Below are 115,343 nucleotides of genomic sequence, written 5' to 3' on the forward strand. Positions count from 1 at the left end.
CACCCGCTATTAATGCAAAGCTGCCGTTATTCAGTACGTTCATGAGCTTTGGAATAAACCCTGAGAAAGTTTGTGCCCAATAGCCAGATTCTTTCAGACGTTCATTTTTTACCATGAATTCTTCTATAACTCTCTTTTCCTGCGAAAAAGATTTAACAATACGCTGGCCAGAGGTGATTTCTTCTATATAACCGTTGATTTCACCAAGGTTTCTTTGCTGTTCTTTAAACCTTGCACCCGTTCTTTTCGTGATCCATTTCAGTCCAAAGACCATAAGCGGTACGATGGAAAGAGAAATAATAGTCAGCAGCGGACTTAAATAGATCATGACAGCAATCGTACCTACAAGCGTCAGAATACTAGAGAACACTTGGATAAAAGAACTGTTCAGCGTGGAACTGACATTCTCAATATCGTTGGTTACTCGGCTCATCAGTTCCCCGTGCTGCCTTTTATCAAAAAAGGAAATCGAAAGTCTGTGAAACTGCTCAAACAGATCGTTGCGCATGCGATACACCGTCTGCTGAGCAATTCCGATCATCCAATAGTTCTGAAGCCAGATCGACAATGAGTGTCCAATAAAGACAAAGATCAGGCCGATTAACAGCTTCGTAAGACCTTCTGCATTTTCCTTAACGATATAGGAATCGATCGCGATCCCGATCAGAAATGGACCAAGCAAGCTTAATGCGGAACTGATGATGACCATGAGCAAAACCAAGCTTAATAGCCATTTTTGATTCGAAAAATAGCTTCCGATACGTTTTACCGTACTAGCCCAATTTTTCGGTTTTACTTTTTCTCCGAACAAATGATTATGTGGATGAGGTCTGTTTGAACCCTTTGACATGCTGGAAACCCTCCTCCCCAAACTGTGATTGTACGATCTTCACGTACAGCGGCGATGTTTCAAGAAGCTCGGTGTGCGTTCCCCAAGCTTCTGCTCGGCCATCATCCAATAGCAAGATGTGGTCGGCTTCCATCGCCGTACTGATTTTTTGTGTAATGATAAATGTTGTGCAGGAATATTTCCTTAAAGCTTTTAAAAGCTTTGCTTCTGTTTTCAGATCCAGTGCACTCGTACTGTCATCAAGCATTAATATTTTCGGTTTTCTAACTAATGCACGCGCTATGGACAAACGCTGTTTTTGACCACCAGAAAGGTTCACACCCCGCTGTCCGACCCGTGTTTCATATTGATCCGGCAGTTTCTCAACTGTCTCATGTATTTGTGCATCTTTTGCCGCCTGAACGCTCTCCTCTTCAGGCGCTCCTTCTTTGCCCCAGCCGATATTCTCAAGTACCGAGCCAGTAAATAAAACAGCTTCCTGAGGAACAACCCCTATTCCTTTTCGAAGATTGTCAATGGGATACGCCTTTACGTTTCTGCCATCGACAAGTACTTCCCCGTCTGTTACATCATATAATCGCGGGATGAGCTGAAATAGTGATGTTTTACCTGATCCTGTCGAGCCAAGAATCGCTAACGTCTCGCCAGCTTTTACTGAAAAAGAAAGATTCTGCAATACGAATGCATCGCTCTCTGGATATTTAAAAGAAACATCCTTAAACTCAACATGGCCTTTTTGAAGATTTATCGATTGATCCGTTCCTTCTGCTTCAATAAGATCGATCTCTGTATCTAGCACCTCTCCTATACGCTGAGCGGAAGCCTTTGCGCGGGAAAACGCCATGATAATAAATGAGATAATTGTTAAAACAGATGAGATCCGAAAAGAATAGTTCACAATCGCGACCACTTCACCTACTTCGATCGCACCTAGATTCACCTGCCTGCTACCAAACCAAAGAATAGCTAGAATTCCGATATTCATAACCAAGAGCAAAACAGGAATAGAAACTTCAATAAGACGCAGTGATGATACCGTCTGAACTTTAAGATCATCACTTGCTTTCTCAAATCGTGATGATTCATAATCTCTTCGTAAAAAGGCTTTGATCAGCCGCATCCCCATCAGATTTTCACGCATTACACGGTTCACACCATCAAGTCTGTCCTGGACATCTCGAAACATCGTCCCTGCAGTTTGAAGCACCCATCTTAAGAAAAAAAGCAGAAAAGGAAGTGCTACTACCAATACCATCGCAAGCTTCCAATTGACGATGAGCGACATAATTACCCCGCCTGCCAAAAGCAATGGTGCTCTTAACATAATCCTTAAGCTCATAAAAACTGTATTCTGAAGCTGTGTGACATCATGAGTCATCCTTGTAATCAATGAAGATGCCGGAAATTTATTAAAATTAACGAACGAAAAAGCCTGAACCTTTTCAAAAACACGTCGCCTGATATCAAACCCGTAACTCTGACTGACATGCGCAGAGAAAAAGGAATTTGCGATCCCAGCAGCAAAAGCAGCAAGAGCAAGCCCGAACATCACCGCACCCCAGTACTTCACAACATCTAGATCACCTTTCAAAATTCCATCATCAATGATCTTAGCCATGATTAAAGGTTGCATAAGCTCTACTGCCAGTTCAGAAAGCGTCAGGAATAGAGCAGCCGCTATCGCCACCCGGTAAGTCTTTAAATAAGAAAATACTTTCCACATAGATTTATCCCCCGTACTCCCTAGATGTTTAACGAACTTAACAATCTACTATTATTCTATCCTTTTTCTTGAAAATATTTAACTATTTCGACTTCTTATCCTATTTTTTTGCTAAAGAAAAAACCCGCTATAGAAGCTTAGCGAGTTTTTTCAGTATCATCTTCATGTCCGTTCACTTCAATATCCGCTTCTTTCGGCCACGTTTTCACATGGTCAGTTTCCAAGATTCCCATCGTCACATCGCCAATGTCAGGATCTTCTAACAGTGTATCCCGCACGCGGAACTTGATATCATCAGCATCTGCCAATGTAAATCCTTCTTTTAGTTCGATATAGCTCTCAACATGATATCTTCTTCCCTCTTGAAGAATTCTTAGTTCCTTAATATCCACTACATCTTTATCAGAAAGAATCGTTTCAGCAATTCTGTCCTCTACTACCTTTGGTGCTGCAACACCAATCAGACCTCTTGTGTTTTCAATACCGAGTTTGAACGCGACCACCACAAGAAGAATACCGATCAACAGTGTCCCGATTCCATCCAGAATATAAGCACCTGTCAGGTCTGCAAGAAGGATTGAAATAAGTGCTAATAAAGCACCCGAAGTTGCAATCAGATCTTCATAAAAAACAAGACGTGTCGGTGGTGCAGCCAAGCTTACATTCTTAAATGACTCTTTCACTATCCCTAGACCTGTTGCTTCGCTTCTTGTCTCATGCACGATCTCTTTCATCGCCTTGATCAAAATAAAACCGTCGACTAAAATGGCTAAAATCATAATTCCGATGTTCAGCAATAAATTTGTTGAAGGATGCGGGTCTTGTATCAGCTTCCATCCCTTTAAAATAGTTTCATAAGCCATGATCGAAACAACAATTACAGCGACTAAAACGAATAAGTTCACAACACGGCCAAATCCCGCTGGGTATTTATCAGTAGGTTCTTTTTCCGAAAGGGCACTTCCGAAAAAAACAAACGCCTGGTTCAAAGCATCTGCTGCCGAGTGAAGTGTCGTCGCAAACATCGCGCCACTTCCACTGACTGCGGCTGCAATACCTTTAGCTATAGCGAGTACCGTGTTTCCTAATGCGGCAATTCCGGACGATTTGTTTCCTTTTTTAAGTAGTTCAATCAAAGGTCTGCCTCCACTCCTGTTATATGTCTTTTTATAAGAATTCCTGAAAATACAAGAATTTAAACTTAAACCACATAAAAAAACGGGCCGTAAAAAACACCGCCCGTCGTAAGAGTAACTATTATGAAACTTTTTCTTCTTTATCTCCCTTTGATTCCTTATATCCGCCTTCCCAATACTCAGCATTCTTTATACCGAGCTTGGTGGAATCAAACACCGGATCAAGTCCCGCTTTCTTTTGTTCCTCATAATCTTTCAGAACGCGCAGAGCTGGCTTAGCCAAAATCAAGATGGCGATTAAGTTCAGCCAAACCATGATCCCAAGACCAACATCTCCAAGAGCCCAAGCTAAGTCTGCAGCTTTTACTGCTCCATAATAAGTAGTGCCTAAAAGAACTAGCTTTAAGATAATCATCGGTACTTTGTTGCTGCGTCCGCGAACAAGATAGGCAATGTTAGTTTCCGCAATATAGTAGTATGCCATGATCGTAGTAAATGCAAAGAAGAATAATGATACCGCGACAAAACCTGCACCGAAACCTGGAATAACGGATTCAATGGCATTCTGAGTAAACGCCGGTCCTGCTTCAACACCAGGCAGATTTTGCACTAAGAAAGATTTGTCACCTTCATTTTGTACATTGTACATGCCTGTAAAAAGAATCATAAAGGCTGTTGCTGAACAAACCAGCCAAGTATCAATGTAGACAGAGAATGCCTGAACAAGACCTTGTTTCGCCGGATGGGATACTTCAGCTGCAGCCGCAGGGTGAGGTCCTGTACCTTGACCCGCTTCATTGGAATAAATTCCTCGCTTAACTCCCCACGAGATTGCTGCCCCTACAATACCGCCGAACGCGGAATCCATCGCAAAAGCACTTTTGAAAATAAGTGCAAATACTGCAGGAATCTCGCCAATATTTGCTGCGATGATAATTAATGAAACCAATACATATCCGATCGCCATAAAAGGAACGACGAATTGTGCAACATTCGCGATACGTTTAACCCCGCCAAAAATGATGGCGCCAATTAATAGAACAAGAAGAACTCCAGTAATTTTCGTGTCTAAATTAAATGCGTTCTCAAGACCTGCCGCGATAGAGTTTGATTGGATGCCTGGCATCAATAAACTCATTGCCGCTAAAGCCGAAATAGCAAAGATGATGCCGTACCACTTCCAGCCAATACCTTTTTCAATATAATAGGCTGGTCCACCGCGATACTCACCTTCTTGCTTCTCTTTATATACTTGAGCAAGTGTTGATTCAATGAACGCACTCGCTGCCCCGATAAAGGCAATCATCCACATCCAAAAGACAGCACCAGGTCCACCAAATCCGATAGCAGTAGCCGTACCCGCGATATTACCTGTACCTACACGACCAGAAAGGGAAATGGCCAAAGCTTGGAAAGAAGATACCCCGGCTTTTGAACTCTTACCTTCAAACATAAGTTTGATCATTTCTTTGAAGTGCCTTACTTGCAAGAATCTCGTTAAAATAGAAAATAATAGCCCGACACCTAAACAAAAATAAATCATCGGCTGACTCCAAAGGATCCCTACAGCCTCTCCTACAAATGTTTCAAAGTTGGTCTGAATTGTTGCTAAGAACTCTTTCATCTTTACCCCCTTAAATATTTTACTGAAAATTTACTCTATTTGTAATTATAAGATAAATCGTATATGATTACAAATTGTGACAAGTTTATCACTTAGGTATTTTCTATTATGAGATGAAATGAAATGAGAATACAAGATAAAATTCTTTCCAGTATGGACATTTGTATCTTTAGTAGCGTACAAGTTACTAGTTGAATCCCAATAACAGCCATTTCTATAGTAGAATGTAATTGAAAATGTGCACATACAAAAAACCAGCTGTCCTGTTCAGCTGGTTTTGATCTTATTAAATGTACTTTTTACTGTGACTTATTTACGATAGTCTTTAATTTTGATTTCCGGATAATTTGATTAATCACCTCAGAAAATACGAGTCCTATCGCAATCGACCCTGATATCATAAAAGCTTTTGCTGCCAAATTAATAGCGAGATTGTAATCATTCTGCACGAAGTTTCTCATCGCATTGTAGGCAATACCCCCTGGAACAAGCGGTATAATTCCTGCAACACTATATATGATGACAGGAGTTTTATACTTTTTAGCAAAATATTGCGAGGCGATCGCTATGGAAAAAGCTGCGATCACTGTCGCCAGCACCATATCCACCCCGTTAGCTTCTAAGAGAAAATAAAAAATCCAGCCGACCATTCCGACAAGCCCACAATGAAATAATGAGCGTTTCGGTCCATTAAAAATAATAACAAAAGCCGCCGACGCGATAAAACTTGTGATTAGCTGTTCAATAATCGTCATCGTGAACGCTCCTTTCTAAAAGAATGAAAATGTGACGGCGATTCCCGCGCCTATAGCAAACGCAGTTAAGAAGGCGTCTGCACCTTTTGCAAGTCCGGATATGAGATGACCAGCCATCAAGTCGCGCACTGCATTTGTGATCAATAGACCGGGAACGAGCGGCATCACTGATCCAATTATGATCTTATCCAGCTCACCGCCAATTCCAGTTGAAACAAAAAAGAGCGCCTGCAAGCCTATTAGCAGCGAAGCGGAAAATTCCGAGAAAAATTTAATCGGTACGAGCTGATGAAAATATAATAATGAAAGGAATCCTAGCCCTCCCGTTACGAATGCCGGAAAAAAGTCCCCCCAGCTTCCTTGGAACATGATTAAAAAACAGCCAGATGAAATAGCAGCTGCTAGAACATGGACCCAAAGCGAATAAGGAGAACCAGATTCACTGATTTTCTTCAATTCTTTATAAGCTTCCTCGATCGTGTACTCGCCCGCACTTATTTTACGAGAGATTCCGTTGACACTCGCTACTTTTTCTAAGTCGGTTGTCCGTTCAATAATCCGAATCAGCTTTGTTTTCGTAGGTTCGTTCCCTTCAACTGAAAAAAGTATACCTGTCGGCGTTACATAGGGGTGAGATTGATGGGCACCAAAAGAAGCTGCAATGCGCATCATCGTATCCTCGACCCGATACGTTTCCGCTCCGCTTTGCAGCATAATTTTACCCGCCAGCAAACAAACCGCCATTATGTCATATGTTTCTTGTCTTTCCATCTCCATTAAGCATACTCTCCAATTTCTTACTTACATTCATTCTGCCCAAAATCGAACAATTAATATTTTTACAGTTTAACTGATTGGAGTATAGAGGGCAATGGAGTTGAACAAGTTTGCAAATGTTACTAGAATAAATTTAGTAGTGTGATTTACCATACACATCAAATAGATAACTAAATGGATCTTTTTGTTCAGATTTCTTTCTTATAAAACCACCTTTTTCATGCAACGAGATCGGGAATGATGACAATATTATTATCATGCCGCACAAGAAAATCAAACTCATGATACCTGCTAAAATTACCATGATTTATTCCTCCTTTTTCTTTATAAGCAGAGGATAATTTATGAAACGCGTTTCAAAGCAAGAAAAACTTTGTATAAAAGAAGGTCCGAGTATGGCAAATATAAAAGATATCGCAAAAATGGCCGGAGTGTCAGTGACCACCGTTTCTCGAGTCATCAACAACTATCCATATGTCAGTGCTGAAAAAGCGGAAGCTGTGAGACAGGCGATGGAGAAATGCAACTACCAGCGGAATATAAACGCTGTGCATTTAAGCAAAGGAAAAACCTTTTTAGTCGGAGTTGTCGTTCCCTTCTCAAACCATCCCTATTTCGGGTTGCTTATTGAAGGAATAGCAAATGCAGCATTAAAGAACAACTACAAACTCGTTTTGATCCAAACGAATTATGAGGAACAAAAAGAGATCGAAGCTTTGACCATGTTAAAAGATAAGCAAATCGATGCGCTAATTATCTGTTCGAGGATATGCGATTGGAGTGCTATCGGGGATTTTACACAGTACGGGCCGATTGTGCTCTGTGAGGATGCGAGAGAGAGAAACGTTTCTTGTACGTTTGTGGATCATTATAAAAGTTTTTCTGCAGCTCTAAATTATCTTCATCAAAAGGGACATTCGCGGATCGGTTATTGTATCGGAAGGCAATCTGGAACGAACAGTGAACAAAGAGACGCAGCTTATAAAGATTTTTTAAAGGAAAACTCCTTGTGCTACAATCCCTGTTTCATATTTTCAGGGTGTTTCAATTTTGAAGACGGAGAGAAGGTTGTAACTGATTTGGTGCAGATGAAGGATCGGCCCACCGCTCTCCTCGTTACGAGTGACCAGGTTGCGGCAGGAATCTTAACTTGCTGCAAAGAACAGGGTATCTTTATCCCTGAAGACTTAGCGATCATGGGGTTCGATAACCAGCCAATCTCAAAAGTCATGCATATTACGACACTGGAAATACCGCTTGTAGAAGTCGGAAGGAAGCTATTTCATCAAGCTATGGATGGAGAGCTCGTTTCACATGAAGAGATCGCTGTAAAATTGATTGAGCGGGAGACGGTTTAGGAGAAGGGCTAACTCAAATTAGTTGGGTTAGTTCTTTTTGGTTCGTTTTACGGTACGTGTTTTTATATTTATTACACGTTCGCTCAATCTATCCCGAGTTTCGCTCCAAATCCTTGTCGAACCGCCCCTAACATGCTGTTTTTCGCTCAAGATGCTTGTCGAACCACCCTTAACGTGCGGGTTTTCGCTCAAACTGCCTGCTACAGCGTTCTCCAGCCGGCGTTTTTCCTCCCAAAACATGTCTAAAACACTATAATGAAAGCCGCTAATTAAAAAAAGAGACCCAAAAGGACAATATCACTCTTGGGTCAATCAATTTTTATTAATTTATTTGTACTTTTATTGGTTCTAGGTTAATTCTTTCATCTTTACTCAGATTACCAAACGGCAGCATTAAGGAATACTCATCAATATTAAAATTCTTCACTTTATCCAGGTTAAATGTTGTTCGGAAGTGATCTTTTTCTAGCTCTTTGCTTTTATTAATAACAATAAAAGATCCAGGACTGTCTGATAAAAGATCATATTGCGGCTTCAGGTCATCCGTTTTGATAACTTTAGAAGTTTGAATTAAATTAATGCCATCAGCAAACTGTTTGTACCAATCTTCTTTTATTTTCTCTTTATTACTACTCACAATCTCGTAATCAATAACCAGCTCGTTCCCCTTCTTTTCGATATTTCGGACAACTGCCTTAAATACACCGTTCAGACTACTGACTTCATAAGGAAATGACTGATTTAATGGTTCTATTATAGGCATTTCGTCTCTTACCACCTCAGGATAAACCATTAAATATTCAGCATCATCTTCTATCTTTCCTAACTGAGTTTCTCTCTGTTTTTTTATTAATAATTCATTTTGAACAATTGTGGCTCGTCCAGCACCCCGAACCTCCACTCTTCTGCCTTTATCGTCTAATACGTTTATATTTACGCTTTCCTCCACTCCATCAACAGGATGTGAAGTCATGATATCTAGCGTCGCCGTTGCCTTTCCAACCGATAGCGACCTTAATTCAATTTTATGTGCACCGTCTTTTGATGCTCCAAATGCATTTAATTCTATTTTTTTCGTAGGAAGCTGAATTACCGGAATATCAAATTTCCATGTACCTTTTTTGTTGGCCATAAGGTTAAACGTTAATGGCAACGTATAATTCTTCGGCAATTCTTTCCCTGACAATTCAAATTCCAGCGCAGCAACATAACTTCCGTCTTTTACTTTTTGAAGTTCGGTCCTCGTGCCTGGAAGCTGTTCTTGATCACTTCCCGCTAACGAATAACCCGTTTCAGGGCTGCGTTCTTTATCCATGGCCTCTAAAGAAAGGTCTTCACCCTCAGCTTTAATCGTTACTCCAATAACATTCCCATCATAAAAAGCACTTGTTACCGTAACATCGACCCCGTTACTTGAAGCTTTCTCGTTAATTTCTGTTACTAGATTACTTGCAGCCAGCTCTTTTCCGATTTCAAGATTGAGCTGTCCATAGAGCTTTCCGATCAGTGGGACATCAGCTAACACTGTATTTACCGGAGAAAAAACAAATCCTGAAGCTAGCACAACTGATGCTGCTGTTCCTGTGACCCATGCGGACAACTTCATTCCAGATTTCATTTTATTTCTGCGTTTTATTTTTCTGCCTGCATTCATCCCTTTTTGAATGGCAGTCATGATTTCATCTCTCGGCAATTCTTCTTCATGTTTTCTATCAAACCATTCTTTGTCCATATGATCCCGCTCCTTCCAGTAAACCTTTTAGTTCCGTCTTCGCTCTATGAAGATAAGTTTTTATAGTCCCCTCTGGTTTCTGCATCTTTTCGGCAATCATTTTTATTGAAAGATCATGAAAATAGAATAAGATAATCACCGTTTGATAGTTTTGGTCCAAAGTTGAAATGGCATTAGTCAGGTCCAGATCCTCTTCAGGGCTGTGACTCGTATTCTCAGTTAGGCTATGTATAAACGCCTCGCCCGTCAGGACTGTTTTCTTCTTTTTTTGAAGCACCTCATAAGCTGTGCGAATTAAAATTTTCACAAGCCACGTACTGAAATATTTAGGTTCTTTTAATTTATGAATTCCTACAAAAGCTCTGCAGACTGTTTCCTGCAGGACATCGAGCGCATCTTCCTTGTTCCGCACATAAAGATAAGCCGTTCTGTATAACTTGTCACTTTCACATTTAATCAGCTGTTCAAATGCATCTTCGTTTCCTTTTATCGCTTTTGTTACCGTTTTTATATTTAGCAAGTCCGTGCCTCCTTTCACCCATTAGAGGAACTGTTCACGGGAAAAGTTTCAAATTTATTCTAAAGCGGTTATTCCTTATAAGAATCGGTTAATCCTGCATGTTGTAAATGGCAAGTTTACGGTACGTGTTCTTTTATTTATTACGCGTTCGCTCAAACAAGCCCGAGTTTCGCTCCAAATCCTTGTCGAACCGCCCCTAACATACTGATTTTCGCTCAAGATGCTTGTCGAACCACCCTTAACCTACTGAATTTCGCTCAGGGTGTCAGATTTTCGTAGTCAGAAACACGATAAAAAAGCTCAACAGGTAACATTCAACCTGTTGAGCCTTGTTTTTTATCTAATAGCCTGCTTTTTCTCTTAAATTCTGTAATCATCCGCTTTCCAATTGTTAATCGCTTGTTTAATTTCTTTTGGTTTCATGTTTTCTGCAGCAGCTTTTTCCGCTAATCCTGGAAACTCGTTGTCTGGTGCGAAACGCAATGCCACGATCTGTCCAGGTGTCAGCTTCGCGTCTAACAATTTACCTGTTAACACGTAATAACGCAGGTTCTCTTCAGCACGAATGGCGCGATCTTGCGCTTTCAATGGATATAAACGCAGCAGAGCAAAAGTAACCGCCAGACTCAGCGACATCACTACAAGTACAACGCCTAAAAAAGTATCCTCCGCATTAAACAGATAAACGATACTTGCAATCAGTCCCCCAACCACCAGCAAACTTAACACATAATGATAAATCGGGTGCATGCGTGCATGATTTTTAAAGTTTTGTGTCTCCATCTTTTCTCCTCTTTCTTTATGAGATTACTCCCACTTAAACGTAAAACTTGCGGCAATAAACGCTCCAACGAGCCAGCAGCCTAGAATGACCGCTTCCATTCCAAGGTTCATGAATGAAGCACCGACGTTCATCGTTTCACGCAGTGCATGACTGAGATGGGCAATCGGCAGAATCTGTACGATCGGCTGCAGAAACTCAGGCATATCTTTTATCGGGAAAAACACACCGCCTAAGAACAGCATCGGAAAGGAAAGGAATCCAGCGATCGGCCCCGCACTCTCGGGAGTCTTCGCAATCCCTGCAATAATAAAACCGATCGCCATGAACGCTAATGTTCCAAGTGTTACAAACGCGATTACCGTCAACCATGAGCCGCGAACCTCAATCCCAAAGACAGCCCAGGCCACCCCAAGCACAATCATCGCCTGCAAACCATTCAGCATGAAGCGAGCAGTAATCTGCGCCGCAATAAAAGTGGATGCCTTCAACGTTGTTCCTTGCATTCTTCGCAAAATTCCGCGCTCACGCCATGAGGAAATCTGACCGGCCACACCGTTCATGTTGTTGCTCATGATCATCATCGCCACGATTCCAGGTACAAGGAAGTCTATGTAACGGAGGTTTAGGGCTTCAACACCTTTAGAATCAGTCACAACAGCTGGCTTGTAATCTACCTGCTTTTTACTGATCGTATCTACCGCATTGTTCACGAGCTGCAGTCCAACTTGTGAAACCGTTAGATTCGTCTCATTATAATAGACTGGCAGTTTGAACGGCTCGGCATTCCCGCCTGCACCCACACTCTTGCCATAACCTTCAGGAATGGTAACAACAAGCTGCAGATCACCGTCTTTCAGCTGTTGTAACATATCCTTTTCATCCGAACTTTTCTCGATCGAAATTGCTTTGTTCTTCTTCAGTTCCTCTACTAAAACCTTGGATTGCTCACTTTTGTCTTGATCAACTACGGCTACAGTCAAAGAAATGCCATTGCCGTTTCCTAAGAACGACCCGAGCATAATCATTAGAAAAATCGGGAAAGCGAGCGTCCAGAATAAGACTTGCCGGTTTCGAAGGAAAATCCGGAGCTGGGCTAAAGTCAGTTGATAATAGGCTCTCATCCTTCTCTTAACCTTCTTCCTGTCATATGAATAAATACATCTTCAAGCGTTGCTGTTCTTGTTTGCAGATCTACCAGCTTCAGTTCTTTCTCAGATGCTGTAGCTATTAAGCTAGTAAGCGTTTTTTGCAGGTCATCTGTGTACAGGATATGTACATCCTTCTGGCTTCCCACTTGTTTAACGGCTTCAATCTCTTCTAGCACCACATCCGCTTCTTCATCAAAACGAAACTCGACGGCACTGTCAGATTGCAGATTCTTCACGAGCTCACCCGGCGTATCGAGCGCAATTAGCTTTCCTTGATCCATTATGGCGATCCGGTCACACAGGACATGCGCTTCATCCATGTAATGAGTCGTAAGTACGACCGTTTTGCCACGGTCTTTCAACCGCAGAATAATATCCCACAGCGTCCGTCGGGCTTGCGGATCCAAACCTGTTGTCGGTTCATCCAAAAAGATAATCTGCGGATCATGAACGAGTGCCAGTGCAATCGCAAGACGCTGCTTCTGGCCTCCAGACAATCCCTTTATCCTGCTGTCCTTTTTTTCAGTCAAAAGCATATCCTCAATCAGATCTGGAATTGATATATGATCACGATAAAAACTGCCGTACAGATGAAGAATTTCTTCTACCGTCAAAAGTTCAAAAAGTGTTGTCGATTGAAGCTGCACCCCGATGACTTCCTTCACTTTATCGAGCTCACGGGTGATATCAAACCCGCCAACCATTGCTGTGCCATCATCTGGTTTACGAAGCCCGACCAGCATCTCTAGCGTCGTTGTTTTTCCAGCACCATTCGGACCAAGAAGACCGAACACTTCACCTTTATGTACGGAGAACTCACTGCCATCTACTGCAGTAAAATCTCCATATCGTTTAACCAATCCCTGCACTTTAATAATTTCTTGCAAAGACTCCATTTTCCACACTCCAAACCTTTATCACTGCTTTTTGTTTTTGCTGCAGCCAAACATACCTTCAAATCTTGACCATACTTGTTTTAAAGCATCCATCCACTCGCATGCGCTATCTATCGAATCTGGTTTTATCGAGTAATACCTGTAACGCCCCTCTTTCCTTTGCGTTACAAGACCTGCATTCTCTAAAACTTTTAAATGCTTTGAGATCGCAGGCAGCGACATATCAAAAGGCTCTGCTAACTCCTGGACACTCCTTTCTCCCTTTGACAGCTGCTCGATAATACTTCTTCTTGTTGGATCGGATAAAACAGAAAACACATCATTCAAATTATCAGCATTATATTTAACCATTTGGTTAAGTATAGAGCGCCGCAATAGAATTTGTCAATTTATTCCGGTACTAGCTATAGGTGTATTCCATTTTCACAGTAGCAGTAATTTTATTTTCTCCAGGCTGAATCGGCGTTCCAGCTCCTTGTGCCAGCGTTGCGGCTTGAAACAGTACTGGAGTTGGCGGCAAAGGCTGGGACAGTTCCTGAACGACGATCGGAACTGGCTGGAGTGTAAATTGCATTGTCCGCGCCATGGACACTGCCTTTTGCTGCGCGTTTTGAATAGCTGCAGTTAAAGCTTGATTATAAAAAGCCTCTGGATTCGATACAGAAAACTGAATAGACGAAACAGAATTAGCTCCGCTTGCGACAGCTTGATCGATCACCTGTCCAGTTTTGGTAATATCTTTTATTGTTACTTGAAGCTGATGTTCCACACGATATCCGCGAAATGTCTGCTGACCGTTTTCATAATTATATTGCGGTTCAATGCGGTAAGAAGAAGTTTGAATATCTTGCTGAGGAATGCCTAATGACATCAATGCGTTAATAACAGCTGATGTTTTAGCAGCATTTTCTTGTTGTGCTGCACTTAGGTTCATGTTCTCGGTAATGACCCCGATGGTTATCATCGCCTGATCAGGTACTGCTGAAACGGAACCTTCGCCAGAGACGGTTAATCGATTGATTTTTGTCTCTTCATTTGTCTGCCTAAACCCCATATTCTGATACCCCGGATAGCTGTAATACATTGCAAAGCTCCTTTCACAATCTATTCCATAAAAACTATGCAATGGCGGTTGATAAAAGAAGGATAAAGAAAAAAGCACTTGCCACGATAGTGACAAATGCTATTTAAAAGGAAACGCTCCAACGGAATGTCCATTTCGGCCAGTTGTCGTTTCGGCTTGAGATAAAGAATTAAGTATAGCTTCCTCCGTTGCTTCTGCAGCAGCCGTGAAAAGTTCGTTCATCACAGGTAGATCTTCTCGGAGCTGAGTGCGGACTTCAGTTTCTTTTTCATGAAAATGAGGAATTTTATGTGCCGTGGAAAAAGCAATCACAATATCCCCGCTGCCGTTTCCAAAGTGGCTGCCTGTTCGGCCGAGTCCAATTCCGCAACGTTTTGCCACTCTCAAAAGCTGTCTGTCGCTTAACGGAGCATCTGTCGCGAGTACAATCATAATGGAGCCATCACTGGTTTCCGATATCCCCTCTGACTCATCAACTTTTAAATGAGAGTATTTAAATTCTTCCCTCTTGCCAAAATTACTGAGTACAAGACAGCCTAACGAGAATTCAGATACGGTGCGCGAAGAGGTTCCTATTCCGCCTTTATAACCAAAGCAGATCATTCCTTTTCCAGCGCCGATCGCCCCTTCTACCACAGCTTCATCCGTTGCCTTAGTAATAGCCTCAACTGCGTGCTCCGCTTTTACAGGAAAGTGCCGGATCGAATTCAGATAGCTATCATTGCATTCTCCAACCACAACGTTCACCGTTCCCGTCGTGTCGCCAATCTCAGGGTTTTGCTCCAACATGTACTCCAGCGTTCCTTGCGTAACAGCCGGCACCCCAAACGTGTTGGTCAGCATGATAGGAGACTCCAAAACTCCCAGCTCATTCAGCTGAACAAGGCCCGCCGTTTTCCCGAATCCATTCATTACATAGCTGGCAGCTGTTACTTTTTCTTGAAACAGGTTGCCTTCGTGCGGCAAGATTGCCGTTACACCTGTGCATGCGTAATCGTTATCATTTATCGGATAGTCCAGCGTGAAATGACCGACCCTCACGCCTTCTACATCTGTGATGCAGTTTTTCTTCCCTGGAGAAAGAGTTCCCACAAGTATTCCTCTGTCTCGAACCTTCATTACTTACACCCCTGGTTTTTATTTTGGAAGATAGTTTAAGAAGTTTCGATGCGCAAATCCTTTTACTTCGTCTTCTGAATAATGTTTTAACAGTTCATTAATCAAGTTTTGTGTTTTAGAAGCGTCCTCTAGATCCACGATGTGTGAAGCAATTCCGTCAAAATCAGAGCCGAGACCAATCTGTTTCACACCCCCAAGTCCGCAGAAATGATCGATATGCTTGATCAAATCTGAAATACTTGATGGACCTTCACTTTTTGTAAAAGGAGGGTTATAAACAACATGAACAACTCCGCCTTTTTGGAACATTTCTTTTGCCATATCATCCGTAAGGTTGCGCGGATGCTCACACAAAGCACGAGAATTAGAATGACTTGCTAATGGATATTTCGCGATCTCCATCACGTCCCAGAACGCCCGGTCACATAAGTGAGACACGTCAGTCAAGATTTTATGCTGGTTATTAAACCGTACGATTTCTTTTCCGAATAAGGTCAGCCCTGCTCCGCGCGGTTCTTGTGCCCCGTCGGCTGCAAGGTTCGCATGATTCCACGTAAGCCCGATCAGACGAACGCCAAGCTGATAAAGAATGTTCAGCTTTGTCAGGTCATCACCGATCGCTTCCACACCTTCAAGCGTCAGCACCGCACCGATCTCACCATCTTTTACAGCGGCAAGCTCACTCCAATCCTTTACATGCTTCATCTCTGGATTTTTACCGAGTACTTCACTATAAAAGTAATTAATTTGGTCTAAAGCAGCCTGGAACTTTTGATCAGAGGGAATGAAAGGTTCTACGAAAATTGCAAAAAACTGAACCTTTACTTTTCCTTTTTGAAGCCGCGCCTTATTTGTTGAAAGCTCAGGGGCATCGGCATATTGCAAATCCCCCTTTGTTTCCCAGAGTTTTAGTAATGCGTCACAATGTAAGTCAATAACATTCATGTGTAATCCCACCGTTCATTTGAATATTTATTTCATCATTATAAGGTTAAGGACCGTTAAATATAATCCCTAACGAGCAAAAGAATACGTTTAGTTGAAAATTGTTTTTGTTATAATGTAAAGTATACTTTAGTTTACATATAAGGAAAGGCTTGATACGGGATGGAGAATAGTTCTTCTAATTTTATTAAAACAATCATCCAAAGCGATCTGGAATCCGGAAAGCACAAGAAAGTTATTACACGTTTCCCTCCAGAACCTAACGGATATCTTCATATTGGACATGCAAAATCGATCGTCATCAACTTCGGACTAGCTGATGAGTTCGGCGGGGAAACAAACCTGCGTTTTGATGATACGAACCCATTAAAAGAAGACCAGGAATACGTTGATGCTATCAAGAAAGATGTTGAATGGCTAGGTTTCGAATGGGAAAACCTTCGTTTTGCTTCCGATTACTTTGAAGAAATGTACACGCGTGCTGTTCTTTTAATCAAAAAAGGTAAAGCATACGTAGATGATCTCAACGCTGATGAAATCCGCGAATACCGCGGAACACTTACTGAGCCTGGTAAAGAAAGTCCTTACCGCAACCGTTCAGTTGAAGAGAACTTGGATCTTTTAGAGCGCATGCGTAAAGGCGAGTTCGAAAACGGTCAGAAGGTTCTTCGTGCGAAAATCGATATGAGCTCGCCAAACATTAACTTGCGCGACCCGGTTATTTACCGCGTATCTCATGCTACTCACCATAACACGGGTGATACTTGGTGCATCTATCCGATGTATGCCTTCGCTCATCCGATCGAAGATGCGATTGAAGGCGTGACTCACTCTCTTTGTACAACAGAGTTTGAAGACCAGCGCCCACTCTACAACTGGGTAGTAGAAGAGTGTGAAATGGAAAGCAAGCCTCAGCAAATCGAGTTCGGCCGCTTAGGTCTGATCAATACAGTAATGAGCAAGCGTAAGCTAAAACAGCTTGTAGATGAAGGCTATGTGGACGGTTGGGATGATCCGCGCATGCCGACGATCTCTGGGTTGCGCCGAAAAGGCTACACACCTGAATCTATCGTTGAATTTGTAAAAGCCGTTGGTGTATCAAAAGGTTCTGGTGCTGCGGATACAGCGATGCTTGAACACTTCATTCGTGAAGATCTTAAAGTAAAAGCACCTCGTACGATGGGTATCGTTGATCCGCTTAAAGTGGTTATTACAAACTACCCTGAGGGACAGGTTGAAATGCTGGATGCAGAGATCAATCCTGAGAACGAAGAAATGGGAACACGCCAGATTCCGTTCTCTCGTGAAATCTATATCGAGCGCGAAGACTTTATGGAGGATCCTCCGAAAAAGTACTTCCGTCTCTTCCCTGGCAACGAAGTACGCTTAAAGCATGCATACTTCATTAAATGCGAAGATTTCATAAAAGATGAAGACGGCAACGTGGTTGAGCTTCATTGTACGTATGATGTTGAAACGAAATCAGGCACTGGTTTCACTGGGCGCAAAGTAAAAGGAACACTTCACTGGGTTGAAGCTACACAAGCTGTTCCAGCGGAGTTCCGTTTATATGAGCCATTAATTCTGGATGCTGACATGGAAAACGAAGAAGACAGCGAAGGCAAAACATTCTTGGATTACGTGAACAAAGATTCTCTTATCGTAAAACAAGGGTTCATCGAAGCAAACATGAAGGACGCAAAGCCTCATGACAAGTTCCAGTTCTTCCGCCACGGCTACTTCAACGTAGATCCAAAGCATACAACAGCAGATAAAATCGTATTTAATCAAATTGTTTCATTGAAGAGTTCGTTTAAGCTATAAAAAGTATAAGGCTGACACTAGAAGGCGATTAATTTGCTTTCTGATGTCAGCCTTTTTTTGTTTAACTAATACTTCATCTTTTCAATAGGAACAGTGACTAATTCAATATTTTTAAGACTGTCTTTACAATCTGTTAATACAAAGATAAATTCATCTTGTTTATTTTGTTTTTCTATCCCATCGCATTTGTATTCCTCAACAAACTTTTTATCAACAGTTTGATGTACTTTTAAGCTATCGCCGTCATAGGTAATTTTCTCAACAGACCTTTGCCCTTCAATACCATATTTTATAAAAGTTAGCTTAGATTCTGTTTGATCTTGAACATCCTTAAAAAAAGAATTGAAACCCATCGGATTTTTAAATTCACCATTTTTATCTTCAACTCGTATTGCTCCAAGATTTTCGCAGCCCGAAAAGAAAATAGCACCTGCTAATAAAACAAATCCAAAAAGTTTCATGAACTTCTCCTTTACTTGCTTTTGGGAGGTCTCTCCCCATATTGCAGCTCTCGAATACTCAATCCAAAATCCATTTCCAAATGCGGATAATCTTTAAAACCAACCCAATCTCCGCCCCACTCGAAGCCTAATTCTTTCCCGATACGTACAACTTCCAGCCAGTCTGATTTTCCATTCTTATTATCATCACGCTCCAAGTCCCACACGACTGTTCCGTCTTTTAACTGAAGTGCAAAATCTATGGCCAAACCATAATTATGGTACGACTCTCCGCCTTCTACATGTGTAACAACCGTTCCTTCCGTACTTCTCCCGCGGGCATAAAGTTCATCCTGTTCTTCCGCTGAACGGAAATCATCCGTTATCACAATCGCAATGCCTTTTTTGGCCGCTCTCTGGATCAGCTGGTCTCTTTTTTCTGCAACGATCGGGTGGATCTCCGTTGGCATCGGAACATTCTTTTTTCTCATCTCATCTATGATTAAAAAAACTAGAAACCCTAATAATGACACAAATACTACTCTTGTTATCCATTTCACTGAAGCAAATCCCCCCAGAATCTAGCATTCTATTTTCATTCTAACGTATGTGCACTGGAAATGTTTCACTATACTCTATTCTATGAAATGAAGGCATAAAAAAAGACCAGGTATAATCCCAGTCTATGAAAAAATATTATTTATCTTTTGAAGCAAGTGCTTGTGCAAGATTAGATTTAATAGAAACCTTATCAAAAGACAAACCAAGCTGAGTAGCCGTTAAAGCAATTTCCGGTCTGATTCCGGAAATTGTTGATCTGACACCAATAAGGCCAAGTGTCTCTATTAAAGAGAAAATTTGCTGTGCAACCATCGTATCAATAATGAGAACACCAGATAAATCAATTAATAGATGAGAAATATCTTTTTCCGTACATTGCTCCAGAGTATTCTCTACGATTAGCTTTGCCCTTGCTGTATCAATCACACCAATCAACGGAAGAAGTCCCATATGATTATTGAGCGCAATAACCGGAGAGCTTAATTCATTGATCATCTCCTGCTGCGCTTTTAATTTCTCTTCACTGTATTTTTGGTTTTCTTCAACGAACCAAGTAACGATTTTATTAAAGGTATTGATGATAACGTCATTCCAAGAATTAATAACATCTTGAGAATATTCACCTTCATGAAAATTCACAAACTCTTTAACGAAACCAAGATACTGCCTCTGAACGTTAAAGAATTCATTCATGATTACGGTCACAGGTGTATTTAAGTGCTCATCGTCCTTAGCAATCATCACTACCCATGGTTCAAAGTCTTTTAGAAACTCTGATTCCTCTTTAACAAAAACCTCACAAAAATGCAGATGAAACTCATGATTCTGCTTTTTTAATGTTCTTATGGTTTCAGGATTTGAAGAAGCATAGACTCCTGTGGCTTTGCTTTTATCGATAGAAGCATACCATTCTTCAGTCATTTGCCATGTTTTTTCAATTAAAAAAGAATGCAGTGCCTTATCTCTATGCATTACTTTTACACGCTCCCCATTTACCATATTCTCTCTATCATATATTGGATTTCCTGTCTTTACAATTTATAGGATTACTAATCTTCATCCTTTGCATCCCAGTCTTCTGGAATCGGTTCACTCAAATATTCTTCCACCATCTTCTTATACTTTTCAAGCTGTTCAAAATGTGTATTGAACTGCTCCTTGTTGATCAGATGCTGACTCCCGTCAAAAATGGTACGAATTTTGTTTTGCTGAACCAAACTTTCAACGGCCGCTTCAGGCATAGATAAATACTCTGCTGTTTCTTTTATTGTCATGTACATAATTGTTATCTTCCCTTGTTTAACATTTGTTTAACCTAAGATTACAACATGAAGGCAATCCTTTCAATATACCTGATTAGTGAAAAAGATCATTCCAAATCTATTGGAATGATCTTCGTTTCATTAACAGTTGATTACTTATGATCAATGCAAAAATCAACAGTATCGCATCCACAAATCCGTATGCTAAATCATAACTGCCTATGTGGAATAGAAAGCTTCCTAGTAACGGTCCAATCGACATCCCCATATAGCGAAAAAAATTATATGCGCCGATTGCAGTCGCCCGATTCGTTTGGAATTCCTGTGTAAGCAATGCAGTCTGCACAGGCAGTGACATTCCCAAAAACAATCCAAATAAGCTGATCGAAACAATTAACATACTAAGTGAAACATCTGATACGAGGATGAAGAACAACAGTGACAGGACATTAAGGAATGCAGTGCCTACAACGACTTTTCTTTCGTCAAAGTTTCGCAGCTTTCCGCCAAAGAAACTTCCTGCAACAATTCCCAGTGATAGCGGAAGAAAGACAAGTCCTTTTTGTTCAACAGATAAGCCATAACGCTCACTCATAATTCCCGGTAAGAATACCAGAAAGTTATACAGCGCGTAATATTGGATAAAACCGATTCCGATAACTGAAAATCCAATTCGATTTTTTAGAATATTAATAAAATCCGTGAACTTAAAGTTTTGTTTCTTACTTACTTGAGGCTTCGTTTCTTTTAAATAAACGATGTTACCACCGAGAACAATTAAGCCAACACATAATAAAGCCACAAAAATGATATGAAAATCAAATGAACCGCTTAAGAATCCACCAGCCACAGGACCGAGGACCGGACCAAGCGATACCATCATCTGAAAGGTTCCCATCGGCTGAATACGGTCTTTTCCTTCAAACAGATCACCTATCACCGTTACTGCTACAACAGAACCTGCTGCAATACCAACCGCTTGCAAAGAACGAAAAACTAACAATGACTCAATTGACCCCGAAAGAAAACAGCCAATCGTTGCGACCAAGTAAATAAAGAGACCCGCGAGCATTACTTTTCGCCGTCCTATAGAATCTGTTAACGGGCCATAAACCATCTGCATGAGCGCTAAGAAAATCGTATAAATGGATATCGAAAAATTAACTAAAAACGAAGAGGTATGAAGTTCTTTTGTCACTTCTGGAATGAGAGGAACATAAATGGTCTGTGAAAAAGGACCAAGGAAAGCGGCAAAAGCGACAAGATAAACCAATAAAGTTCGGTGCTTCAATCTGAAAACTCCTTGCTGTATGAAATAAAAAAGCCTGTGGAAATAGCTCCAGACAGACTTAGACCAATGTTTGAACTCTTAAATTATACACCTGATTAATCTTTTTTAAAAAGGATTAGCATTTTATCCTTTTTTAGTTTACGGTTAATTTCGTTCAAGCTTAAATATCCCTTACATGGAATATATGTCACTCTTTCACAACTAAACATCTAATACCAAAACACCTGACTTTGCGCGTGAGACACACGTTAAGATCCTTGATTGACTTTGTTTTTGTTCTTCGCTCAAAAAAGAATCACAGTGTGCGATTTCGCCTTCTACAACCTGGAGTTCACATGTACCGCACCTGCCGACCCTGCATGAATATGGTGCTTGAATCCCTTTGTTCAGGAGTGCTTCAAGCAAAGTCTGATCCTTCGCAACTTTAACAAGAGTTCCATCTTTTAATTGAACATGAAAGGGTTGCATATCTTTAGGTTGTGGCGGAGTAAACCTTTCCATATGTACAGCAGATAGTGGATAGCCTAGTTGATACGCTGACTCAGTAAGGTCCGATATAAATGAGTCAGGACCACAAAAATAAACGTGAGTTCCGATAGGGTGTTCTTCTAAGGAAGATGCACTAATTCGCTTCCTTTCACTAGAAAAATAGAAACGGCATTGATTTGGATAATGTTCCTGAAGAAAATCATAGAATGCACAAGCTTCCTCCGTTTTAGAAGCATAGTGAAGTTCGAATGAATCCTTTCTGGAATGAAGTTCATTCATCATCGATAAGAAAGGGGTAATTCCGATACCAGCTGCGTAAAAGACATGGTGCTTCGCTTTAAAGCTAAGAGGAAAGTGATTCTTTGGGTAGCTGATATGCAGCTTGTCTCCAACCTTCATACGTTGATGCCAATAACGGGAACCGCCCTTAGAAGTATCGCTTAAACGGACGCCGATTTGATAGTGTTTCGTATGATCAGGACTGCTCGTTAACGAGTATTGTCTGACAAGTAATTCTTCATCCTCAATATATGTTGAAATATGAGCACCCCCGCTAAACTTCGGAAGTGGCTTCCCATCAACAGCAGCAAGAGTAAATCTTTTAACAAATGCAGTCTCGTCCTTAATAGCTTTAATCACAACAGGAATCATTTTTTCTTTATACAAAGCATCCACTCCTAAAGTTTTGCCACATAACCTAATACGGCGTTATGATAAACCGAGTAATGGTCAGATACAGATAACTCCAGTCCACAGTGCTCGCACAAGGTTTCTTCCTCTGCATTTTTCATTTCTTTGATTCCATGACACCGGCAGCAATAGACCCTGGTTACTTTTTCCCCGTAACCGATGTATTGTGCCTCTTCATCAGAAAATCCTGTGGCCTCCGCTACTTCTTCAGCTTTCTGAATATACTCGTTTGGCAAGACAACATACAGATAAGTCCCCATCTTTTGATCTTTTAAGAATTTGGACAGCTGTGACCACTCTGTTCCACCTTCAATTAAAAAGATTTCAAGTAACAACTCTTCTTCTTTTACTCGCTCTATCAAACTGCTTAAAATCTTTATACCTTGCTGATCTCCACAAAATACGTACTTTCTTTTACCAGAAACAAATACTGCTTCGCCGCTCATAAAACTTTTCCGCTTCCCAGCCGTGCTTCTAAATAATCCAATACACCTTCTTTATATAACGCAATCCCTTTGTACTCCGTTATATGCGGAGGCAGTTCAGAAAGAATTTCATAAAACTGCTTCAGCCACTCGGGGTTAGAAGCTAATTTTTCTAAAGACAACAAATGAGTGTGGATCGTAAATAGGATGGCGTTACTCCGAGGCAGTCTGAAAAGCTTTTGAACTTCTACACGAATATGAACAAGTTCACCCGCATTCTCTTTCGTCACCTGTTTCCTTAACAGCCCCCATTGATCAAACGTTTCAAGTGAAGTATCCAGCCTGTCACCTGCCATCAGCGACCAGTTTTTTCGTTCCCACGGGTTTCCTGCTTCAATTCTCATAAGAAATTGCAGGATTCGGTCGTCCAATCCTTCCTCTTTAAAACCTGGAATGGGGTGATGAATGCTTTTAAACTTCATACCTAAGTTAAACGCAAGCGACCAGTTAGCCGGAAAGCAAAGCTGCCCTGCGTCCAGATACAGATCACCATCGCGCTGCATCATCAAAATAAGATCCTCCTGCACGTGACGACTTATGAAAGCTAATGGCTCACAAGGCAGACTTTTTTCAACTCCAAAAGTAAATTCATGCTTTTCACCCAAGATTTTATTGTGAAATATCCATTGAGATTCATTCGTCTCCAATGAAAACTTTTCTGGATACTGCGCAACGAGATGTTCCATAACCAACTCAACAATCTCCCATTGACCTGTAAAAGTATGTGGAAGAGATTGATAGCAACGTTCTGGGTGATGAGTTAGTAGATTACGCTTTAATTTCATTTCTTCTTTATAATCTAAGGTGACTTCAACACTGAGTGGGAGTTTCATAGGAATAGAGTTATTTGAGTAGCGGTAGGTCGAACCTTTAAAAGGATACGGAAAGTTCTCAAGATTATCAGTCCACTTCATGCCTTCACCCTTTACAGAATATTCTTATAATTTATTGTAAAGAAAAGACAGTCTTATGAAAAGTGGGATATGTTAGGAAAACTTCAAATAGAAGGATTACCTACTTTAATCCCGAAAATTAAAACAATCTTATTTTAAAGTGAGGTTTTTGAAGTGGTTGAATTGAAGAATCTACTAAAAGAATTTACTAGATTGCATGATCAGTTTATAAATGATTGGAACGAAGCAATGTTTTCTGGTAATACGACTTCTGTAGAAAAAATGACTGATGACTATTATGTAGCCTTTTTTAAAGGTACACATGACAAACCACTTATTTTTAGCAGAGAAGAGGCAGTTACCGGAATGAGGCAATCCGTTAGGCATTTCTCAGGTACTAATAAGAAGTTTGAGAATAGGGTTATTCGTCTTAGAAATAGCGAAAATGCAGTAGTCTTCTACGAACAATTAATCGTTAGAAACGAAGAGGTTTTAGCCAGATTGTTTACGATTGAGAATTGGCAGCTTACAAATGGGAAATGGATGATTGTGAGGGAAACTGAGGAAGCAATTACTTAGGATTATTAAAAAACAACGCACAGACTTTTCTTGCTGTGCGTTGTTTGGTGCTAGCTTTCGGTATTGAATTTCTCCGGATAATCACAAAGTTCAATAATCTGTCCTTGAGAATGAACGGGATTCATATAGATCAATCTGCGACCATAAGGATTGATTCGATACGTATCTTTTAAAAAGGTGTATCCTCTTTTCTCAAAGTCTTCAATCGTCTTCATCAAATCGTCCACCTCATATGCCAGATGATGAACCCCTTTCCCGTTCTGACGGATGAAACGTTCGATCGGCGACGTTCTGCTTGTTGGCTCCAGCAGTTCTATGACCTGGTTTTCCATTTCAATCACTGCGATATGTGTTTCGACCCCAGGCTTCTCACTCGTATAGCGTTCCGTGAGGTTTCCGCCTAACACCTTAGTGTAAAATTCAATCGCCTCATCTATTCTTCTCACGGCAATGCCTGTATGATCCAGTCGCATTATAGTTTCACCTCTTCCTCTTGTTGAGTAAGATTATAGATGCTTTAATTCCTTTTCGCAAAAATGGGCGATTCTCTATAAGAGAACCACCCATACATTTATTTGATTCTTATTTTCTCATTGCCCTTTATCCAGGACGGATAAAAGCTAAGTTTAAGTTTGATAGGCTCTTTTCGGGTTGAAAGACCATGTATAGAAACTCCGTTTTCTTCAGCTGTCATATAATTATAATCTATCTCTATCTTTTCTCCTGACATTCCAAAGGCCTCACTAAACATGCCATAAGGAAACTCTTTCATTTTCATAGTAAACGCTAGATCATTGCCAACCACTTTTACATCTCTTATCATATTTGCTTCAGGCTGTTTTAGAATCTTTTGTTGCTGCGGATCGACGACTACAAACAATTCATCTTTATTGACCGCTTGTGCACTATTTAAAACTAGATAGAGTTCTTTTGGTTCATGAAAGTAGTTACTCTGCAGATAGATCTCCTGCTTTTTACCATTTGTTCCTGTTCCCGTTACGCCATTCAAAATTTTTCCCCAAACTTCGCCCTTTTCATCTACAATTCGTAAATCATCAAAATTAAGAACTTGCTTTTCATTCTTGTGATCGGCTTCCAAATACACGGCAATTCTTAAAGGATAAACGATTACTTTTTCAACATTTATCTTTTGACCTTCTAATTCCATCGTTTGATTGATAGGATATTCTTTTTTCTTTTTAAAATCTTTTAAAGTGAAAGGCAGTGAATATTTTTCTCCACTAACTTCAATATCAATCATATATTCTTTAGTAGTTAACGGAACTTCAAAGAAATACTCAATCTCTCCGCTATATGAATGTTGACCCTTCTCTGATTCATGAGGAGCACCATAAGAAATTGATGCCTCGTCAAGAGCAGTGCCATCCTTTGCTCTTAATTTGACCTTGTCAATCATCATTGATTTCTGCTTTTCCTCAGAGTGGAGCGTATAGTACAGAACAATCCCCATTTCATCTGCAATCGTTCCATCCAATGTAACTTTCAGACCATCTTTCACTTCAGAAGTAACACCTAGTTCTTGATAATATTTATTTTCTACTGCAGCCAGTCTTCCTTTATCATATCTGATAAGTTCAACGATTTTTTCCATCCCGGGAATCTCTGAAATATAGCTGGCAAACACTGGAGAAATTCGTATCGATGAGAATAATCCGATGAATAAAAGAGCTGCAGCTATAAAACTATAAATACTGTTCTTTTTCCTTTTAGATCTCCGTTCTTCTAGTTTAGCTTTATTAAATCCTGTCATAATGGCTTGATCCAATTTATCAAGTGATAATGGGATGTTGTCATATTCTTTCTTAAATTCGTTCAACTGTTCCTCTTCTCTTTTAAACATTTAGATTACCTCCTCTCTCCTCAAGTTTTTCTCGTAGTGCTTTCAGCGCTTTATTGAGCCAAGTCTTAACTGTCCCTTCTGGGCACTGCATGGTTCCAGCGATATCTTTAATCTTCAAGTCATGAAAGTATTTTAACGTGAGGATTTCACGTGAACGTTCGTCCAGTCCAAGCATCGCATCCCGAAGTTCCATCTCTGAGTGATTCTCTGTCACCCCAATGGATTCCAGCACCTCTTCATTAATAACGACTCGCTTTTGCTTTTTAAGCTGATCATTGCAATAGTTGATCATGATTCGAATCAGCCAAGTTTTGAAATAAGAAGCCTCTTTTAATTTCCGAATTCCTTTATAAGCGCGGTATGTTACTTCCTGTATGGCTTCAAGCGCTTCCTCCTCATTTCTTAAAAAGGAGAGAGCTGTTTTATATAAATCCACTTTGTATATTTGAATGAGCTGCAAAAAAGCATCATCGTTGCCTTTAATCGCCTTTTTCACTAACTGTTCTGTCTCCAACTTCTCGCCTCCTAACCCCTTACCTATATATTAGACCCTGAAATGTGGAAAAAGTTTTAATAGACGAAAAAATTTTTATAAATAATGAATCCTGCAAAAACCTCAGTCTAGTAATAAAAGCTGAGGTTAAATTATAAAATACTCTTAGTATTTATGGTTATAAACGGACAAAAAAAGAACCCATAAATGAGCTCTTTTTTAAACACTTGTTTAATTAAAACATCCCTAACGCCTTCTTTGTCGCTGGTCCGACAATCCCATCTACTTTTAGCTTCTTAGCTTTCTGGAACTTCCGTACGGCAGCGTCTGTATTGTTCCCAAAAATCCCGTCGATTCCTTTTGTGCTGTATCCTAAATTAGTGAGTCTACGCTGCAGTTCCATGACTTCAGCTCCACGGCTGCCCTTTTTCAGGTTCACGATCGAGAATACAGGTACTGTTGAACCGTTTGTTATTTTATAACCATTAGCTGCTGCTAATGCTGGGAATGTCTTGCTTGAAGTCGTGATGACGACTGGTGTGTTCACAGGAATTCTTGCGTAAAGCCACTGTACATCGTTGTTGTACATACGGATACACCCTGCACTCACATATTTCCCAATCGAGTTTGCATTATTGTTTCCGTGAATGGCATAGGTTGTTCCCCAAGTTCCTCTAGCATTTAATCCGAGCCATCTGTTTCCTAGAGGATTCCGAGGATCTCCACCTGGTATATTACCGGTATAATAAGGCCTGTTTGTGATCTTGTTTACAATTTTAAATTTTCCTTCTGGTGTGTAGGATGGCAGCTTGCCTGTCGCCACTTTAAATACTTTCGATAATTTATTATTCTCGAAATACGCCAGCTGGTTGGTGGATTTATTTATCACGATAAAAGAAGAAGCTGCTGCTTTTGCCGGCTGCACCAAAAAGAACATAAAACAAAACATGAGTAATCCGATGACTATTTTTTTCGTTTTCATTCCTTCTCTCCTATTCTTTATTGAAATAACAAATCCTCATATTCTATGCGAGGGAATAGGAGTTGCATTACTGTTTTGTAAAAAAATTTAATCAAAAAAACATGAATATTAGGGTTGTACCATGAATAGACTGGTAGGTTATATTTAACTTAATAATTATGATCTGAAGGAATGAGTATACATGCGTAATATTATTTTGAAAAACGATATAGAAGTAACGATAAAAGAAGCAACAAAAAAAGATGCCCAATCGATGATCGACTTTTACAACGTGGTTGGCGGTGAAACAGATTTCCTATCTTTTGGAGCAAACGAATTTAAGCGTAACCTTCAAGAATACGAAGAATACATCACGGCAACCTCTAATGAACCAAATTCCATCATGCTGCTGGTATTAATTGATTCAGAGATCATCAGCATCGCAACCATTAATTCCTCACAAAAAGAACGAACCAGACATGTTGGGACACTAGGAATCGTCGTCTCAAAAAAGTACACTGGCTTAGGATTGGGAAAGGTATTAATGAATGATTTAATAGAATGGGCTAAACAAAACGGTGTGACCAAAAAGATCAGTCTTGTTACAAATGAAAATAATACAGTTGCTATTGAGCTTTATAAGAAGTTGGGATTTGAAATGGAAGGACTTTTGAAGCAAGATAATTTTATTAATGGGGTTTTTAATAACACCGTTATTATGGGATTGCTTTTATAGCTTTTTATTTATATACTTTTCAATTAATTCTGAAATTATCATTGACTTCTTTATTTTATGATGCTAAATTTACTATTAATATTAAAATCAATGATGAGAAAGAGTAAGATATGATTCTGTTCCTCAGAGAATCGGTGCTTGGTGAAAGCCGGTGTTCAGACCCTATCCGAAAATCATCTCTGAGATGCAAGGCTGATAATGTAAGCTTTGACGGGTCGTCCGCCGTTACAATGGAACACGTATAATCGTACGTTGACTGAGTGCCGCTAGCTTTCATTAAGCTGCGGAATTAGGGTGGTAACGCGAGCTATAACTCGTCCCTGTTTTAGGGACGGGTTTTTTTATGTTCAAAAACAATAAAAGGAGAGATTACTAATGAGAAAGATGGACACCGTTTTTATTGGACTTATGTTATTTTCAATGTTTTTTGGAGCAGGAAACCTTATCTTCCCTCCGTTTTTGGGAGCAGAAGCCGGATCTTCTTACTGGCTTGCTATGGCAGGATTTATCGTTACAGGAGTTGGACTTCCCTTTGCTGTATTATTTGCTGTTTCTCTTGTAAAAGGAGGGGTTCAAACCATTGGCAACCGTGTTCATCCGTTGTTCAGCACAGTTTTTATGGTCGTTATCTATTTAAGTATCGGGCCGTTCCTTGCTATCCCAAGAAACGCAAATGTTGCTTATGAAATGGGTGTTAAGCCCTTCCTGAGTACTCATACTAACGCGGCACTCATTCTTTTTTTATTCACGGCTGTCTTTTTCGCACTTGTTTATGCAGTCAGTCTGAATCCATCAAAAATGGAGAAATATATGGGGCGCTGGATCACGCCAACCTTACTTTTAGCGATGGTTGTGCTATGTACAGTAGGATTTGTTAAGTTGGATTCTCCCCTTCAATCACCATCTGCTAACTATCAATCAGGAGCTTTCTCGACAGGGTTCATTGAGGGATATAACACAATGGATGCACTTGCTGCACTTGCTTTTGGGATTGTTATTCTTACAGCAATTCAGCAAAGAGGTGTTCGGGATCGAAAGCAATTAACAAACTATACATTAAAAGCCGGTTTAATCGCTGGTACATTACTTGCGCTGGTTTATGTCAGTTTGGGGTTAATGGGTGGAAAGATGGCAGCAGCCGGTTCCTTTGAAAATGGAACAGATATTCTTTCAGCAGCCTCCACTCTATTATTAGGAGGAAGTGGAACAGCCTTTCTAGGTTTTATTTTTACATTAGCTTGCTTTACTACCGTTGTTGGACTAACATCTGCGTGTGGTCAATATTTCTCAAAACTACTTCCCAAAGTTAGCTACAAAACAGTGGTCTTGCTGGTCACACTTGTAAGTTTCACACTCTCTAATCTTGGTCTGAACCAGATCCTAAAAGTGTCGGTTCCGTTTTTAGTCACAGCTTATCCATTAACAATCGTATTAATTACACTTACATTTTTTAACCGTTTCTTCAAAAATCCGAAAAAAGTGTATGGCAGTGCAATTCTTTTCACAGGAGTATTTGCATTAATGGATGGATTACTTGCTTTTGGTGTTGAATTAGGTCCGATCCAAGTTGTTAAGGATATCCTTCCGCTATCCTCGATGGGATTACAGTGGATTCTTCCAGCTCTTGTTGGTACAGGTGTTGGAATGGTTATCAGCAACTTCAACAAAAAATCTTCAACACCAGATATGGTAGAAGTAAAAGCTTCTTGAGTTGAACTAGAATAATAATTTTACTTCGCACAAAAAAGGTACTTGCGTCTCATTACAACGCAAGTACCTTCTTTCATTATTCCCCTTTAATTTCAAGCAGCTTTTGTCTCAGCCCGATCTCCATCGTAGCGAGTTCTTCTTCTGCCAGACGGCGTTTCATACGGCCTTCTTCCTGGATGCGGAGCGTTTCTTCAAGTGTTGACAGCAAGTTTTCTTGCGTTTTCTTTAACGTCTCGATATCGATCAACCCGCGCTCATTTTCTTTCGCTGTTTCAATCGTATTTGTTTTAAGCATCTCTGCATTTTTTAATAAAAGTTCATTCGTCGTTTTGGAAACCTGTTTTTGAGCTTCTACAGCATTACGTTGTCTGATTAGTGTTAGTGCGATCGCCACTTGGTTCTTCCAAAGTGGAATAGCCGTCATGATGGACGATTGAATTTTTTCTACAAGTGCTTGATTCGTGTTTTGAATGAGACGGATTTGAGGTGCACTTTGTATCGTGATTTCACGGCTAAGTTTTAGATCATGCACTCGTTTATCCAAGCGATCTGCAAACTGAACCATATCGTTTACTTCCTGGAACTTCATCTGGTCATTTGTTTGTTCCGCTACTTTTCTCATCTCAGGAATCGTCACTTGATTCAGTTCATCAAGCTTCAACTCACCTGCTGCGATATACACATTCAGTGCTTGGAAGTATTCCTTATTGTTCTCATACAGTTTCTCGAGCATCACAATATCTGACATGAGGACATTCTTGCTTCCGTCCAGCTTTACAGAGATGCGGTCGATCTGCGCACCAGTCTTCTGATACTTGGAAAGCACTTCTTGAACAGAACCGGAGATTTTACCAAACATGCGTCCGATCAATGTTGGTTTATTTGACTTTAATTCCTCAGGATTCACATCTTGAAGCTTTCTCATCAAGTCGCCAATGATTTCACCGATCTGACCTGTGTCTTTCTTTTTCACATGTTCGAGCATCGTATTTGAAAAAGAATGAAGCTTCGCTTGTGCGGGTGCACCGTATGTGATCATCGTCTGGTGGTTTGTCGGGTCGATCTGCTTAGCCAATTGATAAGCCTTTTCTTTGTTTTCTTCTGGCAGTACATCAATCAAACGGATCTGTTTATTTTCCCCCGGCTGCAGATTGGCTTCCTTCTCTTCACCAAAAGGATTAGCCAGCAAGTCATCCATTAGATTTGCCGGTTCATCATTATTGTTAAACAGGGGTGCATTATTTTCTTTCATTTATATCTCCTGCCTTTTTGATAGATTGGGATTCTTTCAAAGATTTGATAGAATACTTCGCTACATCGATCTCATAATGAAGGTCTTCTATATCATTTGACAAAACTTGGAATAAATCCTTTTCGATGTATTCTTTTAACTCATCGAGCGTTCGCTTTGTTTCTACTAATGAATTTGTAAGTTCCTTTGTTTTTCTGGGCTGCGCTGTTAAAAACATATATTTCTCCGTAAGTTCGACAGCTGAATCCAAATGCGAAAAGTAAAATTGTTCAGCCTGGTAAAAACGCCTTGGCTCTTTCTGAGTTAAGCTATGAATCTTCCGCACTACCCGCACCAAGTCTGCTCTTTGCTTTAATGTTGGCAGGTCTCTAACAGAAAGCAGTGCTTTTTGGAGGCGATTGATCTTCGGTTTTGCTTCATCTAAATTTTTTCTGATGTATTTATATTCTCGTCTTGATAGTTGATGGCTGCTAAGGAATCGCTGCTTTTGTAGAAGCCCTGTTGCTGTATAGGCGGCAGCTCCACCCGCCACGGCAATTCCAGATGACATGAGATACGTCTGGTCATACGCAATAATACTCGCCAGCCACACTCCTACAGAGGATGGAACAGCAACAAACATGCGGATAAAAAAAGCTAAAAATCCGTTCATTGTAATCGACTCCTGACATGAACTCTTTATTAATCATACGATTGTACAAGTTTCAGAGTTTCGTTTTTCCATAAAAAAGTTTCCTTATAATATGTTTCTAGTATTACCTTATCGAAACCTTCCTAAAATAACCATGGCTTCAGGAAGTAATGTGTTCTAAGACTTGAGGCGTATTTTATAAAAGGCTCTCTTTCAAAAGATTGACGTAATATGATTTTTAATCCTTCGCTTCATTGATGAGTTGATTGGAGTGCAAGGTGCGAGACTCCAGCGGGACGAGTGTGACAGGTGAGACTCCTAATGGTGCGGAGCAGCAGTAGGCTCACCGCACGCCCCGCGGAAAGCGAGCAACCTGGAACGGAAATCAACTACTTTCAAAAACAACAAAGCTTGTGAAAAAGCCTTATAAAAAAACTCACCCTGTATAGAAGATGGTGAGTTTTGATTTTTTATGTAATTAAGTTAGTATTCCAGCGGATTTTCTCCAAAAGCTTCCCATAAGAGCGGAAACTTTTTTCTAAATCCCTCTTCATCTTCTTCATCCCAGTCAAATTCAATCTCTGGCTGAATATATGAATCGTTAGTTAACTTTTCGTACAAATCATGATAATCTTCATCATCCTGACCCGTCTTTTCTTCAAATGCTTCACATGCCACGAATAATAATTCTTCAAGCTGCGGCATTTCTTCCTGCTCTTCTATTAGTTTTAAATATGGTAAAAGAGTCTCTGGATCCTTTATAGCAGCCTCATAGGGCTCTTTTCCGAGATATAGAAGGAATGCTCTAAAATAATCAAAGCAATCATCAGAACAGCCCCCCATGATGATGTATGCTGCAGCCCATAGATCTGATGTGTATGACTTTGAATAATAGTTATTTAGTATAAAATCAAATGAAATGATATCTTTTACAGGTCGCTTGGAGAGCTGTGTCATCAGCCATTCCATTTGTTCCTCAGCATCATCGGCTTTTTCTTTACATTTATCGATCAGTTCCCAGAAAAGCGATTCTGTCATCGTAGTATCTTTTAAAATTAGATTTGTTGATTCTGCAGGTATATACCCTTTCTTCATCTTTGAGCGGATTAGTTTCTCTATTTCTTTACGGCATTCATCTTCAGATTCAAACGTTTTTGTTTTTATGGCGCCAACCGTTCCTACTTTTCCATAGGTAACAACATAAGAATTTCCTGTTTGGCTGATCTTCCAAAATTTATTTGAAGTATTATCTTGATAAATAAGTAAAGATTCCATATCGAATTATCCCTCATCTTCCATCTCGAACTTAAGCCTACCTACTATGTTAATACAAAACAAAGACGCTGAATATGTATATATCACATAAACAGCGCCTTTAGCTTATACTCACAATATTCACTTAAACTTTCTTTCCTTTCTTACTAATACACAATGCTAGTTATTTATCCCATAACTAGACTTCAATTAATTGTCCGTTCAATCAATTGCCTTGCATTAGATCAATATTTTTCCTTCACTCTGGTAATTTCCCACATGCCCACACGCTGCGAAAATAGTTTTCACCGGCTATTTCCATCTGCAACATGATCTTAGCATGCTTCGCTCACATACGTCATTGGAATCATCCTCTTTCCGTAATGTGTATTTGCGCGTCCCCGCATATTCACACATCTCGAAACCAGTTTTCACGGGCTGATTTCTACCTGGATGTGATTTAATATGCTTCGCTTACTTGCGTCATTGGAATCACGCCTTCCTTGTAAAGGTTGTGTTTCATTTGTTAACTACATATTAACCTATTCTGAATTTATTTTAAATATTCAGAATAATCAATACTATGTTGTTTAGGGTGGTTTTATTCCACTTTTGTTTGACATACTTCTTTTTTCGTAAAGTTTCTTTTTATTTCATCATATTTCAACAATTTAATTATTAAACTTTATTTTAGGCTTTCACCTATTCGTTTCTCCTCTCATAGAATGCATGTAAGAAACACAACTAACTGATAAGAGGAGTGTTTTTAACATTGGCTGGAAAAATATTAAATTACTACGCTGGCGGCAATACAGCAAGGGGTTTTCATAACTTATTCGAATCAAATCTTAACGGCCTTGAACGCCTTTTTATCCTTAAAGGCGGACCTGGAACAGGAAAATCTACTCTGATGAAAGCCATCGGAAAGAAATGGAACGATGAGGGGTATGATGTTGAGTACATTCATTGCGGTTCAGATAACGGCTCGATCGATGGTGTAATTCTTCGAGAATTGAAAGTCGGGATTGTTGATGGAACGGCTCCGCATGTTATTGAACCAAAAGCTCCAGGTGCCATTGAGGAATACGTAAACTTAGGTGTTGCCTGGGATTCAGGTAAGCTCGCTAAGAATAAGAATGAAATCCTGCAGCTGTCTGAGGAGATTTCTGCTGATTTCCAAACAGCTTATTCGATCTTCCATGAAGCACTGCTCGTTCATGATGAATGGGAAAAGATTTATATCGAGAACATGGACTACAACAAGGCGAATGAACTTACAGATGAACTGATGCACAAGTTCTTTTCGAAAAAGCAGAACAAACAAGGTGAAGTCTATCATCGTTTCTTAGGAGCAGCCACTCCACTCGGAGCTAAAGATTTTGTTCCAAATTTAACTGAGTGTTTAAAGGAAAGATACTTTATTAAAGGACGTCCTGGTTCTGGCAAGTCTACTATGTTAAAAAAGCTTGCAGCGAATGCAGAAGCATCGGGTTATGATGTTGAGATCTATCACTGCGGATTTGATCCGAACAGTCTTGATATGGTCATTGTGAGAGAGCTCGGTTTTGCGATCTTTGACAGTACGGCTCCGCACGAATATTTTCCTGAGCGGTCTGGTGATTCCATTGTGGATATGTACGCAAAAACAATCACGCCAGGTACAGACGAAAAATATGCAGCTGAACTAAAGGTCATAAGCTGGCGTTATTCAGAAAAAATGAAAGAAGCCATCAGCTTTTTAGCCGAAGCGAAACGAAAGCATGATGAGTTAGAAAAATATTATGTTGGAGCGATGGACTTTAAAAAGCTTGATCAGATTCAGCATACGCTTAATACGGAGATTGAAAAAAGAGCTGTAGCAAGACAAAAATAAAAATACATCTAGGTCGCCATTTTTGGATGGTGACTTTTTTTGTTATGATGATTACAAGTTAAATCATACATATGGAGGACTGGCTATGAATACGAAGGAAGGTAAATTGGTCCAAGATCTTTACCAACGCTTTTTGAATGCCTGGAATGAACGGAATGCTCGAGGTATGGCTGATCATTTTACCGGAGATGCTGAGATGATCGGCTATGATGGAAGCCAGGCGATCGGCCGTGACGAAATTTATTCACATCTGAGTCCTATCTTCGAAAACTTTCCTACACCGCCTTATCACGGGAAAGTTAAAAGTGTTTCTTTTTTAAGCGATAACGCTGTAATTCTCCGCGCCATCGCTGGAATGGTACCAATCGGAAAGACTGAGCTTTCCCCTGAACTGAATACACATCATACAGTCGTTGCGGTAAAAGAAGGCGAAAGTTGGTTCATTAAGCTTTTTCAAAACACACCCGCACAGTTTCATGGCCGACCTGAACTTTTAGAAAAAATGACGGATGAGCTAAAAGAATTGATAAATAAGTAAGAAAACCCGCTGGCAGCCAGCGGGTTCTTCTCTATCACTAATGTTTACCTAATAAGTCCAATATCCCTTTGTAGATCAATACAGCTGCGAACACTAAAACGGTTAAGATAGCGATAATCTTGATCGCTGGACCGAATGCAGCTAAAAACGTTCCGCCTAACGGCAATCCAAGTAGAAAATAACCAGCTAGTAAAGCACCAATCAATGTTAACACGTTTGTATTAGACATATTGCGCCTCCTTATAACAGATTTTTCTGCTTGTTATAAGGTATGCACGATTGGGGCAAGTGGTTAATGAAGGTAATCTGTCCACTTGCTATTTTAATAGATTCGCATAGTCCTTCTTGGGTACAATACCCTCTTCCCCGGCGCGATTTAACAGTGTAGTAATCGCTTCAAATCCTTTATCTCCAAGATCAGCGGTAAAGTCATTCACATAGAGAGTGATGTGGGACTGCGCTACTTCTGTAGACAGCTCGTTCGCATGCTGCATCACATACTCTTTTGAAGCTTCAGGATGCTGCCACGCATATTCTACTGATTCTTTTATCCACTTTGTAATAGATTCTAAATCTAGTGAACGGCGGGCGATAATTGCGCCTAACGGAATAGGAAGCCCTGTATCTTCTTCCCACCAGTTCCCCATATCCGCAAGCATCGTCAGTCCATAGTCTTGGTACGTGAATCGCGCTTCATGAATAACGAGACCGGCGTCGATCCGTCCATCCTTAACTGCTGGCATGATCTCATTAAATGGCATCACGATGATCTCGCCAACTCCGCCTGGCACATTTTGTGCTGCCCACAAACGAAACAACATATAAGCAGTGGAACGTTCGCTCGGAACAGCGACCTTCTTACCAGAAAGCATCTCAGGACTTGCATCACCTGGCTGATTGACGAGAACTAGCGGACCGCAGCCGCGTCCTAGTGCACCTCCACATGGAATAAGTGCATATTTATCTAACACCCATGGCAGTGCGGCATAAGAAATTTTTAAAATATCAAGTTCATCTGATCGAGCCGCTAGACCGTTTGTTATATCGATATCTGCATATGTAACGTCAAATTCAGGTGCACCAGGCACAAGACCGTGAACTAATGCGTGAAAAACAAACGTATCATTCGGACAAGGAGAAAAAGCAATACTCATTTTACTCATTACAAAACCTCCGCAATAACTTTACTGGCTGATTCCAGTGTAACTAATGCATCTTTAATCCGCCAAGCAGAACGATCCCGAGGACCGATTGGGTTAGAGATGGATCGAATCTCTAAAACTGGCAAACCAAACTCTTTTGCTGCCATCGCCACTCCGTATCCTTCCATCGCTTCAGCCAATGCACCAGGTTCACGCTGTTGCAGGTTAGAAGTTGTTTCTGCAGTCCCAGTTACTGTTGATAACGTCAGAATGTTTCCGGTTTGAACAGATATATTTGCTGCTATTATCGATTCCAATAAAACTTGAACTAGATCACTATCCGTTTTCACACGGGTGGAGGCTCCAAACCCGAGCTCGTCCAGTGTAATAAAACCTTCTGGCGATTCGGCACCTAAATCAGCAGAAATAATTTCGTTGGCGATTACGAGTGAACCAACCTCTGCTTTATCTGTAAATCCACCCGCTATACCCATGTTAATCACAAGGTCATATTCGTCAGCTGCCAAAGCTCTTGCCGTCTGGATCCCAGCAGAAATAGGACCGACGCCTGCCAGCTTTACGTCGATCCTTGAATCCGTGCCAATTCCTCGCAATATGGCATCCCGTTCTGCTTCTACTGAGGTCATGATTAAAATGCGGCGATATTTATTCATCGAGATCCCTCCGCGTTTTTAGCTTAACTTTTTAATGAAAACCACTTTCAGATAGTTACCTTCTTTGAACTCTTTATTTGTCTTGAAATCTGCAGGAAGCTTGAATTCCTCTAAGATTTCATACGTTCCACCCGTTTGTTTAAAGGCTGATGCAATAAATTCTTTGAACTTTCTCATACCGAACGTACTGCAGTTGGATGATGCCACAATGACTCCATTTTCTTCTGTAAGCTGAATCGCTTGTGCCAGCAGCTCAGGGTAATCCTTCCCTGCACTGAACGTATGCTTTTTTGAACGGGCAAAGCTTGGCGGGTCAAGAATGACAAGATCAAACGAAAGCTCTTTTCGAACCGCATACTTAAAATAGTTAAACACATCTTCTACAATGATGTCGTGATCTTCGTAATCCAGACCGTTCACACTGAACTGCTCCTGTGTTTTACTTCGGCTTCTGTTTGCCAGGTCGACACTCGTTGTTTTCGTTGCTCCGCCTAGCGCTGCCGCAACTGAAAAAGCACCTGTGTATGAAAATGTATTGAGTACTGTTTTTCCTTTTGCATAACGGTCGCGAATCGTCTTTCGAACGTCTCGCTGATCTAAGAAAACGCCGACCATTGCGCCATCGTTTAAATAAACTGCAAAGTGGATGCCATTTTCTCGTACGATTAGAGGACTAGGTGCTTGTTCACCTTCCACAAAATCATCATCATCGATGTACTTCCCTTTTACTGCAAAACGCTTCTTCTCGTACAGCCCTTTTACTTTAACAACGTTTTTAAGAGAGTCGATCACTTCATCTTTAAACGCATAGATTCCTTCACTATACCAAGTGAGGACGTAATAGCCGTTATAATGATCAATTGTCAGTCCGCCGATTCCGTCTCCTTCACCGTTAAAAACACGGAACGCTGTCGTTACGTAATCGTTGTACAGTGCTTCTCTATGATTGATCGCTTTCTTTATCTTCTTTTCAAAAAAGCTATGATCGATCACTTCTTGTGAATTTTGAGTGAGGACCCAGCCTCTGCCTTTATTTTGCTTGCCGTAGTACCCTTTTCCAAGGAACACATTCTTGTCGTCAAACAGCTCGATGATTGTACCTTCTTCTTTTACATTGCTGATATTTTGAACAGCATCCTCTGTAATAAGAGGATAGCCTGCCTTTAAGCCCTTCACATATGAAGATTTTACTTTTAACCGGACGTTCTTTTTCATAATGTCACCCGTTTCCCATTCTCATTTTGAAGCAAAAACACTTTAATCATAAAATAGCTTACTTCATCAGGAAGCAATTCTTTTATCGGTTTTAACTTTTCTCCGCCAGCCTGCTGGATGGCGTTCTCGATCTCAGAGATATATTCATCTGGAATAAGATCTTCCATATGAACGTCCATCCCTTCCTGCATGCATTGGATCAAGTGGCTTTCCACTGTACTCACTGCCAGGTCCCGATGTTCGGCTATTTCTTCAACAGACATTTCCTCTTTATAAAACGTGTATGTTTCAAGGTGAGAATTTGGTGTCGGTTTTTTCTTAATGGGGTCTGTCCCCGGGACAGACCCCTTCACTGCATTTTCTTTGCGCTCAGGATTCTGCACTAAAAACTCCAGAATAGCCTCGATAAACTGTTCACCATACTTCTCCAGTTTATTTTGGCCAACTCCTGTAACGGTTAAAAACTCTTCTTTTGTTTCAGGAAGTTTTACGCACATATCTTTCAATGCCGTATCTGCAAAAATAACAAACGGCGGCACATTTTCTTTTTCTGCGATCGCTTTTCGGACCATTCGAAGCTCTTCAAACAATGGATCGTCATTAGACACCTGCTTTGTCTGAACGGCTTCTTTTCGCATAACCGTTTCTTTACCTAACAGAACTTCTTTTCCTTTTTCTTTTATGTAAAGAGTCGGGAAGGAGCCATGCTCTACCGCAATCAGTTCTTGAGAGATAAAGAATTCGATAAGGTCGGTAACTTCTTTTATGCTTTTTTCTTTCATCATGCCGTATGTTGGCAGCTTGTGAAATCGCAGCTCCATCACTTTTTTATTTTTAGATCCTGTCAGCACTTGAGCGATAATCGTTTTACCGAATCTTTTCTGCCCCATCCGCACGATACATGACAGCACGATCTGAGCTTCCCGCGTTACTTCAATGCTTTCTCGTGAATCCGTACAATTGCCACAGCGTCCGCATGGAGGTATTTCTTCGTCACTAAAATAACGTACGATCATTTGTTGCAGACAGCTCTCTGTATGACAGTAATCCACCATAAGCTGCAGTTTTTCAAGTTCCTGTGAGATGCGGTCAGATTCACTCGACTGGTCGATCAAGAACCGCTGCACTTGAACGTCCTGAGAGGAATATAACAAGATACATTCACTCGGAAGTCCATCACGGCCAGCACGGCCCGCTTCCTGATAATAGCTTTCCATATTTTTCGGCAGCTGAAAATGAATAACATATCGAATGTTTGATTTATCGATCCCCATACCAAACGCAGATGTCGCGACCATTACCGAAGATTCATCCTGCAAAAACTGCTCCTGCTGCTCCATTCGCTCTTGGTCGTTCATCCCGGCGTGGTAGCGCGAAACATGAATACCGCTCTTTTTCAGATGCTCATACAGCTGATCAACCGTCTTTCGTGTCGCCGCATAAATGATTCCCGCTTCTTTTTCGTTCTTTTTTATAAAATCTTTTAAAAATGATAGCCGGTCTTGTCCTTTAATCACTGAAAAAGAAAGATTCTCACGCTCAAAACCTGTTAAGACCGTTTTGTTTTCATCGATATCCAGCGACCAGCAAATATCCTGGCGGACTCTTGGTGTAGCGGTTGCCGTTAACGCAAGCACAACAGGTCGCTTTGGCAGATTCCCTATCATTCTTTGAATTCGCTGGTAGCTCGGCCGGAAGTCGTGGCCCCATTGCGATATACAATGCGCCTCATCCACGGCTACTAAAGGAATATCAATTTGTCTTAAGTGATCCATAAAGTCATAGGATTCGAGTCTTTCTGGTGCAATATATAAAAGTTTATATTCTCCGCGCTTCGCCTTTTCGATCCGATCTCTTGTTTCTGCTGCTGTTATCGAACTATTAATGAAGGCTGCGGAAATTCCTAACTGTAATAATGTATCAACCTGATCTTTCATCAATGAAATTAAAGGAGAAATAACAATCGTTGTTCCTTCAAAAACAAGTGCAGGAATCTGATAGCAGATCGATTTGCCTCCGCCCGTCGGCATGACACAAAGCGTATCTTCACCTGCTAAAACCGATTGTATCGCTTGCTCTTGTCCATTCCGGAATGAGGAATAACCGTAATGCAACTCTAGCATTTGCTTTGCTTTTTGTATCAAAACTTTTCTTGCCCCCCTCAGGTAGAGTCATCTCTTGATTATAAAGGTACATTCCTAACATAGCAAAGACACATCTTACCGTTTTAGCTGATTTAAAAGGCTGTTTTCGTTTATTTGGCTGCTTTTGAAAGGAGTTCGCTTCCATTCCCGGATGCACGCGTTTCGCGCTGTGCGGTCAGCCTCCTCTGTACTATGCGCCGTTAGGAGTCTCACCAGAAAATGTGGTACATTAGAAAATGGAGAAAATAGAAAAGGAGTTTTTACATATGACAAATCATGAAAGCAACAATTTACCGCCAAAAACATGTTCGATTGAAAGACTAGTAACAATGCCATCAGATGTTGAAATGGTTATCGCGGGCAAGAAGACTGCTACTCGCCGCAACGGCAGATATGCTGATGTAGGCGAGATTATGGAATTGCAAGGCCACAAGTTTGTGGTGGACAATGTTTACTCTCAGTCATTAGGAGAATTAACAGACAAGCATGCACAAGACGAAGGTTTTGAAACAGTGGAGGCTTATAAAGAAGCGATTCTATCATACCACCCAGGAATGCCATGGCTTCCTCACATGAGAGTATGGGTACACGAATTCAGTCCAGTTAAAGGTTAAATTACACCGGAATGGATTTGCTGTATAGGGGTTTACTTTATATTCATATTCTTAGCGTTATTGTGTCAATCGGTCCCTTCTTTATCCTGTTTCCGATCATAAAAAAACTCCGGACAGCTGAAGGTGCTGAAATGAACGCACATGTTGGCACATTTCGCTTTATCGTCTGGCTTGCCAAACACGCCGGGCATGTCTTAGTTGGATCAGGTGTTCTTCTATTGATTTTAGGACCATGGACATGGAGTACACCATGGGTTTTAGTAACACTGATTATTTTATTTTGCTCGCTTTTCTTTTTGGCACGTGCATTTTCGCCAACTCTTCGCAAATTTGAAGAAGAAGACAGCGATCAGAATTTATTGGCAGACAAATTAAAAAAAGCAGTATGGATCTACCTCATTTTACTGATGATCATGCTGTGGTTTATGGTAGTGAAGCCATATTTGTGGTAGAGAGAATGGAAGCTGGCCGATTGTGGCCGGCTTTTTTTGTAGTTAGCGCAGCCTAGTCCGTTCCAGAAGGACACATTTTTAAATTTGTGGATTGAGACCTGAAATTTATGGATTGGAGGCCAAAACTTTTGGAATGAGAGTGCTTTTTTCTGGATTCAACGCTGTTTTTTCTGGATTAACTGTTATAAGTGTCTTTTTAGTAAACGAGTATTCTTTTCATAAAAGAATCTCCCTCTATATGTAGAATAAATATAAGAATAAGTTCTATATAAGGATTGGAGACAACCCGTTATGCAATTACACCCTATTACAGTGATCGAAATCATTTTTACCGTCATTTTTCTTGGCGCTTTATTTATTATTGCCGTGCTTATTCCAAAAACCAAAAGAAAAATTGGTTTGTACGCCGCTAGTCTTATCACTGTAATCGTATTTGCCTTTTTTCTTATTCGTCCCCACTGGGTCAACTACCAAGTTTCCATTAAAACAGAACAGTTGCATGCTTATTTAGAGAAAAATTATCCTGGTGAGGACTGGAAGATTAAAAGAAAGGTAGGCAGACAATATAACCCTTATCATTTAGATGTAGAATTCGAGAACGAAAAAGGCTGGTTTTACACCTATTGGGTTAAGAGCGCTGACACCATCAAACAAAAAGGTTATGCTGCCCCCGTCAGCGAAACGGAAAATCGTGAGCCCAAACATTTTCAGCCTGAGGATTGGTAAATTAAAAACTCCTCCTATCCGTAGAACGCAGGTCCTCAACGAGGGTCCCGCTATAATAATCGCCATTCATAGACCGGTCACGCCATGCTACCGTTGAATCGTAAAAATCTCCAGCCGTATCTACCTCTGTAATTAATACGCCAGGGACATTTCGGCGCAGTTTTCCCACCGTAACTCCATCCGCTCTAACAAAAAAGGCTGGCCAACAGCTTTCTTTTGCCGAACTGTTGCTTGCGCTGATCCAGATAAAATTGTTTGCGGCATAACTTGTCATCGTAGCTGGCATGGTAATCTCAGGATACGTCATGCCATGGTTATACTTTAAATTTTCTTTTCCTACAGCAGATTTTATCGCTTCTAATCTATCCGCCCCCATGTTCGCCGCATGATACGAATGAAACATTACCTGTACGCCTTTTTTCTTATATACGCGGTAGAGTTCAGGGTACCGATAATCATGACAGATCTGTGCTCCGCACTTCACACCATTGATTTCAAACGTGCAAAAATAGTTACCGGAAGTATAGTGAGCGAGATCGCCGGTTTGTTCAGTCTCGTCTCCTGCACAAAACATCTTATCGTATCGATCTACAAGTTCTCCGGCAGCATTTATGATATACAAACTGTTGTGCGGTTTATGATTTCCGGTCAACGGGTGTGTTGTTCCTAAAACAACCCAAATTCGCAGATCACGGGCGTACTCCAATATCTCCTCTGTACAATTCTTAAGCAGCTCCCAATCAAATCCCTTTAATGAAGGCATGTCAGTACCTGCGTAACCAGAAAGTGCAGCTTCAGGAAAATGGGCAACGTCTGCTCCCTTTTCTTTCGCTATCCGCATCTGTTTCATTATGTACTGTTGATTTTTCTTAATATCAGCCGAAACAGGAAACTGGCATGTTGCAACGACCATGTTCATGAACTACACCTCGCTCATTTGTTTGTTTTTTTGAATGATTATACTACATAAAAAAAATGAAAACCTTTTCATTTTCAAATTAGCGTAAATATTTTAAAAATTTATATAATTCCCCTTGTTACGCACTTTTAAAGCTGTTATGATTGTGAACATTATATTTCTAAAAACACCTAAGAAGGAGCGTAGCATCATGAAAAAAATTATTTTGGTCTTATTAATTGTTCTACCATTTTTAGCTCAGCTCGTCGTCTTGCCGTTCGTTAACAGGATTGACCCCATTGTTTTAGGGTTGCCGTTTCTTCAATTCTGGTTGTTTTTATGGATTGTTTTAACTCCTTTTTGCACCTTTGGCATCTATCAACTTCAGAAATCACAAGGAGGCTTGGATTAAATGCAGCAGGGAAATCTTACAGCACTTTCAATTACAATCTGCATCATATTAACCGTAGTTCTTATTGGGTTTCTTGCCGGCAGAGATAAAGCTACCCGCAGTTCTGTAGAGGAGTGGTCTGTTGGCGGACGCCGGTTCGGAGGCCTTCTTGTCTGGTTCTTAGTCGGAGCTGATCTCTATACGGCCTATACGTTTCTCGGATTAACCAGTACTGCATATACGGCAGGAAGTTTAGCTTTTTTCGCAATTCCATACTCTGTTCTTGCGTATTTTATCTCTTACTTTTTCCTGCCGAAACTTTGGAAAGTTGCCAATCATCATAAACTCACGACGCTGGCTGATTATGCCCGTGAGCGCTTTGATTCTAAGCTACTTTCGTCTCTGATCGCTATCGTTGGCGTACTTATGCTTATCCCATACATCTGCCTGCAGCTAAGCGGTATTCAAGATACCCTTCAAGTTGCTGGGACAGGCTTTATCAATGTAAAAGTGGTCGTGATCACATCCTTCTTTCTTGTTGCTCTTTATACGTTTTTTAGCGGAATCAAAGGGCCGACGTACACAGCAATCATTAAGGATGTGCTCGTTTGGGCAATCATGCTGTTCATGGTCGTTTCTCTTCCGATCATGCACTTTGGCGGCTGGAACCCGATGGTCGATAAGATCGTAACTGAAGCACCTCAGCTTCTGACGATTCCTACTGAAGGACCAAAAGGTATCCCGTGGTTCATCACCGCTTCATTCGTGTCAGCTCTTGCTTTATTCATGTGGGCTCACGCTGCGACTGGTGTGTTCACAGCAAAAAGTGCTGATGCGATCCGTAAAAATGCCTTATATCTGCCGCTTTACAATATTGTTTTAATTCTTGTAGTCTTTTTAGGGTTTATTGCATTTTTAGTTCTGCCTGACGGTACGGATCCGCGTTTTGCTTTATTAGCATTGATCCAAACGTCATATGGCGGAATCGGACAAGGGTTGGCGTATTCGACCATTGCCCTTGCATCACTTATCCCATGTTCGATCATGGCGATCGGTGCATCTAATCTTTTCGCGAACAACATTTATCGTGATTTGATCAATCCAAAAGTAAAAGGCGCAAAGCTAACGATGATCACACGCGGTATGGTGTTTGTCGTAATCGGACTAGCTTTATTGTTCGGACTTGTATTCCCGCAAGCTCTTGTATCCCTTCAATTGTTGGGTGTATCCGGTATGGTACAGATTTTCCCGGCTATCGTAGTAAGTCTGTTCTGGAGAAATCAAACGAGAGAAGCCACAATCCTCGGCCTGCTTGTTGGACTCGCGGTAACGTTCACTGTTTATTCGACTGGAACATCACTTGGAATTTACGAAGGGTTCTGGGGTCTGATGGCGAACTTTGCTACTGTTGTAGCATTAAACCCGTTATTTGTTAAAAAAGCAAAATTCTCTACAAACGATGTGAAAGATTACTTGTTTGGAAGAAAGTCTAAAGAAATAGATCTAGTGCGTAAAGGCGCATAAATTGTAAAGAGGATGACTTTTGATGGTCATCCTCTTTTTTATATCTTATCTAGGATCATAAAAAATTTTGAAGGCTCTTAACATTTTCTGAAGGCTCATAAATTTTTCTGAAGGCCCATAAATCTTTCTGAAGGCTCATAAATTTCTTTGAAGGCCCATAAACGCAAATTTGATCTCTATCGCCCCTGCTTTTGCTCCTGATAATGCATCATTTTTTGATTAAATCGCATGCCGAGTACTTTAAAGTAGATTGAAAAGCCGAAAATTCCGCCTAAATAGATGACATGAAACAAAATCAGCATGTTATAGAACATTTTTGTGCCGATCACGAACCAATCGAACAACTGCGACATTCCAAAGAGTACCGCACCTAATAAAACATACTGAATCAGCAGTTTGCTTAAAGCAGATAACTTCACTTTACTGTCATCATTCCAGAATAAATATTGAAGACACGTTACAAAGATGCTCAAAAAGAAGATCTGCACGACCATCTCAAACGAAATTTCACGAGCGCCCAGCATAAATCCGAACACTACATAAATAATAATGCCTGCCGAGAAGAACAATCCAGCCATCGTTTTAAAAACAAGTGTATACTCCATTATTTTATTCCACATCTCAATTCCTCCTTTTTAAAAGCCTATCTTTTCTTTTAACCCAGGAACATACTGACGGGAGACGATCATGTTCTCACCGTTCTCAAGTGTCACTTCTACCCTTCCTCCAAGTCGAGGAGTGAGAGATTTAATTTTGTCGAGGTTCAAGATTGTCGCTTTGGTTGCCCTAAAAAAATTTCCGTCACCGAACAGCTCCTCAATTTGATAAAGCCGCATAGAAACTTCATAAACCATTTGCTTCGTATAAGCGAAATTCTTTTTATCAACAGACTCAAAGTAAAAAATATCGTTCGGCACCAGCAAATGGATTTTCCCATCCAGCGTTCCCAGCACTTTTCTTTCCAGAGACCTTATAGAAGTTAGTACTTGAATGACTTCATCGTTTAACTCTTTACACTTTACGATTATTTCTAGCTCATCTTGCTCATCATTTTCATGAATGGTTAACTTCATCTCTCGTCGGTCCTCCTTCCGTTTTAAGGACTGTTAAGCTTGTGTCACCAGTATATGTCAGCACAATCAGCCCGTAAATGGACTTTCAACCAACCTGCAAAAAGCCATCTCTAAGTTGCATTTTTCAACTCTTAAAAATACAAAAACATCTGCTTGTTCAGCAGATGCTTCACTATCAATAACCGAATGCTTCTTTTACAATATCCAGAAGTACGGTATTTCGATCGGTTTGCACTTTTCCTTCGTTATCCCAATTTACTAAGTAGTATGGAAGGTGCAGAACATCTTGCAGCCGCTCCTCCGTCAAAAAGTCAGATGTAACTTTTAACTTTATATCCTCTGCATCGACTGGCAGAGTTGTTGCTAAAACATAACCCCAGTCCTCTCCATCTTTTGTTGAGAAATTGTGGAACGGAACAGTAAAAAATCCAGCTTCTTGCAAAGTGGTTTCAATGCTCCACATGTATTCGGGCATCCAGCTCGAAGTGGAACAGGCAATTGAAATCGCACCTCCGGGATTTAAGTGGTCTTTTAATAGATTGTAAAACTCTAGAGTAAATAACCTAGATAGACTCGGGCACTTTGAGGTTGGCTCTGGAATATCTACAATGATGACATCCCAAGTTTCTGTACTATTCTCAACAAAGGTTCTTCCATCCGCAATAACGGTTTCTACTTTAGAATGATTCAGTGATCCCTTATTGAACTCTACTAATCGATCTAATTTCTTACCGAAGTCTATCATTACATCATCAATATCAATCGTTGTTATTTTTTCAATACCTTCATAACGCAATGCCTCACGAGTGGTAATTCCGCCTCCGCCGCCAATAATCAAAACTCTTCTGACGTTTTTTGCTGCAGCCATCGGAACGTGAACAATAACATCCGCGTACTCGTCCTCATCACGAGTCGTGCTGAACATCACATCTCCATTGCTGTAGATCCACATTTCACCTTCTACGTCTACCAGTGCAATCTTTTGTGTGGGTGTATTTATTTTGCGGATCACGCGAAAATCTCCCTCTGGTTTTTGATCTTCATTCATGTAGCTTTTAATTGACCCTTTTCCAAAGTAACGCCAATAAATCCAGGCAGCAGCCTCAACGAAAAGAATCGCTGCTGCACCCAAGACTAGCCAATATAGTTCATTCATATAAACACTTCCTTAATTATTAAACAAGCTTAATTTTATTCATATTCACACGTTGGACAAGTGGTGTTTAAAAACAAGGTCAGCGGTAAAAGTTAGGCGCAAAAGTTAGGCTTCTGCATAGACTATTGCGACTTTATTTTTTTGGAGGTACGCATATGAGCTATATGAATCCACAAGATCAGCAATCGACCGGACAGCAGCAAGCACTCCAGCTTTCTTTGAAGCTAATTAGAGAAGCTGTCGCTGGAGAACGAGAAGATCAGTTGTTTTATGAATACTTAATTTCTATTGCACCAACAAATGAAGAAAAATTAATCATCGCCTCGATCCGTGATGATGAAAAAAGGCATAACCGGCTGTTCAGAAAAATTTATAAAGACCTTACCGGGCAAGAGGTGCCACAAGTAGCTGGTGAGGAGTTTCAGCGCCCAAAATCGTATAAAGACGGTCTTGTAAAAGCATTATTTGGTGAATTGGCGGCGGTTGAAAAATACCGTGTTATTCGGCAAGGTCTGCCTAACACGTATTATCGGGACATCTTGTTCAACATCATAACGGATGAAATTAAACACAGTGCAAAATACAATTATTTATTTACGCTTAACAGCCAGCCTGGCTCATCATCCCGCAGTCCAGATACAGAATCACAAGTACAGACTGAAACGCAAATACCAACACAAACTCAGACTCAGACTCAAAGTACAGCTGACCAGTGGGTAATGTATATCGATCCATTAGTGAAAAGAGCTTTGGAAGAATCAAAGGAAGGCATTAATCTCACTCATCTATTCCAAGAATTTATTCTTTCTGGCGTATTGGTCGGGCAAGGTTTTACACCCGAGGAAGCGATTGAACTTGTTGAAAAATGGGAGAAAACCGGCGAATCTCAATTATTAAAAAAGAGCAAGATGATGGGAAACCAACCCAGAATGTAATAGAGGAGGAAAGGTATGGAGCAAGCACCGGAATATACAAAGCCATTCATTGGAGATCAATTTCCGGAGATGACAGTTCATACCACCCTTGGGGAGCTTGTCCTGCCAACAAGCTATCAAGGTCATTGGTTTGTATTATTTAGTCATCCCGGTGATTTTACACCAGTCTGTACAACGGAATTTGTTGCTTTTCAAAAAATGATGCCCGAATTCAATAAACTGAACACGTACTTGATCGGGTTATCGGTTGAACAGGTTTTCGCCCATATAAAATGGATTGAATGGATCAAACAAAACCTTAAAGTAGAGATCACGTTCCCCATTATTGCTGATAGCCTTGGGAAAATAGCTACTAGACTCGGAATGATCCATCCTACCATGGGAACAAGAACGGTTCGAAGCGTTTATATCGTGGATCCTACCGGTAAGATCCGGCTCATCTTAACGTATCCGGATTCTATCGGACGGAACACCCATGAGATCTTAAGGGCAGTTAAAGCCTTGCAGACTGCAGACAGAAATAAAGCAGCGACTCCTGCAAACTGGCCGAAGAACGACCTGATTGGCGACCGGCTCATCGTTCCCCCTGCTAACACCGTTCAAGAAGCGAAAAAACGGACAGAGCAAGCACAAGCTGGAGAAATTCAGTGCTATGATTGGTGGCTATGTACGAAGCCGCTTAATAATATGTAGAGGCAGCCTCTTAAAGGCTGTCTTTTTTGCAGTTTACAATGTAGTATTTGGAAGATTATTTTGATAAGCTACATACTAAACTTATTAGAAGTTTTCTCAAAGGAATCAGGTGTTGAAATGGATATTAAACAATTGCAATATTTTATAGAAGTTGCCAAATACAATAGTTTTACACGTGCTGCTGAGGAACTGTTCATCACTCAGCCAACGATAAGTAAAATGATCAAGAATTTAGAAGATGAACTAGGATTGGTTCTATTTGACCGTTCCAGCAGAAAGAAGCTGGTTTTAACCGATGCTGGCCGAATTATTTTTGAACAAGCCAAACTTGTTAATAAAGCGTTTAACAACTTGGAATCTGAGATGGATAATTTGCTGGGGCTGCAAAAAGGGCATGTTCGTATAGGATTGCCTCCTATTTTTGACTCCCGTCTCTTTCCAAAGCTCGTTGGAAGCTTTCATGAGAAGTATCCAGCGATAACGTTCGAGTTGATGGAGGACGGCTCAAAGAAAATCGAAGAAGAAGTAGCGAATCACCATCTGGATATTGGGGTTGTTGTTCTTCCAACAAACAACGATATTTTTCAGTACTTTTCTTTTATGAAGGAAGATTTGCAGCTGATTATTCATCCAGATCATCCTTTAGCACAAAATGAAGCGGTTAATTTATCTGATCTAAACAGTGAATCATTTATATTGTTTAATAAAGATTTTGTTTTGCATGACAGGATTATCACTTCATGCAACCATGTAGGATTTAATCCTCATGTGATCTCGGAAAGCTCACAATGGTCGTTTATCGAAGAGATGGTCGCCTGCAAACTCGGTGTCTCTCTATTGCCTGAAAGTATTTGCCGACACCTTACGACAAAAGTGAAAACAATTCAGTTAGTGAATCCATCAATCGGGTGGGAACTCGCACTTATTTGGAGAAAAGATCAATATCTATCTTTTGCAGCAAAGGAATGGCTGCGCTTTGCAAAAGAACAGCTTTAATAAATATCCAAGATGATTCCACTGAGAATCATCTTTTTTAATGCAGTCATGGCATGATTGTAAGCATTTACATAGATAAAAGTTATGTTATAGATGAAAAATAACCATTTTACTCCATGTTAATTCCGGCGTACACTTGCCTTGTAAATGGAATTTCCATACGGGAAGGACTGATTCATATGAATAAAAAGAAAGCGCGAGAAAGCCGCATTATTAATACAGACCAGGTTATGTCTCTGGATTTAAATAATTATAATACGTTGTTCGGTGGGGTATTGATGAGAAAGCTGGATAACAATGCCACCTTATCTGCACGCAGACACGCTCGAGTAAAAGAATGTGTAACAGCTTCAACCGATTCAATCGACTTTTTACATCCCATCCACCAAACCGACTCTGTCTGTATAGAATCGTTTGTTTCATATACTGGGAAAAGCTCTATGGAGATCTTTTGCAAAGTGATTGCTGAAGACATGATAACAGGCGATCGAAGAATAGCAGCAACAGCCTTCTTAACGTTCGTCGCTTTAGGAGAAGACAAAAAACCCGCTGATGTTCCGCAAGTGATCCCTGAGACAGAAGAAGAGAAATTCTTATATGAAACAGCTAAAGAAAGAGCAGAAGTACGAAAGCTAAGACGTTTGAAAAGTAAAGAACTAGCAGCTGTCATCTCTCTGGAGAAACCTTGGGATATAAAAGAGAAAGAGGAGGTATTCGCATGATCACACTATGCAGTCAAAACGAACTAAAATCGGCGCAAGCTGCACTCAATAAATTAGAGCTATCCCATCCTGAACTTTTTGAAAAGCTAATCGATGTTATTAACCTTACTCGTGCTATTCAGCTGAAATATCAATACATGGGTTGTCTAATCATGAATGAGGATCCAGGAAACGCCAAACCTCAATTTGTTATTGGTTCTGTTATTCGTTTGTATAAAAAAGAAATGCAAAAATTAACTAGCGACAAGGATATTGAGGAGTTAAGAAAAGTATTCTTAGAATATAAACACACTGGTTACTCCCGACTTAGTCAGCTTGCTCTAGGAAAAGCACCTGAATCATTAGCAGGCAGTTCAGCAATTATTCAATAAACGTAAGAAAACCTGAGTACAAAATTATCGCACTCAGGTTTTTTTTATACCGTTTTAATCTTGGTTATAAAATAATAGTATTTGTACACAACAACTAGCAGCAGCACTACTCTCACTATCGTACTATCGGCCATTATAAAAGCCACACCTATCATGGCATCGGCAAACAGATTAATCGTGATTTTCTTCTTTCTCGTCATCGATTTTTCTTTTATGAATTCTTCTAAATGATTTTTGTATATCGATGTTCCCTTGAACCATCGTTCAAACTTTTTAGACCCTTTAACAAAAAAGTACGATGCTAGAAGAAGTAAAGGTGTTGTTGGGATAAGCGGCAAAATGATACCTACGATTCCTAATCCAAGAAATAAGAATCCCAGAGACACGTAAAGCATATTCTTGATTTTCACTGAGATTCTCACTCCTTTCATCTCTAACTATCTTACCTTCTTTATCCGTGAATGGCTATTGATTCACGTTTTTATATAACATGCGCCGTTCTTTTCTTAGCGGGGCATTTTCATAAAACGATATTTCCTCTTCAGTTTCTGGAATAACACTAGGTACAGGAGCCGGTTTCCCATCCTTATCAATCGCTACCATCGTAAGAATAGATGTCGTGTTTAAGGTTCTGTTTCCCGTCTCTAAGTTTTGGGACTCGACTTTCACGTATACTTCCATCGAGGTCCTGCCCGTTGAAATAACAACACCTTCAAGGATTAAAATATCCCCAACTTTTGCAGAAGATAAAAAATTAACATTATCAATAGAAGCTGTAACGACAACTTTTCCGCTATGTTTCATTGCAGAGATCGCGGCGATTTCATCGATATACGATAACACCGTTCCTCCGAAGATCGTTCCCATATGATTGGTATCCGGAGGCAAAACAAGTTTCGTTTGAATCGTTCTTGAGACATTCGATGATAATTGCTGTACCATACCATTCCTCTTTCCCCGAGCTTTCATGCTCTTGTTTTAGTGGCGGGAATTGGAACGACAAAATAAATACCCATCACAAAGGATGGGCAGGCTTGAATACTCAATAGAAACCATCTATTAAAATACCCTCGTCCTATCTTCCCAACTCCCGAAGAAGATCAACACTATAAACATGGCAGGTCTCCTGACTTGTGCTTTACTCTACTCTAAGCCCTTCCCGTCCTTAGACAGTGGTTTTGCTTATTTCGTCATCACTTACAGTTGCGGGTACAGCTCTGGATTTTCACCAGATTCCCTATTAAGTCTGTAACAGACACCATGATTACCGGATGAATCTATGAAATTATGAACTTCTTGCTTTATTATAAGATGCTGTTAGATCGATGACAACTACAGGGAATGTATTCGAAATAATTATATACATTAATCCCTTTTTTTGAACTCGGTACTTTTCAACAAAAAAAGAGCAATCTACCAAAAAACTCAAGCATGTTTCAGCTTAAGTTTTTTTGCATTTTATTAAATCTCTTTATTTCATTACAAACGCTACCAGGCGCCATGCACCATCACCTAATTCGCTAGAAATTTCAAGATCAATTTGCTTTCCAGTACTTCCTCCATCCAGTTCAAACCTGAGCCATTTAAATTGACCAGGATCCAAAGCATAGCCAGCCTCGGCTAATAGTTTGTTGTCTGATCGTATGATGGTGTTTGCAGATCCATAAACGGAATCACCAGTCAGGAAGTAGATTTTGTGGATTCCAGCAGGTACGTTAACTCTAAAAATAGTAAGCTCTTCTCGTGATGCGATTAAATCACGTTGTAATGCATCAGCATTACCTCTATCCCGAGCAAATGGTGCCGTACCAACCCATCCGTACCCGATTGATGCATCCCATGTATCTTCAGGAACCAATCTCTCGTATGTTGGAAAAATTGGCGTCGAACTACTTCCGCCGTCTAATGCAAGCTGAACATTTTCACCTGATAACGCTGATACCACTTGAATGTCTCTCGGCGGACCATATACGGCCGTTTCTCCAGCATCTACTTCTACGCGAAGCCTTTCTGCTGCAGGCATTTCTGCCGGAGATGTTACCATTACTTCAAATACAGCCTCGTCAGATGGTCCAAGTACTCTTGTGACGCTCTCGCTCTTCCATCCTGTTGGAACGGGAATTTTAACGGTCACTTCTACTTCCTTTACTGTACCATTACTTAATGTTACTTTAACAGGGCTTGGCTGACCTGCCATCATGGTGTCAGCTGCCATACGAGTAATGTCTACACCACCATTTCTGACTGCTCCTGCTTTTCCATTTTTCACTGTAAAAGAAGCAAGCGTTACTGCAACAGCGTCTGGATTACTTGGAGAAGACACAACTCGATAATCCGATTCCCATGATTTATGTGTGACATGGCACTTCACATACCCCCGATAATCTCCATCAAAGAATTTTACATGCTGATTAACGGAAAGTGCTGCTTCTATTTGATTTTTCCATCCACATCCTGAACTTATTGACGTTCCGACAAATTCTGTTGCCAAGGTTTTAGAGCTTGAGTCGTTAAAATCTTCCTTCAGATCGTTTACCCAGCTTGAGTGCCAGTCACCGCTCAGAACGACCGGATTAGAAGGCTCATATTTTTTAATAAAAGAAAATAGACGGTCTCGATCTGCGGAATAGCCATCCCATTGGTCGTGATTAACGCTAATTCCTTCACCTGGGTCATAATCGTACTGTGCCATCATGGTCTGCTGAGCGATTACGTTCCATCTAGAACGTGAATCCCGAAGATTTTTCAAGAGCCACTCTGCTTGTTCAGATCCAACAAGCGTTCGGTTAGGATTCGACGCTTCAGGATCAAGAGGTCCGCCAGGAAAGCCACTTCCTACTTGATTATCTCTGTATTGTCTAGTATCTAAAATACTAAATTCTATTAAGCTGCCAAACGTAAATTTACGGTAAAGAAGCATGTCTGGACCGTTCGGCTTAGATCTTCGCCTTAGCGGCATATGTTCATAATATGCTTGAAAAGCTGCTGCGCGAACAGCAAGGAAGCGTTCACGCTCACCTTCCGGATAATTTGGGTCAGAAATATCATCAGACCAATCATTGTCTACTTCGTGGTCATCAAATGTAACGATAAATGGGAACTTTGCATGTGCAGCCTGTAAATCCTGAGAAGTTTTATATTGTGCATGGAGCAGGCGATAATCGGTAAGTGTTTCTGTATCTCCTTTTTCATATATGTAATCTCCTAAATGGAAGACAAAATCAAGGTCTTCTTCGACCATATTATGATAAGCAGCAAAACGGCCACCCGCCCATGCCTGACACGATGCAATGCCAAACGTTATACTCTTAATATCTGCATCACGCGCAGGTGCTGTTTTTGTTCTTCCCACTGGACTGATTTCGCTGCCTGCCTTGAACCGATAATAGTACTCTTTTCCTGGTTTTAACCCATACACTTCTGCATGAACGGAATGTCCAAGCTCAGGCGCTGCAATCTCCTTTCCAGAAAGAACAATTTTATTGAACGCTTCATCGAAGGATATTTCCCACTGAACCGAAACATACTTGTTTTCCATTCCGCCTTTCCCATCCTCTGCAAGAGGATTAGGAGCGAGCCTTGTCCAGAGCACTACGCTGTCAGGAAGAGGATCACCAGAAGCAACACCTAAGGTAAATGGATTACCAGTAAAAACTGGAACAGCTTCAATCTCTTCAGTTTTATTAATTGCAGGAATAGATAGTCCGATTGCAGTTGCCGCAGCAGATTTACCTGTTGTCTTAAGGAAGTTCCTGCGATTCATTTTTTCAAGATTAAACTCTTTTAACCATTTCTCAAAACCCAACATAACCCACTCCTTTAATACTTTTCTTGTATAACAATTAGATTCTATTAAATGAAAATAAACTCTCCGTTACAGAAGAATAAAGAATTGTAAAAACCGCTAAAACAGCAAAAAAGCCCTTGAACTAGTGAACGAGTCAAGAACTTTTTTACAGACTATATTATTCTAATTTGGATTTAGTTATACTTAAATTCTGCTTTCTCTCAACCTCGTATCTAAGGTGAAGAAAACTTTCTTTAGCCTTTCAGTAGGTATTTTAGTATATTGGTCGCCTATGTTAACTTCAAAATAACATTCAGATTCACTAACTTCTCTTAACGACCCCGTTAAACCGATACCTGTTTCGCTATACAGTTCTAAGAGGATAGGTTCAAGCTTATTTTTTGGTAGTGCAATATGAACATGAAACATATTTGAAACTGGTTCTAACGGAACGGTCTTAACACAATAGCACTGATTATATAACGCTGCGAGCACTATCGCTTCTTCATAGTACTTTCCCATTTCATTTACTCTCTCATCAAAGTAATAATCTGCACTGATCACATATGGATAAAGAGAGATCAGATCGCCTCCATGGCGTCTTTTCCATACCTTGGATTCTTCCGTAAAATCTTTAGGACCCGCAAGAATAGCTCCTGCTATACCTCCGATTCCTTTATAGAAAGAAACATAAACACTATCAAAAAGAGAACAAACTTCTGCTGCAGACTTTTGGTAGAAAGGTAGAATTTCAAACAATCTTGCTCCATCCAAATGAAGTTTGATCCCTTTAACACGGCAATAGTCAGAGATGGCCACAAGTTCCTCATATTCCGGAAGCTGACCGCCAATTTCACGCTGAGGCAGTTCCAGCAGCAAACAGGAGATCTCCTCTTTCATGTTTACAACATCCTCAAGAGTTATTACTCTTTCCTTTTCTGCTAGAAGAACAGGCTCTATTCCGTGCAATTTTTTCAAACCATCTTCTTCATGAATCTCCAGATGGGATAGGGGATGATAAGCTACCTTTTTTAAACTCTTTTGATCACACCAGATTCTTAATGCGATCTGCTGCGCCATTGTACCGCTCGGGAAAAAGACAGATGATTCTTTCCCTAAAAATTTCGCTATTTTTTCCTGAAAGACTTCAATGACCTTGCCACTTCCGTAAACATCACTTTCAAGGTGTTCATCTACTGCATCCATAGCCTTTTTCAAAACTGAAGCATTACGTTTACCATGGCCGGGAATTTGATATTCAGATTCCTTGAAAGCCTCTAATATTGGGTTATCATGGCTCATCCAACCTACTCCTTTCCACATACCAATTGATAGATCAAAAACTTTTCATATGGATTTTTCTCGTATAAAGCAGGCAATACGATTTCTTCTTTCAACTCAAATGCTGTTTGATTTTCAAGAAAATAGATATATTCCTCTGGAGCATAAAATAGAATCAATTCGATTTCTCTTGGTTTTTTCTCTACAGAACGTAAGATATTGTTGGTTGTTCTCATGAAGATTTGAAGAGAGAATGGATTAAAAAAATAAAATCGATTATCTCTAGTATCGATTTTGTATTCTTCTGCTAAGCAGCGTTGAAAATGAATGCTTTCCATTCCTTCTCTATATTTCTTTATATAATTCTTTTTGTTCTCGAGTGCCTCTTCATAAAAGGTTTCATCCATTTCAATACCTATAGCGGATGCTCCAAACATATGGTGGACGAAAAAGTTCAACCTTCCTTTTCCGCAGCCAAAATCTACTACGCGCTCACTGCTCTTTAATACATAGTGTTCAAACAGTGTTTCCAGAGCTTCATAAGGAGTAGGTTCGTAACGGTTATAATGCATTGATGGATGGAATCCCTTTTGACTACCGTGTGTACGAATGTTGAGTAGCTGATCATAATACTGTTCTTTCATGATGGAAGACTCCTATTGATAATACGTTTAATCCTATAATAACAAAATCTTTTCACACTAACTAAAGGCATTTATTTGTGTTCCTCTGCATATACTCTAGGGCTTTTCCTATAATTCCTTTTGCTTGTTACTCTTAAAGTATTTCTTAAGGCTTATGAAAAAACTAGCTGCAATCATCACAAATCCATTCACAAATGTTACAAATCCAAAGAAGAACCCGCCGTATCCCGCACCTTCTCCAATATCAGCGACCAATTGGAGCAATAGGGCACCTGTAATAAAAGCCATTATAGGAGCCAATATCATTAAGATGAGACCTGAATAAAACAATTTTATTCTCTCGCTTTGATTGGCTTTTACAGCTGCATAATTAAGCAGCAGAATAACGATGAAATATGACCAAAGAATTACACTGTCCATCCTTCACCCTCCTATCTCTCAGTCTAGTTTAGAATAGTTTAACCATAATGGAAACATATGTAACCTAAATAAGGTTTATTAAAACGACTGATAAAGATGAATTGACATTGCTGAACTTTGTACTACACTTGTAGAAAGTTTAAAGATTGTCTCCTGACACCAGGATCCTAACAAAAAAAAGAATTGGAGGGCACATCATGTTATTTCTCATTTTATTGATCGGTGTACTGCTAGTTGTAATTGCTACCACGAAATTTAAGCTTCATCCATTCCTATCTTTGATTCTAGGAACCTTCTTTGTGGGAATCGCTTCAGGCATGCCTTTAATGAAGATTGTTGAAAACGTTAACACTGGATTTGGCGGCCTTATGGGGGGAATCGGCCTCGTGATCGTTTTTGGAACGATCATCGGTACCATTCTTGAGAAATCCGGTGCCGCTCTTCGTATGGCAGAGGTGGTTCTTCGAGTTGTCGGACCGAAACGCCCTCAGCTCGCTATGAGTATGATCGGCTATATCGTTTCTATTCCTGTTTTCTGTGATTCAGGCTTCGTCATTTTGTCTTCTTTAAGAAAAGCCCTCGCAAAACGGGCAAAAGTAGCTGTTGCTTCGATGTCTGTCGCACTTGCTACAGGTTTATATGCCACACACACGCTCGTACCTCCAACCCCTGGTCCCATTGCAGCTGCTGGTAATATCGGCGCAAATGGATTCTTAGGAACGATTATTATAATCGGGCTGATCGTTGCCATTCCCGCTACCATCGCTGGGTATTTATGGGCTGTAAAAGTCGCAGATAAAATTGAGGTTCAAGATGACGGTGAAGAATTGAATTATGATGAAATCGTCTCTTCATTTGGAAAAATGCCTTCAACGTTTTTATCCTTTTTACCGATCGTGCTTCCGATTGTTTTAATTGGCATCGGATCTATTGTGACGTATCAAGGTGCAAAAGGAGATATTGCAAACTTCTTTCTTTTCTTAGGGAGTCCGCTTGTGGCTTTACTGGCAGGTGTGATTGCAGCCTTCTTCTTGCTTCCGAAATACAACGAAGAAACGATGACAAAATGGGTTGGAGAAGCGTTGTTAGATGCCGCTCCTATCCTGTTAATCACTGGAGCTGGCGGAGCATTTGGAGGAGTTATTAAAAATACAGGCATTGCAGACATCATTCAAAGCTGGTCCTTAGGTGATATTTTCAGCGGAGCATTATTCCTGCTTATTCCGTTCTTGATTGCAGCTGCGCTAAAAACTGCCCAAGGATCTTCGACTGCGGCACTCGTTATTACTTCTTCACTCATCGCGCCGATGCTCCCTGGCCTCGGTATTGAAGGGGCTGTTCCACTCGCGCTGGTCGTTATGGCAATTGGAGCAGGAGCAATGACAGTGAGCCATGTGAATGACAGCTTCTACTGGGTAGTGACAGAGTTCACAGGAATGAAAGTAACAGATGCCTATAAAGCACAAACGATGGCTACATTACTTCAAGGGATTGTAACGATTGTCTTCACGATGATCTTGTGGGTGATTTTGGTTTAACATTGATGTTCTTGGAAGGGGTTGATTTCCGCTCCAGATACTCGCTTTCCGCGGGGCGGGCGGTGAGCCTCCTGGCGCTTTGCGCCTTTAGGAGTCTCACCTGTCCCACTCGTCCCGCAGGAGTCTCGCATCTTCCGCTCCAATCAACTAGACAATGATGATAATGAAAATAATCTAAGCAGTAATCCTTCAGAAAAAGAGTTAAAGAAAAAGACAGAGTCGCAGCTGCGCTCTGTCTTTTTTAATCTTCTTTTGCCCCGTCTTCTGCAATGGCTCTTAAGTCTGTGTAAAAAAAGTCATCGTTGCATAAAGGAGAATGTTCTTTTTTATCATCATACTTATTGATGATTTCTTTCAATTCTCCTGTATCGCCTTTAGCATTAATAATCTCAACAAGCTGGTTCAATCCATCAGAAGTTTCTTGATTTATTTTTTCTTCTTTTTCTCTCATCGTTATCCCTCCTATGATTTTTTATGTTCCCCTAAAAGGAAAAAATTACACGGGATAAAGAATAGCCCCTGCTGCAACAGGGACTTGATTTAATCCTTTTTAACCGGCAGTCCTTCTTTTTCCCAAGCGGAAAAACCGCCCTCTAAGTTAAGAACTTCTTTGAATCCTTTTGCTTGCAGCAAGCTTGTTCCGATTGCAGAACGTGCTCCTGCCTGACAATGTGTGATGATTTTTTTATCCTTTGGTATTTCATCGAGTTGACCTTCCAGGTTCCCAAGCATGTGATGATGAGCACCAGGAATATGGCCGTTATCCCACTCATTTTGATTACGTACATCGATTAAATAGAAATCTTCTTTATCTAATAATTGTTTTGCTTTTTCAGCGGGAATGGATTCATATCCTTCTTCGAATTCTCTGCCTATATCTTCAGGCAACACATACCCCGTAACCTGATCGAGACCGATTGATTGAAGAGATTTTTTTACATGTAACAAGTCATCCTCTTCTTTAACAATTAAAACAATATCAGTTTCATAATTCAGCAGCCATCCTGCCCAATTCGTGAAGGAGCCGTTAAACGGCAAATTCAGAGAACCTTTTACATGCCCTTTCTCAAACTCAGCGGCAGGGCGTGTATCTACTAAAATTTCACCATTGTTTAATGGCAGAGAGACTTTTGGTGTTTTTTCTTTATTTAATAATTCAGGGCCGACTTTATTCAATTTCTTCATTTGAGCAAAATATTTAGGCGGCTCTGGCTGTCCTGCCAGCAGCTCATCCAGAAATTGTTTTTCTTCTTTAATCTGAAAAGCCCAGTTAAACTTCTTTTCATAACCTAATGTAGAAACAGGTACTGCTCCTAAGGATTTTCCGCAAGAGCTCCCAGCACCATGAGCTGGCCATACTTGTAGAAACTCAGGAAGTTTTCCAACCTTTTGGAGAGACTGAAATAATTGCTTTCCGCCTGTTTCTGATGTCCCGGCAACACCAGCTGCTTTTTCCAGCAAGTCAGGGCGTCCTACATCACCGACAAAAAGAAAATCTCCTGTAAATATTCCCATCGGCTCATTCGCTCCACCCCCTTTATCTGTCAAAATAAAGGAAATGCTCTCTGGTGTATGGCCTGGTGTGTGAATCACATCAAAATGAACGTTACCGATTGAAAATGATGACCCTTCTTTCAATAATTCATGATCATACTCTGAGAGGTACTGATATTTCCAATCTTGATCACCCTCATCTGACATATATAATTTAGTGTTATAAAGGTGTGCCAGTTCTCTTGCACCTGAAAGGTAATCCGCATGAATATGTGTTTCTGCTGCTGCATGAAGCTTGAAGCCTTCTTTTTTAGCAACCTCAAGATACGGCTCAACATTTCTAGCCGGATCAATCACAATCGCTTCCCCTGTCTTCTGGCAGCCGATTAAATAAGACATATGTGCAAGCTGTTCATCAAAGAAAGATTTAAAATACATGCTGAATATCCCCTCTCAAAATTATAGCGATGATTACTTTGATAGCTGTCTCAAAAATACCTGCATAGGTATTGTACCCATTGATGTAGAGAATATAACTTTAGAGCAAAAACAAAAAACAGAGAGATGGTAAGCTCTCTGTCTTACACTATTCAGCATTTACATAATTAAAATCTCCATTGACTCTCACACTTTTTGGAACCTTCAACAGAATGAACTCATTTCCGTGAACAGAAAAATAACTGCGTGAGAACATACTTTGCCTTCCCGTAAATTGATCAAATGCAAATCCCTCGCTAAATCTGGTGAAATTAACATCAACAAGTTCTGGAGCCTTTATTCTAAGAATGGACTCATTAACGTTAATGTGCGGAGAACCTTTTCTCTCCGTAAAATCTACTCCATCAATAATAATTTTCCCCATGTAATGTGCAGCTTCAATCACGCCATCATCTTTAGGCTTACTGATGACAAATACGTTAGCATAATAATCTTGTTCATCTTTATTGGAAATTTTTAAATCTTTACCGTTAAAAGGAAAGTTCCAAGACTCTTTTTTAGTGAAAACGCCATTTAGATTTGGGAGTTTGCCATTGATTGCAGAATTAATTATCTTGCTTTGAGCTTCATCATGTTGACTCGTTTTTTCTTTACTAATTACTTTGCTTTCTGTTTTTTCAGCCGGAAAAACGGTATAAGAAAGTACTGCGGCAACTAGAGTTAATATAAAATAAACTCCAACTACCCATTTCATTTTTTTAGGAGTGCGATGTCGCTTTTTATTAGATTTAAAAGCATACGTTCCTATTCCCGCAACCAGCAGGATAACGATGAGGATCGGCAAAAGTGAAATTAAAACCATTATGGCCGCACCTCCATCCGATTAGAAAATGATATCGCTAATATATAGAACAGCGCTGATGCCATTATTATTTTTAGTATGAACAAAAACAGAAAGTTCTCAGATCCAAAGAAAGAGATGATAGATGGAAACACTGTCGGATCATTATTCATCCCATCAACAAACAATGCTCCCACAAACAATACTGGTAATAAAAAGCTGAATAATCGATTAAGCTGGATTAGTATTCCGACAAAATAGCCGATACTTGCACAAAGAAAGATGTAAAGTATTGAAGCGGTTATTCCTTTTAGAGTGCCTAATAACGTTAATTCACTGACCATAATTGAATCGGTGTTTTTAAGAAGTATGGTGATTAGACGAAATAGATGACCTGTAAAAAACACCATAATTCCAGCAAGAATACTGGCTGAAAAAAGAAATAAAATATTTGAGTAATGGCTGATGAGGCGGTTCGTTACGAAAGAATAGTCATCATAACGATAAGCTTTTGTTGTTATAATGATGGCAGTAATAAAAGCCCAGATCATCACTAAAACTTGAATGATATCGCCAGTATAATAATTTACATCGTATGAAAAAGTACCTGATGAACCCCCGCTCATTCCAGTTCCATTCAGCGAGAATAATATGGCAAGTAACTGAATAGCTACTAAAGAAGAAAATACTCCAAAATAAGACTTTAATTTATAACGGTATTGTTTCTTTGTAATTTCCCAAGTAGTTACATCAGTTAAAGACATGATCAATCCCCTCCTTTGTTTTACTCGTCAAATACGTACAGACATCTTCTGCAGAAACAGACGAAACCTCCAATCCTATATCTCTTGCGATCTCAAGATCACGCAGCGAGCAATCATTCTTAATAACCACATATGAACCATCCACACCGATACTCTGTGTAAAGATAGTCTCCTTGTTTGAAGTCCATTCACTAACTGCAGTAGCTTTTCCGCTGATTCCAATCGAATATTCCTTAAGGATCTCAATAGGCATATGAAGCAGCTTTTCTCCATTTTTGATCAAGAGGATTTCTTCTAAAATATCTTCAACTTCACTCAGAAGATGGCTTGATAGAATAATAGTCCTCGGATGGGCAATGTAATCCTTTAACAATGCTCTGTAAAAGTCTTTTCTCGTTCCAGCATCCATACCGCTTGTCGGCTCATCAAATATGGTAAGCGGACAACGCGCAGCCAGACCGATTATCATATTAAACGTACTTTTCATCCCCTTTGAAAGGTTCACATGGCTTTGCAATGGGTTGAACGAAAAGTAGTCAAATAAACGCTTAGCAAGTCTTTGATCCCAGTTCGGATAAAATTCCCCTGATGTTTCAAGCAGTTCTTCCAGAGTTAGTGAGGGGGAAAAACTCATACCATTATCGATAAATATGGAGTTAGCCGATACCTTAAGATTATTAAAAGGATTTTCTGAAAATACTTGGATGTCACCAGATGTATGATGAAGATAACCAGCAATCATTTTTAATAGCGTGGTCTTGCCCGCTCCGTTTCTTCCAATCAGGCCCGTTATTTTATTTTCGGTTAACTCAAATGATAAATTATTGATTGCTTTCGCCTTGCCATACCGCTTTGTAAGTTCTTTGCATTCTACTACCTTCATTTCAGATCTCCTTTCATCTGTTGATGCAAGCTTCGAATCATTTCCAAAAGTTCTTCTTCTTCGACATTTAATTGGATAGCTTCTTTCGCTAATTCTTTGACCATCGACCTCAGCTTCGTATTCTTTCTTTTTCTTAGGATAATTTCTCTTGCTTCCGTTGCAACAAACATTCCTAATCCCCGCTTTTTATAAAGGACATTTTCATCAGCTAGTATGTTAATTCCCTTTGCAGCCGTCGCTGGATTGATGTTAAACATCTCTGCTAATTGGTATTGAGAATAAACTTTTTCATCACATTTAATATTTTCATTAAGAATTTCTGTTTCCAGCCATTCTGAGACTTGAACATAAATCGGTTTCATACTGTCAGAATTTAAAATCAAGCGTACATCACCTCCGACACACCACATTAGTACATTACTCTTGTAATGTACTATATATTACCATATTATGCAAAATATATTTTTTGACACAAAAAAAGACAAAGAATTAAAAACCCTTTGTCTAATAAATTTATTCACTTATACACTTAAAACATCCGTACCTGTGTTGCTCTTTTGATTTCCTCGATTCTTTACAATCTCTGCATAACGATATGCACTGTCTTTCCAGATTCTTTCCTGAGTATCAAAATCAACGTAGATGATGCCGAAGCGTTTGTCATACCCAAAGCTCCACTCAAAATTATCCATTAAGGACCATAGATAGTATCCTTGAACATTCATCCCTTCATCATTCAGGTCAGATACAGCCTGCAGGTGCTTTTCGATATAATCGACACGTTCCTGATCATGGACTCTTCCATTTTCAACAACGTCATCAAAAGCTGCTCCGTTTTCCGTAATGAAAATTGGCAGGTCCGTATATTCTGCTCTTAGTCTTCTGATCAGATCTTTAAATTCATTTGGCGCAATATCCCAGCCCATGCCTGTTTTGTCATAATCAGAGTAAGCACCTCTATGCAAGAAATCATTTGCCGCTGAAAACTCAACGAGTCCACGGCTGTAATAATTGATTCCAAAGAAATCGCATGGAGTGGCGATTATCTCCATATCTCCCTGTTCGATAAAGTCATATGAATGAACATATTTTGAGAAAAGGTTCATCATATCTACTGGATATTGCCCTTTGAACACAGGATCTAAGAACCATCTGTTTGAATATCCGTCTGCATTATTAGCAGCAAGCTGATCATTCACCGAATCTGTTTTTGCATAGATTGGTGTAAGGTTTAACGTAATTCCGATTGGCGTTTTGGATTGAAATTCGTTCTTTAACATTTCAACTGCTTTTCCGTGTGAAAGAAGCATGTGGTGAACCGCTCTGACTGCTTCATCCATATTTGTATGACCAGGTGCATGGAACCCTTGATGATACCCTAGGAATCCTGCACACCAAGGCTCATTATGTGTGATCCAAGAGTCCACATCAGTATCAAGCTCCTCATAGCAAACTCTCGCCAGATCCAAGAACCATTCTACAGATTCACGGTTCACCCATCCGCCTTCCTCATGTGCCCATACTGGAAGATCCCAGTGATAAAGAGTGATCGCAGGCTTGATTCCTTCTTCGATCAAACGTTTAGTCAATTTTTTATAAAAAGCGATTCCCTCCGGATTAAGCACACCCTTTTGCGGGAAAATACGCGGCCATGAAACAGAAAAGCGGTACGTTTCTACTCCAAGCTGCTTGATGTTTTGGATATCCTCTTCAAACCGGTGATAGTGGTCACAGGCGATGCTACCGTTGTGCTGTTTATAAACTTTCCCTGGAACGTCACAGAACGTATCCCAAATAGAAAGAGATCTTCCTTCTTCTAATCTAGCTCCCTCGATCTGATAGGAAGAAGTGGCTGTTCCAAAAACAAAGTTATCATTAAATTTCATAGATGTTCTCTCCTCTATTCTTTTATAGAACCTGCTGAAATGCTGTTAACGATATATTTAGATAAAAATAGAAATGCGATCATGATTGGTACTACCGAGATAGCGATCCCCAGATACATAGAGCCAAGATTCTGTGCGACTTGCGAGCCTTTTAAGAATCCCATCAATACAGGCAATGTGAATTTTTCAGGTGAAAATAAAACCACTAAAGGCATGATGTAGTTATTCCATGACCCAATAAAAGTAAAGATGGACATCGTTGCAATCGCTGGCATCATAATAGGAATTGCGATCGTATGGAAGATCTTAAATTCACTTGCCCCATCAATTCTTGCTGCTTCAATCAGACTGGGATGAAGCGTTGTTATAATATATTGGCGGAGAAAGAAAACAACGAACGGACTGGCCGCTGCCGGTATGATTAATGGAATATACGTATCAAGTATTCCTAGTGTTTTACTTAACTCATAAAATCCGATCAAGCCTAATTGTCCAGGAACCATCATCATCACTAACATAAAGACAAACATCGCATTTTTACCCTTGAACATATAAAAAGCGAATCCGTAAGCTGTTAAAGCTGAAAAGTAACCCGACAATAAAGTAACAAGAACTGAAATGATTAAACTATTTTTAAAACCTGCCCATATGTTGATGTAGCTCATCATCGTCTGATAGTTTTCCACCAATGAACTCCCAGGGATTAAAGTAAACCCGGATAAAATCGCTTCATTGGAACGGGTAGCATTTACAAGCATCATTAAGAACGGAATGAAGCAGACGATAGCCATCACACTGAGTACGATGTAGAGGATCAGTTTCGGTATACTTCTTTTTGGTTTTGGTTTCGATTCTATTACACTTTTATTTTGAACTGGATTTGAAAAACTTTTATCTACCGCTGTTTTCCCTATCATGCTTTACACCTGCCTTGGTTGTTTACGTTCTTTCCCATACATCCCCTTGAAGATAAAAGCAGAGAATATGAGAGTGATAACAAATAAGCCATATGCTACAGCAGCAGCGTATCCATAATTGTTATATTTAAAGGCTTGATTGTATAAATAGAGCACCATTGTATTAAGCGAACCGTCAGGTGATCCGATTCCATCTGTTAAAAGCATCGGCAAATCAAACAATTGAAGACCTCCGATTAATGAGGTAATCATGATATAAAGCAGGATAGGCTTCAAAAGCGGGATCGTAATCTTAGAAAAGGTCTGCCAGCGATTTGCACCGTCGATCAGTGCAGCTTCGTAATAGTCTTTGGATATCCCAGATACCCCCGCCATCACGACAATAAATGAGTGGCCAAACCACATCCACGTTAAAATCAGCGATACGGAAAGCTGAGCCGTCGTCGGTTCATTCAGCCAATTGATCGGATCCGAAATGATACCGAGTTTCATCAGCATCATGTTTAACGAACCATGCTGCCAATCTAGTAAAATACCGAACAACAGAGCGACCGAACTGATTGTAATTAAATTAGGAAGGTAAAAGATCGATCTAAAAAAAGCGAGTCCTTTTAACTTCATTCTCATATCTGAAAAAATCATCGCTAAAATTAAAGCGAGTCCTATTTGAAGGGCAAAATTCACACCCCAAATTTTCCAAGTATTAAAGAAAGCTTCTACAAAATACGTATCTGTCAGCAGGCGTTTATAGTTTGCAAGTCCTACAACTTGTGCTTCACCACTGCCTGAATAATTGGTAAAGCTATAATAGAACGTTAATAATACCGGATAAATACTAAACACCAAGAAGATGATCCAAAATGGGGCAATAAAAACATAGCCGTAACGGTTTAGATTTTTCATCTCCCCTCCCCCTTTCAATAATGGTGCAGTGGCAGAGCACTTCCCCTGCCACTTACACATTTAAAATACTTACTTCTTCGGTACTTTTAAGTCAGGATAAGCATTTTGCGCTTTTTGATAAAATTCTTTAATTGCTGCATCTTTTGATTTCTTGCCTGTCACATATTGCTGAACCGCGTTACCGTAAAGTGTATCCAGCTGCTGATCGTACTTTGTTACGATTCCTGGAGTGATCTTACTTGATTGGTCTAGGAAAAATTGATAGTTATTTTGTCCGCCCAAGAATTTATCGCTAAAGTCATCTTTAATGGCATCTGTAACAGGAAGGTATGAAAGTACGTCTCCCGTTTCTTTGCTCCAAGATGTTAAGAATTCATCATCTTGAGTCATCATTTTTACAAATTTATAAGCAAGCTCTTTATTTTCAGACTTGTTATAAACACCAAGCCATGTTCCACCCCAGAAATAAGGGCTCGGACCACTAGTTACAGCCCAGTCACCAACTAAGTCTTTTACATTTGTTTTCAATACGCTGTGAAGTCCCCAAGTAGGAAGAACATATGAAAATACTTCTGTCTCTTTTTCTTTGCCATTCTCCTTCACCTTGACCGGCTTATCCATAGCCTCAAACCAAGATGGTGACCATTCAGGAGCTAATGCTGTATAGCCCTTTTCTCTAAGTTGTTTTGAATAATCCATGTACGCAATCTTTTCTTCTGTCAGCTGCAGCTCATTCTTCTCATTTACCCATGGCTGTGGGTTGTCCCCTTGTGCGAACCAGCGGATGGAACCTTCATCCGGAAACATGCTATAGCCTTTTTCTTTCATTTTTTCAGCCACTTCAAATACTTTATCCATGGAACCCATCATTTCTCCAACTTGAGCTGGATCATCAGTTCCTAATACTTCCTTCGCAAGGCTTCTCTTGTAATAAATACCACCAGGTGTTGTTTGCCAAGATAGCGCACGTACATTGCCATCCTTATCTTTACCTAGGGCATAAACATACGGCACATATTTATCTGAGATCTCATCTGCGTTATATGGCTTTTTAGATAAGTTTTCCCAGTATCCAGCATCGACCCATTGTTTCAAAAAGGCAATTTCACCTGTAAAAACGTCAGGTGCACCAACTCCGCTTTCAAGAACAGGCTTTAGCTTTGTTGGATAGTCTGCGATCGGAACAATCGTTAACTCTACTGTTACACCGTTCTTCTCTTCAAAGGTTTTGATTGGTTTCTTAAGTTCATCTGTAAATGACCAAATTTTCAAGTCAGCTTTTTTCTTGGAGCTGCCTGATGTTTTTTGATCACTTGAACAACCTGCAAATAATCCCACGATCAACACCAAAGACAAAAACATACTAATCATCTTTTTCATGCGTTTACCCCTGCCTTTATATAAGATTATATTTACGAAAGCGGTTTCGGTTTTTCGTAAAAAAAATTTCGAAACCGCTTTCGAAATTACCGAAAAAAATTTTTTCTTTTTTTAATTCTCTTTTTTTGAACAAGATTCACGAATAATGAGTTCAACTGGAATCTTTTTAGAGACGACCAGCTTTTTCTTTTGAAGGATTTGGTTCATTAAGAGCTGTGCGGCTTGAAACCCTATCATATCCGTATCTTGTTTGATTGTAGTTAATTTAGGTGTAATGTAAGCAGCCATTTCGATATCATCGTATCCAATGATCGAAATATCCTCCGGCACCCTTAACCCCTTCTCCTTAATAACTTCAATCGCTCCGATCGCCATATGGTCTCCAGCTACAAACACTGCTGTCGGTACATCATCTAACAATAGTAATTTTTCCATGGCTTCTTTACCTTCATTGATTGAAAACAATCCGCCATTAATCAGATAACCCTCAGGTATCGGCAGCTTCAAGTCATTCATAGCTTTGTTATATCCCTTGATTCTCTCTGCCCCAGCATCAGTTGAGGGATCACCCGCAATATGAGCGATTTTCGTATGGCCAAGTGAATGTAAATAGTTAACCGCAAGCTTGCCGCCTTCAATATTATCCGAATAAACAAGACTGCAATTTTGATTGTTCATATCGATAACCACAATCGGAATAGTGCTATTTATCATCTCTTGTACTTGCGGATCTTGCGAATCAGAACAAATAACGACTATGCCATCTACACCACGATATGAAAAATGCTCTAAGTAGCTGATATCTCGATTACGTAAATTTCGTGAAGCGAAAATTAAATCATACCCTTCACGTTCAGCATTTTTTCTAAAACTTTCTATTATGGCACTAAAAAACGGATGCTTCATTCCGACTTCATTGTCTTCAGCAAACATAACACCGATCGTCCAGGACTTTTTCGTTGAAAGTGATTGAGCATGTGCATTTGGTAAATAGCCCATATCTTCTACAGCCTGAAGAATTTTCTGTCTTGTCTTTTCACTAACATCTGAATAATTGTTAAGTGCTTTAGAAACGGTAGTCGTCGAAAAACCCGTTTTCTTTGCTATGTCATAGATGGTAACCATTGTTATCCCCTCTTTATCGAAAGCGCTTTCGTTAATTGGAATTATAACGCACAAAAAATGAAGTTTCAATAATATTTTTTCACTTTATAAAATAAAAAGAGACAGGATAATTAGATCCTGTCTAAATTAATAAAAATTTAACTTTGTCTTTTAAAAGTTACTGCCTCACACATCACATTGTACATTTTCTCAACACCTACCTCTGATGCTTCAAAGTCGAATGCATTTTCTTTACTGATCCCTAGGCTCTCGGCTTCCTCTGCAGCGTCAATATTGGCTCCCAAGAAAATGAATTCCCATCTGTATTTATCTTGCTGATGTTTGATCAACTCTTTTACTTTTTCATACGAGAACTCACGGCTCGCATTCTCCATGCCATCTGTTGTGATCACAAAAATAACGCTGCCCGGTCTTTGCTTCTCTGGTGTTTTTGCTAAACGGTGACCAACATCTAGAATGGTTTTACCTGCTGCATCCAACAACGCTGTTGTCCCTCTAACATAATACTCTTTTGATGTTAACCTTAATTTTCTTGCATCTTTGCCGGTCCACAGCACTTCATATTGATCATCAAAAAGAACGGTGGTGAGCAGCGTGTCTCCCTCCAACTGGCACTGCCTCTCAATAAACGAATTAAACCCGCCGATTGTATCTTTTTCTAATCCGGACATGGACCCGCTTCTATCCAGCAAAAAAATGATCTCCGTCAAATTCTTATTCATCTTCATCGTCCTCCAAATTTGTTTGTCATGCTATAATAATAGCTGCACTTATCCATAATTTGGTCGCCTGTAAAGCGACATTTTGGAGGCTAGCCTTATGCTGGATCAAAAGATTCTTAACGAATTAGAAACTTATATTAATGGCCATTTAATTTTTGAGTTGCAAGAAAGTATGTACTACATTGATGTGAAGGCAGAAAGTCTTCATATTGAGTTAGATGATTATATAAAAAACAATCAAAAGCCAACTCTTCAGGAAGTTCTGTTTCTTTTTATTGATGAAAAAGGTGTCAGTGATAGTCATGTCTACAAAAGTGCAGGTATTGATCGAAAGCATTTTTCAAAGATCCGATCGAGAGCTGATTACCGGCCTAAAAAGAGCACTGTGATTGCCCTTGGGCTCGGCCTTAAACTTGGTGAGGAGGAGTTTGAGAAACTGCTCGAGTCAGGGGGCTATTCACTTTCTGATAGCGAAACCGCCGATTTAGTTATCAAATTCTGCTTAGAAAAGAAAATCTATGATGTTATGCAGGTAAATGAGTATTTGAATTACTTTAGTCAGAAGACATTAGTGTAGATTAGCTTGATTTGAAGGATAGATCAACCTGTCGTGGAATACCCACACCGGTATGGCATGAGGAAAATCGCACGTTAAATGAGTATAATCACACGTTAATTGAAATTTTCCCACGTTAGGTCGCCATAATCGCACGTTATTTTGAAAATAACCACGAGTCGACATTTCGCGACAAGTTCCGCAACAGCATACCCCTCCCTATAACGAAAAAAGACAACCCAAAAGTTGTCTTTTCACTTTTATATAAGATTTTCAATTGCTCCCGCTACATCATAGCTGCTGATGTCAATTTCAGTTTGCTGATTGAGAGCAAGCTTTGCAAGTTCTGCACCAAGGTACGGTCCGCTCGTTAAACCGGATGCTCCTAATCCATTGGCAAGCAGGATGTTCTCATAATTAGGCAGAGGGCCAATTACTGGTAAGAATCCAGGAGTAAACGGTCGGAAACCAACTCGGGTTTCAAGTATAGTACTGTCTGCTAAACCAGGCGCAACAGCTAATGACTTCGTTAAAATCTCATGGACTCCACCCGCTGTTACACGGTTATCAATCCCAGCTTCATCCTCATGTGTTGCACCGACAACGACTCTGCCACCTTCAAAAGTGAGGATATATTGATTAGTTGGAGGCATCACAACTGGCCAAGAGCTTGTCTCAGTTTGAGGCATTTCCAGATGAACGATTTGAGCTTTTTGCGGTGTTACTTTAAAGTTAACACCTAACGGCTTCAGTAATTCTTGTGACCATACACCTGCCGTAACAATTACTTTGTCAGCCAGAACCGTTTTCTCCTCTATTTTTATTCCAATGGCTCTGTAGTTTTCATGAATGATTGATGCGTCGCCGTTCAATAGACTAGCTCCGTTCTTAACCGCTGCACTTACTAAAGCATTTCGCAGTGATCTTCCATTCACACGAGCACCACCGCTCACAAAAACAGAGCCATATTCTTCAGCAATAGGAGGGAATAAACGTTGTGTTTCAGCAGGCGAAAGTACAGTGACCTCGCCAATCTCAGGAGCGTCTTCTCTACGCTTAATCGCTCTTTCCGCCATCTTCTCCAACTTTTCCGGGTCTGAATGTAGACTTATCGCACCCACCCGTTTATATCCTGTTTCCGTTTCGCCGTCTGCTTCCAACTGCGCAATCAATTCTGGATAATAGCGGGCACCGCCTTTTACTAGCTGATACCAAGCTTTGTTCCGTCGCTGCGAAAGCCATGGACACACGATGCCTGCTGCAGCATCCGTTGCCTGCCCTTGATCTTGACGATCTGCTAAAATAACATCAGCCCCCGCTTTTGCAAGGTGATATGCTGTAGATGCTCCGAGTATTCCAGCTCCGATCACTATCATTTTTGGCATATTAAACATTCCTTTATTCCATATGTATTTGTAATAAGTTTAACTGTATTATTTCATAAAATAAAACGGAAAAAACCCTGATTTCTGCTGTTAATTTTAAATGCTTAGGAACAACAAAAAAAGAAGCAGGATATTCATCCTGCTCCTCTTATTAATCAACCCCGGGAAACCAGCCTGGTGTACTCACAATAGCCTTCCATAAAGGATCGGGAACGACTAGTTCCTCTTGTTTCGTTTTATCGATCTTAGTCACGATCTCTGATTCTTTTCCTTGTTCAATTTTTTTAACCCAATCTGGATCAATAATAAGCTCTCGACCAAGTGCTATTAGAGGCACCCCAGTTTTAATTGCATCAAGTGCATCATCGGCTGTATAGATAGAACCAACACCAATAACTGGTACGAGATCTCCAACTCTTTCATTAATGATTTCAATACGAGGACGTTTATCTTCAACTCCACGTCTTGGCTCAGACCAGAAATCCATCAGGGAAACATGAAGGTAATCCAGCTTTTTCGCACTTAATGCATCCACAAGTGCTAATGTATCGGCCATCGTAATCCCAGGTGTCGTAGGTTCTTCTGGTGAAAAACGATATCCTACGAGAAATGAATCATCTCCGTGTTCAGCAACTGCTTTTTTTACAGAATCAACTACAGCCAGAGGAAAAGCCATACGTTTTTCTAAAGAACCACCCCATTGATCTTCACGGCGATTAGCGTGAGGCGAGAAAAACTGCTGAATTAAATATCCATTCGCTCCGTGAATCTCAACGCCATCGTAACCTGCCTCAATTGCCCGTCTTGTAGCTTCTCCAAAATCTCGAATAATGGATTCTACTTCAGGAGCATCTAATGGTCGCGGAACTGGTTTACCTTCTCCGGATGGTATATCACTTGCACTTACGACGTCCCCGTTCGGAACAAGCTCAGGGGGAACCTCCCGTCCTCCATGAAAAATTTGGAGAATAGCTTTTGAGCCTTTCGCTTTTATAGCTGAGGCCAATTTCCGAAGACTAGGAATCATTTCGTCTGTATCTCCCGCAAACTCACCCGGGAACCCTTTACCATTCGCTGTCACGTTCGTACAAGCTGTAATGACCATACCAACACCTTCCGAACGACGCTCATAATAACGAATCTCTTGTTCGGTTACCGTCCCATCTGGATTAGATGAAAAATTAGTCATTGGGGCCATAATTAATCGGTTTTTTAACTCAATACCATTTTTAAAACTAAACGGTTTAAACAATAGCGCATACTTTTGATTCATTATGTTCTCTCTCCACCTTTAATTACTTTCTTTTTTTTAGTAACTATTATAATAATACCTAGTACTCACAAAATCAAAAGATACGATTCTTCGTTTTAGGAATGAATTATAAAGGGAACAGTATACTTCTAAGAAGATGAAAGTCCGTGCTTTTCGTATTCTCCCCTACTAATCAGGAGGTAAAACATGAAAAAATCCAGTATAGCGGTATTTTTAATAATTTACGCATTATTCTATTTCTCAAGCATTCTGTTTCCGATCGACCGTTCTTGGTATGATGCGTTGAACAAACCTTCATGGACACCATCAGGTCAAACAATTGGTATCATCTGGGCTGTTCTTTTCGCGTTGATCTCCTTATCTGCCACTCTCATTTATAACAAATATGGGTTTAAACCTGTCCGATTTTGGGGGCTTTTTGCGATCAACTATGTTTTTAACCAAGCATTTAGTTATTTTCAGTTCACTCAAAAAGATTTATTCGCAGCTACTATTGATGCATTTTTGATCACTGTGACTACTCTTCTTTTAATCATTGTTGCTAGCCGATTGAATAAAGTCTCTGCCTGGCTGCTGGTTCCCTATTTTCTTTGGAGTTCCTTTGCCACTTTTTTATCATGGACGATCTATAGCCTAAATTAAAAAGGATCTAGCCCGTAAGACTAGATCCTTTTTTAATAACCAGAAATGGCGACATTTTGATTTTGAAGGTTAAACCTGTTTTCCTTCCAAGCCAGAGTGTTCACCACATAACCGAGAGCATCTGCATTATACCTTCCTGCAATTTTCTGATATGCCATCAGCTCATAGACTCCGTTAGAATCAAAATCCACGGGATATAAACCGCTTAGTGGATTAACAAAGCCCTCAATAGGGCTTTTTAGTTTTCCGTTTGCATCATAAATTTCACTCAAGTATTCTGGATCTCTTAAAGAAATATCTATTAAGTACGTTAGATTATTAATCTTGCTGAACACTTTCACTTTATAGTTGTCTTGGTAATTAACATCATATTGAAACTGCTCGTTATATGCATTGAAATCGAATAGCAGCTGCGGGTTATTATTAATGAACGAATAAACGTAATCATATGTGAACGCACCGCTTCCCCCTGATTCAATCCGTATTAAAATATCGTCCACACCGTTCCCGGTAAAATCCCCTAAAAACAAAGTGGGATTATAACCCGCATTTTCAGATAAAGTCACTGATTGATATGCACCTGTTCTTCCGTCTTGTACAACAAGCGTAATGTTTTGAATGAAAGGACTATCAGGAGTTCTTATGCCCGTTAAGTACACGTTTTCAGGTACTTTATCACCCGTAACATCACCTTTGGCAAAAGAAACAACGCTTGGATCCACTCTGTAATAGTTATACATAATAATGCTCCTTGCCTAACTGGACTTTATACATATCCTATGGGCAGTATGGAGAATTGTTACTATATTAACTAGAGTTTACTTATGAAAAATAATAAGATTAACAGCGGTTAAAAATTGATTTAATTCATTTTCGGTCTTAAATTTATATGAATATCCATATGTTATAGGTGTCAGTCCTGTATTCACTCTTTTAGGAAACAAGCTTAGTGCAGTACTGTTATAAATGCCGTGACTATTATGTTGTAAACCTTTATTCTCTTCCACTGTATTAGGATTTAAAACTATACTAATCTCCTTGTTTGGCAGCAGATAAATGACATCCCCAGTATGTATGTTTTCAAATTCAATCGCTTTGCTTGTTTCCTTTGTCAGCTTAAAATCATTTTCTGTAAAAATACTCTTCAAATTATCCATCATCTATCTCCCTCTCCTTTTAACAATCTAAGCTTAAGAGATAAATAATAAAAAGCCAACACAAAATGTTGACCTTCACAAATGACAAATACTTAAATTTATTGAGATTAATACCCCATCTGCCCTAAAAGCTGTTTTGCTGAAGTTAAACTTTGTACTGCTTGCTGCTGCCAGCTGATTATGTTTTGAAGGAACGGTTTATATCCTTCAGGGGCATCGTCTCTCATTACAGGCAGCCATTTCGTTACTTCTTGATCTCTTTTCAGTCCATTGTTTATACATGATACCAAAATACGAATAATTGTCTCATGCGTTTCACCGTTTTGCAGACGTATTGCACTCCCTACTGCTGTCACTCTATGATATGAAGCTGGAACTAGACTGTTGTGCATTTCTGCATTTCCTTTTAAGTCTGCTGTTGCCGGGATAACAAATAATTGAGTACTCATGGAACAAACCATTTCTTCAGCATATAGACTTTGATTTAAAAGCTGTAATAAAGCGGTCCAATCCTGTCTAAATTTATAAGAATTCAACACTTTCACCCACTTTGAAAAAATTCATAATATCTTATGAAGTATGGGTGTTTTTGTTTCTGTGTAATTTATGGGAATCTTCACTGCTCCACTAAAGGCAGTTTCAACAATTTATCATCACCTTCTCGGGGAGTGCCTCTTCCGTCCCGGTTATTCGTTATCGTATATAATTGGTTACCTTCAATCAGCACATCTCGCATTCTGCCCGCACCTTGAAAAAATGTATCAACCGTTTTCTCAGCCAGATTGAACACTAAAATTTGTTCACCCCGTAAATTCGATGCATAGATTTTGTTATCTTTAATGGCCATTCCAGATGGTGCCCACGTATCATCTCCTGAATGAAAGATCGGTGATACCATACCCGTTTCTTGTTCATCACCTTCAATAACCGGCCAGCCGTAATTTTTTCCAGGTTCAATTAAATTAATCTCATCATGTGCAGATTGTCCATGCTCTGAGCTATAAAGATTTCCGTTCTGGTCCCAGGCTAACCCTTGAGGATTTCGATGGCCATAAGAATAAACATAAGAATTATCAAATGGATTATCCGGCGGGATAGTGCCATCTAAATTCATACGTAAAATCTTCCCTGCGAGAGTATTAAGGTTTTGTGCATTTTCCGGATTTCCTGCATCGCCAGCTGTAGCGTACAACTTCCCGTCCTGACCAATTTGAATTCTTCCGCCGTTATGGATTCTTCCTCCAGGGATCCCTTCAATTATAATCCCATTTTCCCTCCATCTATTGCCGTCCAATTTCAGAACGATAATGCGGTTAAAAACACCACCATTATCTCTATAGGTATGGTAGGCGAATGCTTCTTGAGAAGTATCAAAGTCAGGTGCAAGAATGAAACCTAGCAAGCCTCCCTCTCCACTGTGCAGGATCTTTTTTGTAACTTCGATATCCTGAACCGTTTTTGTTCCGCTATCGGCATCCACTTTAACGATATAGCCTGGGCGCTGGCTTAAATAAAAGGTGTTATTCTGTTTTGTAATATTCCAAGGTATGTCCAAATCTGTTGTAATCACCTTAGCTTGTCTTGCAAGAACTTCTACCGCATCTTTCTCGCTGTTTTCGGATGTTTTTTTATCATCATTGAAGCATCCAGAGAGAAATAAGATCGAAACCAGAATGAATAAAAACCTTCTCAATGCCAACACCCCCATTTAAAATCTTTTTCTAATAGTAGTTTAGCCAGATTATTATTGAATCTAACAAACAAACTTTATTAGAAAAAATTATACCATTTGAATAAGAGTCCAATTGGGCATCTTGTATCAAAAAAAGTTTTATAACTGGGCATTCAAACAAGCAATATCTATTTGATAGCCATTGATTATAGAAGGGGAAACTTTCAAAAGGAGATTGTACGATTTGGAGTTAGAAAAATTTGTTGATCCTCTTCCCATTCCTTCTATCATTAGCCCAAAGGAACAATATAAAGGGAAGCCGCTGTATGAGGTCCGTATGATCGAGACACTGCACAAGTTTCATAGAGATCTGCATGCAGCAAAAGTATGGGGCTACAATGGGCTAGTACCTGGTCAAACATTTAATGTTGAAAGAAATCAGCCTATCTATGTGAGATGGACAAACCATTTACCCCTTAAGCATTTTTTACCTGTTGATAAAACGATTCACGGAGCGAACCATAACCCAGAAGTGCGTACCGTTGTCCATCTGCATGGAAGCCCATCAGAACCAGACAGCGATGGTCATCCTGAAGCATGGTTTACGAGAAACTTTCGGCAAACTGGCCCTCACTTTAAGAAAGAAATCTATCATTATCCGAATTCAGAGCGGGCATCTTGCCTTTGGTATCATGACCATGCACTCGGTATTACCCGCTTAAACGTGTATGCAGGTCTTGCAGGTCTTTACTTTATTCGAGATAAGCATGAAAGAACACTTCCGCTTCCAGAAGGAAAATACGAAATACCGCTTGTCATTCAAGATAAATCCTTCAATCCAGATGGTTCGCTGTTCTATCCTGTCCAGCCAGAAAATCCGCCACCGAATATACCATACCCTTCTATTGTCCCAGCATTTTTAGGGAATACCATAACCGTTAACGGAAAAGTTTGGCCATATTTACAAGTGGAGCCACGAAAGTACAGGTTTCGCCTCTTGAACGCTTCTAATACCAGAACATATAAGTATCAATTCAGCAACCTTATGCCATTTTATTTAATTGGGACGGATGGCGGCCTTCTTGAACGCCCAATCAAGGTAGAAAGTTTAGATGTTTCACCAGCCGAACGTGTTGATATCGTTGTTGATTTTTCAAAGCTAAGAGGACAAAACATTGTATTGCAAGATGGGTTTGAATTAGGAAATCCAACCGGAGATATCATGGAAATCCAAGTAACTAAGCCTTTATCTTTTCCTGATCAATCATGGGTCCCACTCCACCTAAGTCACATTGAGCCTCTTTCATTAAATTGTGCAAGAAAAGTAAGACGTTTAACATTACAGGATTCACAAGATGAATTTGGTCGTCTCATGCTATTGTTTGATGATAAAACATGGATGGATCCAGTAACAGAGACACCGTTGCTTGGTTCTACAGAAATATGGGAGCTAGTGAATCAAACTCCTGGGATTCATCCTATTCATATACATCTGGTCAATTTCCGCGTAATTGACCGTTCCGATGAGAATGGAAATCTAGTAGAACCTCTCCCAGCAGATTTCGGTTTGAAAGATACCGTTCTCGTAGCAGGCGGACAAACGGTTCGAATCATTATGAAGTTCCAGCCTTATTGCGGAGATTATGTATGGCACTGCCACCGTTTAGAGCACGAAGATCATGACATGATGAGACCATTAACAATCCTTCCTTGTGATATTTCTGATGAATCTGATTCATCAAATGGTCACCATTCAGACTGATATTGTAAAAATATGAAAAGGCAACTCCCTTAGCTAAAGGAGTTGCCTTCTTTAATCATTTTATTTTGCATTCTCATCGGGTTGATGGATCCCAAAAATATTGCCCTCTGTATCTATGTAATATCCTTGCCACGCCATTCCTGGAAGTGCATATTTAGGCATTGCGACCTTGCCGCCAAGCTCAAGGATTTTAGCTTCGGTTTGATCGTAGTTTTCCACACCCATTGTACAAGTAAAGCCGTTTACCGCTTGATTAGGTTCTGGCGGTGCACTTTGCCGCTTCATTAAAGCCCCATTTATCCCTGGTGTATTATCGTCTCCTGTAACAGCCCCAAAGTAAGGCAATCCCGCATACTCACTCCAATCTTGAAATGACCAGCCGAACACCTCTCCATAAAACTTCATTGCCCGTTCCATATCATCTACATGAATTTCAAAATGCACTAATCTTCCCATGAGTTACCTCCTATAGTATAAAATAATTACCACTTAAGTCATTCCATGTACTTCCTGATAATCCCTCTTAAAGTATGGGAATATGCAAACAAAAAAGGCACCCTCAACGCTAAAATCATTGGGGTGCCATTTTGTGCAGTACAACTTACGCTGCTTTTTCGATATTTATTTCTTTTCCTTCTTTACGCCACTCTGTATATTCAGATGCTGCAGTGAAAAGTACGTCTGTAGATGAGTTCAGTGCCGTTTCAAATGAATCTTGCAGCACACCAATGACAAATCCTACTCCAACTACCTGCATAGCCACCTCACCTGGAATTCCAAATAAGCTGCACGCTAGTGGGATCAGTAATAATGATCCGCCCGCAACCCCTGAAGCACCGCAAGCACTAATTGCTGATAGGACGCTTAGGAGAATTGCAGTAACAAGATTCACTTCTATACCAAGTGTATGAACCGCGGCAAGTGTCAAAACGGAAATCGTAACTGCTGCACCTGCCATATTGATCGTTGCCCCTAAAGGGATAGATACGGAATAATTATCCTTATTCAAACCAAGCTTCTCACATAATTTCATGTTTACCGGAATATTGGAAGCTGAGCTGCGTGTAAAGAAAGCTGTGATTCCGCTTTCCTTCAAACACTTAAACACAAGCGGGTATGGGTTTTGCCTTATCGCTAGGAACACGATAGCTGGATTCACGACCAGCGCTACGAAAGCCATGCAGCCGATCAATAAAGCTAACAACTTGCCATAACTTAATAAGGAATCTATACCATTTGCTGTAATAGATTCAAACACTAACCCCAAGATTCCTAACGGAGCAAACTTAATCACCCAAGTAACGATTTTAGAGAGAGCGTCTGAAACATTAGAGATCATTGTTTTAGTCGTATCCTGTGCTTTTCTTAAAGCAAGGCCTAAAAGTACTGCCCATGCCAGAATACCGATATAGTTCGCATTAACAAGAGCATTAAAAGGATTATCAACTACGTTCATCAGCAACGTTTTGAGGACCTCGACAACACCACCAGGAGGCGTTACACCTTCCGCTCCCTTTCCAAGGGTCAAACCTACAGGAAAAATAAAACTTGCAAGAACGGCTGTTAATCCTGCCAAAAATGTTCCTAAAAGGTATAAAAAAATTATTGATTTCATGTTCGTTTGGTGGCCCGCCTTATGTTGGGCGATCGCCGACATAACTAAGAATAATACCAGCACAGGTGCAATAGCTTTTAAAGCACCTACAAATAAAGAGCCAAAAATAACAACAGGTTTCGCTGCTTGCGGAATCGTAACAGCTAGAATAATACCAACAATTAATCCAATAATGATCTGTTTAACAAGACTCAACTGATTCCACTTTTTCAGTATACTTTTCATAGATGTCATCACCAATCTAAGTTAGAATTGTAAAGCTGTTTAATCTCAAAAACCTGCAATAAAATAAAGTCTTTTACAAGGGAACGATGAATGATATATATTCCACCTGAAAAAGACAACTGTCTTTCTAATAAATAGTATTATAGTGGGTATTTTGATAGATTACAATTTATTTATAAAAGTTGTAATTATTTGAATATTTTAAAAACACCTCAAGAAGTTTTCCTGAGGTGCATAAGTGATTCAGAATTCTCATTTTTGAACGTTTCTAGTAAATTCCCACCGCATCAAACCCTGTGTTAACAGCCGTTTCTTCAGCACTTCCTTCTCCATAAAGGTCGCTTGCTGACTGAACGAGAGCCTGGCGAGCGTCGCTAAAATTGGAATTTGAAGTTAAATAAACAGATAACGCACGGTAATAGATCTTCCCTAATTTTTCTCTTCCAAGTTCTTGTCCAATCAAATATGCGGCATGGTTTGTAATGGAAGAGTTAACATGAACACCACCGTTATCGACATTAAGCGGCATGTTATAAAATTCATCCATATGAGCTGGATAGACTCCGCTGCCGTAAGCTGCTCTTTGCGGATTACTTACGACAACACTATTTGGATCACTTAAGCTGCGCAGTCTTGTTACTCCATCCGCTTTTGCAGCGGGCGCCATAATGTCCTCGCCCATCTCCCAATCACTGTCGTCGACAAGTGCACCAAAAACGTCAGCGAACGACTCATTCAGTGCTCCAGATTGGTTGCGGTATGCCAGGTTCGCAGTATGGGAGATCACACCATGAGTCATTTCATGGGCTGCAACGTCAAGGCCGGCTGATAATGGAATGAAGAACTCACCATCGCCATCTCCATAGGCCATATAACGCCCATTCCAAAACGCATTATTATAATCGACACCCATGTGTACATAAGAATTAATCGCCATTCCTTCTCCATCAAGAGAATTACGACCATGTTGGTTTAAATAATATTCATAAACTTTCTCAGAATTATAATGAGCATCGACAGCAGCACGATCATAGTCACTAATGAAGGACGCAGAATTCCCTGTATATAGTGCGTCATTGCTGGAATCCCAATCAGCTGTAGCATCATACGTGAAGATTCCTTCGAGATTCTCATGAGAGTAGTCTGCTAAAGCAAACTTCGTGCCAGAATTTTCTTCCTTCACGCGGGTGATATGCAATTTTCTGTGTTCTCCATGCACACCTTTTCCAGAGCCAGTTTGCGTTTTATTTTCTTCTGCATGCATCAAGCCATTAAATTTATCAATTACTTTTCCTGACTTTGCATCCACATACACAAACCAGTTTCCAGGCTCCTCACCCATAAAGTTAACATTCACTTTATAGGCAGTATGATTATTCTTTTCAAAAGGATAAACAACAAGCTCAGCAGTTGGGTCGTAAGTCAGTTCTTCTGGAGCGTTAACAGATGATAGTGCTGATTGAAGCGCTGCTTCCCTGCTGATAGAAGCAGTGGTATCCACTTCCTCAACGGCTAGAGTCTGATTTGTTCTTCCGTTCACAGTTACTACTTCATTGTTTTTATTAAAATGGGTAATAACTTCAGATCCTTCTACAGGAATTCCATTGATTGCCTGAGTAAATCGAACATGTGTCATACCCAGTTCATCTTTCTGTACACTTTTCACTTTTAGATTTTTGTCAGGATTGATGATCCCCGTCTTACCTTGATTTTTCTTCAAATAGGTTAAGGCATCGGAAGAACTGCTAGAAGAGAACTTCTCTGCAGAACGCTCCTTCACAAAAAAAGGAACACTCGCTTTTTCATTCCACTCTTTAGAAGCTTGTACACTACTAACCTTACTAGAATCAATTGGCTGTGCAAGAACGTTCACAGGAATTGAACCTACCAACAGCGCCGACGACAGAAGTACAGGTGCTAAAAGCTTTTTCTTCACTATGTAATACCTCCTATTAATTGGATAGTATTCATTATAGAGGAGAAGAAAAAGTTTCGAATGAACAATAAGAATTATCTTAATTTTACAAAAATATAAATGATAGCTAATTCTATTGGCAATATGTAGGTAGAATCTACCAAGTAGAAACAAAGGGAATATCTGCACAATAGTTAATAATGGAAAACTTTGCACTAGCCTTTAACCCATAAAAAAGAAGGAGTTAGCAGGTAACTATCCTGCTTTCTCCTTCTTCTTTTTCTAAAGCTTTATTCTGATTTTAATTTTAGTAAGGGTGGGTTATCAGCTTCATTACTTTAGAACTAACTTTGCGTAAACAGTTTCCAATGCCCTTCGGATACAACATCGACCGATCCATCGATCACTTTGATTGCGGTTTGATCATCAATTGCATACGCCGGCCCCTGCATTCCGGCTGCCCATTTCTCTGCAGCAGCCATCGTGTTATGCGGCAGCATCTCGTGATCCACATGGGGGAACATGGCAAAATCGACAAACCCAAGCGTTTTATCCTCACCGTTTGGCGGCGTCCAGCCAACGAAGAACTCTCCAATTTTAGGTGCCATCACCATGCTCCCAGCACTCATCCCCACATAGACTGCGCGAAGCGAAGGCAAGAGATCTGCCAGCCCGGACTCCTTCATCCAGTGGTACAGATAGAGAGCGTCGCCGCCTGACACCAGCAAGACGTCCGTCTCACGGACCAGTGGGACCCAGCGATCTTCGCCGATGCTTGGTAGCGCTGTAAGCTCTAGCACCCCGACAGACTTCCAGCCTAGATCGACCATGGGATTCTTAGAATTCCCGCTGATGAACTCCCAAGTTCTGACGCCTGGTCCGACCCATGGATGTCCGTACATCGCAGTAGGGATGCACAGAGCGTTTGACTCAGCAATCGGTTTGTCCAGCATATCAACTAGCGCGTCGCGTATGCTTTTATTATTAACGCCTGCAGATGTAAGCAGCAATTTCATAACGTAACTCCTCCTTGTCGATACAATATTCTAATTGCCTATTTTATTCTGCAAGAGCTTCCGTCTTCCTTTATTCCATAAATTTTCCGTTGTTTTTAAAGGACTCGACCTCTAGTAACGAAGTGAAAAATAAATAAAAACAGTATGTAACCCAAGAGGATTCCATACTGTTTTTTTACTGTATTTTTTTCTATATGCTTTTATAAGTCATGATTCTAAGTTATCAAGCAATGCACGCACTTCATCTGTTGATTTCGTGTTCATCAATTGATTACGTAATTCAGCAGCTCCTGGGAAGCCTTTGACATAGATCTTAAAAAAGCGATGAAGACCTGTGATTGAACGTGGTACTTCTTCGGCATATTTATCCTGGAGGTCAAGCTGCAGTCTTAAAAGATCAAGGTATTCTTTACTGCTGTGCTCTCTTGGCTCTTTTTCAAAAGCAAAAGGATTTTTAAAAATCCCTCGTCCGATCATTACACCATCAATACCGTACTTCTCAGCAAGCTGCAGCCCGACTTGACGGTCAGGAATGTCTCCATTGATTGTTAAAAGTGTTTCGGGTGCAATACGGTCACGCAATTTTTTGATTTCCGGAATAAGCTCCCAATGCGCATCTACTAAGCTCATTTCCTCTCTGGTACGTAAATGAATAGAAAGGTTCGCAATATCCTGCTTTAAAATATGCGCGAGCCACTCCTCCCACTCATTTATCTCTTTAAAGCCAAGCCGAGTTTTCACGCTGACAGGCAATCCGCCCGCTTTTGCTGCTTGAATAAGTTCTGCCGCAACATCCGGACGCAGAATAAGGCCGCTTCCTTTTCCTCTTGAAGCTACATTTGGTACAGGGCAGCCCATATTTATATCAATGCCTTTAAATCCCATCTCTTTCATACCAATGCTCATTTGGCGGAAATATTCGGGATTATCGCCCCAGATATGTGCCACTATCGGTTGTTCATCTTCTGTAAACGTCAAACGGCCGCGGACACTTTTCAAGCCTTCTGGATGACAATAGCTATCTGAGTTTGTAAACTCTGTGAAGAATACATCCGGCCGCCCGGCTTCACTTACGACATGACGAAAAACTACATCTGTCACATCTTCCATTGGTGCAAGCACAAAAAATGGACGCGGTAAATCACGCCAAAAATTATCTATCATTTCAAGCTCAAATCCTCTCACTATGGATACAACTTTAAAATCCCTGTAAAAAATATTCTTTTACACTTATATCATGTTTAGTAACTTATTATCAATCACTGTACATTTATAAATTATGGAAAATCATTAAACAGAATAAAATAAACTAAAAAGCCTGATCCACCATGGAATAAGGCTCCTTAAAGTTATGAGAGTACAAGCTTCGCAACTGCTTCAACATGTGTCGTCTGAGGAAACATATCAACCGGCTGGACTTCTACCGTTTTAAATCCGCCATCCTTTAACACACGGAGGTCGCGTGCCAATGTTGCTGGATTACAGCTTACATATACAACGCGTTCAGGCTTCATCTCAATAATTGTTTTTAAAAGTTCCTCGTCACAGCCTTTACGCGGCGGATCGACTACGATCACGTCTGGTGTGATGCCTTGTTTCTTCCACTTAGGAATCACATCTTCCGACTTACCTACTGCGAACTCTGCATTTGTGATGTTATTTAATTCTGCGTTTCGTCTCGCATCTTCAATGGCTTCTGATACAATTTCTACTCCGTACACTTTTTTCGCTTTTTGTGCGAGGAAAAGTGAGATGGTCCCGATTCCGCAATACGCATCAATTACCGTTTCGTCACCGCTCAGCTCAGCATATTTTAACGCTTGATCGTAAAGTACTTTCGTTTGATCTGGGTTGATCTGATAAAAAGATCGAGCTGAAATGGCGAACTTGATGTCACCGATATAATCATGAATATATTCAGCACCCCATAGCACTCGTGTTTCGTCTCCAAAAATTACGTTCGTACGCTTAGAGTTTACGTTTTGCACGATTGATTTAATCTCAGGAAGTGCCGCTGTAATGTCTTCGATAATCTTTTTTCGCTGGGGAAGATCTTTGCCGTTTGTCACTAAAACGATCATCAGGTCGCCAGTAGTTTTACCATATCGTGCGATGATATGGCGGAGAATGCCTTTGTGTTTTTGTTCATCATAGGCTGTAATGTTGTACTTATTAACGATTTCTTTCACCGCTTGAACGGCGTCATCGTTCGTATCACCTGTAATGATGCAGCTGTCCATCTCTACGATTTCGTGGCTGCGTTTTTGGTAGAATCCTGTGATGATGCGGCCGTCTCGCTCACCTACCGGAACTTGTGCCTTATTTCGGTAGCGCCAGGGCTCGTCTCCCATCCCGAGTGTTGGCAATACAGGTACTCCCTCAAGTTTTCCGATTCGAGTGAGCACATCTTCTACCTGCTTGCGTTTATATTCTAACTGTCCATCGTATGATAGATGCTGCAGCTGGCAGCCTCCGCACCATTTGTAGATCGGGCATGGCGGCTCAACTCGTTCACGACTCGCTTTTATAAGTTCTTCTAATCTTCCGAAACCGAATCCTTTTTTAACACCAATAACTTTTACCTTTGCACGCTCTCCCGGCAAAGTATTCGGTACAAACAAAGTAAACCCATTAACACGTGCAACTCCAGCACCTTCATGGGTTAAATCCACTATATCCACTTCGTAACTCTCATTTTTATGAACAGGCAAATCAGCCTTTGTCATTTTCATCGTCCCTTTTTGTCCATTATGCTTTTCTGATTGTAGCACAACTGCTTATGGACACCAAATGGCAAAATATAAAAAGAACAGACCTAAACGTTCAGGTCTGTTCAAGGTTTATTAATTACTTGCTGCTTTTACAGCTTCATATGCATTCACGTATCCAGCTCCTACTTCATGGAGCTTATAGCCTGCCATCGGATCGGCTGTTGATTCTAATAATTGAAGAACTTGATCAGGTGTTAAGTTCGGGTTCGCTTCAAGCATTAGTGCTGCAACACCCGAAATGTGCGGGGTCGCCATGCTAGTACCGCTTGCAGTTGTGTAGCTTGCAAGGTGTTCCGGTGCAATATATTCTGCATCTGTTACTGAACCCAGTGCGTTCATGACAACGCCAGTTTTTGATTTTGTAGAGACAATATCAACACCTGGTGCCGTAATGTCCGGGTGAAGCAGGTTATCTCCTTCGACTCCTCGAGATGAGAAGTCTGCCAGCTGCTTATCCTTTGTTCCCGCAGCAACTGAAATAACCCAAGGAGCTGCAGAATACGGATTTAACGTGTTATCATCTGGTCCTTCATTACCCGCAGCGAACGTTACAACCATCCCAGCATCATGCGCTTCTTTACTTGCCACGTTGATCGGGTCGTTTGCTGAGTAATCACCTGTTGTTCCCCAGCTGTTTGAAATGACATCGATGCTGTACTCTTCTTGATTTTCAATCGCATAGTTAAATGCTTCTAAAGCCCAAAAGATATTGATCCCTTCACCTGTACTAAGACCTACCAGCTTTGCATCTGGGGCAACACCTGTGTACAGCCCTTCACTCGCTGTTCCAAGCCCTGCAATTGTTCCAGCAACGTGAGTTCCATGACCAGAAGAGGTATCTGTGTTTTGAACATTTTCAAGGTAAAGCGGATCATTCGAGAACAGATCTCCCGCTAAGAATTTTACATTTTGAATGACTTTTTCTTCGCCAAACGGCAGATCAGGATGTGTTGCATCGATTCCACTATCGATTACAGCAACGGTTGTTCCTTTACCTGTGTAGCCTAATTCGTTCCATACTCGCTCAGCCCCAATTAATTTACGGCTGTCTTTCATTAAAAAGTTCAAATCTTTGTTATGGTAGACCGATACTGCATCTAAGCTGCTTGATAAGAGTGATGTAATCTCAAGCTTCGTTCCTTTAACAGCAACCATCGGCAGCTTGCTGAACGTTTTTGTTTCCAAACCAAGATTCTGAAGTGCTGCTACATCTGATGAACTCGGCAATGATTCATACGTAACCACCGCTTCAACCAGTGTATTAGATGTTAGATCACCAAGGACTTTTGTCAGCTCAGTGTCTACCTCTATACCAGCAACCGCCTTCGCATTTTGCTGTGGCAGGAAAAAAGCTGCAGCCATCAAGACTGTTAAGCACAACGTAAAAAACTTTTTCATAACCAAACCCCTCCGCTTCCTTTTTTATGAATTGTTTTAATTTTCTAACATAGTAAAGGAAAGGGCAATCATGCAAAGGGGATAAATCGTATTACTGCAAACGGACTATACTGATATATCGTTTGATAGGCTTTCTCGTGCGACGATAATGGTATAAAGGTCATTAATCGTCTTGTATTCTTTCGTAATTTCAATCGGAAAGCCACTCTTTATCTTGTGAAAATCACGGGTAATATCCGTTCCGATCGCTGAAGTGATTTTGTTTAGCAACCTCCTGATTACGTTTGGTTTCTGATTGGAATCTATAAATTTATCGAACACCAATAACGTGCCGCCCTGTCTTAGACAGTTCAAACTTTTCTCTAGTACTTTTTCAGGATGTTCTACCACACTTAGAATTAAATTTAATACGACTACATCAAACTTTTGATTTCCGAATTCCATGTTTTCAGCATTCATTTGGAACAGCGTAATATCTTTGCTGTTCCTTTTACTCTCAGCAATTCGTAACATATCTTCGGAAAGATCAATGCCTGTAATAGATGCGTCTGCAGGCAGAAACAGAAAGTCCTCACCTGTACCTACTCCAACTAATAAAAGCGAGCCCCCTTTTCGAACTTCAATTTCAGAAAAAGCTTGCTGACGTGCCTTTCGAAAAAGACGGTTGCCCATGAACTTATCGTAGAAAGGAGCTAGCCTTTTATACTTTTGGATATTTGAGTTGTCCTTCATATTTAATCTCTCCCCCATTTCATTTCCCCATCAAAAAAAGAACACCTAATAGCTCTATGCTTAGGTGTTCAGTCTCGTTAGCTTATATTAAGGTTTGATTCTTTCTTTTGGTACTAACAACTCAAAGTGATGATGCAGGTTCTCGAATTCACCTGGCAGAATACCGCCTAACTCACCGTCGAGGTTGATCTGCATCTTTTCGCGTGGTGTTACTTTAACACGCTTCGCTTTTTTGTAGATAACATGATCATCATGAATGTGTTCTCCGCGTATCGCAAGGGATGCGATACGGACAAACTCAGCTAGGTTTGTTTTCTTTAAGATGACCACATCGAATAGTCCGTCATGGAATTCAGAAGATGGAGCGAGTTTTTCAAACCCTCCGACAGAGTTTGTATTGGCTACTAAAAACAGCATGATCTCGCCTTCGTACTTTTCCTTATCATCGAATTCAATCTCAACATATGTGGGACGAATGGATGGAAGCATCTCGATTCCTTTTAGAAAATAGGCAAGCTGGCCGATCATTGTTTTGAGCTTGCTCGGCACTTCATACGTAAGTTCAGTTATTCGCCCGCCTCCTGCAATATTAATGAAGAATTTATCATTTACTTTACCAATATCAACCGGCATGTGAGTACCGCCGCAAAGAACATCACAAGCGCCTTCGATCGTTCGCGGTACACCAACTGCACGTGCAAAATCGTTTGTTGTACCTGCTGGAATGATACCAAGCATCGGACGATTCTCAAGGCCTGCAAGTCCATTTACTACTTCATAGATTGTTCCGTCTCCGCCGGCAGCAATAACAAGGTCAAAACCTCGTTCTCCCGCAAGGCGTGCCGCACGTGTAGCGCAGCCATCTTCAGGTGTAGTCGCATGACACGATGTTTCATATCCTGCATTTTCAAGTCTATCCAGTATATAAGGAAGCTGTTTCTTTACCGTTTCTCTCCCTGAACTCGGATTATATATTAGTCGAGCACGTTTCATATCTTTCACCTTCGCTGTTTGACTTCTATTAAAAGTTTTAACGTAAATCTTTCACTGTATAACCGCAAAAAACAGTCCGTTCATGGACTGCTTCTAAGGATTCCTCTTATATTATAGTGATACATGTCCTAAAAAGCAAAGCTGTTTGTGCGTGGCATGTGTTGAAATTGTGTCTAAATTGAAGGGGGTCTGTCCCGGGTCTGACCCGGGACAGACCCCCTTCAATTCTCAAACAATTCTTATGAAAATAAAGGAGTTCCTTGTCTCTTTATGGAATTTCTTAGGTGAGGAGTGTGTAACATGGAGAAACCTACGTTAGAGATAGCTTTATCAACCCCGGCAGATTATCCCGGGCTTGTTGAAATTGATCATCTCGTTTGGAACATAGAAACAACACCAGCACCAGACATCCGTTGGGATTCACCTGAGGATTATGGCAAACAGTTTCCTGCCGGCAGTCAAATTGTCGCCCGATGCAATGGGAAGGTTTGCGGCTACATTTTTTACAAAGATGTGATTCCAGTCCCTTCCAACCTGCATGTAGCAGATCTAGCGATGGCTGTTCACCCTGATTATCATGGACAGAACATCGGCTTTGAACTTATGCGGGCAGTTGAGGAGCTGGCGCGTGACAACGGCAAAACAAAACTGTCTTTACGCGTTTTATCAACGAACGAGAAAGCCATCCGCTTCTACAAAAAATGCGGCTATCAGGAACAAGGAAGACTGATCGGAGAATTTTATTTAAACGGGCGCTTTGTCGATGATCTGCTTTTTTACAAGCATATCTAAAGACTGCATTCATAGATTAATTAATGCACCACTATATTAGGAGGTGTTTTCAAATGTTTTGGGTTTTTATTTTATCGCCGCTCGCTGCGGTCCTCTTGCTTTTTGCAATCGTGCATTGGAGAACGAAACAGAGGTATAAGAGGTACAATGCAAAATATGAACTTGAGGAACATGTAAGTGATCAGAACAAGATCAACAATGCTACTGCCTGGAATTCTTCACAGCAAAATCACCATTCTGGCGGTGGAGGTGGAGGATTTTAAAAAGACGGGATGCCGATCCTGTCTTTTTTCACGCTTAAATACTGAAAGGAGATTTACATGCCACACAAAATAGCGATATCCGGAAGTACGATCATGTCTGATATCTCACTGTTACACGACCTTTTTATAGATGAAACGAGTCATATCGAAATAGGAGAATTCGAGAATGAAGATGCCTATCAATCTTTTTTAGGCATGATTAGAAATTCTAACAAAAGCTTTGGCCTTCATTCCCCACTTTTTCGCAATGACAGCAAATATGATCTTATCGAATACGTGCAATATGAACCCGAAGAATCATGGGTTCAGTTTGAGAATGAAGTGAAGCGGATGGCTGAAGCTGGGGCAGCATACATACTTGTTCATTTTCCCTATTTTCAAGACGAATCAAAACATCCTGAAAAATTAATAGAAGAAGGATTACATAGGTTATCACTTCTTCAGACAAAGTATAATCTGCCAATAGTCTGCGAACCGAAACTAGGAATGTGGAAATCCGCAAGAGGCATCGAATATCTTCATAAGTTCCCTGTATCCGTTTGGAAGAAGTATGGGCTGAAGCTTTGCATGGATATTGGTGATTATCTGCTGGCTTCTGCAAAGTTATCCATGGACCCGCTGGAGTTAATTCAAAAATGGCAGGAGTACATCAAAGTTGTTCATCTTCATAATATTGAATTCATTGAAGGCAAATACATATGGATTCCCATTCATCCTTCACACGAGAATGATGATGTTCACTTTGCGGTTAAAGAGATTTTGAGTTTCATAGCAAAACAAAGCAATATCTATTGGGTTTTAGAACATACCCCCCATTCATGCCCAAAGAAAGAATTCGTTATGGAAGGCATACAGTGGTTAAAGGAAGACATTTTAAAAATTAAATAGTGACATGGAGGATGCAACAAATGAAACACTTAAAAATCGCCCTATTTCTTGGTTTATTGGGTTTACTTGCAGGAGCTTTTGTAGTTCCTTTCCAGCTGGAATCGTTAAAAAATGCACTACCAGCAGCTGAGTATGCAAAAATAATGGACGCCTTACCTTTTTCGATGCCAGTCATGATTAGCATAGCTTCATTACAAATCGGATTATTAAGCTTTGTATTAAGCTGGATCGGTCTAAAACTTACAGAACGTACTGATCTGGCACTGCCCCTTCTGCACTCATGGCTTCTTGAAAAAAAGAAACCTGTTATCAACATCCCTGCTTTAAAACTCGCTCTTATAGGAGGTGCAATTGGATCTCTATTTTTGGTTATAACTGATTTATTTCTATTTCAGCCTCACATGCCAAAGCTTGGAAATGGTGGAGGGGCCGTATGGTGGAAAGCGACACTTGCGGGAGTATTGTATGGAGGGATTGTTGAAGAAGTTCTGATGCGTCTCTTCCTGATGACCCTTATTGTATGGCTACTGGCCTTCATATTTAAAAAATTTGGAGGAACCATCCCTTCCCCTTTTTACTGGATTGGAATTATAGGGGCAGCCCTTCTTTTTTCAGCGGGACACCTCCCAGCTACAGAGGCTTTATTTGGAGAGCTCAATACCATAATTATAACCCGTGCTTTCATCTTAAATGGAGTACTCGCTGTTTTCTTCGGATATCTCTTTTGGAAGAAAGGACTGGAATACGCGATGATCGCGCATATGATGCTGCATGTGGTGACACAGCTAGCCTTGCTGCCGTTAATAAAGCTCATTTCATAAGGTTTGCAAATACTGGATCAGATCCAGTATTTTTTTTTGAAGAATTTGAGGTGAGTTATCCGTCAAATTAAATAAAGATGTTTTTTAGGGGGAGTTATTTCAAATAAATGTCAAATAGTTTACAATTATTTCAAACATTCTTTTAAGAATTGAGGTGCATTATGAATTTTTCATTGAGGAGTTATTTAAAAAGACTTAGGTCTATCATACTTGGAATCTTAATAATCGGCATACTGCCAGCTCTTTTATTCGGAACCAATACTCAGGTTGAACAAAACGTTTGGGAATACTCAATTAGAAACCTTAAATACCCGCTTTTTCCTGACGTATTTGAAAAGTATCAATATTCCATGACTATTTTCTTTGCTGCTTTGTTTACCGGTTTAACAGCCGCTCTAATTCTTACTTTTTTTACAACACTTCTGCCAAGATTCCTTCAACGTGTTGTATATGGCTTATTAACATTTTTGGAATCACTGCCCGATCTATTTATTGTAGTCGTCCTTCAGTTTACCGTTATTTACATCTATCAATCTACGGGAGTTCTAGTAGCTAATATTTCAAACGTTTATAACAATCCAATCTATCTCTTGCCGATCCTTACTCTTTCGATATTGCCTACGATTCAGTTGTTTAAGATCGCTTTGCTGCTCATGAAGGATGAACAGCATAAACCTTACGTAACAGTTGGCAGAGCGATGGGTCTTAGCCGTTTTTACATTACAATCGTACACGTTTTCAGAAACATCCTTACGAGTCTTGTCCAGTATTACAAAACGATCTTTGTATTTATGCTTTCCAATCTGTTTATTGTAGAATACGTGTTTAATTTGAATGGAATTATGAATGTGTTACTGAATACGAAGGGTGTGGCCTTTATGGTATCCGCACTCATGATCGCAATCCCTTTTTCTCTTCTATTTGAAATTGCGGAAACCAATACCATCAAGGTAAATAAACAAGAAGAGGAGGAAGCCGCATGATTATCAAACTATTAAAACAGCCTCAGGCTATAATAGGATTTCTTTTTATTACAAGCTTACTGATTTTTAGTTTTTATTGGCCCAGCATGCTGGATGTTGATAAGACAGAAGCGCTTAAACTTCAGGATTTTTTATATGACGATGATGGAAGAATAATAGATGCTCCTCCCTATTCTCCATCACAAGTTCCTCCGTTAGGCTCGGATATGTTTGGGAAACATATTTTTTATCAGGTAATCGATGGAGCAAAATATACCATTCTGATCGCACTGGGTATAGCTTTGTTTAGAATTCTGTTTTCTGTGGGTATCACTCTGATCAATCCTAAATCCAGCTTTTCTTTCTTAAACGATATCGTTCAAGCAACACTCTATCTCCCAACTGCTATTTTAGCTTATATCTTTATGAATTCATTAATAATGAAGCAGTCAATGGAGCCTATGAGTACTATTAAACTGATCGTGCTGCAGTGCCTCATTTTAATAGGTGTTGGTGTACCGCCATTAATCTCAACATTCTCACGTGAAATTAAGACAATTTTAAACAAAGATTACATTACAAATACATTTGCTTTAGGTTCAAAAAAAGTTTATGTGTACTACAAACATGTACTGCCTGAACTTTCCACAAAACTAGTACTATTATTTGCTCAGCAAGTCGTACAGACATTAATCCTTATGGCCCACCTCGGTGTTCTTGCCATTTTCATTGGTGGTTCAGCTATAGTCGTTTTGGGAGACATTTTTGCTCCCATGCCAGTAGCCATTCCATTAGCAGGCGAATGGGCAGGTATTATTGGAATGAATTTCGCAAAAATAAAGGCTGCTCCTTGGGCAATTCTAACTCCTCTAACTTTCTTTGCTTTGTTAATTTTTGCATTAAATTTAATCATACAAGGAATCCAGAACTGTCTAGAAACACACAAGTCGTAAAGTGAGGTGAAAGATTATGGATCAGCATATATTACAGATTAAGAACTTAAGAGTTTCTTTTAATAAAAATAAGCAAAAGACAACAGCCGTTAATGATGTAAGCCTTCAAATTGAAAAAGGACAGACAGTGGCTCTAATCGGTGAATCGGGTTCAGGAAAAAGTATAACTTCTCTTTCCGTATTGCAGCTCCTCCCTTCAAACGGCCAGGTAGAGAGAGGCTCTATCACCTTTAATGGAAAAGAACTTCTCAAGAAGCCCGAAAAAGAGATGCGAGAGATCAGAGGCAACGAGATCTCCATGATATTTCAGGACGCCATAGCGTCGCTAAATCCTGGCATGAAAGTTGGGGTACAGATTACAGAAGGGCTTAAATATCATAAGTTAGTTCCAAAAGAAGAACTTAAAACGGAGGCACTTCAATTGCTGGAACAGGTCGGCTTTAAAAATCCAGCATATATTTATAACCAATACCCTGATCAGCTTTCTGGCGGGATGAAACAGCGTATCTTGATCGCGATGGCTATTTCATGCAAACCCAAACTCCTTATCGCTGACGAACCGACTACTGCCCTGGATGTTACCATTCAGAGACAGGTACTCGATTTAATCGATCTTTATAAAACAGATTTAGATGCCTCTGTTCTGCTGATCACCCACGATTTTGGTGTAGTTGCGGAATATGCCGACTGGGTTTATGTGATGTTAGGCGGTCATATAGTAGAATCGGCAGATGTATATACGATCTTTAAAAATCCCGTACACCCTTATACAAAAGCTTTGATCGGCAGCATCCCTAATCCCGAGAACGGACAGGAACGATTGAAAAGTATTCAAGATTATACATTTGAAGATACGAGCTATGACGGAAAAAAATTCGCCCCTGCAACGTATACCTATGAAAGCAGTTCTTTTGATGCACCCTCTTCATTAGTTGAAGTAGAACCGATGCATTATGTCCGGTTCTATGATGATGAAAGGAAGGTGGTTGCGATTGGATAATCTACTTGTAAGAGCTCAGAATCTATCAAAATACTTTTCAGACAGCAATGGCGTTCATAAAGCAGTCGATGGTGTCTCACTCAACATCCATCGTGGAGAAACGCTTGGCGTTGTTGGTGAATCAGGATCAGGAAAAACAACGCTCGGACGTACCATCATGCGTTTATATAAGCCAGAACACGGACAGATCTGGTTTGATGGTAAAGAAATAACGAAGCTAAATGACGGAAAGCTCAGACCCTACAGAAGAGAAATTCAAATGATATTTCAAAATCCGTATGAATCTTTAAGTCCACGTTTAACTGTTGGAGAAATTCTTGAAGAACCGCTATATATTCAAAAAATAGGGACAAAAAAAGAGCGGATGGATAAAGCACTTAGTATGCTTGAGAAGGTTGGACTGCCTCGGAACTCTTATCAAAGAAAGATTCACGAGTTTTCCGGTGGTCAGCGCCAAAGAATTGGGATCGCGCGTGCGCTGATTCTAGAACCGAAATTTGTAATAGCAGATGAACCCGTTTCCGCACTCGATGTTTCTGTTCAAGCTCAAGTATTGAATCTCTTAAAAGACCTGCAAGCCGAGATGAATCTAACATGTCTATTTATATCGCATGACTTAAGCGTTGTTCATTACATGAGTGACCGTGTAGCGGTTATGTATCTGGGACATCTAATAGAATTAGCTCCAAAAGAAGAGCTGTATCGCAACCCGATACACCCTTATACAAAGTCACTGTTGTCTTCCATACCTGTTCCAGACCCAGAACGGCGCAATCCATATCGCGAGCCGATCATCCTGCCAGAAAAGCCGCTATATCCGCCACAGCTGGTACATGTCGGGAATGAACACTATGTATCGGCCAATATGATCAATATAAAAGATTTTGAGATTGAAAATACTAAAAAACAAATAAGCTATATTTAAAGCAAAAGACTGGCTGATGACCAGTCTTTTCTACTTTTTTTAATTCTCATGTCGAAGAGTCCATTAATTCAAATTTACAGCTTCGAAAGCCTATACACGCTTTCATCTATTTCTTAAAATCACAAACATGCTTACTGCCATAGCTCCTAATCCTAAAATCAACGAAAATACCAGTCCAATCCATGCCATAAACAGATCATCACCCGGATAAGCTGGCTCGAGCGTTATGTAATACCAGATAGCCCAGATCATTAGGATAAGGAAAAAAGAATTCCCCACGCATGCCATCTTGATCTTGTCCTTATCATCTCCATCCCAAATCTCAGAAATGAAAAGCCATGTGAAGATGCTAAGCGGTATACATAATAAAAGACCCAATATGGTTCCCATCGGCAAAAAGAACATGATAACAAAAGCTATGCCAAACAAAGCAGTATTGGCAGCAAATAACGCCGCTCCGGCCAGCCAGAAGTTTTGACTTAACAGACTGCCCTTTAATTTATAACTGATGTTTGTTATAAAGCCCACTGAAGACCAATCTTTTTGTTTTGTTAATAAAATAACAGTTAAAATCATTCCAGCTATTAATAAGATCGACATCCACTCACCACCCACATTTTTACAATAACCTGATCTTATAATATCATTAAAGAAGAATACAAGAATATTTAAAGGAGGCTAACAGGCATAATGGAACCTTTTATTCTATTATTTATTATCACTATAGTAGCTGCCATTCTGATTAAAAAGGCATCAAAACCCAGATACTTAAAGATCGCTGAAATGACCACTTTGCCTCCAGAATTAGGCGTCAACGAAAATCTGCGTCTTGAAAAAAGGGTCCAGAAGTTAGAGACTTCTCTTCCAAGCGAGTTTAAAGAGAGACTTAAACGGCGATATCTATCTGAGAACCCTAAAGCTACAGAAGCATATTTTGAAGCTTGTTTTTATGAACTTAAACGCTTCTTCATCATGTGTTCTCTATTGAATAACGTTCCGATGTTCAGCAAAAAAGTTGATGCTATCTGGCATGAGATGCTGATGTATACGAAGGAATACGAGAAGTTTTCTTCAGACCTATGCGGTGAACACATTCATCATGCTCCCAACGATACAGTAACACCTGATCCGAACGGCAGAGCATGGTTTGATCTTTTATACGCGAAGCTTTTCGTTTTTACAGAATTCACACCTGTCGCCTGGGGTACCTTTTTTCAAAATCCGCTTCATCCAGGACTTTTAGAAGAACTGCGTACGCTTTCCGTTGAGGACTTAAGCAGAAGATATTTTAGAGAAAATGCTGATGAGGATACTGTTCATGCATTGCTTACAGAGATTAAAAATGAAATTGAACGGTTCACGAAAGAGAATGACCCTTATAAAGGATTAAAACTTACGCCAAATGCGATTGATAGTGCTCCCATTTTAGCTGGAGCCATGCTTTATTATTCCTATCACCATTTTGACGAGTATGAGAGTCATATGGGGAAATTAAATCCGGCAAACAACTATTACTCTGGCGATTCGACCGCGTGTGGAAGCAGCTGCAGGAACGATAACCATGATAGCGGCTGCAGCAGTGATGGTGGAAGCAGCTGTGGCAGCAGTTGCGGCGGTGGTTGTGGAAGCAGTTGATTTTACTTGTATGAGGCCGATTAAAGAACATAATCGGTCTTTTGTTTGTACGTGAATTGTTTTTTTACGGTACGTGTTCTTTTATTTATTACACGTTCGCGCAAAATGGTGTGTATTTCACGCAGAAAACGCTAGTTTTCACGCAACATTGTTCTCCGTTCACGCGAAACATACCATGTTTCACGCATAATACCTGCAGTTTCACGCATACACCCCAAAGATCGCTTCGATTTAGCTTGTATAAAAGCATAAAAAGACATAAAAAGCCCTGCAGGATGACAAACACATCACTTGCAGGGCTTAGCACTTTAATTTTCTTCTACTTCTTTACGATTTTTCTTAAAAATCTTGGATAATACTTCATACACGATTGGTACGATAATCAGCGTTAACAACGTTGAACTTGTTAATCCGCCGATTACGGTGATACCAAGACCTTTCGAGATAAGACCGCCTCCGCCTGAGCCGACCGCTAACGGAATTAATGCTCCGATTGTTGCGATAGCCGTCATTAAAATTGGACGAAGTCGAGTTGCTCCTGCCTCAAGGATTGCTTCACGCATACTCATTCCATCACGTTCCATATGAATAATGCGGTCTACTAAAACGATAGCGTTCGTAACAACGATACCGATCAGCATTAACAGTCCCATCATGACAGATACAGAGATGGTTTCCCCCGCGATTAATAATCCGACGAATGAACCAATGACTGCAAATGGCAGTGAGAACAGGATCGCAAATGGTGCGACACCTTCACGGAATGTTACAACAAGGATGAAGTATACGATCGCAATTGCTGCTAACATTGCTGCTCCAAGCTGTGTAAATGTTTCTGTCATATCTGCCTGTACACCAGCTACTCCAACGGTAACCCCTTTAGGCATATCCAGCTTATCGATATCTTTTTGAACTTCTGATGTTGCTTTTGAAATATCATCACCTATTGCCTTGCCTGAAACTGTTGCGTAGTACTCCCCTTTGCTTCGGGCAAGTGTATTAAGCGTCGTTCCTTCTTCAACTTTTACAAGCTCTGATAATGGCATTGTCGTACCAAGCGCTGTTGGCACTTGTCTTGCCAAAATATCATCGACGGATTTAGGCTGTTTCGTTTGCTCCTGCTGAACGATAACGTCTAGCGTGTCACCGTCTTTTTCAATCGTTGTTAATACATCATCCGTTTTTGCAGGATTGAGCATCATCACGATCTGACCGGTTGTCAGTCCGTATTTCAGCAGTTCATTTTGATCGACATTAAATGTGTGTTCAACAAACGCATCTTTTGCGCTTGAAGAAACATCTTCTAAGTGGTCATTTTTCTTCATGACGTCTTCTGCCATTTTTACAGCTTTATTGAGCTTATTTAAATCTTCACTGTAAAAGGTGTAGCTGACTTCATTTTCAGTACCTGTCGATGCAGCGAAGTTCTGGCTCTTCCATTCTCCTGATTGCCCGATGTTTGCTACATAGTCTTCTATATCTTCACGTACTTCCGGGAAGTTTTCCATCTCTGGGTCAAAAATCAGGTACATTAATGCACCGCCTGCTCCGCCGCCCGCCATTGCCATCATCGGATCAGCGTTTTCCGTAACAGAGATTTGAACGATATCGATATAATCACGCTTCAGCATTTCTTCTTCTAATTCTTCAACGTTTGCCAGTGTTTCTTCCTTAAGCTCACCAGCTTCTGGTGTGTACGTTAAGTACATGACTTTGTCTTCTTCACTGCCCATGAAGCTGAAACCGATAATTGGCGTTAACGCTAAGCTACCTGCTAATAAAATGACGGCTAGTAGTGAAGTAATAATTTTATGATTAAGAGATTTGTTAAGAATCCCTTTGTACCAATTTGATAGCTTACCAGCTTCTTTATGGCTTCCTTCTGTCTTTTCGCCATACAGCTTCTTTTTGAACAAGAAGTGGGATAATGCAGGTACGATTGTAATGGCAACAATCAGTGACGCTCCTAGCGCAAATGTCATTGTTAACGCGAATGGCGCGAACAGCTCTCCAACCATTCCCCCTACAAAGATAAGCGGTGCGAATACTGCAACGGTTACCAGTGTGGATGATAGGATCGGCTTGAACATTTCGATTGTTGCTTCACAAATCAACGCACGTCCATTCAACTTTTCTTCTTTTAAATGCAAACGTCTATAAATATTTTCAACTACAACGATGGAATCATCGATTACCCGGCCGATTGCTACCGTGATCGCACCAAGTGTCATGATGTTCAATGTAATATTCATCCAGTTAAGCAGCAATAATGCCATGAAAATTGAAACTGGAATCGAAATGATTGAAATAATGGTTGATTTAAAGTCACGCAAGAATAATAGGATAATCAATACCGCGATTAATCCTCCGAACACTGCTTTTTCAATCATGGTTGTCACGGATTCTTCTATTGGTTTTCCTTGGTCCAGAGAGACATCAATAACAAGACCATCAACTTTTGATTTTTCTTCTTTTATTAACTCTTTTACACTATTAACAACATCAACCGTGTTGGCTTGCTGTTCTTTAACGATCTGAATCGCAATGGCTTCGTCTCCATTTGTACGGGAGACTGACTCTACTTTTCCGACCGTTTTGATATCTGCTATTTCACTTAGCTTTACAAATGGGGTTGGATTTTCTGCAGATGGTGTGACAGGGATCATCATGTTCTTCAGTTCTTCTGTAGTCATGAATTTACCGTCAACTGCTACCGCTTCTTCACCCTCTTCAAACTCATAAAGTCCTAAAGAGACTGCCATGTTGCTTGCCTGGATCATTTCTTTTACTTTTTCTTCGGTCAAACCAAACTCAGACATTTTGGCTTTTTTATAAGTGAGGTCTACTTCTTCAATATGCTGACCTGTAATTTTTGCTGATGCAACTCCATCAATCTTCTCGATCTTAGGAAGAATAATCTCTTCTACTGTTGAAGTTAATTCCACGATATCTTCTTTCGTACTGCTGACACTAAGAGCAGCAACAGGCATCATGTTCATGCTGATCGCTGTAACTGTCGGCTCTTGAGCTGCTTCTGGCAAGTTTACCGTATCTAAGGCAGACTGCAGTTCGCGTTTCGCCTCATCCATGTCTATGCCATATTCATACTCCACTTGAATGTTTGACATATTGGAATAGGAATTTGAATAAACGGCTTTTACATCTTCAAGGCCTTCAACTGCTTTTTCTATTGGCATGGACACATCTTCCATAACTTTCTCTGGAGTTGCTCCAGGATAAACGTCCATAACCATTAAATAAGGAATAGACACATCCGGAATCGTCTCCATATTCATTCGTGTCCCTGAATAGATGCCTGAAACTGTTATAATAATAGTAAGCAGCCACACGGCCAATTTATTCATCAGGACAAAATTAACTAACCTTTTCATTAGTCCACCAACCCCTAATTGACTTATCAAACTCAATTACTTATACTAATGACTGGTCGGTCATTTGTCAACGAAATATATTAGGAGAGATGAAATGAGTAAAAAACAATTAATCCTGGAAAGTGCTTTAGAGCTTTTTGCAAAACAAGGTTTCGAAGCTACTTCCGTCCAGCAGATAACCGAACACGCGGGTATTTCCAAAGGTGCTTTTTACTTATCTTTCAAATCAAAAGACGAATTGATCATTGGACTGATCGATCATTTTATGATGGAATTCATCTCAGATATTGACCACGTAGTCAAAAATCATAATGATGATAAAAATCTATTAAATGAATTTTATAAAGCAGCGTTTCATTCCTTTCAAAAGCATTCTGACTTCGCCAAAATTTTTATAAAAGAACAATCGCAAACTGTTAACGAAGAACTCATTACTAAGATGCATCACTATGACAAACTAATTGATAAGATTATTTTAGGGATGCTCGAACGTTTATATGGCGGGGAAGTCAGACATACAAAATATGATCTCATCTATTGTGTGAAAGGCTTCATCCATACGTATTCACATCTATTTTTATTCTTTAACGTACCACTCGATCTGAATCAATTAAGTCAGTCACTCGCAGAAAAGACCTATTTGCTTGCCCGTCATTCTGAGACAACTTTTATATCAGAAGAACTTTACCAATCGTTTAACGAAATGCCGGATGAACAAGTTACAAAAGAGCAGATCATCGAAATCATTGAACAAAAAATAGAAGAAGTTGAAGAGTCTACTGAGAGTGAATCCTTGGTTCTGCTGAAACAGCACATTCAAAAGCCAAGTCTCAGTCCAGCGATAGTAAAAGGGCTGCTGTCAAACCTCAAAGACCACCCTAAATGTAAGCAGATTTCTTATTTGCTTCGAAATTATCTGGAGTTATAGACGAAAAAAATCCTCCCGTTACAGGAGGATTTTTGTTTTAGATTCTTGTAATTTTCCCTATATCCTTCATTGAAAAGTTAATTGGAGCGGAAGGGCGAGACTCCTGCGGGACAAGTGGGACAGGTAAGACTCCTAATGGCGCAAAGCGCAAGGAGGCTCACCGCCCGCCCCGCGGAAACCGAGCCACTGCAGCGGAAATTAACCTCAGTCAAAAGCAGCCAAGTATATGAAAACTATCTCTTTTTCAATTCTTCCACAATCAGCTTGTTTACAAGCGGAGGATTCGCTTTTCCTTTTGTTTCTTTCATCACTTGTCCTACAAGGAAACCGACCGCTTTTTCTTTACCGTCTTTGTAGTCAGCTACAGACTGCTCGTTCGCATCCAAAATCTTTACGACGATCTCACGGATAGCACCTTCATCAGAGATCTGTACAAGACCTTTTTCTTTTACGATCTTTTCAGCATCGCCGCCGTTTTCGATTAGCTCTTTGAAAACCGTCTTTGCGATTTTATTCGAAATCGTTCCGTTCTCAATCAGTTTGATCATCCCGGCAAGACCTTCAGCTGTAAGAGCGGTTTGATGCAGTTCTCTGCCTTCGTTGTTCAAGTAGGCACTCACTTCACCCATGATCCAGTTGGATGCTTGTTTCGCATCAGCGCCTGCTGTGATCGTTCCTTCAAAGAAGTCGGCCATCTCTTTTGTCATCGTGAGAACTTTTGCATCGTATTCAGGAAGTCCGAATTCGCCAACATAACGTTTCTGGCGGGCATCCGGAAGCTCTGGAATTTCTGACTTCACCCGATCCATCCACTCGTCATCAATAAAGATCGAAACCAGATCAGGTTCCGGGAAGTAGCGGTAGTCATCAGATCCTTCCTTCACTCGCATAAGAAGTGTAGTCTTTGAAGCTTCATCATAACGGCGGGTTTCCTGAAGGATTTCCCCTCCGCCTGATACGACTTCACGCTGACGCTTCTCTTCATGTTCGAGTCCTTTTTGAACGAAAGCAAATGAGTTTAAGTTCTTAAGCTCTGCTTTTGTTCCAAATTCCTCTTGGCCGACTGGGCGGATAGAGATGTTAGCATCGCAGCGCAATGAACCTTCTTCCATCTTACAGTCTGAGACTCCTGTATATTGAATGATCGCTTTCAATTTTTCTAAATAGGCATAGGCTTCTTCCGGCGTACGGATATCGGGCTCAGACACGATCTCGACGAGCGGCGTTCCTTGGCGGTTAAGGTCTACAAGTGAACCGTCTGCCGTGTGCGTAAGCTTTCCTGCATCCTCTTCCATATGAATGCGTGTAATTCCGATTTTCTTTTTGTTTCCGTCGACTTCAATTTCGATCCAGCCATGTTCACCGATCGGCTTATCAAACTGTGAAACTTGATAGGCTTTCGGATTATCCGGATAAAAATAGTTTTTGCGGTCAAATTTCGTTTCACGGTTGATCTCACAGTTCAGTGCAAGTGCTGCACGCATCGCAAAATCAACAGCTTGATGGTTCACAACAGGCAGTACACCTGGGTGCCCTAAACAGATGGGACATACATTCGTGTTCGGCGGCGCACCAAAGTTTGTAGAACAGCCGCAGAAAATCTTTGAGTTTGTTTTTAATTCTACGTGTACTTCTAGTCCAATTATCGTTTCAAATTCGCTCATTCTCTGCACCCCCTACAGCTTCGGCTTCGCTTTGTGATGTTCTGTTGCCTGTTCAAACGCGTGAGCTACCTTATAAATGGTTGCTTCGTCAAAATGCTTTCCGATGATTTGAAGTCCGATCGGCAGCCCGTCTGAGAATCCACAAGGTACGGAAATCGCCGGAACACCAGCCAAGTTCACTGGAATCGTTAAAATATCGTTCATGTACATCGTTAACGGGTCTTTCGTCATCGCTCCGCATTTGAATGAAGCAGATGGAGTTGTTGGTCCGATGATGACATCATATTTTTCAAAGACTTTAGTAAAGTCCTCTTTAATCAGTGTACGTACTTTTTGCGCTTTTTTATAATACGCATCATAATAACCTGAGCTCAACGCAAACGTACCAAGCATGATGCGGCGTTTTACTTCCTCACCAAATCCTTCACTGCGGGACTGCTTATACATATCGATCAGGTTGTTGCTGTTGTCTGAACGAAGTCCGTAACGAACACCGTCAAAGCGCGAAAGGTTCGCTGATGCTTCAGAAGAAGACAGCAGATAGTATGTGGCTAGTGCATAGCGGGAATGCGGAAGAGATACTTCTTCCCAAGTTGCACCTAATCCTTCAAGTACTTTAAGAGCTTCCATTATGCGCTCTTTAACGTCAGACTGGACGCCCTCTCCAAGGTATTCTTTAGGAACACCGATTCTTAGCCCCTTTACTTCACCTGTAAGTGAAGCCAGATAATCTGGGATATCTACTTTTGCAGATGTGGAATCCATCGGATCGTTACCTGCAATCGCCTGCAGCAAGTACGCATTGTCTTCAACGCTTGTTGTGATCGGTCCGATTTGGTCAAGAGATGACGCAAAAGCGACAAGACCGTAACGGGATACAAGGCCATATGTAGGTTTCAGTCCTACTACACCACAGAAAGCAGCCGGCTGTCTAATTGATCCGCCTGTATCTGAGCCTAGCGAGAAAAGAACTTCCCCTGCTGAAACGGCTGCAGCTGACGCACCTGATGATCCGCCTGGCACACAAGAAAGATCCCATGGGTTATGCGTCGGGTGGAATCCTGAGTTTTCATTGGATGAGCCCATCGCAAACTCGTCCATGTTTAATTTACCGATCGTGACCGTGTCTGCAGCAGTTAAACGCTCAACAACTGTCGCATCATAGATCGGTTCGAAATTTTCTAGAATCCTTGATGCACAAGTCGTACGGATTCCTTTTGTTACGATGTTATCCTTAATTCCGATCGGCATGCCAAATAGCAGTCCTCTGTCAGCACCGGAAACTAGTTTCTCATCTAATTGTTTAGCCTTAATGCGGCTATATTCTTCATTTAATGTTAAAAAAGCTCTTACTTTATCGTCAACTTGATGGATGCGATCAAACGTTGCGTCCACAATGTCAGTTACACTCAATTCTTTTGTATGTAATAACTGATGCAGTTCTGAAATCTTTTTATCTAAAATCGACATACGCGGGCTTTCCTCCTACTCCAAAATGTTCGGAACTTTAAACTGGCCGTCCTTTTGTGCTGGTGCATTTTTCATGGCTTCATCAACTGAAACAGAATTTCGCACCTCATCTTCACGAAGTATATTCTTCAGTTCCAGTACGTGTGTAGTCGGTTCCACGTTATCTGTGTCGAGTTCATTTAACTCTTCTGCAAACCCGATAATTTTATCTAACTGCTCAGTCAGCATTTCGGCTTCTTCATCCGTAACCGCTAATCTAGCCAAATGCGCTACGTGTTTCACTTGATCCTTCGAAATTCGAGACAAACCTGACACCTCCAAGACTTCTTATACCAAAGTATTATTCTGATGATAACAAAAAGCTTGGTGTATAGGCAACTTGGGAAGAGAAGATTCGTGAGATTACGTCTAAATAGAGAGAGATTAAGTCTTTTTTGGGTACAATTAGGTCTAATTTGAAAAGATTAAGTCTAAATCGATGTGAATTAAGTCTTTTTTTTAATATATAGGTCTTTTGACAAAGTTCGACAAATAAAAAAACCGATTCAAAACGAACTGTCTTGAATCGGCCTTATCTTTAAATACCCCACTCATGAAGTTCTAAACGGCGCACGCCTTCCTTCACGTAAGGATCTTCTTGTGCTAAAGTTTGTGCTTCCTCTAGAGAATCAGCTTTATATACAACCATACCTCCTGAACCATCGACGAAAGGTCCTTTAAGATGTACCTTGTCCTTTTCAACTAGGTCTTGCAGGTAATCCAGGTGAGCCTGGCGGTACTCTTGGTTCAATTCTGGTTTTTCCATATGTAAAATTGCTGCGAAGAATGCCATGCGAATAACCTCCTTATTGTTACGTTTATCTTACTATAATCCTTCTCGTTACCAAAAGAAAAAACATCCGGTGTTATCCGGATGCATCAATCCTTTCCATAGCTTGAATCTTTTGTAGGATGGCGAAGCATCCCTTCTTTAGGCGGCGCCTTTTTTTCAATAAGATCCCGATTCATGTTCGTGTTCCAGCCAATATCGTTCGTGGGATGCACCCACTCATCACCTGCCATCACTTCAGGGTCTGTGTCCGTGCTCCAGTTGTTAAGAGGAGAATTTTCTGAATCATAAAAGCTGTCGCCAATCACAACGCCATGTTCGTTTACGAAAGGTGCCTGCATCTTCATACCAGTCTCTTTAAAATCTGGTGAGCTGATCTGATGCGGCATCGTTTCATCCAGATCGACTTCCGGCAGATTCTTCTTTTGCTCTTTATCCTTTGACATCTACAACACCTGCTTCCATATCGTTATACGATTAACTTCTCCTGAACCAGGGTGGATAATCCATTTTTATTTAAGATTAGGTAAAGAAGAAATGAAGAAAACCGCAAATAAAAAAGTCTTTTCTCAATGGAGAAAAGACTTTTTTGTTATTAAAGTGTTTCTGAAGTTGTTTTTGCTTGCATGTGAAGAATCAGGTAATCTGGTCCGCCTGCTTTTGAGTCAGTTCCAGACATGTTGAATCCGCCAAACGGCTGGTATCCAACAATTGCACCTGTACATCCGCGGTTGATGTAGAAGTTACCTACGTGGAACTCCTCGCGCGCGCGTTCGATGTGCTCACGGTTGTTAGAAAGAAGTGCACCAGTCAGACCGTATTCTGTGTTGTTTGCGATTTCCATCATGTGATCGAAGTCACGTGCTTTACATACCGCAACAACTGGTCCGAAGATCTCTTCTTGCATCAAGCGAGCTTTTTCATCTACATCAGCAAAGATTGTCGGCTGGATGAAGTAACCTTTGGAGTCGTCGCCTTCTCCACCAGTCATAAGACGGCCTTCTTCTTTTCCGATTTCGATGTACTTCATGATCTTGTTATAAGAAGCCTGGTCGATTACCGGCCCCATGTATGTGCCAACCTCTTCAGGGCTGCCAACAGTTAGAGTCTTAGTAAGAGCTACAGCTTTTTCTAGAACTTCATCATATACATCTTGGTGGATGACTGCACGAGATCCAGCAGAACATTTTTGTCCAGAGAATCCGAATGCAGAGTAAACGATTGAGCTTGCTGCTAATTCAAGATCAGCGTCACGGTCAACCACAACTGTGTCTTTTCCGCCCATTTCAGCGATTACACGCTTAAGCCAGATTTGACCAGGGTGTACTTTTGCTGCTCGCTCATAGATACGGCAGCCTACTTCACGAGAACCTGTGAATGATACGAAACGAGTTTTTGGGTGGTCTACTAGGTAGTCACCGATCTCAGCTCCGCTACCAGGAACGTAGTTAAGTACGCCTGCAGGAAGTCCTGCTTCTTCCATTACTTGAACGAACATTGCTGCGATAACTGGAGTTGAGTTCGCTGGCTTCAATAATACTGTGTTACCAGAAACGAACGCAGCTGCTGCAGTACCCGCCATGATCGCAAACGGGAAGTTGAATGGAGAGATAACGATACCTACTCCAAGTGGAATGTAGTTAAATTTATTGATTTCGCCATCACGGCTTACAACTGGCTGACCAGCTTTAAGCTTGATCGCTTGGCGAGCATAGTATTCTAAAAAGTCGATAGCTTCAGCTGTATCAGCGTCTGCTTCTTTCCATGGCTTACCTGCTTCTTTAGTAAGCATAGCGGAGAATTCATATTTACGGCGGCGGATGATCGCTGCTGCACGGAACAAGATGTTCGCGCGGTGTTCAGGATCCCACTTTTTCCAAGATTCGAAAGCCGTTAATGCAGCTTGCATTGCTTGCTCAGCATGATCTTGAGTCGCTTTTGAAACAGATCCAATCACTTCTTCTTTGTTAGCTGGATTTATAGAAACAATCTTTTCATCTGTTGTGATTTTCTCACTGCCGATAACAAGCGGAAACTCTTGTCCAAGCTTGGAATTGATAACCTTCAAGCCTGCTTCATAAGCTTCCTTGTTTGCAGGAACTGAAAAATCCATAAATGGTTCATGACGGTATTCACGTGTCATAATAAATTCCCCTCCTAATAAAGCGTTTTCAAAATTGGTTTTCCCACCGTTCATTCTACATGAACAGAGCGATTTGTTCAAACAAACAGAAATAGTCAGAATTCTTTATTTTCAAGGGATTTCTGACTGGAATGCATCTTCTTTCTTTATGATGAATGAATAGTACTTATAAAACGAGTTTAGTTATAAAATTTTGGTAAAAAGACGAATAAATATTCTTTTGGAAGCCCGTGATACTGGACGTATTTTTAAAACAAAATGCGCGGGAAATCTACTTTTACGGTACGTGTTCTTATATTTATTACACGTTCGCTCAGCTTGGTTGAGTTTCGCTCAAAAATTCTTAGTTTCGCTCAAGATAGGTCTAGCTTCGCTCAGAATGCTCAAGTTACGCTCAAACCACCTCTATTTTCGCTCAAGCGAACCTTTATCCAAGTTTAAATTGCACTAATAACGCATTCAGCTATTTTAAAAAAACGAAAAGCTGACTTCAAAGAGCCCTTTGCATGCCCTTTAACGCCAGCTTTTCCTAAAAATTGAATTATTTTCGGTAAATATGAACAAATGGTTCTTCTTGTGTTGTATCGTCTTTTACGATCAATGCCTCTGGCTGGTCAACTGCAGAGCCGATGTACACTTCGATCGGAACATTCGGCAGTTCGCCGAGTGCTGATGTGGCGACGAACTGTGTAAAGGAGATGATCTCCGCCTTGCCTCTGAACTGCACAGGAATTTCGATCGTCATTCGCTCCAAATTGCCATCTTTATAGAATCCTTTTCCGATTACACCAATAAAATTCGGGAAGTATTCCTGCACTTTCGCTTTGAAAGTTGTAAACTTCTCATAGTCGCTTCGTTTCTTTTTTGAAGCTGTGTCAGATGGGAACAATAGATAATCTTCATCGATTTCGTTCCACGAACTAATCGAGTTGCTTCCCTTTTTCACGACTCCAGCAGAAAAGAAGTTTCCTGGTGTTACGGAATCACGCTCTTCTTCTTGATAAAGTGCAATGACGATAGGTACATCTTGAAGTTTAGGATCCTGGCGCAAACGGCTTGCCACTTGTCCGGCTACCTTTTGCGCTTCCTTTTTAACTTTTCCACGATCCAGCTTCACTTCACCTGGGTAGATCAAGCTATCTTTCTTTACGTCAAAATAATAGGTGGAGTTAAAAGACAAACCGACTACCACGCCGCCAAGCTTTACTTTGCCATCTCCGCTTTGAACAAGATAGTTATGCTCAAGCACATAGGAAAGGTATTTCGGGCTATTCTTATTGGCCTCTTGCAGTTTTTTTACGTAGTCGGGATCATTTTCAGCAACCTTAACCCCTAGTTTTGGGTTTAAACCGGTCTGATCCAGATCACTTTTGCTCTTCCCTGGCTTTTCATCTTCTCTTCTCAGCCAGTTGGTAACAGTAGGTTCATTTAAGAACTGACCTTCCTGGAAAAAGTATTTATCCGTGTTGAACGTATCTTGAGCCACTCGCATCAAGCCCATTTCGAACTCGTTAATATCGAGGCGATTGTCTACACCATAACGGATAACACCGCGTGCTCCACCTGGCTCAAATGGAAAAATACTTCTGTAATACTTTTCACCTGTATTGATTTCCCCAGTGATGATCGCTTTTTCTTCTTTCTTCCCCTTTTCCTGCACAACCTTTTCTTCTTTTTCCAGCTCATCCTTACCCAGACAGCCAGTTAAAACGAGTAAAAGGCTTAAGAAAAGGAGTCCAACCCGTTTAATCATTACGGACACTCCTCTAATAGATGGTTAGCTCTCGCCAATCTTTATTTGTTCAGCTCATCAACCAATTGCTGCTCATCCCAGACATCGATGCCAAGCTTTTTCGCCTTATCAAGCTTAGATCCTGCATCTTCTCCTGCGATCAGCATATCTGTATTTTTACTCACGCTTCCGGTCACTTTCGCCCCTAAGCGCTCCAATTTTTCTTTTGCTTCATTACGAGTTAGAATGGACAGCTTTCCAGTCAGAACAACGGTTTTCCCTGCGAACGGTGTGTCCAGATCCTCGACTTTAACAAGCTTAGGTCCTTTATATGTCATGTTCACGCCAAGGCTCTGCAGTTCTTCCATCAGTTCCTTAACTTCAGGCTTCGAGAAGTATAATTGAATAGAATCAGCCATTTTTTCGCCGATTTCTTCCACTTCTAAAAGCTCCTCTTTCGTTGCAGCCATCAATGTTTCCATCGTTTCAAAGCGCTGTGCGATTGTCTTTGCCGCCTTTGCTCCTACATGACGGATCCCGAGTCCGAAAAGAAGACGCTCTAATGAGTTTTCTTTTGATTTCTCGATCGCTGCAAGTAGATTGTCTGCGGATTTTTCACCCATACGTTCTAATTCTAACAGTTTATCACGCTCAAGCTTATATAAATCTGCAACATTATCAATCAGCTTCTCTTTAAATAATTGAGCGACTACTTTTTCCCCTAGTCCATCAATATTCATCGCATTTCTGGAAACAAAATGAATAAAGCCCTCACGGATCTGTGCCGGACATTGCGGATTTAAACAGCGGAGTGCCACTTCACCGTCCAAACGCTCGAGCTTGCTTTCACACTCCGGGCATTCTGTCGGCATGTTGAAATCCGTCTCGTCTCCCGTTCTTCGCTCTGTTATAACGTTAACGACTTCAGGGATAATGTCTCCGGCTTTTTTCACAACGACATAATCGCCAATTTTAATGTCTTTTTCGCGAATCAAATCTTCATTATGTAATGAAGCGCGTTTGACTGTCGTTCCAGCTACTAAAACAGGCTGAAGCAATGCGGTTGGCGTAACAACACCTGTACGGCCGACGTTAAGCTCGATCCCTTCAAGCTTTGTAACTACTTCCTCAGCCGGAAACTTGTACGCGATCGCCCAGCGCGGATTTTTCGCGGTGAATCCTAATTCTTCTTGCTGATATAACGAGTTCACTTTTATTACGATGCCATCAATTTCGTACGGAAGATCTGGACGTTTCTCCTGCCAGCCATTCACATATTCGATTACTTCATCGATGTTATCGCATTTTTTCCACTCCGGATTCGTTTTGAAACCTAAGTGACTCAAGTACGTTAGGCTCTCATCATGCGAATCAACCGAGTGGCCATCCAGCTTGCCAACTCCGTATAGAAAGATATCGAGGTTTCGGCTAGCTGCGATTTTTGGATCAAGCTGGCGCAATGAACCGGCTGCTGCATTCCTTGGATTCGCAAAAAGCTCCTGCCCTTCCTCTTCACGGTGAGCATTAAGCTTCTGGAATGATTTCTTCGGCATGAACGCTTCTCCGCGCACTTCGAGCATAACAGGATCCTTCAGCTTGAATGGAATGGAACGAATGGTTTTTAAATTGTTCGTAATATCCTCACCGATTGTGCCGTCGCCACGGGTTGCACCGCGAATAAATCTCCCATCCTCATAAAGGAGAGAAACCGCAAGTCCATCTATCTTAAGTTCGGCAACATACGTTACGTTATCACCTACACCATCGCGTACTCTGCGGTCAAAATCACGGAGGTCTTGATCATTGAATGCATTTCCAAGGCTAAGCATTGGAACAGTGTGCTCAACTTTTTCAAAAAAGTCCAAAACGGCACCGCCTACACGTGATGTAGGCGAATGCTCGTCATGGAGTTCAGGATGGTTATTCTCGAGTTCGATCAGCTCTTTCATAAGCTGGTCGTATTCAGCGTCAGGTACAGACGGCTTGTCCAGTACATGATATTCGTAATTGTATTTTTCTAAAAGCTCCCGGAGCTCCAGGATTCGGTTCTTTGCGTGTTCTTCGTTCAACCCGTTCCACTCCTTCTTTTCTTACTCTTTTTCGATCGGGGCAAATTTAGCAAGCAGTCTTTTCACACCAACAGGCTGCGGGAATGCGATATCCAGTTCTAGTGAATCACCTTCACCGCGCATGCTTACTACTGTTCCCGTTTCCCACTTACGGTGTTTGACTTTGTCGCCTACTCTCCAATCTAGTTTTTCCCCGCCGGAAGATTGATAGACAGGTGTTACGGTTTTCTTTTTCGGACTCATGAATGATGGAGTCGATCCACCACCGGAACGAGCCGAAGCACCCCAAGGAACAGACGGCTTTTCTTTCACCTCTGCTTCAATCAGATCAGCAGGAATTTCTGCGATAAAACGTGACTCCGGATTCGTTGTTGTACGTCCATAAAGTGTACGCATTCTCGCGTTTGTTAAGAAAAGCTCTTCCTCTGCACGTGTAATTCCTACGTATGCCAGACGGCGCTCTTCTTCCATCTCGTTCTCTTCGAAAAGAGCTCGGCTATGCGGGAACACCCCTTCTTCAAGCCCCATCAGGAACACGACAGGGAACTCCAGACCTTTTGCAGAGTGAAGCGTCATAAGAACAACGGATTCTTTCGGTTTATCTTCTTTTTCAGCCTCTTCATCCAGCTTATCGATATCCGCAACAAGAGCAAGGTCAGTAAGGAAAGCAATCAGCGACTTGTCATCCTGTTTCTTTTCAAAGTCCTGTGTCACGGAAATAAATTCATCGATGTTCTCTAAACGGCTTTGTGCTTCGATCGTTTTTTCAGCTTTTAAAGCATCCCGGTAGCCGGTCTTGCTTAAAACTTCTTCTGTGAGTTCAGTAACTGAAAGGAATTCCTGCTGGCGTGTCCAGTTCGTAATAAAGTCTGTGAACTCTTTTAAACTGTTTGTAGCACGTGCGCTAAGTCCGATCTGTTCTACTTCTAAGAGTGCCTGATACATCGATAAATCGTTAGCAGCTGCATATTGAGCGACTTTATCTAATGAAGACGCACCAATCCCTCGTTTTGGAACGTTCACGATCCGAGTCAGCGAGATGTCATCGTCAGGGTTTGAGATCAGACGAAGATAAGCAAGGATGTCCTTGATCTCTTTTCTGTCATAGAACTTCGTGCCGCCGACAATGTTGTAAGGAATGTTGGATTTTATCAAAACTTCCTCTATTACACGCGACTGTGCATTTGTTCTGTAGAGAATCGCAATATCGTTGTAAGATCGTTTGCCCGATGTTACAGCTTCACGGATCTTTCCTGTTACATAATAGCTTTCACCCTGCTCGTCATCGCCTTGATAGTAGGTGATGCTAGCTCCATCGGTATTATCTGTCCAAAGGTTCTTCGGTTTGCGGTTCATGTTGTTTTCGATGACTTTGTTCGCAGCCTGAAGAATCTTTTTCGTAGAACGATAGTTTTGCTCTAGCAAAATTACTTCGGCATCGTTGTAATCTTTTTCAAAAGAAAGGATGTTTGCGATATCCGCTCCGCGCCAGCCATAGATCGACTGATCAGAATCCCCGACAACACAAAGGTTGCGGAAGCGGTCAGCAAGCATTTTTACCAGCATGTATTGCGCACGGTTCGTATCCTGATACTCATCGACGTGGATGTATTGGAACTTGCGCTGATAAAACTCAAGCACCTCAGGAACTTTCGCAAACAATTGAATCGTCGTCATGATAAGATCGTCAAAATCAAGTGCCTGGTTCTTTCTTAAGCGCTTTTCATAGTTTTCATATACTTCTTGAACAACACCTTCAAAATGGCCGTTCGCAACTTTCGCAAAGTCCGATGCGGTCTTCAGTTCATTTTTTAAAGATGAAATCGAACTTAAGATGCCGCGCGGCTCGTATTTCTTCGGATCGTAGTTCAAGTCTTTAAGGATCGCTTTTACAACAGACAATTGATCTGTCGCATCTAAAATTGTAAAGTTTCGGTTGATTCCGATACGGTCGATGTCACGTCGCAAAATTCGCACGCACATGGAGTGGAATGTAGAGATCCAGATCTCTTCCGCTACAGGACCCGTGATCTTCGCAACCCTTTCTTTCATCTCTCTTGCTGCTTTATTCGTAAATGTGATCGCCAGGATGTTCCATGGTGCCACTTCTTTTTCCATCATTAAATATGCGATGCGGTGTGTCAGCACACGCGTCTTACCGCTTCCCGCTCCAGCCATTAACAGCAATGGCCCGTCTGTATGTTTTACTGCTGCTTTTTGCTCAGGGTTCAGCCCTGTTAACAACTTTTCGATCATTTGATGCATACTCATTATTCATTCACCGCCCGAACATATATTCTCATTTTATTTTCGCTCATTTTCCCGTTTTTTTCAAGTTCTATCCTTAACCGCTTTAACAGTTTCGATGGCAGCTTTCAGATCATCATACACGATGTTCCCGACTACAACCGTATCGGCAAACTGCGCCATTTCACTTGCTTGTGCGGCAGATGTGATTCCGCCTCCATAATAAAAGACTGTGTTCTCAAGCACACCTTTTACTTGTTTAACGATATTCACATCACCATACGTACCGCTGTATTCCAAATAAAAAATAGGAAGCTTAAACATTTTTTCCGCCATACGGGCATATGCTACAACATCATCTGCCGTTAGATCTGCATGAGCATTCGAACGCTCAGCCGCCGTACAATCAGGATTTAAGATGCAATAACCTTCCGTGATGATCTCTTCCCAATTCATGATGTCTCCATACTCTTTTAAAGCTTCATGATGCAATCC

General features: G+C 40.6%; 116 protein-coding genes, 1 riboswitch and 1 other annotated feature (2 of these 118 running past the window's edge). Of the genes, 31 read left to right on the forward strand and 85 right to left on the reverse strand.

All coding sequences use genetic code 11. The features are described from left to right. The 7 genes from EV282_RS17320 to EV282_RS20400 form a co-directional block, all read right to left on the reverse strand. On the reverse strand, positions 1-850 hold the beginning of the coding sequence (locus tag EV282_RS17320) for an ABC transporter ATP-binding protein (protein WP_130297150.1). It extends 950 nt beyond the left edge of the window; the window shows 850 of its 1,800 coding nt (coding positions 1-850); it begins with the start codon at positions 848-850; its stop codon lies beyond the left edge, outside the window. Then, a complete protein-coding gene (locus EV282_RS17325; RefSeq protein WP_130297151.1) occupies positions 816-2,573 on the reverse strand; it encodes an ABC transporter ATP-binding protein in 1,758 nt (585 codons plus the stop codon). The genes EV282_RS17320 and EV282_RS17325 overlap by 35 nt, the downstream gene beginning before the upstream one ends. Positions 2,574-2,710: 137 nt before the next feature. Next, complete coding sequence (locus EV282_RS17330) at positions 2,711-3,709, reverse strand: cation diffusion facilitator family transporter (protein WP_226537106.1); 999 nt, start codon at positions 3,707-3,709, stop codon at positions 2,711-2,713. 121 nt (positions 3,710-3,830) lie between these two features. Further along, positions 3,831-5,333 (reverse strand): alanine/glycine:cation symporter family protein, encoded by a 1,503-nt coding sequence (locus EV282_RS17335; RefSeq protein WP_130297153.1) that lies wholly within the window; start codon positions 5,331-5,333, stop codon positions 3,831-3,833. A 299-nt stretch (positions 5,334-5,632) separates the two neighbouring features. Continuing rightward, positions 5,633-6,088 (reverse strand): threonine/serine exporter family protein, encoded by a 456-nt coding sequence (locus tag EV282_RS17340; protein WP_130297154.1) that lies wholly within the window; start codon positions 6,086-6,088, stop codon positions 5,633-5,635. Between the two features lie 15 nt (positions 6,089-6,103). After that, a complete protein-coding gene (locus EV282_RS17345) occupies positions 6,104-6,865 on the reverse strand; it encodes a threonine/serine exporter family protein (RefSeq protein WP_077364910.1) in 762 nt (253 codons plus the stop codon). Positions 6,866-6,998: 133 nt separating this feature from the next. Further along, entirely contained in the window at positions 6,999-7,169 is a 171-nt protein-coding gene (locus EV282_RS20400) for a hypothetical protein (RefSeq protein WP_165389523.1), read from the reverse strand. Positions 7,170-7,260: 91 nt separating this feature from the next. On the opposite strand from EV282_RS20400, the gene EV282_RS17350 reads away from it, so the two are divergent. Continuing rightward, positions 7,261-8,223 carry a LacI family DNA-binding transcriptional regulator gene (locus EV282_RS17350; protein WP_130297272.1) on the forward strand — a complete coding sequence of 321 codons (963 nt, stop codon included), beginning with the start codon at positions 7,261-7,263 and terminating at the stop codon, positions 8,221-8,223. A 322-nt stretch (positions 8,224-8,545) separates the two neighbouring features. Here the strand turns inward: EV282_RS17350 and EV282_RS17355 are convergent, their stop codons facing one another. From EV282_RS17355 to EV282_RS17395, 9 genes are all read right to left on the reverse strand, one after another. Beyond that, positions 8,546-9,955, reverse strand: coding sequence for a DUF4179 domain-containing protein (locus EV282_RS17355; RefSeq protein ID WP_130297155.1), 1,410 nt, complete (start codon positions 9,953-9,955; stop codon positions 8,546-8,548). Next, positions 9,936-10,475, reverse strand: a complete 540-nt coding sequence (locus EV282_RS17360) for a sigma-70 family RNA polymerase sigma factor (RefSeq protein WP_130297156.1) — start codon at positions 10,473-10,475, stop codon at positions 9,936-9,938. Before EV282_RS17360 ends, EV282_RS17355 begins: the two co-directional genes overlap by 20 nt. Before the next feature lie 360 nt (positions 10,476-10,835). Next, positions 10,836-11,258: a DUF6526 family protein gene (locus EV282_RS17365; protein ID WP_130297157.1), complete on the reverse strand. Its 423-nt coding sequence runs from the start codon at positions 11,256-11,258 to the stop codon at positions 10,836-10,838. Positions 11,259-11,282: 24 nt separating this feature from the next. Then, entirely contained in the window at positions 11,283-12,380 is a 1,098-nt protein-coding gene (locus EV282_RS17370) for an ABC transporter permease (RefSeq protein WP_130297158.1), read from the reverse strand. After that, a complete protein-coding gene (locus EV282_RS17375) occupies positions 12,377-13,303 on the reverse strand; it encodes an ABC transporter ATP-binding protein (RefSeq protein ID WP_130297159.1) in 927 nt (308 codons plus the stop codon). The genes EV282_RS17370 and EV282_RS17375 overlap by 4 nt, the downstream gene beginning before the upstream one ends. A gap of 21 nt (positions 13,304-13,324) precedes the next feature. Then, positions 13,325-13,621 (reverse strand): ArsR/SmtB family transcription factor, encoded by a 297-nt coding sequence (locus EV282_RS17380; protein WP_226537164.1) that lies wholly within the window; start codon positions 13,619-13,621, stop codon positions 13,325-13,327. Positions 13,622-13,703: 82 nt separating this feature from the next. Beyond that, on the reverse strand, positions 13,704-14,387 hold the full coding sequence (locus EV282_RS17385) for an SIMPL domain-containing protein (protein WP_242611939.1): 684 nt from the start codon (positions 14,385-14,387) through the stop codon (positions 13,704-13,706). 99 nt (positions 14,388-14,486) lie between these two features. Beyond that, positions 14,487-15,506 carry a P1 family peptidase gene (locus tag EV282_RS17390; protein ID WP_130297160.1) on the reverse strand — a complete coding sequence of 340 codons (1,020 nt, stop codon included), beginning with the start codon at positions 15,504-15,506 and terminating at the stop codon, positions 14,487-14,489. Between the two features lie 18 nt (positions 15,507-15,524). After that, a complete protein-coding gene (locus tag EV282_RS17395) occupies positions 15,525-16,451 on the reverse strand; it encodes a dipeptidase (RefSeq protein ID WP_130297161.1) in 927 nt (308 codons plus the stop codon). Positions 16,452-16,613: 162 nt separating this feature from the next. Here EV282_RS17395 and EV282_RS17400 point away from each other — a divergent pair, with 162 nt between their 5' ends. Beyond that, on the forward strand, positions 16,614-18,275 hold the full coding sequence (locus EV282_RS17400) for a glutamine--tRNA ligase/YqeY domain fusion protein (RefSeq protein ID WP_130297162.1): 1,662 nt from the start codon (positions 16,614-16,616) through the stop codon (positions 18,273-18,275). A gap of 65 nt (positions 18,276-18,340) precedes the next feature. Here the strand turns inward: EV282_RS17400 and EV282_RS17405 are convergent, their stop codons facing one another. The 8 genes from EV282_RS17405 to EV282_RS17440 form a co-directional block, all read right to left on the reverse strand. Further along, positions 18,341-18,736, reverse strand: coding sequence for a hypothetical protein (locus EV282_RS17405; RefSeq protein WP_130297163.1), 396 nt, complete (start codon positions 18,734-18,736; stop codon positions 18,341-18,343). An 11-nt stretch (positions 18,737-18,747) separates the two neighbouring features. Continuing rightward, a complete protein-coding gene (locus EV282_RS17410) occupies positions 18,748-19,275 on the reverse strand; it encodes a M15 family metallopeptidase (RefSeq protein ID WP_278043787.1) in 528 nt (175 codons plus the stop codon). Positions 19,276-19,411: 136 nt separating this feature from the next. After that, entirely contained in the window at positions 19,412-20,248 is an 837-nt protein-coding gene (locus EV282_RS17415; protein ID WP_130297164.1) for an STAS domain-containing protein, read from the reverse strand. 77 nt (positions 20,249-20,325) lie between these two features. Next, the gene (locus tag EV282_RS17420; RefSeq protein ID WP_130297165.1) at positions 20,326-20,556 is read right to left on the reverse strand and encodes an excisionase family DNA-binding protein; all 231 of its coding nucleotides are present in this window, start codon (positions 20,554-20,556) and stop codon (positions 20,326-20,328) included. Positions 20,557-20,656: 100 nt separating this feature from the next. Next, positions 20,657-21,829, reverse strand: coding sequence for an MFS transporter (locus EV282_RS17425; protein WP_207224345.1), 1,173 nt, complete (start codon positions 21,827-21,829; stop codon positions 20,657-20,659). A gap of 201 nt (positions 21,830-22,030) precedes the next feature. After that, positions 22,031-22,984: a PDR/VanB family oxidoreductase gene (locus EV282_RS17430; protein ID WP_278043788.1), complete on the reverse strand. Its 954-nt coding sequence runs from the start codon at positions 22,982-22,984 to the stop codon at positions 22,031-22,033. 11 nt (positions 22,985-22,995) lie between these two features. Further along, positions 22,996-23,454, reverse strand: a complete 459-nt coding sequence (locus tag EV282_RS17435; RefSeq protein ID WP_130297166.1) for a dimethylamine monooxygenase subunit DmmA family protein — start codon at positions 23,452-23,454, stop codon at positions 22,996-22,998. Further along, entirely contained in the window at positions 23,451-24,407 is a 957-nt protein-coding gene (locus tag EV282_RS17440) for a heme-dependent oxidative N-demethylase family protein (protein ID WP_130297167.1), read from the reverse strand. The genes EV282_RS17435 and EV282_RS17440 overlap by 4 nt, the downstream gene beginning before the upstream one ends. Before the next feature lie 153 nt (positions 24,408-24,560). On the opposite strand from EV282_RS17440, the gene EV282_RS17445 reads away from it, so the two are divergent. Then, complete coding sequence (locus tag EV282_RS17445; protein ID WP_130297168.1) at positions 24,561-24,965, forward strand: nuclear transport factor 2 family protein; 405 nt, start codon at positions 24,561-24,563, stop codon at positions 24,963-24,965. A gap of 50 nt (positions 24,966-25,015) precedes the next feature. On the opposite strand, the gene EV282_RS17450 is transcribed toward EV282_RS17445, so the two are convergent. The 4 genes from EV282_RS17450 to EV282_RS17465 form a co-directional block, all read right to left on the reverse strand. Further along, complete coding sequence (locus EV282_RS17450; RefSeq protein ID WP_130297169.1) at positions 25,016-25,438, reverse strand: VOC family protein; 423 nt, start codon at positions 25,436-25,438, stop codon at positions 25,016-25,018. 98 nt (positions 25,439-25,536) lie between these two features. Further along, positions 25,537-26,826, reverse strand: a complete 1,290-nt coding sequence (locus EV282_RS17455) for a DUF4179 domain-containing protein (RefSeq protein WP_130297170.1) — start codon at positions 26,824-26,826, stop codon at positions 25,537-25,539. Continuing rightward, complete coding sequence (locus EV282_RS17460; protein WP_130297171.1) at positions 26,819-27,340, reverse strand: sigma-70 family RNA polymerase sigma factor; 522 nt, start codon at positions 27,338-27,340, stop codon at positions 26,819-26,821. The genes EV282_RS17455 and EV282_RS17460 overlap by 8 nt, the downstream gene beginning before the upstream one ends. A 214-nt stretch (positions 27,341-27,554) precedes the next feature. Then, complete coding sequence (locus EV282_RS17465; RefSeq protein WP_130297172.1) at positions 27,555-28,301, reverse strand: L,D-transpeptidase family protein; 747 nt, start codon at positions 28,299-28,301, stop codon at positions 27,555-27,557. 181 nt (positions 28,302-28,482) lie between these two features. Here EV282_RS17465 and EV282_RS17470 point away from each other — a divergent pair, with 181 nt between their 5' ends. Next, entirely contained in the window at positions 28,483-29,016 is a 534-nt protein-coding gene (locus tag EV282_RS17470; protein ID WP_130297173.1) for a GNAT family N-acetyltransferase, read from the forward strand. An 81-nt stretch (positions 29,017-29,097) separates the two neighbouring features. Then, positions 29,098-29,341 (forward strand) — a binding site (T-box leader). 50 nt (positions 29,342-29,391) lie between these two features. Beyond that, positions 29,392-30,726 carry a branched-chain amino acid transport system II carrier protein gene (brnQ, locus tag EV282_RS17475; RefSeq protein ID WP_130297174.1) on the forward strand — a complete coding sequence of 445 codons (1,335 nt, stop codon included), beginning with the start codon at positions 29,392-29,394 and terminating at the stop codon, positions 30,724-30,726. A 76-nt stretch (positions 30,727-30,802) separates the two neighbouring features. Here brnQ and EV282_RS17480 read toward each other — a convergent pair whose 3' ends face one another. The 3 genes from EV282_RS17480 to EV282_RS17495 form a co-directional block, all read right to left on the reverse strand. Then, entirely contained in the window at positions 30,803-31,978 is a 1,176-nt protein-coding gene (locus tag EV282_RS17480) for a toxic anion resistance protein (protein WP_130297175.1), read from the reverse strand. Further along, entirely contained in the window at positions 31,965-32,630 is a 666-nt protein-coding gene (locus EV282_RS17485) for a 5-bromo-4-chloroindolyl phosphate hydrolysis family protein (RefSeq protein ID WP_130297176.1), read from the reverse strand. Before EV282_RS17485 ends, EV282_RS17480 begins: the two co-directional genes overlap by 14 nt. A gap of 462 nt (positions 32,631-33,092) precedes the next feature. Continuing rightward, positions 33,093-33,884, reverse strand: a complete 792-nt coding sequence (locus EV282_RS17495; protein WP_130297177.1) for a DUF4240 domain-containing protein — start codon at positions 33,882-33,884, stop codon at positions 33,093-33,095. A gap of 751 nt (positions 33,885-34,635) precedes the next feature. On the opposite strand from EV282_RS17495, the gene EV282_RS17500 reads away from it, so the two are divergent. Next, positions 34,636-35,736 (forward strand): PRK06851 family protein, encoded by a 1,101-nt coding sequence (locus EV282_RS17500; protein WP_130297178.1) that lies wholly within the window; start codon positions 34,636-34,638, stop codon positions 35,734-35,736. An 85-nt stretch (positions 35,737-35,821) separates the two neighbouring features. Further along, entirely contained in the window at positions 35,822-36,274 is a 453-nt protein-coding gene (locus EV282_RS17505; protein ID WP_130297179.1) for an SgcJ/EcaC family oxidoreductase, read from the forward strand. 37 nt (positions 36,275-36,311) lie between these two features. Here the strand turns inward: EV282_RS17505 and EV282_RS17510 are convergent, their stop codons facing one another. The 5 genes from EV282_RS17510 to recQ form a co-directional block, all read right to left on the reverse strand. Next, positions 36,312-36,503 carry a hypothetical protein gene (locus EV282_RS17510; protein ID WP_077364968.1) on the reverse strand — a complete coding sequence of 64 codons (192 nt, stop codon included), beginning with the start codon at positions 36,501-36,503 and terminating at the stop codon, positions 36,312-36,314. Positions 36,504-36,591: 88 nt separating this feature from the next. Continuing rightward, positions 36,592-37,428 (reverse strand): 1,4-dihydroxy-6-naphthoate synthase, encoded by an 837-nt coding sequence (locus EV282_RS17515; RefSeq protein WP_130297278.1) that lies wholly within the window; start codon positions 37,426-37,428, stop codon positions 36,592-36,594. Between the two features lie 8 nt (positions 37,429-37,436). Then, entirely contained in the window at positions 37,437-38,090 is a 654-nt protein-coding gene (locus EV282_RS17520) for a futalosine hydrolase (RefSeq protein WP_130297180.1), read from the reverse strand. An 18-nt stretch (positions 38,091-38,108) separates the two neighbouring features. Further along, a complete protein-coding gene (locus tag EV282_RS17525; RefSeq protein WP_130297181.1) occupies positions 38,109-39,305 on the reverse strand; it encodes a class I SAM-dependent rRNA methyltransferase in 1,197 nt (398 codons plus the stop codon). Next, complete coding sequence (gene recQ / locus EV282_RS17530; protein WP_130297182.1) at positions 39,302-41,449, reverse strand: DNA helicase RecQ; 2,148 nt, start codon at positions 41,447-41,449, stop codon at positions 39,302-39,304. Before recQ ends, EV282_RS17525 begins: the two co-directional genes overlap by 4 nt. Positions 41,450-41,715: 266 nt before the next feature. On the opposite strand from recQ, the gene EV282_RS17535 reads away from it, so the two are divergent. The 3 genes from EV282_RS17535 (at position 41,716) to EV282_RS17545 (ending at position 43,241) form a co-directional block, all read left to right on the forward strand. Continuing rightward, on the forward strand, positions 41,716-42,063 hold the full coding sequence (locus tag EV282_RS17535; protein WP_130297183.1) for an ASCH domain-containing protein: 348 nt from the start codon (positions 41,716-41,718) through the stop codon (positions 42,061-42,063). Between the two features lie 17 nt (positions 42,064-42,080). Further along, positions 42,081-42,515, forward strand: a complete 435-nt coding sequence (locus EV282_RS17540; RefSeq protein ID WP_207224349.1) for a hypothetical protein — start codon at positions 42,081-42,083, stop codon at positions 42,513-42,515. Positions 42,516-42,806: 291 nt separating this feature from the next. After that, entirely contained in the window at positions 42,807-43,241 is a 435-nt protein-coding gene (locus EV282_RS17545) for a hypothetical protein (RefSeq protein WP_130297185.1), read from the forward strand. A gap of 1 nt (position 43,242) precedes the next feature. Here the strand turns inward: EV282_RS17545 and EV282_RS17550 are convergent, their stop codons facing one another. Next, a complete protein-coding gene (locus tag EV282_RS17550) occupies positions 43,243-44,160 on the reverse strand; it encodes a carbon-nitrogen hydrolase family protein (protein WP_130297186.1) in 918 nt (305 codons plus the stop codon). A 190-nt stretch (positions 44,161-44,350) separates the two neighbouring features. Here EV282_RS17550 and EV282_RS17555 point away from each other — a divergent pair, with 190 nt between their 5' ends. Continuing rightward, entirely contained in the window at positions 44,351-44,551 is a 201-nt protein-coding gene (locus EV282_RS17555; protein WP_264191283.1) for a DUF3311 domain-containing protein, read from the forward strand. Then, complete coding sequence (locus EV282_RS17560) at positions 44,552-46,054, forward strand: sodium:solute symporter family protein (protein ID WP_130297187.1); 1,503 nt, start codon at positions 44,552-44,554, stop codon at positions 46,052-46,054. Between the two features lie 176 nt (positions 46,055-46,230). On the opposite strand, the gene EV282_RS17565 is transcribed toward EV282_RS17560, so the two are convergent. The 3 genes from EV282_RS17565 to EV282_RS17575 form a co-directional block, all read right to left on the reverse strand. Further along, positions 46,231-46,674 carry a hypothetical protein gene (locus EV282_RS17565; RefSeq protein ID WP_130297188.1) on the reverse strand — a complete coding sequence of 148 codons (444 nt, stop codon included), beginning with the start codon at positions 46,672-46,674 and terminating at the stop codon, positions 46,231-46,233. A 15-nt stretch (positions 46,675-46,689) separates the two neighbouring features. Then, positions 46,690-47,127, reverse strand: coding sequence for a LytTR family DNA-binding domain-containing protein (locus EV282_RS17570; protein WP_130297189.1), 438 nt, complete (start codon positions 47,125-47,127; stop codon positions 46,690-46,692). A 175-nt stretch (positions 47,128-47,302) separates the two neighbouring features. After that, complete coding sequence (locus EV282_RS17575; RefSeq protein WP_130297190.1) at positions 47,303-48,283, reverse strand: spermidine synthase; 981 nt, start codon at positions 48,281-48,283, stop codon at positions 47,303-47,305. 155 nt (positions 48,284-48,438) lie between these two features. Here EV282_RS17575 and EV282_RS20540 point away from each other — a divergent pair, with 155 nt between their 5' ends. From EV282_RS20540 to EV282_RS17600, 5 genes are all read left to right on the forward strand, one after another. After that, positions 48,439-49,218, forward strand: a complete 780-nt coding sequence (locus tag EV282_RS20540; RefSeq protein ID WP_242611940.1) for a ferritin-like domain-containing protein — start codon at positions 48,439-48,441, stop codon at positions 49,216-49,218. A gap of 15 nt (positions 49,219-49,233) precedes the next feature. Further along, positions 49,234-49,911, forward strand: coding sequence for a peroxiredoxin (locus EV282_RS17585; protein WP_130297191.1), 678 nt, complete (start codon positions 49,234-49,236; stop codon positions 49,909-49,911). Positions 49,912-50,028: 117 nt separating this feature from the next. Continuing rightward, positions 50,029-50,907, forward strand: a complete 879-nt coding sequence (gene cidR / locus EV282_RS17590) for a cidABC operon transcriptional activator CidR (protein ID WP_130297281.1) — start codon at positions 50,029-50,031, stop codon at positions 50,905-50,907. Positions 50,908-51,086: 179 nt separating this feature from the next. After that, on the forward strand, positions 51,087-51,629 hold the full coding sequence (locus EV282_RS17595; protein WP_130297192.1) for an acyl-CoA thioesterase: 543 nt from the start codon (positions 51,087-51,089) through the stop codon (positions 51,627-51,629). Next, positions 51,626-52,000, forward strand: coding sequence for a hypothetical protein (locus EV282_RS17600; protein ID WP_130297193.1), 375 nt, complete (start codon positions 51,626-51,628; stop codon positions 51,998-52,000). Before EV282_RS17595 ends, EV282_RS17600 begins: the two co-directional genes overlap by 4 nt. Positions 52,001-52,044: 44 nt before the next feature. Here the strand turns inward: EV282_RS17600 and EV282_RS17605 are convergent, their stop codons facing one another. The 6 genes from EV282_RS17605 to EV282_RS17630 form a co-directional block, all read right to left on the reverse strand. Next, positions 52,045-52,410, reverse strand: coding sequence for a YbaN family protein (locus tag EV282_RS17605; protein WP_242611941.1), 366 nt, complete (start codon positions 52,408-52,410; stop codon positions 52,045-52,047). A gap of 55 nt (positions 52,411-52,465) precedes the next feature. Continuing rightward, positions 52,466-52,942, reverse strand: a complete 477-nt coding sequence (locus EV282_RS17610) for an acyl-CoA thioesterase (RefSeq protein ID WP_130297195.1) — start codon at positions 52,940-52,942, stop codon at positions 52,466-52,468. Positions 52,943-53,099: 157 nt separating this feature from the next. Continuing rightward, positions 53,100-53,278, reverse strand: a riboswitch (cobalamin riboswitch). A gap of 193 nt (positions 53,279-53,471) precedes the next feature. Beyond that, on the reverse strand, positions 53,472-55,805 hold the full coding sequence (locus EV282_RS17615; protein WP_207224346.1) for an alkaline phosphatase D family protein: 2,334 nt from the start codon (positions 55,803-55,805) through the stop codon (positions 53,472-53,474). 186 nt (positions 55,806-55,991) lie between these two features. Then, positions 55,992-57,089, reverse strand: coding sequence for a threonine aldolase family protein (locus tag EV282_RS17620; protein WP_130297197.1), 1,098 nt, complete (start codon positions 57,087-57,089; stop codon positions 55,992-55,994). 5 nt (positions 57,090-57,094) lie between these two features. Then, positions 57,095-57,712, reverse strand: coding sequence for an SAM-dependent methyltransferase (locus EV282_RS17625; RefSeq protein WP_130297198.1), 618 nt, complete (start codon positions 57,710-57,712; stop codon positions 57,095-57,097). Between the two features lie 108 nt (positions 57,713-57,820). Continuing rightward, positions 57,821-58,132: an inner-membrane translocator gene (locus EV282_RS17630; RefSeq protein WP_130297199.1), complete on the reverse strand. Its 312-nt coding sequence runs from the start codon at positions 58,130-58,132 to the stop codon at positions 57,821-57,823. A 197-nt stretch (positions 58,133-58,329) separates the two neighbouring features. Here EV282_RS17630 and EV282_RS17635 point away from each other — a divergent pair, with 197 nt between their 5' ends. Next, positions 58,330-59,670 carry a GntP family permease gene (locus EV282_RS17635; protein ID WP_130297200.1) on the forward strand — a complete coding sequence of 447 codons (1,341 nt, stop codon included), beginning with the start codon at positions 58,330-58,332 and terminating at the stop codon, positions 59,668-59,670. A 241-nt stretch (positions 59,671-59,911) separates the two neighbouring features. Here EV282_RS17635 and EV282_RS17640 read toward each other — a convergent pair whose 3' ends face one another. The 12 genes from EV282_RS17640 to EV282_RS17695 form a co-directional block, all read right to left on the reverse strand. Further along, positions 59,912-60,121, reverse strand: a complete 210-nt coding sequence (locus EV282_RS17640; protein WP_130297201.1) for a hypothetical protein — start codon at positions 60,119-60,121, stop codon at positions 59,912-59,914. Positions 60,122-60,210: 89 nt separating this feature from the next. Next, positions 60,211-61,602, reverse strand: coding sequence for an MBL fold metallo-hydrolase (locus tag EV282_RS17645; RefSeq protein ID WP_130297202.1), 1,392 nt, complete (start codon positions 61,600-61,602; stop codon positions 60,211-60,213). A gap of 148 nt (positions 61,603-61,750) precedes the next feature. Beyond that, a complete protein-coding gene (locus tag EV282_RS17650) occupies positions 61,751-62,464 on the reverse strand; it encodes a hypothetical protein (RefSeq protein WP_130297203.1) in 714 nt (237 codons plus the stop codon). Then, positions 62,464-63,207, reverse strand: coding sequence for a hypothetical protein (locus tag EV282_RS17655; RefSeq protein ID WP_130297204.1), 744 nt, complete (start codon positions 63,205-63,207; stop codon positions 62,464-62,466). Before EV282_RS17655 ends, EV282_RS17650 begins: the two co-directional genes overlap by 1 nt. After that, positions 63,194-64,090 carry an ABC transporter ATP-binding protein gene (locus tag EV282_RS17660; RefSeq protein WP_130297205.1) on the reverse strand — a complete coding sequence of 299 codons (897 nt, stop codon included), beginning with the start codon at positions 64,088-64,090 and terminating at the stop codon, positions 63,194-63,196. The genes EV282_RS17655 and EV282_RS17660 overlap by 14 nt, the downstream gene beginning before the upstream one ends. After that, entirely contained in the window at positions 64,087-64,473 is a 387-nt protein-coding gene (locus EV282_RS17665; RefSeq protein ID WP_207224347.1) for a GntR family transcriptional regulator, read from the reverse strand. Before EV282_RS17665 ends, EV282_RS17660 begins: the two co-directional genes overlap by 4 nt. Before the next feature lie 138 nt (positions 64,474-64,611). Next, positions 64,612-65,976: a GH1 family beta-glucosidase gene (locus EV282_RS17670; protein ID WP_130297207.1), complete on the reverse strand. Its 1,365-nt coding sequence runs from the start codon at positions 65,974-65,976 to the stop codon at positions 64,612-64,614. Positions 65,977-65,990: 14 nt separating this feature from the next. Further along, positions 65,991-66,767, reverse strand: a complete 777-nt coding sequence (locus tag EV282_RS17675; protein WP_226537158.1) for a carbohydrate ABC transporter permease — start codon at positions 66,765-66,767, stop codon at positions 65,991-65,993. Between the two features lie 129 nt (positions 66,768-66,896). Beyond that, positions 66,897-67,796, reverse strand: coding sequence for a carbohydrate ABC transporter permease (locus EV282_RS17680; protein WP_130297209.1), 900 nt, complete (start codon positions 67,794-67,796; stop codon positions 66,897-66,899). Positions 67,797-67,865: 69 nt separating this feature from the next. After that, positions 67,866-69,176 carry an ABC transporter substrate-binding protein gene (locus EV282_RS17685; protein ID WP_130297210.1) on the reverse strand — a complete coding sequence of 437 codons (1,311 nt, stop codon included), beginning with the start codon at positions 69,174-69,176 and terminating at the stop codon, positions 67,866-67,868. Positions 69,177-69,287: 111 nt separating this feature from the next. After that, the gene (locus tag EV282_RS17690; protein ID WP_130297211.1) at positions 69,288-70,301 is read right to left on the reverse strand and encodes a LacI family DNA-binding transcriptional regulator; all 1,014 of its coding nucleotides are present in this window, start codon (positions 70,299-70,301) and stop codon (positions 69,288-69,290) included. Between the two features lie 137 nt (positions 70,302-70,438). Further along, the gene (locus EV282_RS17695; RefSeq protein ID WP_130297212.1) at positions 70,439-71,023 is read right to left on the reverse strand and encodes a vWA domain-containing protein; all 585 of its coding nucleotides are present in this window, start codon (positions 71,021-71,023) and stop codon (positions 70,439-70,441) included. A 97-nt stretch (positions 71,024-71,120) separates the two neighbouring features. On the opposite strand from EV282_RS17695, the gene EV282_RS17700 reads away from it, so the two are divergent. Next, entirely contained in the window at positions 71,121-71,600 is a 480-nt protein-coding gene (locus EV282_RS17700; RefSeq protein WP_130297213.1) for a hypothetical protein, read from the forward strand. Positions 71,601-71,839: 239 nt separating this feature from the next. On the opposite strand, the gene EV282_RS17705 is transcribed toward EV282_RS17700, so the two are convergent. Next, positions 71,840-72,973, reverse strand: coding sequence for an NAD(P)/FAD-dependent oxidoreductase (locus EV282_RS17705; protein WP_425590207.1), 1,134 nt, complete (start codon positions 72,971-72,973; stop codon positions 71,840-71,842). Positions 72,974-73,115: 142 nt separating this feature from the next. Continuing rightward, positions 73,116-74,237, reverse strand: a complete 1,122-nt coding sequence (locus EV282_RS17710) for an NADH-dependent flavin oxidoreductase (protein WP_130297215.1) — start codon at positions 74,235-74,237, stop codon at positions 73,116-73,118. Between the two features lie 186 nt (positions 74,238-74,423). Here EV282_RS17710 and EV282_RS17715 point away from each other — a divergent pair, with 186 nt between their 5' ends. Further along, on the forward strand, positions 74,424-74,879 hold the full coding sequence (locus tag EV282_RS17715) for a TspO/MBR family protein (RefSeq protein WP_130297216.1): 456 nt from the start codon (positions 74,424-74,426) through the stop codon (positions 74,877-74,879). Between the two features lie 32 nt (positions 74,880-74,911). Here the strand turns inward: EV282_RS17715 and EV282_RS17720 are convergent, their stop codons facing one another. The 4 genes from EV282_RS17720 to EV282_RS17735 form a co-directional block, all read right to left on the reverse strand. Further along, positions 74,912-75,619, reverse strand: a complete 708-nt coding sequence (locus EV282_RS17720; protein ID WP_130297217.1) for a VCBS repeat-containing protein — start codon at positions 75,617-75,619, stop codon at positions 74,912-74,914. Between the two features lie 78 nt (positions 75,620-75,697). Continuing rightward, positions 75,698-76,039 (reverse strand): hypothetical protein, encoded by a 342-nt coding sequence (locus tag EV282_RS17725; protein WP_242611942.1) that lies wholly within the window; start codon positions 76,037-76,039, stop codon positions 75,698-75,700. A 104-nt stretch (positions 76,040-76,143) separates the two neighbouring features. Beyond that, positions 76,144-76,575, reverse strand: a complete 432-nt coding sequence (locus tag EV282_RS17730; RefSeq protein WP_242611943.1) for a hypothetical protein — start codon at positions 76,573-76,575, stop codon at positions 76,144-76,146. Positions 76,576-76,652: 77 nt separating this feature from the next. Next, complete coding sequence (locus tag EV282_RS17735) at positions 76,653-77,738, reverse strand: PQQ-dependent sugar dehydrogenase (protein WP_413466152.1); 1,086 nt, start codon at positions 77,736-77,738, stop codon at positions 76,653-76,655. Positions 77,739-77,952: 214 nt separating this feature from the next. Here EV282_RS17735 and EV282_RS17740 point away from each other — a divergent pair, with 214 nt between their 5' ends. After that, on the forward strand, positions 77,953-79,470 hold the full coding sequence (locus EV282_RS17740) for a multicopper oxidase family protein (protein ID WP_130297221.1): 1,518 nt from the start codon (positions 77,953-77,955) through the stop codon (positions 79,468-79,470). A 60-nt stretch (positions 79,471-79,530) separates the two neighbouring features. On the opposite strand, the gene EV282_RS17745 is transcribed toward EV282_RS17740, so the two are convergent. The 9 genes from EV282_RS17745 to EV282_RS17785 form a co-directional block, all read right to left on the reverse strand. Then, complete coding sequence (locus tag EV282_RS17745; RefSeq protein ID WP_130297222.1) at positions 79,531-79,926, reverse strand: VOC family protein; 396 nt, start codon at positions 79,924-79,926, stop codon at positions 79,531-79,533. 145 nt (positions 79,927-80,071) lie between these two features. After that, the gene (gene sstT, locus EV282_RS17750) at positions 80,072-81,310 is read right to left on the reverse strand and encodes a serine/threonine transporter SstT (protein WP_130297223.1); all 1,239 of its coding nucleotides are present in this window, start codon (positions 81,308-81,310) and stop codon (positions 80,072-80,074) included. Positions 81,311-81,578: 268 nt separating this feature from the next. Beyond that, positions 81,579-83,246 carry a M4 family metallopeptidase gene (locus EV282_RS17755; RefSeq protein WP_130297224.1) on the reverse strand — a complete coding sequence of 556 codons (1,668 nt, stop codon included), beginning with the start codon at positions 83,244-83,246 and terminating at the stop codon, positions 81,579-81,581. Positions 83,247-83,569: 323 nt separating this feature from the next. Further along, on the reverse strand, positions 83,570-84,241 hold the full coding sequence (locus EV282_RS17760) for a Type 1 glutamine amidotransferase-like domain-containing protein (protein ID WP_130297225.1): 672 nt from the start codon (positions 84,239-84,241) through the stop codon (positions 83,570-83,572). A 207-nt stretch (positions 84,242-84,448) separates the two neighbouring features. Next, positions 84,449-85,405, reverse strand: coding sequence for a tRNA dihydrouridine synthase (locus tag EV282_RS17765; RefSeq protein WP_130297226.1), 957 nt, complete (start codon positions 85,403-85,405; stop codon positions 84,449-84,451). Between the two features lie 185 nt (positions 85,406-85,590). After that, positions 85,591-86,967 (reverse strand): 23S rRNA (uracil(1939)-C(5))-methyltransferase RlmD, encoded by a 1,377-nt coding sequence (gene rlmD, locus EV282_RS17770; protein WP_130297227.1) that lies wholly within the window; start codon positions 86,965-86,967, stop codon positions 85,591-85,593. 117 nt (positions 86,968-87,084) lie between these two features. Next, positions 87,085-88,410 (reverse strand): S8 family serine peptidase, encoded by a 1,326-nt coding sequence (locus EV282_RS17775; RefSeq protein WP_130297228.1) that lies wholly within the window; start codon positions 88,408-88,410, stop codon positions 87,085-87,087. A gap of 105 nt (positions 88,411-88,515) precedes the next feature. Beyond that, complete coding sequence (locus EV282_RS17780) at positions 88,516-89,142, reverse strand: class I SAM-dependent methyltransferase (protein ID WP_165389524.1); 627 nt, start codon at positions 89,140-89,142, stop codon at positions 88,516-88,518. Positions 89,143-89,229: 87 nt separating this feature from the next. Continuing rightward, positions 89,230-90,135 carry a diacylglycerol kinase gene (locus tag EV282_RS17785; protein WP_066285809.1) on the reverse strand — a complete coding sequence of 302 codons (906 nt, stop codon included), beginning with the start codon at positions 90,133-90,135 and terminating at the stop codon, positions 89,230-89,232. Positions 90,136-90,435: 300 nt separating this feature from the next. Between EV282_RS17785 and EV282_RS17790 the strand changes: the two genes are divergently transcribed. The 8 genes from EV282_RS17790 (at position 90,436) to EV282_RS17825 (ending at position 96,739) form a co-directional block, all read left to right on the forward strand. Further along, a complete protein-coding gene (locus EV282_RS17790) occupies positions 90,436-90,927 on the forward strand; it encodes a GNAT family N-acetyltransferase (protein ID WP_130297230.1) in 492 nt (163 codons plus the stop codon). A 53-nt stretch (positions 90,928-90,980) separates the two neighbouring features. After that, positions 90,981-91,190 (forward strand): hypothetical protein, encoded by a 210-nt coding sequence (locus tag EV282_RS17795; RefSeq protein ID WP_130297231.1) that lies wholly within the window; start codon positions 90,981-90,983, stop codon positions 91,188-91,190. Positions 91,191-91,247: 57 nt separating this feature from the next. Continuing rightward, complete coding sequence (locus tag EV282_RS17800; RefSeq protein ID WP_130297232.1) at positions 91,248-92,078, forward strand: TIM barrel protein; 831 nt, start codon at positions 91,248-91,250, stop codon at positions 92,076-92,078. Positions 92,079-92,098: 20 nt separating this feature from the next. Beyond that, complete coding sequence (locus EV282_RS17805; RefSeq protein WP_165389525.1) at positions 92,099-92,899, forward strand: CPBP family glutamic-type intramembrane protease; 801 nt, start codon at positions 92,099-92,101, stop codon at positions 92,897-92,899. Positions 92,900-93,060: 161 nt separating this feature from the next. After that, entirely contained in the window at positions 93,061-93,882 is an 822-nt protein-coding gene (locus tag EV282_RS17810; RefSeq protein WP_130297234.1) for an ABC transporter permease subunit, read from the forward strand. After that, positions 93,879-94,814 carry a hypothetical protein gene (locus EV282_RS17815; protein ID WP_130297235.1) on the forward strand — a complete coding sequence of 312 codons (936 nt, stop codon included), beginning with the start codon at positions 93,879-93,881 and terminating at the stop codon, positions 94,812-94,814. The genes EV282_RS17810 and EV282_RS17815 overlap by 4 nt, the downstream gene beginning before the upstream one ends. Positions 94,815-94,830: 16 nt before the next feature. Then, positions 94,831-95,814 (forward strand): ABC transporter ATP-binding protein, encoded by a 984-nt coding sequence (locus tag EV282_RS17820; protein WP_130297236.1) that lies wholly within the window; start codon positions 94,831-94,833, stop codon positions 95,812-95,814. Then, positions 95,807-96,739, forward strand: a complete 933-nt coding sequence (locus EV282_RS17825; RefSeq protein ID WP_226537042.1) for an ABC transporter ATP-binding protein — start codon at positions 95,807-95,809, stop codon at positions 96,737-96,739. The genes EV282_RS17820 and EV282_RS17825 overlap by 8 nt, the downstream gene beginning before the upstream one ends. Positions 96,740-96,841: 102 nt before the next feature. Here EV282_RS17825 and EV282_RS17830 read toward each other — a convergent pair whose 3' ends face one another. Beyond that, positions 96,842-97,339, reverse strand: coding sequence for a hypothetical protein (locus tag EV282_RS17830; RefSeq protein ID WP_130297238.1), 498 nt, complete (start codon positions 97,337-97,339; stop codon positions 96,842-96,844). A 90-nt stretch (positions 97,340-97,429) separates the two neighbouring features. Between EV282_RS17830 and EV282_RS17835 the strand changes: the two genes are divergently transcribed. Continuing rightward, on the forward strand, positions 97,430-98,374 hold the full coding sequence (locus EV282_RS17835) for a hypothetical protein (protein WP_130297239.1): 945 nt from the start codon (positions 97,430-97,432) through the stop codon (positions 98,372-98,374). A 308-nt stretch (positions 98,375-98,682) separates the two neighbouring features. On the opposite strand, the gene EV282_RS17840 is transcribed toward EV282_RS17835, so the two are convergent. Next, complete coding sequence (locus EV282_RS17840) at positions 98,683-101,766, reverse strand: efflux RND transporter permease subunit (protein WP_130297240.1); 3,084 nt, start codon at positions 101,764-101,766, stop codon at positions 98,683-98,685. A 94-nt stretch (positions 101,767-101,860) separates the two neighbouring features. Here EV282_RS17840 and EV282_RS17845 point away from each other — a divergent pair, with 94 nt between their 5' ends. Then, a complete protein-coding gene (locus EV282_RS17845; protein WP_130297241.1) occupies positions 101,861-102,694 on the forward strand; it encodes a TetR/AcrR family transcriptional regulator in 834 nt (277 codons plus the stop codon). 233 nt (positions 102,695-102,927) lie between these two features. On the opposite strand, the gene gatB is transcribed toward EV282_RS17845, so the two are convergent. The 10 genes from gatB to EV282_RS17895 all read right to left on the reverse strand — a co-directional run. Further along, positions 102,928-104,358, reverse strand: coding sequence for an Asp-tRNA(Asn)/Glu-tRNA(Gln) amidotransferase subunit GatB (gene gatB, locus EV282_RS17850; RefSeq protein WP_130297242.1), 1,431 nt, complete (start codon positions 104,356-104,358; stop codon positions 102,928-102,930). Positions 104,359-104,370: 12 nt separating this feature from the next. Further along, positions 104,371-105,828, reverse strand: a complete 1,458-nt coding sequence (gatA, locus tag EV282_RS17855) for an Asp-tRNA(Asn)/Glu-tRNA(Gln) amidotransferase subunit GatA (RefSeq protein ID WP_130297243.1) — start codon at positions 105,826-105,828, stop codon at positions 104,371-104,373. Positions 105,829-105,843: 15 nt separating this feature from the next. Further along, positions 105,844-106,134 (reverse strand): Asp-tRNA(Asn)/Glu-tRNA(Gln) amidotransferase subunit GatC, encoded by a 291-nt coding sequence (gatC, locus tag EV282_RS17860; protein WP_077365110.1) that lies wholly within the window; start codon positions 106,132-106,134, stop codon positions 105,844-105,846. Positions 106,135-106,405: 271 nt separating this feature from the next. Continuing rightward, entirely contained in the window at positions 106,406-106,660 is a 255-nt protein-coding gene (locus EV282_RS17865) for a YciI family protein (protein ID WP_130297244.1), read from the reverse strand. 86 nt (positions 106,661-106,746) lie between these two features. After that, the gene (locus EV282_RS17870; RefSeq protein ID WP_066285780.1) at positions 106,747-107,103 is read right to left on the reverse strand and encodes a DUF3905 domain-containing protein; all 357 of its coding nucleotides are present in this window, start codon (positions 107,101-107,103) and stop codon (positions 106,747-106,749) included. Between the two features lie 149 nt (positions 107,104-107,252). After that, positions 107,253-108,800: an L-glutamate gamma-semialdehyde dehydrogenase gene (pruA, locus tag EV282_RS17875; RefSeq protein ID WP_130297245.1), complete on the reverse strand. Its 1,548-nt coding sequence runs from the start codon at positions 108,798-108,800 to the stop codon at positions 107,253-107,255. 541 nt (positions 108,801-109,341) lie between these two features. Beyond that, entirely contained in the window at positions 109,342-110,553 is a 1,212-nt protein-coding gene (locus EV282_RS17880) for a CamS family sex pheromone protein (RefSeq protein ID WP_130297246.1), read from the reverse strand. A 41-nt stretch (positions 110,554-110,594) separates the two neighbouring features. Then, entirely contained in the window at positions 110,595-112,601 is a 2,007-nt protein-coding gene (ligA, locus tag EV282_RS17885) for an NAD-dependent DNA ligase LigA (RefSeq protein WP_130297247.1), read from the reverse strand. A gap of 21 nt (positions 112,602-112,622) precedes the next feature. Further along, the gene (pcrA, locus tag EV282_RS17890; protein WP_130297282.1) at positions 112,623-114,866 is read right to left on the reverse strand and encodes a DNA helicase PcrA; all 2,244 of its coding nucleotides are present in this window, start codon (positions 114,864-114,866) and stop codon (positions 112,623-112,625) included. A gap of 66 nt (positions 114,867-114,932) precedes the next feature. After that, on the reverse strand, positions 114,933-115,343 hold the 3' portion of the coding sequence (locus EV282_RS17895; protein ID WP_130297248.1) for a heptaprenylglyceryl phosphate synthase. It continues 282 nt past the right edge of the window; the window shows 411 of its 693 coding nt (coding positions 283-693); its start codon lies beyond the right edge, outside the window; it ends in the stop codon at positions 114,933-114,935.

The sequence above is a fragment of the Fictibacillus sp. BK138 genome (assembly GCF_004216955.1).
Lineage (GTDB): Bacteria > Bacillota > Bacilli > Bacillales > Fictibacillaceae > Fictibacillus.

Bases quoted from the DNA above. Each gene is read 5' to 3' on its own strand.
- EV282_RS17325 (WP_130297151.1), bottom strand. From the start codon at position 2,573: ATGTGGAAAGTATTTTCTTATTTAAAGACTTACCGGGTGGCGATAGCG.
- EV282_RS17335 (WP_130297153.1), bottom strand. From the start codon at position 5,333: ATGAAAGAGTTCTTAGCAACAATTCAGACCAACTTTGAAACATTTGTA.
- EV282_RS17340 (WP_130297154.1), bottom strand. From the start codon at position 6,088: ATGACGATTATTGAACAGCTAATCACAAGTTTTATCGCGTCGGCGGCT.
- EV282_RS17345 (WP_077364910.1), bottom strand. From the start codon at position 6,865: ATGGAGATGGAAAGACAAGAAACATATGACATAATGGCGGTTTGTTTG.
- EV282_RS20400 (WP_165389523.1), bottom strand. From the start codon at position 7,169: ATGGTAATTTTAGCAGGTATCATGAGTTTGATTTTCTTGTGCGGCATG.
- EV282_RS17350 (WP_130297272.1), top strand. From the start codon at position 7,261: ATGGCAAATATAAAAGATATCGCAAAAATGGCCGGAGTGTCAGTGACC.
- EV282_RS17355 (WP_130297155.1), bottom strand. From the start codon at position 9,955: ATGGACAAAGAATGGTTTGATAGAAAACATGAAGAAGAATTGCCGAGA.
- EV282_RS17365 (WP_130297157.1), bottom strand. From the start codon at position 11,258: ATGGAGACACAAAACTTTAAAAATCATGCACGCATGCACCCGATTTAT.
- EV282_RS17370 (WP_130297158.1), bottom strand. From the start codon at position 12,380: ATGAGAGCCTATTATCAACTGACTTTAGCCCAGCTCCGGATTTTCCTT.
- EV282_RS17375 (WP_130297159.1), bottom strand. From the start codon at position 13,303: ATGGAGTCTTTGCAAGAAATTATTAAAGTGCAGGGATTGGTTAAACGA.
- EV282_RS17385 (WP_242611939.1), bottom strand. From the start codon at position 14,387: ATGTATTACAGCTATCCGGGGTATCAGAATATGGGGTTTAGGCAGACA.
- EV282_RS17390 (WP_130297160.1), bottom strand. From the start codon at position 15,506: ATGAAGGTTCGAGACAGAGGAATACTTGTGGGAACTCTTTCTCCAGGG.
- EV282_RS17395 (WP_130297161.1), bottom strand. From the start codon at position 16,451: ATGAATGTTATTGACTTACATTGTGACGCATTACTAAAACTCTGGGAA.
- EV282_RS17400 (WP_130297162.1), top strand. From the start codon at position 16,614: ATGGAGAATAGTTCTTCTAATTTTATTAAAACAATCATCCAAAGCGAT.
- EV282_RS17405 (WP_130297163.1), bottom strand. From the start codon at position 18,736: ATGAAACTTTTTGGATTTGTTTTATTAGCAGGTGCTATTTTCTTTTCG.
- EV282_RS17415 (WP_130297164.1), bottom strand. From the start codon at position 20,248: ATGCATAGAGATAAGGCACTGCATTCTTTTTTAATTGAAAAAACATGG.
- EV282_RS17420 (WP_130297165.1), bottom strand. From the start codon at position 20,556: ATGTACATGACAATAAAAGAAACAGCAGAGTATTTATCTATGCCTGAA.
- EV282_RS17435 (WP_130297166.1), bottom strand. From the start codon at position 23,454: ATGAGCGGCGAAGCAGTATTTGTTTCTGGTAAAAGAAAGTACGTATTT.
- EV282_RS17440 (WP_130297167.1), bottom strand. From the start codon at position 24,407: ATGAAGTGGACTGATAATCTTGAGAACTTTCCGTATCCTTTTAAAGGT.
- EV282_RS17450 (WP_130297169.1), bottom strand. From the start codon at position 25,438: ATGCGACTGGATCATACAGGCATTGCCGTGAGAAGAATAGATGAGGCG.
- EV282_RS17455 (WP_130297170.1), bottom strand. From the start codon at position 26,826: ATGTTTAAAAGAGAAGAGGAACAGTTGAACGAATTTAAGAAAGAATAT.
- EV282_RS17465 (WP_130297172.1), bottom strand. From the start codon at position 28,301: ATGAAAACGAAAAAAATAGTCATCGGATTACTCATGTTTTGTTTTATG.
- EV282_RS17470 (WP_130297173.1), top strand. From the start codon at position 28,483: ATGCGTAATATTATTTTGAAAAACGATATAGAAGTAACGATAAAAGAA.
- brnQ (WP_130297174.1), top strand. From the start codon at position 29,392: ATGAGAAAGATGGACACCGTTTTTATTGGACTTATGTTATTTTCAATG.
- EV282_RS17480 (WP_130297175.1), bottom strand. From the start codon at position 31,978: ATGAAAGAAAATAATGCACCCCTGTTTAACAATAATGATGAACCGGCA.
- EV282_RS17485 (WP_130297176.1), bottom strand. From the start codon at position 32,630: ATGAACGGATTTTTAGCTTTTTTTATCCGCATGTTTGTTGCTGTTCCA.
- EV282_RS17495 (WP_130297177.1), bottom strand. From the start codon at position 33,884: ATGGAATCTTTACTTATTTATCAAGATAATACTTCAAATAAATTTTGG.
- EV282_RS17505 (WP_130297179.1), top strand. From the start codon at position 35,822: ATGAATACGAAGGAAGGTAAATTGGTCCAAGATCTTTACCAACGCTTT.
- EV282_RS17510 (WP_077364968.1), bottom strand. From the start codon at position 36,503: ATGTCTAATACAAACGTGTTAACATTGATTGGTGCTTTACTAGCTGGT.
- EV282_RS17515 (WP_130297278.1), bottom strand. From the start codon at position 37,428: ATGAGTATTGCTTTTTCTCCTTGTCCGAATGATACGTTTGTTTTTCAC.
- EV282_RS17520 (WP_130297180.1), bottom strand. From the start codon at position 38,090: ATGAATAAATATCGCCGCATTTTAATCATGACCTCAGTAGAAGCAGAA.
- EV282_RS17525 (WP_130297181.1), bottom strand. From the start codon at position 39,305: ATGAAAAAGAACGTCCGGTTAAAAGTAAAATCTTCATATGTGAAGGGC.
- EV282_RS17535 (WP_130297183.1), top strand. From the start codon at position 41,716: ATGACAAATCATGAAAGCAACAATTTACCGCCAAAAACATGTTCGATT.
- EV282_RS17545 (WP_130297185.1), top strand. From the start codon at position 42,807: ATGCAATTACACCCTATTACAGTGATCGAAATCATTTTTACCGTCATT.
- EV282_RS17550 (WP_130297186.1), bottom strand. From the start codon at position 44,160: ATGAACATGGTCGTTGCAACATGCCAGTTTCCTGTTTCGGCTGATATT.
- EV282_RS17555 (WP_264191283.1), top strand. From the start codon at position 44,351: ATGAAAAAAATTATTTTGGTCTTATTAATTGTTCTACCATTTTTAGCT.
- EV282_RS17560 (WP_130297187.1), top strand. From the start codon at position 44,552: ATGCAGCAGGGAAATCTTACAGCACTTTCAATTACAATCTGCATCATA.
- EV282_RS17565 (WP_130297188.1), bottom strand. From the start codon at position 46,674: ATGTGGAATAAAATAATGGAGTATACACTTGTTTTTAAAACGATGGCT.
- EV282_RS17570 (WP_130297189.1), bottom strand. From the start codon at position 47,127: ATGAAGTTAACCATTCATGAAAATGATGAGCAAGATGAGCTAGAAATA.
- EV282_RS17575 (WP_130297190.1), bottom strand. From the start codon at position 48,283: ATGAATGAACTATATTGGCTAGTCTTGGGTGCAGCAGCGATTCTTTTC.
- EV282_RS20540 (WP_242611940.1), top strand. From the start codon at position 48,439: ATGAGCTATATGAATCCACAAGATCAGCAATCGACCGGACAGCAGCAA.
- EV282_RS17585 (WP_130297191.1), top strand. From the start codon at position 49,234: ATGGAGCAAGCACCGGAATATACAAAGCCATTCATTGGAGATCAATTT.
- cidR (WP_130297281.1), top strand. From the start codon at position 50,029: ATGGATATTAAACAATTGCAATATTTTATAGAAGTTGCCAAATACAAT.
- EV282_RS17595 (WP_130297192.1), top strand. From the start codon at position 51,087: ATGAATAAAAAGAAAGCGCGAGAAAGCCGCATTATTAATACAGACCAG.
- EV282_RS17600 (WP_130297193.1), top strand. From the start codon at position 51,626: ATGATCACACTATGCAGTCAAAACGAACTAAAATCGGCGCAAGCTGCA.
- EV282_RS17610 (WP_130297195.1), bottom strand. From the start codon at position 52,942: ATGGTACAGCAATTATCATCGAATGTCTCAAGAACGATTCAAACGAAA.
- EV282_RS17620 (WP_130297197.1), bottom strand. From the start codon at position 57,089: ATGAGCCATGATAACCCAATATTAGAGGCTTTCAAGGAATCTGAATAT.
- EV282_RS17625 (WP_130297198.1), bottom strand. From the start codon at position 57,712: ATGAAAGAACAGTATTATGATCAGCTACTCAACATTCGTACACACGGT.
- EV282_RS17630 (WP_130297199.1), bottom strand. From the start codon at position 58,132: ATGGACAGTGTAATTCTTTGGTCATATTTCATCGTTATTCTGCTGCTT.
- EV282_RS17635 (WP_130297200.1), top strand. From the start codon at position 58,330: ATGTTATTTCTCATTTTATTGATCGGTGTACTGCTAGTTGTAATTGCT.
- EV282_RS17640 (WP_130297201.1), bottom strand. From the start codon at position 60,121: ATGAGAGAAAAAGAAGAAAAAATAAATCAAGAAACTTCTGATGGATTG.
- EV282_RS17645 (WP_130297202.1), bottom strand. From the start codon at position 61,602: ATGTATTTTAAATCTTTCTTTGATGAACAGCTTGCACATATGTCTTAT.
- EV282_RS17650 (WP_130297203.1), bottom strand. From the start codon at position 62,464: ATGGTTTTAATTTCACTTTTGCCGATCCTCATCGTTATCCTGCTGGTT.
- EV282_RS17655 (WP_130297204.1), bottom strand. From the start codon at position 63,207: ATGTCTTTAACTGATGTAACTACTTGGGAAATTACAAAGAAACAATAC.
- EV282_RS17660 (WP_130297205.1), bottom strand. From the start codon at position 64,090: ATGAAGGTAGTAGAATGCAAAGAACTTACAAAGCGGTATGGCAAGGCG.
- EV282_RS17670 (WP_130297207.1), bottom strand. From the start codon at position 65,976: ATGAAATTTAATGATAACTTTGTTTTTGGAACAGCCACTTCTTCCTAT.
- EV282_RS17675 (WP_226537158.1), bottom strand. From the start codon at position 66,767: ATGGCTATCGTCTGCTTCATTCCGTTCTTAATGATGCTTGTAAATGCT.
- EV282_RS17680 (WP_130297209.1), bottom strand. From the start codon at position 67,796: ATGAAAAATCTAAACCGTTACGGCTATGTTTTTATTGCCCCATTTTGG.
- EV282_RS17685 (WP_130297210.1), bottom strand. From the start codon at position 69,176: ATGAAAAAGATGATTAGTATGTTTTTGTCTTTGGTGTTGATCGTGGGA.
- EV282_RS17690 (WP_130297211.1), bottom strand. From the start codon at position 70,301: ATGGTTACCATCTATGACATAGCAAAGAAAACGGGTTTTTCGACGACT.
- EV282_RS17695 (WP_130297212.1), bottom strand. From the start codon at position 71,023: ATGAATAAGAATTTGACGGAGATCATTTTTTTGCTGGATAGAAGCGGG.
- EV282_RS17700 (WP_130297213.1), top strand. From the start codon at position 71,121: ATGCTGGATCAAAAGATTCTTAACGAATTAGAAACTTATATTAATGGC.
- EV282_RS17705 (WP_425590207.1), bottom strand. From the start codon at position 72,973: ATGTTTAATATGCCAAAAATGATAGTGATCGGAGCTGGAATACTCGGA.
- EV282_RS17710 (WP_130297215.1), bottom strand. From the start codon at position 74,237: ATGAATCAAAAGTATGCGCTATTGTTTAAACCGTTTAGTTTTAAAAAT.
- EV282_RS17715 (WP_130297216.1), top strand. From the start codon at position 74,424: ATGAAAAAATCCAGTATAGCGGTATTTTTAATAATTTACGCATTATTC.
- EV282_RS17720 (WP_130297217.1), bottom strand. From the start codon at position 75,619: ATGTATAACTATTACAGAGTGGATCCAAGCGTTGTTTCTTTTGCCAAA.
- EV282_RS17725 (WP_242611942.1), bottom strand. From the start codon at position 76,039: ATGATGGATAATTTGAAGAGTATTTTTACAGAAAATGATTTTAAGCTG.
- EV282_RS17745 (WP_130297222.1), bottom strand. From the start codon at position 79,926: ATGGGAAGATTAGTGCATTTTGAAATTCATGTAGATGATATGGAACGG.
- sstT (WP_130297223.1), bottom strand. From the start codon at position 81,310: ATGAAAAGTATACTGAAAAAGTGGAATCAGTTGAGTCTTGTTAAACAG.
- EV282_RS17760 (WP_130297225.1), bottom strand. From the start codon at position 84,241: ATGAAATTGCTGCTTACATCTGCAGGCGTTAATAATAAAAGCATACGC.
- EV282_RS17765 (WP_130297226.1), bottom strand. From the start codon at position 85,405: ATGATAGATAATTTTTGGCGTGATTTACCGCGTCCATTTTTTGTGCTT.
- rlmD (WP_130297227.1), bottom strand. From the start codon at position 86,967: ATGACAAAGGCTGATTTGCCTGTTCATAAAAATGAGAGTTACGAAGTG.
- EV282_RS17775 (WP_130297228.1), bottom strand. From the start codon at position 88,410: ATGAAAAAGTTTTTTACGTTGTGCTTAACAGTCTTGATGGCTGCAGCT.
- EV282_RS17780 (WP_165389524.1), bottom strand. From the start codon at position 89,142: ATGAAGGACAACTCAAATATCCAAAAGTATAAAAGGCTAGCTCCTTTC.
- EV282_RS17785 (WP_066285809.1), bottom strand. From the start codon at position 90,135: ATGAAACGTGCTCGACTAATATATAATCCGAGTTCAGGGAGAGAAACG.
- EV282_RS17790 (WP_130297230.1), top strand. From the start codon at position 90,436: ATGGAGAAACCTACGTTAGAGATAGCTTTATCAACCCCGGCAGATTAT.
- EV282_RS17795 (WP_130297231.1), top strand. From the start codon at position 90,981: ATGTTTTGGGTTTTTATTTTATCGCCGCTCGCTGCGGTCCTCTTGCTT.
- EV282_RS17800 (WP_130297232.1), top strand. From the start codon at position 91,248: ATGCCACACAAAATAGCGATATCCGGAAGTACGATCATGTCTGATATC.
- EV282_RS17805 (WP_165389525.1), top strand. From the start codon at position 92,099: ATGAAACACTTAAAAATCGCCCTATTTCTTGGTTTATTGGGTTTACTT.
- EV282_RS17810 (WP_130297234.1), top strand. From the start codon at position 93,061: ATGAATTTTTCATTGAGGAGTTATTTAAAAAGACTTAGGTCTATCATA.
- EV282_RS17815 (WP_130297235.1), top strand. From the start codon at position 93,879: ATGATTATCAAACTATTAAAACAGCCTCAGGCTATAATAGGATTTCTT.
- EV282_RS17820 (WP_130297236.1), top strand. From the start codon at position 94,831: ATGGATCAGCATATATTACAGATTAAGAACTTAAGAGTTTCTTTTAAT.
- EV282_RS17830 (WP_130297238.1), bottom strand. From the start codon at position 97,339: ATGTCGATCTTATTAATAGCTGGAATGATTTTAACTGTTATTTTATTA.
- EV282_RS17835 (WP_130297239.1), top strand. From the start codon at position 97,430: ATGGAACCTTTTATTCTATTATTTATTATCACTATAGTAGCTGCCATT.
- EV282_RS17840 (WP_130297240.1), bottom strand. From the start codon at position 101,766: ATGAAAAGGTTAGTTAATTTTGTCCTGATGAATAAATTGGCCGTGTGG.
- EV282_RS17845 (WP_130297241.1), top strand. From the start codon at position 101,861: ATGAGTAAAAAACAATTAATCCTGGAAAGTGCTTTAGAGCTTTTTGCA.
- gatB (WP_130297242.1), bottom strand. From the start codon at position 104,358: ATGAGCGAATTTGAAACGATAATTGGACTAGAAGTACACGTAGAATTA.
- gatA (WP_130297243.1), bottom strand. From the start codon at position 105,828: ATGTCGATTTTAGATAAAAAGATTTCAGAACTGCATCAGTTATTACAT.
- EV282_RS17865 (WP_130297244.1), bottom strand. From the start codon at position 106,660: ATGGCATTCTTCGCAGCAATTTTACATATGGAAAAACCAGAATTGAAC.
- EV282_RS17870 (WP_066285780.1), bottom strand. From the start codon at position 107,103: ATGTCAAAGGATAAAGAGCAAAAGAAGAATCTGCCGGAAGTCGATCTG.
- pruA (WP_130297245.1), bottom strand. From the start codon at position 108,800: ATGACACGTGAATACCGTCATGAACCATTTATGGATTTTTCAGTTCCT.
- EV282_RS17880 (WP_130297246.1), bottom strand. From the start codon at position 110,553: ATGATTAAACGGGTTGGACTCCTTTTCTTAAGCCTTTTACTCGTTTTA.
- pcrA (WP_130297282.1), bottom strand. From the start codon at position 114,866: ATGCATCAAATGATCGAAAAGTTGTTAACAGGGCTGAACCCTGAGCAA.